General features: G+C 63.9%; 100 protein-coding genes, 1 tRNA gene and 1 pseudogene (1 of these 102 only partly in view). 57 read left to right on the top strand and 45 right to left on the bottom strand.

The features are described from left to right. On the top strand, positions 1–1870 hold the 3' portion of the coding sequence (locus NKI64_RS26710; protein WP_023671271.1) for a heavy metal translocating P-type ATPase. 392 nt of this gene lie to the left of the window's left edge; the window shows 1870 of its 2262 coding nt (coding positions 393–2262); its start codon lies beyond the left edge, outside the window; it ends in the stop codon at positions 1868–1870. A gap of 151 nt (positions 1871–2021) precedes the next feature. On the opposite strand, the gene NKI64_RS26705 is transcribed toward NKI64_RS26710, so the two are convergent. The 8 genes from NKI64_RS26705 to speB all read right to left on the bottom strand — a co-directional run bounded on the left by NKI64_RS26705 (position 2022) and on the right by speB (position 9191). Continuing rightward, positions 2022–2825, bottom strand: a complete 804-nt coding sequence (locus tag NKI64_RS26705; RefSeq protein WP_023671272.1) for an ABC transporter permease — start codon at positions 2823–2825, stop codon at positions 2022–2024. Then, entirely contained in the window at positions 2822–3676 is an 855-nt protein-coding gene (locus NKI64_RS26700; RefSeq protein WP_023683573.1) for an ABC transporter permease, read from the bottom strand. Before NKI64_RS26700 ends, NKI64_RS26705 begins: the two co-directional genes overlap by 4 nt. After that, entirely contained in the window at positions 3673–4710 is a 1038-nt protein-coding gene (locus tag NKI64_RS26695) for an ABC transporter ATP-binding protein (protein ID WP_023671274.1), read from the bottom strand. Before NKI64_RS26695 ends, NKI64_RS26700 begins: the two co-directional genes overlap by 4 nt. A gap of 77 nt (positions 4711–4787) precedes the next feature. Beyond that, positions 4788–5876, bottom strand: a complete 1089-nt coding sequence (locus NKI64_RS26690) for an ABC transporter substrate-binding protein (protein WP_023671275.1) — start codon at positions 5874–5876, stop codon at positions 4788–4790. A 68-nt stretch (positions 5877–5944) separates the two neighbouring features. Beyond that, positions 5945–6592 (bottom strand): amino acid ABC transporter permease, encoded by a 648-nt coding sequence (locus NKI64_RS26685; RefSeq protein WP_023671276.1) that lies wholly within the window; start codon positions 6590–6592, stop codon positions 5945–5947. After that, positions 6589–7245, bottom strand: coding sequence for an amino acid ABC transporter permease (locus tag NKI64_RS26680; protein WP_023671277.1), 657 nt, complete (start codon positions 7243–7245; stop codon positions 6589–6591). The genes NKI64_RS26685 and NKI64_RS26680 overlap by 4 nt, the downstream gene beginning before the upstream one ends. Positions 7246–7251: 6 nt before the next feature. Continuing rightward, a complete protein-coding gene (locus NKI64_RS26675) occupies positions 7252–8046 on the bottom strand; it encodes a transporter substrate-binding domain-containing protein (RefSeq protein WP_023695894.1) in 795 nt (264 codons plus the stop codon). Between the two features lie 83 nt (positions 8047–8129). Beyond that, positions 8130–9191: an agmatinase gene (speB, locus tag NKI64_RS26670; RefSeq protein ID WP_023695895.1), complete on the bottom strand. Its 1062-nt coding sequence runs from the start codon at positions 9189–9191 to the stop codon at positions 8130–8132. Positions 9192–9398: 207 nt separating this feature from the next. Here speB and gcvA point away from each other — a divergent pair, with 207 nt between their 5' ends. The 8 genes from gcvA to NKI64_RS26630 all read left to right on the top strand — a co-directional run bounded on the left by gcvA (position 9399) and on the right by NKI64_RS26630 (position 18402). After that, positions 9399–10367: a transcriptional regulator GcvA gene (gene gcvA, locus NKI64_RS26665; protein WP_023671280.1), complete on the top strand. Its 969-nt coding sequence runs from the start codon at positions 9399–9401 to the stop codon at positions 10365–10367. Between the two features lie 169 nt (positions 10368–10536). Further along, positions 10537–11841: a nicotinate phosphoribosyltransferase gene (gene pncB, locus NKI64_RS26660; protein ID WP_023683568.1), complete on the top strand. Its 1305-nt coding sequence runs from the start codon at positions 10537–10539 to the stop codon at positions 11839–11841. Between the two features lie 191 nt (positions 11842–12032). Next, positions 12033–13475, top strand: a complete 1443-nt coding sequence (locus NKI64_RS26655; RefSeq protein WP_352671029.1) for a hypothetical protein — start codon at positions 12033–12035, stop codon at positions 13473–13475. 152 nt (positions 13476–13627) lie between these two features. Continuing rightward, the gene (locus NKI64_RS26650; RefSeq protein ID WP_023683566.1) at positions 13628–14932 is read left to right on the top strand and encodes an ABC transporter substrate-binding protein; all 1305 of its coding nucleotides are present in this window, start codon (positions 13628–13630) and stop codon (positions 14930–14932) included. A gap of 158 nt (positions 14933–15090) precedes the next feature. Next, positions 15091–15972 carry a branched-chain amino acid ABC transporter permease gene (locus NKI64_RS26645; protein ID WP_023683565.1) on the top strand — a complete coding sequence of 294 codons (882 nt, stop codon included), beginning with the start codon at positions 15091–15093 and terminating at the stop codon, positions 15970–15972. Next, positions 15969–16931: a branched-chain amino acid ABC transporter permease gene (locus NKI64_RS26640; protein WP_023732665.1), complete on the top strand. Its 963-nt coding sequence runs from the start codon at positions 15969–15971 to the stop codon at positions 16929–16931. Before NKI64_RS26645 ends, NKI64_RS26640 begins: the two co-directional genes overlap by 4 nt. Then, a complete protein-coding gene (locus NKI64_RS26635) occupies positions 16928–17653 on the top strand; it encodes an ABC transporter ATP-binding protein (RefSeq protein ID WP_023732664.1) in 726 nt (241 codons plus the stop codon). The genes NKI64_RS26640 and NKI64_RS26635 overlap by 4 nt, the downstream gene beginning before the upstream one ends. Next, entirely contained in the window at positions 17650–18402 is a 753-nt protein-coding gene (locus tag NKI64_RS26630; RefSeq protein ID WP_352671024.1) for an ABC transporter ATP-binding protein, read from the top strand. Before NKI64_RS26635 ends, NKI64_RS26630 begins: the two co-directional genes overlap by 4 nt. Here the strand turns inward: NKI64_RS26630 and NKI64_RS26625 are convergent, their stop codons facing one another. Then, positions 18403–19770 (bottom strand): sodium:proton antiporter, encoded by a 1368-nt coding sequence (locus tag NKI64_RS26625; protein WP_352671021.1) that lies wholly within the window; start codon positions 19768–19770, stop codon positions 18403–18405. 85 nt (positions 19771–19855) lie between these two features. Next, positions 19856–20470: a bifunctional nicotinamidase/pyrazinamidase gene (gene pncA / locus NKI64_RS26620; protein ID WP_023714546.1), complete on the bottom strand. Its 615-nt coding sequence runs from the start codon at positions 20468–20470 to the stop codon at positions 19856–19858. Positions 20471–20753: 283 nt separating this feature from the next. On the opposite strand from pncA, the gene NKI64_RS26615 reads away from it, so the two are divergent. Genes NKI64_RS26615 through NKI64_RS26590 form a run of 6 tightly spaced genes read left to right on the top strand, consistent with a single transcriptional unit; the run spans position 20754 to position 28049 of the window. Then, complete coding sequence (locus tag NKI64_RS26615; RefSeq protein WP_023815985.1) at positions 20754–21617, top strand: FAD binding domain-containing protein; 864 nt, start codon at positions 20754–20756, stop codon at positions 21615–21617. Between the two features lie 11 nt (positions 21618–21628). Continuing rightward, on the top strand, positions 21629–24592 hold the full coding sequence (locus NKI64_RS26610) for a molybdopterin-dependent oxidoreductase (RefSeq protein ID WP_352671017.1): 2964 nt from the start codon (positions 21629–21631) through the stop codon (positions 24590–24592). After that, a complete protein-coding gene (locus NKI64_RS26605) occupies positions 24589–26130 on the top strand; it encodes a 6-hydroxynicotinate reductase (RefSeq protein ID WP_352671014.1) in 1542 nt (513 codons plus the stop codon). The genes NKI64_RS26610 and NKI64_RS26605 overlap by 4 nt, the downstream gene beginning before the upstream one ends. After that, a complete protein-coding gene (locus NKI64_RS26600) occupies positions 26130–27014 on the top strand; it encodes a UPF0280 family protein (protein ID WP_352671011.1) in 885 nt (294 codons plus the stop codon). Before NKI64_RS26605 ends, NKI64_RS26600 begins: the two co-directional genes overlap by 1 nt. Next, positions 27007–27591: an amino acid synthesis family protein gene (locus NKI64_RS26595; protein ID WP_023806235.1), complete on the top strand. Its 585-nt coding sequence runs from the start codon at positions 27007–27009 to the stop codon at positions 27589–27591. The genes NKI64_RS26600 and NKI64_RS26595 overlap by 8 nt, the downstream gene beginning before the upstream one ends. Continuing rightward, positions 27588–28049 carry a MarR family winged helix-turn-helix transcriptional regulator gene (locus NKI64_RS26590; RefSeq protein ID WP_023671294.1) on the top strand — a complete coding sequence of 154 codons (462 nt, stop codon included), beginning with the start codon at positions 27588–27590 and terminating at the stop codon, positions 28047–28049. Before NKI64_RS26595 ends, NKI64_RS26590 begins: the two co-directional genes overlap by 4 nt. Here the strand turns inward: NKI64_RS26590 and NKI64_RS26585 are convergent. Next, positions 28046–29161 (bottom strand): aminomethyl transferase family protein, encoded by a 1116-nt coding sequence (locus NKI64_RS26585; RefSeq protein WP_023834784.1) that lies wholly within the window; start codon positions 29159–29161, stop codon positions 28046–28048. The two genes, NKI64_RS26590 and NKI64_RS26585, sit on opposite strands and share 4 nt — an antisense overlap. Positions 29162–29231: 70 nt before the next feature. Further along, positions 29232–30002: an ABC transporter substrate-binding protein gene (locus NKI64_RS26580; RefSeq protein WP_023683553.1), complete on the bottom strand. Its 771-nt coding sequence runs from the start codon at positions 30000–30002 to the stop codon at positions 29232–29234. 254 nt (positions 30003–30256) lie between these two features. On the opposite strand from NKI64_RS26580, the gene NKI64_RS26575 reads away from it, so the two are divergent. Then, positions 30257–31147, top strand: coding sequence for an SGNH/GDSL hydrolase family protein (locus tag NKI64_RS26575; protein ID WP_023671297.1), 891 nt, complete (start codon positions 30257–30259; stop codon positions 31145–31147). 22 nt (positions 31148–31169) lie between these two features. On the opposite strand, the gene NKI64_RS26570 is transcribed toward NKI64_RS26575, so the two are convergent. After that, the gene (locus tag NKI64_RS26570; protein ID WP_023703683.1) at positions 31170–32852 is read right to left on the bottom strand and encodes a hydantoinase B/oxoprolinase family protein; all 1683 of its coding nucleotides are present in this window, start codon (positions 32850–32852) and stop codon (positions 31170–31172) included. Between the two features lies 1 nt (position 32853). Next, the gene (locus NKI64_RS26565) at positions 32854–34938 is read right to left on the bottom strand and encodes a hydantoinase/oxoprolinase family protein (RefSeq protein ID WP_352671007.1); all 2085 of its coding nucleotides are present in this window, start codon (positions 34936–34938) and stop codon (positions 32854–32856) included. A gap of 221 nt (positions 34939–35159) precedes the next feature. On the opposite strand from NKI64_RS26565, the gene NKI64_RS26560 reads away from it, so the two are divergent. From NKI64_RS26560 to NKI64_RS26540, 5 genes are all read left to right on the top strand, one after another. After that, positions 35160–35987: a ferredoxin--NADP reductase gene (locus NKI64_RS26560; RefSeq protein WP_352671004.1), complete on the top strand. Its 828-nt coding sequence runs from the start codon at positions 35160–35162 to the stop codon at positions 35985–35987. 218 nt (positions 35988–36205) lie between these two features. Beyond that, positions 36206–37255, top strand: coding sequence for a deoxyribose-phosphate aldolase (gene deoC, locus NKI64_RS26555; protein ID WP_023689207.1), 1050 nt, complete (start codon positions 36206–36208; stop codon positions 37253–37255). 226 nt (positions 37256–37481) lie between these two features. Continuing rightward, a complete protein-coding gene (locus NKI64_RS26550; protein WP_352671001.1) occupies positions 37482–39854 on the top strand; it encodes an aldehyde dehydrogenase family protein in 2373 nt (790 codons plus the stop codon). 291 nt (positions 39855–40145) lie between these two features. Further along, positions 40146–40877, top strand: a complete 732-nt coding sequence (locus NKI64_RS26545) for an SDR family oxidoreductase (RefSeq protein ID WP_027049181.1) — start codon at positions 40146–40148, stop codon at positions 40875–40877. A gap of 146 nt (positions 40878–41023) precedes the next feature. After that, the gene (locus NKI64_RS26540; RefSeq protein ID WP_352670997.1) at positions 41024–41869 is read left to right on the top strand and encodes a fumarylacetoacetate hydrolase family protein; all 846 of its coding nucleotides are present in this window, start codon (positions 41024–41026) and stop codon (positions 41867–41869) included. 81 nt (positions 41870–41950) lie between these two features. Here the strand turns inward: NKI64_RS26540 and NKI64_RS26535 are convergent, their stop codons facing one another. Then, positions 41951–42970, bottom strand: coding sequence for an LLM class flavin-dependent oxidoreductase (locus NKI64_RS26535; protein WP_352670994.1), 1020 nt, complete (start codon positions 42968–42970; stop codon positions 41951–41953). A gap of 145 nt (positions 42971–43115) precedes the next feature. Between NKI64_RS26535 and NKI64_RS26530 the strand changes: the two genes are divergently transcribed. From NKI64_RS26530 to NKI64_RS26505, 6 genes are read left to right on the top strand one after another with little or no spacing between them, the layout of a single operon-like run. Continuing rightward, the gene (locus tag NKI64_RS26530; protein WP_352670991.1) at positions 43116–43253 is read left to right on the top strand and encodes a hypothetical protein; all 138 of its coding nucleotides are present in this window, start codon (positions 43116–43118) and stop codon (positions 43251–43253) included. Between the two features lie 56 nt (positions 43254–43309). Continuing rightward, on the top strand, positions 43310–43867 hold the full coding sequence (msuE, locus tag NKI64_RS26525) for an FMN reductase (RefSeq protein ID WP_023671307.1): 558 nt from the start codon (positions 43310–43312) through the stop codon (positions 43865–43867). A gap of 58 nt (positions 43868–43925) precedes the next feature. Continuing rightward, entirely contained in the window at positions 43926–45302 is a 1377-nt protein-coding gene (locus NKI64_RS26520) for an LLM class flavin-dependent oxidoreductase (protein WP_023806228.1), read from the top strand. A 25-nt stretch (positions 45303–45327) separates the two neighbouring features. Further along, positions 45328–46176, top strand: coding sequence for an ABC transporter permease (locus NKI64_RS26515; RefSeq protein WP_023806227.1), 849 nt, complete (start codon positions 45328–45330; stop codon positions 46174–46176). A 42-nt stretch (positions 46177–46218) separates the two neighbouring features. After that, positions 46219–47217: an ABC transporter substrate-binding protein gene (locus NKI64_RS26510; protein WP_023732650.1), complete on the top strand. Its 999-nt coding sequence runs from the start codon at positions 46219–46221 to the stop codon at positions 47215–47217. Positions 47218–47241: 24 nt separating this feature from the next. Then, positions 47242–48006 (top strand): ABC transporter ATP-binding protein, encoded by a 765-nt coding sequence (locus NKI64_RS26505; protein WP_023671311.1) that lies wholly within the window; start codon positions 47242–47244, stop codon positions 48004–48006. A 47-nt stretch (positions 48007–48053) separates the two neighbouring features. Here NKI64_RS26505 and NKI64_RS26500 read toward each other — a convergent pair whose 3' ends face one another. From NKI64_RS26500 to NKI64_RS26490, 3 genes are all read right to left on the bottom strand, one after another. Next, a complete protein-coding gene (locus NKI64_RS26500; RefSeq protein ID WP_023683541.1) occupies positions 48054–48443 on the bottom strand; it encodes a hypothetical protein in 390 nt (129 codons plus the stop codon). Positions 48444–48545: 102 nt separating this feature from the next. Next, positions 48546–48621: transfer RNA gene (locus tag NKI64_RS26495), tRNA-Ala, on the bottom strand. Between the two features lie 173 nt (positions 48622–48794). Next, the gene (locus NKI64_RS26490) at positions 48795–49187 is read right to left on the bottom strand and encodes a TIGR02300 family protein (protein ID WP_023683538.1); all 393 of its coding nucleotides are present in this window, start codon (positions 49185–49187) and stop codon (positions 48795–48797) included. A gap of 206 nt (positions 49188–49393) precedes the next feature. Here NKI64_RS26490 and aroA point away from each other — a divergent pair, with 206 nt between their 5' ends. The 5 genes from aroA to NKI64_RS26465 all read left to right on the top strand — a co-directional run bounded on the left by aroA (position 49394) and on the right by NKI64_RS26465 (position 54959). After that, positions 49394–50752, top strand: a complete 1359-nt coding sequence (aroA, locus tag NKI64_RS26485) for a 3-phosphoshikimate 1-carboxyvinyltransferase (protein WP_023703673.1) — start codon at positions 49394–49396, stop codon at positions 50750–50752. A gap of 59 nt (positions 50753–50811) precedes the next feature. After that, positions 50812–51315, top strand: a complete 504-nt coding sequence (locus tag NKI64_RS26480; protein ID WP_352670985.1) for a hypothetical protein — start codon at positions 50812–50814, stop codon at positions 51313–51315. Between the two features lie 26 nt (positions 51316–51341). Next, positions 51342–51986, top strand: a complete 645-nt coding sequence (gene cmk, locus NKI64_RS26475) for a (d)CMP kinase (RefSeq protein WP_031195781.1) — start codon at positions 51342–51344, stop codon at positions 51984–51986. A 205-nt stretch (positions 51987–52191) separates the two neighbouring features. Then, positions 52192–53889: a 30S ribosomal protein S1 gene (gene rpsA, locus NKI64_RS26470; RefSeq protein ID WP_023671316.1), complete on the top strand. Its 1698-nt coding sequence runs from the start codon at positions 52192–52194 to the stop codon at positions 53887–53889. Between the two features lie 248 nt (positions 53890–54137). Beyond that, positions 54138–54959 carry an MOSC domain-containing protein gene (locus tag NKI64_RS26465; protein ID WP_352670981.1) on the top strand — a complete coding sequence of 274 codons (822 nt, stop codon included), beginning with the start codon at positions 54138–54140 and terminating at the stop codon, positions 54957–54959. Positions 54960–55094: 135 nt separating this feature from the next. On the opposite strand, the gene NKI64_RS26460 is transcribed toward NKI64_RS26465, so the two are convergent. The 4 genes from NKI64_RS26460 to NKI64_RS26445 form a co-directional block, all read right to left on the bottom strand. Then, a complete protein-coding gene (locus tag NKI64_RS26460; RefSeq protein ID WP_023693135.1) occupies positions 55095–55802 on the bottom strand; it encodes an SDR family NAD(P)-dependent oxidoreductase in 708 nt (235 codons plus the stop codon). Between the two features lie 188 nt (positions 55803–55990). Continuing rightward, entirely contained in the window at positions 55991–57571 is a 1581-nt protein-coding gene (locus tag NKI64_RS26455; RefSeq protein WP_352670978.1) for a 5-guanidino-2-oxopentanoate decarboxylase, read from the bottom strand. Next, the gene (locus NKI64_RS26450) at positions 57568–58236 is read right to left on the bottom strand and encodes a TetR family transcriptional regulator C-terminal domain-containing protein (protein WP_352670976.1); all 669 of its coding nucleotides are present in this window, start codon (positions 58234–58236) and stop codon (positions 57568–57570) included. The genes NKI64_RS26455 and NKI64_RS26450 overlap by 4 nt, the downstream gene beginning before the upstream one ends. Further along, on the bottom strand, positions 58206–59078 hold the full coding sequence (locus NKI64_RS26445) for a dimethylarginine dimethylaminohydrolase family protein (RefSeq protein WP_023695925.1): 873 nt from the start codon (positions 59076–59078) through the stop codon (positions 58206–58208). Before NKI64_RS26445 ends, NKI64_RS26450 begins: the two co-directional genes overlap by 31 nt. On the opposite strand from NKI64_RS26445, the gene NKI64_RS26440 reads away from it, so the two are divergent. The 8 genes from NKI64_RS26440 to NKI64_RS26405 all read left to right on the top strand — a co-directional run bounded on the left by NKI64_RS26440 (position 59005) and on the right by NKI64_RS26405 (position 65638). Further along, entirely contained in the window at positions 59005–59160 is a 156-nt protein-coding gene (locus NKI64_RS26440) for a hypothetical protein (RefSeq protein ID WP_352671074.1), read from the top strand. The two genes, NKI64_RS26445 and NKI64_RS26440, sit on opposite strands and share 74 nt — an antisense overlap. A 144-nt stretch (positions 59161–59304) precedes the next feature. After that, positions 59305–60120, top strand: a complete 816-nt coding sequence (locus NKI64_RS26435; RefSeq protein WP_023671322.1) for an ABC transporter ATP-binding protein — start codon at positions 59305–59307, stop codon at positions 60118–60120. Between the two features lie 54 nt (positions 60121–60174). After that, entirely contained in the window at positions 60175–60975 is an 801-nt protein-coding gene (locus tag NKI64_RS26430) for a transporter substrate-binding domain-containing protein (protein ID WP_023671323.1), read from the top strand. 208 nt (positions 60976–61183) lie between these two features. After that, positions 61184–61849, top strand: a complete 666-nt coding sequence (locus NKI64_RS26425; protein ID WP_031253443.1) for an ABC transporter permease — start codon at positions 61184–61186, stop codon at positions 61847–61849. Beyond that, entirely contained in the window at positions 61849–62658 is an 810-nt protein-coding gene (locus NKI64_RS26420) for an ABC transporter permease (protein ID WP_023703668.1), read from the top strand. Before NKI64_RS26425 ends, NKI64_RS26420 begins: the two co-directional genes overlap by 1 nt. Before the next feature lie 112 nt (positions 62659–62770). Next, the gene (locus NKI64_RS26415) at positions 62771–63772 is read left to right on the top strand and encodes an Ldh family oxidoreductase (protein ID WP_352655582.1); all 1002 of its coding nucleotides are present in this window, start codon (positions 62771–62773) and stop codon (positions 63770–63772) included. A 328-nt stretch (positions 63773–64100) separates the two neighbouring features. Then, on the top strand, positions 64101–64553 hold the full coding sequence (locus NKI64_RS26410; RefSeq protein ID WP_023700422.1) for a DoxX family protein: 453 nt from the start codon (positions 64101–64103) through the stop codon (positions 64551–64553). Positions 64554–64657: 104 nt separating this feature from the next. After that, positions 64658–65638 (top strand): complex I NDUFA9 subunit family protein, encoded by a 981-nt coding sequence (locus NKI64_RS26405; RefSeq protein WP_023732640.1) that lies wholly within the window; start codon positions 64658–64660, stop codon positions 65636–65638. Between the two features lie 15 nt (positions 65639–65653). On the opposite strand, the gene NKI64_RS26400 is transcribed toward NKI64_RS26405, so the two are convergent. Further along, the gene (locus tag NKI64_RS26400; protein WP_023822065.1) at positions 65654–67024 is read right to left on the bottom strand and encodes a cytochrome P450; all 1371 of its coding nucleotides are present in this window, start codon (positions 67022–67024) and stop codon (positions 65654–65656) included. 217 nt (positions 67025–67241) lie between these two features. Between NKI64_RS26400 and NKI64_RS26395 the strand changes: the two genes are divergently transcribed. The 3 genes from NKI64_RS26395 to gyrB all read left to right on the top strand — a co-directional run bounded on the left by NKI64_RS26395 (position 67242) and on the right by gyrB (position 73135). After that, positions 67242–67811 (top strand): NADPH-dependent FMN reductase, encoded by a 570-nt coding sequence (locus NKI64_RS26395; RefSeq protein ID WP_023729733.1) that lies wholly within the window; start codon positions 67242–67244, stop codon positions 67809–67811. A 76-nt stretch (positions 67812–67887) separates the two neighbouring features. Next, positions 67888–70518: a caspase family protein gene (locus NKI64_RS26390; protein WP_352670969.1), complete on the top strand. Its 2631-nt coding sequence runs from the start codon at positions 67888–67890 to the stop codon at positions 70516–70518. A 145-nt stretch (positions 70519–70663) separates the two neighbouring features. Then, entirely contained in the window at positions 70664–73135 is a 2472-nt protein-coding gene (gyrB, locus tag NKI64_RS26385) for a DNA topoisomerase (ATP-hydrolyzing) subunit B (protein WP_023671333.1), read from the top strand. Positions 73136–73171: 36 nt separating this feature from the next. Here gyrB and NKI64_RS26380 read toward each other — a convergent pair whose 3' ends face one another. Continuing rightward, entirely contained in the window at positions 73172–74617 is a 1446-nt protein-coding gene (locus tag NKI64_RS26380) for a hypothetical protein (RefSeq protein ID WP_023703663.1), read from the bottom strand. 331 nt (positions 74618–74948) lie between these two features. Between NKI64_RS26380 and NKI64_RS26375 the strand changes: the two genes are divergently transcribed. Further along, positions 74949–75866: a membrane protein gene (locus tag NKI64_RS26375; protein WP_023700421.1), complete on the top strand. Its 918-nt coding sequence runs from the start codon at positions 74949–74951 to the stop codon at positions 75864–75866. A 91-nt stretch (positions 75867–75957) separates the two neighbouring features. Here NKI64_RS26375 and NKI64_RS26370 read toward each other — a convergent pair whose 3' ends face one another. From NKI64_RS26370 to NKI64_RS26325, 10 genes and pseudogenes are all read right to left on the bottom strand, one after another. After that, a complete protein-coding gene (locus NKI64_RS26370; RefSeq protein ID WP_023671337.1) occupies positions 75958–77355 on the bottom strand; it encodes an NAD(P)(+) transhydrogenase (Re/Si-specific) subunit beta in 1398 nt (465 codons plus the stop codon). Between the two features lie 6 nt (positions 77356–77361). Further along, positions 77362–77787, bottom strand: coding sequence for a proton-translocating transhydrogenase family protein (locus NKI64_RS26365; protein ID WP_032885960.1), 426 nt, complete (start codon positions 77785–77787; stop codon positions 77362–77364). Beyond that, positions 77787–79064, bottom strand: coding sequence for a Re/Si-specific NAD(P)(+) transhydrogenase subunit alpha (locus tag NKI64_RS26360; RefSeq protein WP_352670965.1), 1278 nt, complete (start codon positions 79062–79064; stop codon positions 77787–77789). Before NKI64_RS26360 ends, NKI64_RS26365 begins: the two co-directional genes overlap by 1 nt. A 101-nt stretch (positions 79065–79165) precedes the next feature. Then, complete coding sequence (locus NKI64_RS26355) at positions 79166–79390, bottom strand: aa3-type cytochrome c oxidase subunit IV (RefSeq protein ID WP_023671340.1); 225 nt, start codon at positions 79388–79390, stop codon at positions 79166–79168. Positions 79391–79556: 166 nt separating this feature from the next. Next, the gene (locus NKI64_RS26350; RefSeq protein WP_023671341.1) at positions 79557–79706 is read right to left on the bottom strand and encodes a DUF3096 domain-containing protein; all 150 of its coding nucleotides are present in this window, start codon (positions 79704–79706) and stop codon (positions 79557–79559) included. Between the two features lie 104 nt (positions 79707–79810). Next, entirely contained in the window at positions 79811–80578 is a 768-nt protein-coding gene (locus NKI64_RS26345) for an N-acyl amino acid synthase FeeM domain-containing protein (protein ID WP_023671342.1), read from the bottom strand. 167 nt (positions 80579–80745) lie between these two features. Beyond that, positions 80746–83088, bottom strand: a complete 2343-nt coding sequence (locus tag NKI64_RS26340; RefSeq protein WP_502896363.1) for a putative bifunctional diguanylate cyclase/phosphodiesterase — start codon at positions 83086–83088, stop codon at positions 80746–80748. 112 nt (positions 83089–83200) lie between these two features. Beyond that, positions 83201–86670, bottom strand: a pseudogene (locus NKI64_RS26335) (indolepyruvate ferredoxin oxidoreductase family protein). Positions 86671–86891: 221 nt separating this feature from the next. Then, positions 86892–87422: a hypothetical protein gene (locus NKI64_RS26330; RefSeq protein ID WP_023746550.1), complete on the bottom strand. Its 531-nt coding sequence runs from the start codon at positions 87420–87422 to the stop codon at positions 86892–86894. Next, positions 87415–88023, bottom strand: a complete 609-nt coding sequence (locus NKI64_RS26325; protein ID WP_023746551.1) for a CGNR zinc finger domain-containing protein — start codon at positions 88021–88023, stop codon at positions 87415–87417. The genes NKI64_RS26330 and NKI64_RS26325 overlap by 8 nt, the downstream gene beginning before the upstream one ends. A gap of 148 nt (positions 88024–88171) precedes the next feature. Between NKI64_RS26325 and NKI64_RS26320 the strand changes: the two genes are divergently transcribed. From NKI64_RS26320 to NKI64_RS26305, 4 genes are all read left to right on the top strand, one after another. Beyond that, a complete protein-coding gene (locus NKI64_RS26320; RefSeq protein WP_023746552.1) occupies positions 88172–89077 on the top strand; it encodes a branched-chain amino acid ABC transporter permease in 906 nt (301 codons plus the stop codon). A gap of 197 nt (positions 89078–89274) precedes the next feature. Next, on the top strand, positions 89275–89880 hold the full coding sequence (locus NKI64_RS26315) for a TRAP transporter small permease subunit (RefSeq protein ID WP_352520580.1): 606 nt from the start codon (positions 89275–89277) through the stop codon (positions 89878–89880). Then, positions 89877–91655, top strand: a complete 1779-nt coding sequence (locus NKI64_RS26310) for a TRAP transporter large permease (RefSeq protein WP_352670958.1) — start codon at positions 89877–89879, stop codon at positions 91653–91655. Before NKI64_RS26315 ends, NKI64_RS26310 begins: the two co-directional genes overlap by 4 nt. A gap of 33 nt (positions 91656–91688) precedes the next feature. Then, positions 91689–92717: a zinc-dependent alcohol dehydrogenase family protein gene (locus tag NKI64_RS26305; protein WP_352670955.1), complete on the top strand. Its 1029-nt coding sequence runs from the start codon at positions 91689–91691 to the stop codon at positions 92715–92717. Positions 92718–92968: 251 nt separating this feature from the next. Here NKI64_RS26305 and NKI64_RS26300 read toward each other — a convergent pair whose 3' ends face one another. Then, a complete protein-coding gene (locus NKI64_RS26300) occupies positions 92969–94078 on the bottom strand; it encodes a TRAP transporter substrate-binding protein (protein ID WP_023695940.1) in 1110 nt (369 codons plus the stop codon). A gap of 294 nt (positions 94079–94372) precedes the next feature. Between NKI64_RS26300 and NKI64_RS26295 the strand changes: the two genes are divergently transcribed. Beyond that, positions 94373–95146, top strand: a complete 774-nt coding sequence (locus NKI64_RS26295; RefSeq protein WP_023703661.1) for a gamma-glutamyl-gamma-aminobutyrate hydrolase family protein — start codon at positions 94373–94375, stop codon at positions 95144–95146. A gap of 10 nt (positions 95147–95156) precedes the next feature. On the opposite strand, the gene NKI64_RS26290 is transcribed toward NKI64_RS26295, so the two are convergent. From NKI64_RS26290 to NKI64_RS26270, 5 genes are all read right to left on the bottom strand, one after another. Next, positions 95157–95567 carry a hypothetical protein gene (locus NKI64_RS26290; protein WP_023703660.1) on the bottom strand — a complete coding sequence of 137 codons (411 nt, stop codon included), beginning with the start codon at positions 95565–95567 and terminating at the stop codon, positions 95157–95159. Between the two features lie 82 nt (positions 95568–95649). Beyond that, the gene (locus tag NKI64_RS26285; protein WP_352670952.1) at positions 95650–96633 is read right to left on the bottom strand and encodes a 2-hydroxyacid dehydrogenase; all 984 of its coding nucleotides are present in this window, start codon (positions 96631–96633) and stop codon (positions 95650–95652) included. Then, on the bottom strand, positions 96630–97652 hold the full coding sequence (locus NKI64_RS26280) for a LacI family DNA-binding transcriptional regulator (protein WP_352671068.1): 1023 nt from the start codon (positions 97650–97652) through the stop codon (positions 96630–96632). The genes NKI64_RS26285 and NKI64_RS26280 overlap by 4 nt, the downstream gene beginning before the upstream one ends. Positions 97653–97718: 66 nt before the next feature. Further along, positions 97719–98603, bottom strand: coding sequence for a DMT family transporter (locus NKI64_RS26275; RefSeq protein WP_032886143.1), 885 nt, complete (start codon positions 98601–98603; stop codon positions 97719–97721). Between the two features lie 181 nt (positions 98604–98784). Continuing rightward, positions 98785–99687 carry a LysR family transcriptional regulator gene (locus tag NKI64_RS26270; RefSeq protein ID WP_023695945.1) on the bottom strand — a complete coding sequence of 301 codons (903 nt, stop codon included), beginning with the start codon at positions 99685–99687 and terminating at the stop codon, positions 98785–98787. A gap of 128 nt (positions 99688–99815) precedes the next feature. On the opposite strand from NKI64_RS26270, the gene NKI64_RS26265 reads away from it, so the two are divergent. Continuing rightward, the gene (locus NKI64_RS26265; protein WP_023689240.1) at positions 99816–100604 is read left to right on the top strand and encodes an alpha/beta fold hydrolase; all 789 of its coding nucleotides are present in this window, start codon (positions 99816–99818) and stop codon (positions 100602–100604) included. On the opposite strand, the gene NKI64_RS26260 is transcribed toward NKI64_RS26265, so the two are convergent. Further along, positions 100601–101008 (bottom strand): DUF2000 family protein, encoded by a 408-nt coding sequence (locus tag NKI64_RS26260; protein WP_023695946.1) that lies wholly within the window; start codon positions 101006–101008, stop codon positions 100601–100603. The genes NKI64_RS26265 and NKI64_RS26260 overlap by 4 nt on opposite strands. A 46-nt stretch (positions 101009–101054) precedes the next feature. On the opposite strand from NKI64_RS26260, the gene NKI64_RS26255 reads away from it, so the two are divergent. Then, positions 101055–101918, top strand: coding sequence for an AraC family transcriptional regulator (locus NKI64_RS26255; protein WP_023736881.1), 864 nt, complete (start codon positions 101055–101057; stop codon positions 101916–101918). Positions 101919–101923: 5 nt separating this feature from the next. Here NKI64_RS26255 and NKI64_RS26250 read toward each other — a convergent pair whose 3' ends face one another. Next, the gene (locus NKI64_RS26250) at positions 101924–102394 is read right to left on the bottom strand and encodes a MarR family winged helix-turn-helix transcriptional regulator (RefSeq protein ID WP_023671361.1); all 471 of its coding nucleotides are present in this window, start codon (positions 102392–102394) and stop codon (positions 101924–101926) included. A gap of 421 nt (positions 102395–102815) precedes the next feature. Between NKI64_RS26250 and NKI64_RS26245 the strand changes: the two genes are divergently transcribed. Both NKI64_RS26245 and NKI64_RS26240 read left to right on the top strand, forming a co-directional pair. Continuing rightward, positions 102816–103853: a CobW family GTP-binding protein gene (locus NKI64_RS26245; RefSeq protein ID WP_352670947.1), complete on the top strand. Its 1038-nt coding sequence runs from the start codon at positions 102816–102818 to the stop codon at positions 103851–103853. Between the two features lie 249 nt (positions 103854–104102). Further along, complete coding sequence (locus NKI64_RS26240) at positions 104103–105077, top strand: WD40 repeat domain-containing protein (RefSeq protein WP_023711331.1); 975 nt, start codon at positions 104103–104105, stop codon at positions 105075–105077. A 1-nt stretch (position 105078) separates the two neighbouring features. On the opposite strand, the gene NKI64_RS26235 is transcribed toward NKI64_RS26240, so the two are convergent. Next, complete coding sequence (locus tag NKI64_RS26235; RefSeq protein ID WP_023683507.1) at positions 105079–105531, bottom strand: hypothetical protein; 453 nt, start codon at positions 105529–105531, stop codon at positions 105079–105081. A 155-nt stretch (positions 105532–105686) separates the two neighbouring features. Between NKI64_RS26235 and NKI64_RS26230 the strand changes: the two genes are divergently transcribed. The 4 genes from NKI64_RS26230 to NKI64_RS26215 all read left to right on the top strand — a co-directional run bounded on the left by NKI64_RS26230 (position 105687) and on the right by NKI64_RS26215 (position 111314). Next, on the top strand, positions 105687–107069 hold the full coding sequence (locus NKI64_RS26230; RefSeq protein WP_023711330.1) for an aspartate aminotransferase family protein: 1383 nt from the start codon (positions 105687–105689) through the stop codon (positions 107067–107069). Positions 107070–107104: 35 nt separating this feature from the next. Beyond that, complete coding sequence (locus NKI64_RS26225; RefSeq protein WP_023822078.1) at positions 107105–108490, top strand: glutamine synthetase family protein; 1386 nt, start codon at positions 107105–107107, stop codon at positions 108488–108490. A gap of 119 nt (positions 108491–108609) precedes the next feature. Then, positions 108610–109845, top strand: coding sequence for a putative DNA modification/repair radical SAM protein (locus tag NKI64_RS26220; RefSeq protein ID WP_023694722.1), 1236 nt, complete (start codon positions 108610–108612; stop codon positions 109843–109845). A gap of 2 nt (positions 109846–109847) precedes the next feature. Next, on the top strand, positions 109848–111314 hold the full coding sequence (locus tag NKI64_RS26215) for a UdgX family uracil-DNA binding protein (RefSeq protein ID WP_352670943.1): 1467 nt from the start codon (positions 109848–109850) through the stop codon (positions 111312–111314). 267 nt (positions 111315–111581) lie between these two features. Here NKI64_RS26215 and NKI64_RS26210 read toward each other — a convergent pair whose 3' ends face one another. Both NKI64_RS26210 and NKI64_RS26205 read right to left on the bottom strand, forming a co-directional pair. Beyond that, a complete protein-coding gene (locus tag NKI64_RS26210) occupies positions 111582–112862 on the bottom strand; it encodes a glycerate kinase type-2 family protein (RefSeq protein ID WP_023671369.1) in 1281 nt (426 codons plus the stop codon). Between the two features lie 168 nt (positions 112863–113030). Next, positions 113031–113537: a heme-degrading domain-containing protein gene (locus NKI64_RS26205; RefSeq protein WP_023671370.1), complete on the bottom strand. Its 507-nt coding sequence runs from the start codon at positions 113535–113537 to the stop codon at positions 113031–113033. Positions 113538–113796: the final 259 nt, after the last annotated feature.

Genomic DNA, 113796 nt, shown 5'->3' with positions numbered 1-113796 from the left:
CTCGGGGCCGTGGTGGAAGAGTCCCAAGGGTCGCCTGACGATCGCCAGCGGCGCCGCGCTGGTCCTTGCGTTTGCCATTCACTATGTGTGGCCGGCGTCCGGGGTGTGGGTCTTTATCGCGGCCATGCTGGTTGGCCTGGTGCCTATCGCCAAACGGGCCGTCATGGCCGCCGTCGCAGGCATTCCCTTCACCATCGAAATGCTCATGACCATAGCGGCCGTCGGTGCGGTCATTATCGGCGCCGGCCAGGAAGCTGCCACTGTGGTCTTCCTGTTCCTTGTCGGTGAGCTTCTCGAGGGCGTTGCCGCCGGAAAGGCGCGCTCGAGCATTCAAGCGCTGACCACGCTGGTCCCGAAAACGGCCTTCATTGAAAAGGGCGGCAAGACGCGCGAGGTGCCGGCCGAAAGCCTTGAAGTAGGCGCCATGATCATGGTGCGGCCGGGTGACCGGATTCCCGCCGATGGCGAGATCACCGAGGGTGAGAGCGCGATCGACGAATCCCCGGTGTCAGGCGAGAGCGTGCCGGTGCGCAAATGCGTCGGCGACAAGGTTTTCGCCGGCACCATCAATGGCGACGCTGTTTTGCGCATCAAGGTCACCGCCGTTGCCTCCGATAACACCATCGCGCGCGTCGTCAAGCTGGTCGAGGAAGCCCAGGAGAGCAAGGCGCCAACTGAGCGGTTCGTCGACCGCTTCTCGCGCTGGTACACGCCTGCTGTGGTCGGCGTGGCCGCGATGGTGGCCGTGGTTCCACCTCTCGTTTTCGGCGGCAACTGGAACGAATGGATCTACAAAGGCCTCGCCCTGTTGCTCATCGGCTGCCCCTGTGCCCTGGTCATCTCGGTCCCGGCGGCAATCGCCGCGTCGCTCTCGGCTGGCGCCAAGCGCGGCCTACTGATGAAGGGCGGGGCGGTCCTCGAGGTTCTCGGCAAGGTCACCGCCGTGGCGCTTGACAAGACCGGCACGCTCACGCTCGGCAAGCCCCAGGTCACCGACGTGGTTTCTTTCGGAAAATCGGAGGCCGAAGTGCTGCGTCTTGCTGCCGCCTTGGAGACCGGCTCAAGCCATCCGCTTGCCATCGCCATCCTCGCAAAGGCGTCTGCAGACAAGGTTCAGGCTCCGGCCGTGTCCAAAGCGCAGGCTCTAGGTGGCAAGGGGGTCAAGGCGAACGTGGAAGGCACCGAAGTTTTCCTTGCATCGCCACAGGCGGCCGAGGATACGGCGAAGCTCACTGAGGTTCAAAAGTCTCAAATCGCCGCGCTCAATGACGAAGGCAAAACCGTTTCGGTCGTCCTCGTCGACAACAAGGTGGCGGGCGCCATTGCAATGCGTGATGAACCGCGCCCGGACGCTTTCGCTGGTCTCAAGGCGCTGACGGATTCCGGCATTAAGACCATCATGCTGACGGGCGACAACAAGCGGACAGCTGCCGCGATCGGCAAGCAACTCGGCATCGAGGTCCGCGCCGCGCTACTGCCAGAAGACAAGCAGCGTATCGTCGGAGAGCTGAAGGGAGAGGGCCTCATTGTGGCCAAGGTCGGCGATGGCATTAATGACGCGCCAGCCCTTGCGGCCGCCGATGTTGGTATTGCGATGGGCGGCGGCACTGACGTGGCTCTCGAAACCGCTGATGCAGCGGTGCTGCATGGCCGTGTCGGCGACGTTGCCGCGATGATTGCGCTGTCGAAGGCGACCATGGCCAACATCAAACAGAACATAACCATGGCCCTCGGCCTCAAGGCCGTCTTCCTCGTGACCACGGTCTTGGGAATCACCGGCCTGTGGCCGGCGATCATGGCCGATACCGGCGCGACCGTGCTGGTGACGGCCAATGCCATGCGCCTCCTGCGTTGGAAAGGGGCAGCATGACGGCGGTGCCGCACCATGTGCTAGACTTGCGAAATGGCTGGTGCACACCGGCTTCGCCGCACCAGCCATATCGCTGAAGATCAAGCAGGCCTGGGCCGGGACGGCCCGTACAGGCGACGCGATCGAGGGGTGCTGTTACAAATGATTGCGCTCAGCTCCCGTCCGACGACATCGCGCCGAGCAGCCGGCGTATATCGCCGAACCTGGCGATCGAGCCGAACACCAGTGCCGCCACCGCCACGAAGAACACCGAGACCGAAGCCATGGTCGGCGTGTAGCCGTAGCGCAGCGCGTTGAAGATCTTGATGGGCAGCGTCTCGGTGGTGAAGCCGATCGTCATGTAGGCGACGATGTATTCGTTGAGCGACAAGACGAAGGCGAAGGCGTAGCCCGAGACGAGGTAGGGCAGGATCAGCGGCAGCACCACGGTCTTCAGCACCGTGCGGTCGTCGGCGCCCATGGTGGCGGCGGCCTCTACCAGCGAGCGGTCGATCGAGGCAAAGCCCAGCGACAGCGTCACCAGCGGCAGCGTCACGAAGAAGATGGCGTGGCTGATGATGGCGGTGAAGAACTGGCCGAACAGCCCGACCGTCGCCCAGAAGGAGAGGAAGCCGAGCGCGGTGATGACCGGCGGCAGGATGAAGGGGGCAAGCCCCAGCACCTGAAAGATGTTTGCCCATGGCGCGATGCGCCGCCATAGGAACCAGGCCAGCGGCAGCGCCACCGCAACAGCGATCGCCGCCGAACAGACGGCCAGCGTCACCGAATGGATCAGCGCCAGCCGCCATTCCGGATCGGTGAAGATCTGGGCGTACCAGGCGAGCGAGAAACCGACCGGCGGGAAGCTGAGTTCCTGCCGCGAGTTGACCGAAACCCCGGCCACCACGATCAGCGGCGCCGCCAGGAACAAAGCGACGATGGTGAAATAGACACGGCGCAGCAAGGTCGCGGTCATAGTGCATTCTCGCGGCGTCCGACGAGCAGCGTCAGTCCGACCAGCGCCAGCGAGATCAGCACCAGGAACACCGCCATTGCGGCTGCGAACGGCATGTTGGACTGGTAGATCGCCTGGTCGGTGATCAGCACGGACAGCGTCCAGTGTTGCGGCCGTCCGAGAATCTGCGGCAGCAGGTAGGAGCCGAGCGCAAACACGAAGACCATGATCAGCGTCGCCACGATGGTGTTGCGCAGCGCCGGCGCGACGACGTTGAAGAAGGCGCGGATAGGCGAGGCGCCGAGCGTGCGCGCGGCCTCTAACAGAGTCGGATCGAGGCGGACCAAAGCGGGGTAAAGCACCAGGATCGTATAGGGCAGCGCCTGGTAAACCATGCCGGTCAGCACCGCGCCGAAGGTCGGCAGCAGCGCCACCGGCTTGTCCATCAGCCCGATCGCCACGAACAGATTGGTGATGCCCGCCGTGCGCGAAAACAGCGTCGACCAGGCAAAGCCGATAATGACTTCCGACAGCGACAGCACCGACAACAGGCCGACCAGCCACAGCGTCTGCACGCGGCGCGGCCGGCGGGTCAGGAGGTAGGTGAAGGGGAAGGCGATGGTCACGCAGCAGACGGCGACCAGCACCGCCAGCATCAGCGAAAAGCCGAGCACGCCGCCGAAGAACACCGACAGGAAGCGGGCGTAATTGTCGAACACGAAGTCCGGCGTGTAGAAACCGGACGGGTTGCGCTTGAAGAAGCTCACCGCGATCATCGTCGAGAAGGGCACGACGAAGAAGACGATCAGCATCAGCGCCGGAAAGAACAGTGGCGTGTAGTCGGCTATGGACTTCGGGGCTTCGCGTCTCATGCGCCGAGCACCACGCAGCTTGCCGGTGGCAGCGTGACCCCGACCTTGGCGCCGACCGGCACGTCATGCCGCTCGCGCGGCGTCGTCACCGCAATGATGCTGGTGCCGCCGACGTCGACGAAGGTCTCGATGGTGCCGCCGAGATCGCGAACGAAACTCACCTCGCCGGTAATGGCCGAGCCGCCGGGGCTGCCCAGATGCACGTCCTCCGGGCGGACCGAAACAGACGCTTTGGTCTGACCCGCCGGCATGGCAAGACCTGGAATGGCTGTGCCCAGAATGGTGGTGCGCCCGGTGCTGTCGATCTCGGCCGGCAGCAGATTGGTGATGCCGATGAAGTCGGCGACGAAGGCGTCGGCCGGCTTGCGGTAGATCTCGATCGGCGGCGCCGCCTGCAGGATTCTGCCGTGGCCCATGACGACGACCAGGTCGGCCATGGTCATGGCTTCGCGCTGGTCGTGGGTGACGACGATGGTGGTGATGCCCAACCGCTGCTGCAACTGGCGCAGTTCCACCTGCATGGCCTCGCGCAATTTGGCGTCGAGCGCCGACAGCGGCTCGTCGAGCAGGAACAGTTTCGGCGACAGCGCCAAGGCCCGCGCAATTGCCACGCGCTGGCGCTGACCGCCCGACAGTTTGGCCACCGGACGGTCGGCAAAGCCGGTCAGATGGATGAGGCCCAGCAACTCGTCGACGCGTTTCTTCTGCTCCTCCTTCGAGGCGCCGCGAATGCGCAGCGCATAGGCGATGTTGTCGCCGACGGAGAGATGCGGAAACAGCGCCAGCGACTGGAACACCATGCCGAGATTGCGCTTGTGCGTCGGCAAAGGCGTGATGTCCTCGCCGTCGAGCACGATGGCGCCGCTGGTCGGCTCCTCCAGTCCGGCAATCATGCGCAGCAGCGTGGTCTTGCCGCAGCCCGACGGGCCGAGCAGACACACGAACGTGCCATGCGGCACGTTGAGCTGGACATTGTCGACGGCGGCGAAGTTGCCGAATTTTTTGGTGACGGCGTTGATGTCTAGTCCGGACATGCTCATCCCTTGGAGGGTTTGCTAAGGGGCCGCCGGACTATGCCGGCGGCCGCTGTGGTTCAGACGGATCGAACGGCTCAGCCGACGATCAGCTCGGTCCACTTCTGGTTGATCCAGTCGGCCTTCGATGTATAGAGGTCGTAGCGCGGGATGATCGGATCGATATCCGACGACACCGCGGCGAACTCTTCCGGCTTGAGGTCGAGCACCTCCTTCTTCAGCGTAGGCGTGGTGCCGACCTTGCGCGACATCAGACCCTGCATCGACGGCTGGCTCATATAGTCGATGAATGCATGCGCCTCGTCGACCTTGGTCGAGGCGCGCGACAGCACCCAATTGCCGGAATCCTGGATGCCGCCTTCCTTCGGGAAGGTCGAGCGGACATGGAAGCCGTCGGCGACCGCGAGGCCGGTGACGTCGTGATAATACTGGCCCATCGGGATCTCGCCCGACTTCAGCGCCTGCTCGAACTGCGCCTCGTCGCGATACCACAGCCGGACATTCGGCTTGAGCTCGGCGAGCTTTTCGAACGCCTTGTTCAGTCCGTCCTCGGTGTCGAGCGCATTGGTGCCGCCCATGAAGGTCTTGGCTGTCACTTCGAGCAGGAACGAGTTCGAGGCAAGTGCCAGAAGGCCAAGCTTGTCCTCATTGGCCTTGTCCCACAGAGTCTCCCATGAGGTCGGCGCATCCTTGTAGACGTCGGTGTTGGAGACCAGCGTGATCCACCAGGCGACGGCGCCGATGCCGGCGACCCGGCCATCCGGATATTTGTTGACGAAGCGCGGCAAGAGGTCGTTGTAGTGCTTGAACTTCGACGTATCGAGCGGCGTCCACAATTCGGTCGACTGGCCCTTCAGCGTCGAGGTCTGCGACATCATCGAAAGGTCGGCCGGGGCTTGGCCGGCCTTGGACGCCTGTTCGAGCTGCACCAGCCAGGCTTCGCCGGTCGGCTCGGCGACCGACTCGACCGCAATGCCGGTCGCCTTGGTAAAGTCGGGGAAGACGTGCTCGTCGAAGGATTTCTTGAAATAGCCGCCATAGACGCCGACCTTCAGCGACTTGTCCTGCGCGCGCAGGATCGACGGCATGGCGAGCACGCCGGCTGTAGCGAGGCCCGCACCAAGCACGCCGCGCCGTGTCAGGGATTTTCCAATCAGTCTGTTCATCTGGTTTCTCCTCAGTTGATGCCGTTCTATTCCGGCAGGTTCCCTTCACGCACTGTCGCCGCCTGGCGTCAGTGGGCCGCCGCTCGTTGTTCGAGCGTACGGGCGTATTGCGTCAGTGGAAAGCACATGACGAAGAAGATCAGCGCCACCAGCCCGTAGACCTTGAACGGTTCGAAGGTGGCGTTGTTGATGGCGTTGGAGGTTCTGACCAGCTCCTCGAAGCCGATGATCGAGGTCAGCGCCGTCGATTTGATCAACTGCACCAGGAAGCCGACGATCGGCGCCCTTGTGATCGAGAACGCCTGCGGCAGGATGATCAGCCTGAGCTCCTGCAGACGGTGCAGCCCAAGGCTGGCGCCAGCGTCCCACTGCCCGCGCGGCAGCGCATCGACGCCGCTGCGCCAGATCTCGGCCAGATAGGCGCTGGCGAAGAAGGTCAGGCCGAGCACCGCTGCCGTCCATGGCTCGATGCGCAGGCCGAGCATCGGCAGGCCGAAGAACATCAGGAACAGCTGCATCAACAGCGGCGTTCCCTGGAACAGGGCGATGTAGCCGGAAGCGATGCGCCGGCTCCATTTATTTTCGGCGATGCGGAAGAACAGCACGATCAGCCCTACCACCGCCCCGCCGACAAAGGCCGCCAGCGACAACAGCACCGTCCAGCGGGCGGCGAGCAGCAGATTGCGAACGATGTCCCAGAAGGTGAATTCGATCATGTGACACCTGCCCCCAATACGCGGCGCCCGCCTGTGACCAGCAGCCGGCGCAAGGCCATGGACAGGACGAGGTAGACCAGGGTCACGACGAAATAGGTTTCGAAGGAGCGGAAGGTGCGGGCTTGCAGCATGTCGGCCTCATAGGTCAGCTCACGCACGGCGATCTGCGACACCACGGCCGATTCCAGCATCATGATGACGATCTGGCTGGTCAGCGCCGGGTAGATCACCTTGAGCGCCTGCGGCAGCACGATCTTGATGAAGACCTGGCGCGGTCTCAAGCCCAGTGCAAGCGCTGCTTCCGTCTGTCCGCCGGGCACGGCATCGAGACCGGCGCCGACGATTTCAATGGTGTAGGCCGCCATGTTGAGCGTCATTGCCAGCATGGCGGCCAGGATCGGGTCGAGCCTTATGCCGAGGCTGGGCAGGCCGAAGAAGATGAAGAACAGCTGCACCAGGAACGGCGTGTTGCGCATCACCTCGACATAGACCGCGATGGCGCGCTTCACGAATACCGGGCCGTTGCGCCGGCCGGCAGCGCCCAGGATGCTGAGCAGCGTGCCCACGAGCGTGGTCACGACGATCAACAGGATCGTCGTGGCCGCGCCGCGCGCGATGTCGCCCACAGCACCTGGGAGCCAGGCAAAGGCCACGAGAACTCAATCCTTGAGGTTGTCGGGATTGAGCGGCGTCTTCAGCCAGGCCTTCGAGCTCTCGTCGAGCTTGCCGTCGGCCAGCATCTTGGCAACCGCATCATTGACCGCCGTCTTCAGCCGGTCCTCTTTCTTGTTGAGGCCGATATGCGAAGGCGAGGTCAAAAGCTGGAACTTCTGCTCCGGCTTCAGCGCGTCCTGCTTGGCCAGCACCTGCGCGCCGACATCATTGCCGACCACCATCAGCTGGGTCTGGCCGGAGATGAAGGCCTGGATGACGGAATTGTAGTTGTCGAAGCGCTTGATGTCGGCCGATGACGGCGCCGCTTCGGTCAACGACGTATCCTCGAGCGTGCCGCGATTGACGGCGATCGACTTGTCGGCGAGATCTTCCTTGCCTTTGATCGAAAGCGCTGCCGGACCGATGACGGCGATGTAGTAGGGCGCATAGGCGGCGGCGAAATCGATCACCTCCTCGCGCTCCTTGGAATAGCCGACGCTCATCAGGATATCGACGCGCTTGTCGGTGAGATACGGGATGCGGTTCTGGCCGGTGACGCTGACCAGATTGAGCTTCACCTTAAGTGAATCGGCGATCGCCTGCGCGACGTCGACGTCGTAACCCTTGATGCTCATATCGGCGCTGGCCGAGGAGAAGGGCGGAAAGTCGGAGAAGATGCCGACATTGATGGCGCCGGCCTTGGTGATGTCGTCGACGGCGTCGGCATTGGCCTGGGAGGCGAAGCCGAGGCCGGCGAGCATCAGCGCAGCGGCGATGGTTGATTTCATTTGGATTGTCATTGGTATTCCCCTTCTGGAAGCTTGTTTGTTTTGGAAACGGCCGCCGGCTCCAGCGCGGCGGCCGCCTTTGCATGTGAAATCCGTCAGGCCCCCTTGCCGGTGATCGCCGGGCTGAACACCATCAGGCTCAGGATCTCGAACAGGACCTGGGCGCCGACATGGGCGGTGTTGGTGGTCGCGTCATATTGCGGCGCCACCTCGACGACATCGCCGCCGACAATGTTGAGACCTTTCAAGCCGCGCAGCAGTTCGAGCACCTCGCGCGTCGTCAGGCCGCCTATTTCCGGCGTGCCGGTACCCGGCGCGAAGGCCGGATCGACACTGTCGACGTCGAAGGAAATGTAGGTCGGGCCGTCGCCGACTATTCTGCGCGCCTTCTCGATGATGGCCGGGATGCCGAGACCCGTCACCTCTTCGGCATGCACGACCGTCATGCCGGATTCATAGGTGAACTCCCACAGATACTCCGCCGAGCCGCGGATGCCGATCTGGATAGTGCGGGTCGGGTCGAGCACGCCGTCCAGCACCGCGTTGCGGAACGGTCCGCCATGATGGAACTTGGTCATGTCGAACAGCCCGCTTGTGTCGCAATGGGCGTCGATATGGATCATGCCGACCGGCGCCTTCTTGCCGACCGCCTTCAGGATCGGATGGCTGATCGAGTGGTCGCCGCCGACCGAAAGCGGCAGCACGCCGGCATCGACGATCTGGTTGGTGCGGCGCTCGATGTCTTCGTGGCTGACCTCCAGCCGGTAGCGGCTGCGGAACGGCGTATCGCCGATGTCGGCGACGCGCAGCTCATGCGTCGGCGCGCATTCCAGCACATGATTGTAAGGGCCGATGCGCTCGATGGCGCGCAGCGCCCTTGGCCCGAAGCGCGAGCCGGGCCGGTTGGTGACGCCGAGATCCATCGGCACGCCGATGATCGCCACCTGCAAATCGCCGAAATCCGGATTGTCGGCAGCGATTTCACGGTAGGGCGCGGCGAGGAAGGTCGGGATGCCGGCATAGGGCGCGAGTCGGGTGCCGCTCTTGGAGAAGATCTTGTCGGCGACCTTGCGGAACTTCGGGTCGAACATCTCGCCGCCATGGCTCTCGCCATATTTGCGGCGCAGCGCGTCGAGCTTGCCTCTGTCATAACCCATGTCGGTCTCCTCCTGCCGGGCTGGTGCATGCGGCAGCGTCTGCAAACTGACCATCATCCGGCCGGGTCGCTGTCCCGCTGGCTGCCTGTAGATTTCACGTCATTAATGCTGTTGACCTGCCAAAGTGTCCGGCAGCCGCATTGAAAAATCAATTGATATTGTTACGGTGCTGATTGTGAGAAAATCTCACAGAGTATCCGGTTGCTAATGGCCAAGCGTCTGCCCCCCTTGAATCCCTTGCGCGCCTTCGAGGCGACGGCGCGGCATGCCTCGCTGACCAAGGCGGCGAGTGAGCTCAACGTCACCCACGGCGCGATCAGCCACCAGATCAAGGCGCTCGAGCAATCACTCGGCGTAAAACTGTTCGAACGCACCGGACAGCGGGTAAAGCTCACCCCGCACGGCGCCGAATTGCTGCCGGCGGTCTCGACCGCCTTCGACGGCATCGCCGCCGCCACCCAGCGCATGACCAGGCCAGCCAGCGCCGGTACACTGTCGGTGTCCTGCGTGCCGGCGCTGCTGCTTCTATGGATGACGCCGCGGCTCGGCAGCTTCATGGCGCAATACCCCGACATCAGGCTGACGCTGATCCCGTCCAACGACCCCAAGGACATCCGCGCCCCACAGGTCGATGTCTGCGTGCTCTATGGCGACGGCAGCTGGACCGATTGCTGGATGCGCAAATGGTCGGGCCTCGAACTGTTCCCGGTGGTCAGTCCGACGCTGATCAACAACCGGCCGCTCCGCATCTGCCGGGATCTTGCTGGCCATGTCATCCTGCATGGCGATGATGGCCGCGAATGGCACACCTGGCTGGCCGCCGCCGATGGGCTCGACCTCGAACGTGGCCGCCGCCACCATCTCGGCGACGCCCGTACGGCGATCGAAGCCGCGGTGCACGGACATGGCGTGGCGCTCGGTGATTCCGTCACCGCCAGCATGCTGCTCGCCAGGGGCCTGCTGGTGGCGCCGTTCAGCCTGTCGGTGCCGGCAGTCGACGATTTCTACGTCGTCTGCCGCAACGAGATGCGTTCGGCGCCGATCGTGCAATTGTTCGTCGACTGGCTGTTTGCCGAAAAGGAACAGGCCGACAGCCGGGCCGACGCGCCGGTGGCCGGCCGCATCGGCAGCCGCCGGAAGCGTCCGGCGCTGCGGGTGGTGGGCGCCAAGAGTTGAGGCTGGACCGGAGCGGCTGCTTTTTGTCGGGCCAGCCCGGAAAGCGGGAAGCGCTTTCAAAAATTCAATGCTACTAAGCTCTTGCCAGGCAATTCCAGGAAACGAGTGCGGCGGTTTTCCGTCCGGAATTGCGTAAGACAGACGTGAGCAGCGAAGGCGACGGCAGGACATGGCAAGAACCGATATAGCGCGGCGCGTTTACAACCACACCTGGAAGCTGGACCCGATCGTCCGCAGCCTGCTCGACACCGATTTCTACAAGCTTCTGATGCTGCAGATGATCTGGGGCATGTACCCCAAGGTCGACGCCACCTTTTCGCTGATCAACCGCACCACCTCGGTGCGCCTGGCCGACGACATCGACGAAGGCGAATTGCGCGACCAGCTCGACCATGCCCGCACGCTGCGCTTCTCCAAGAAGGAGATGATCTGGCTTGGCGGTAACAATTTCTATGGCCGCAAGCAGATCTTCGAGCCGGAATTCCTCGCCTGGCTGGAAGGTTTTCGGCTGCCCGACTACGAGCTGTCCAAGCGCGACGGTCAGTACGAGCTCTCCTTCAGCGGTCCCTGGATGTACACCACCCTGTGGGAAATCCCGGCGCTGGCGATCATCAATGAGCTTCGTTCCCGCGCCGCCATGCGCGCCTTCGGTCCCTTCGCGCTTGACGTGCTCTATGCACGCGCCAAGGGGAAGATGTGGGCCAAGACCGAACGCTTGAAGGCGCTGCCCGGCATCCGCATCTCCGATTTCGGCACCCGCCGCCGCCATTCCTTCCTGTGGCAGCGCTGGTGCGTCGAGGCGCTCAAGGAAGGCATTGGCGAAGCCTTCACCGGCACCTCGAACGTGCTGCTGGCCATGGACAACGACCTCGAAGCGCTCGGCACCAACGCGCATGAATTGCCGATGGTTTTTGCCGCCCTTGCCAAGTCGGAAAAGGAATTGAAGGAATCGCCCTACAAGGTGCTGCAGGACTGGCAGCGCTATTACGGCGGCAACCTGCTGATCGTGCTGCCCGACGCTTTCGGCACCGCATCCTTCCTGCGCGACGCCCCGGACTGGGTCGCCGACTGGACCGGCTTCCGCCCCGACAGCGCGCCGCCGATCGAAGGCGGCGAAAAAATCATCGACTGGTGGCGCGAGAAGGGCAAGGACCCCAGGCAGAAGCTGCTGATCTTCTCCGACGGTCTCGAGGTCGAAACCATCGAGGAGACCTACAGGCACTTCAAGGGCAAGGTGCGCATGTCCTTCGGCTGGGGCACCAACCTCACCAACGATTTCGAAGGCTGCGCGCCGACCGAAACCAACAGCCTGGATGCGATATCGCTGGTCTGCAAGGTGACGGAGGCCAATGGCCGGCCGGCGGTGAAGCTGTCGGACAATCCGGCGAAAGCGACGGGCGACAAGAAGGAGATCGAGCGCTATCTTCGGATTTTTGGGGCGAAGGACCGCGTGGAGCAGCTGGTCAAGGTTTGAGGGTCGGTGGGTGCCTTGCTGGACGAAATGAAAATCGCGATAGCGTGAGTTCCCGCCCACCCCCCTCTGTCCTGCCGGACATCTCCCCCGCAAGGGGGGAGATTACCCCGTCATCTCCGCCTTCGCTAATCTCCGACGTTGCAAAGGAAGCGCCGGCAGGGCAACTGCCAATCTCCCCCCTTGAGGGGGAGATGTCCGGCAGGACAGAGGGGGGCGTCGTAGAGCGCGGCTGTCACCGGCCAACCCTTATCACCACCACCCTCACACTCCTCCCCACCCCCGCCCTCGCGCACGCCTCCGACCGCGGTCACGTCCTCCTCCTGCCGACCGGCTACTACATCGCCGGCGGCGCGCTTGCCGTCGCGGTAAGCTTCCTCGTTCTCGCCCTGCTGCCACCCGCAACCCTGCACCGCTTCTGGCGCCGCCGCCTGCCGCTCTTCCCATTCGCCGACACCCCTCGCACAATCATCAGCCTCATCTCCTTTGCCGGCTTCGCAACGCTCAACGCCGCCGGCCTGTTCGGCAGCCGCGATCCGCTCTCCAATCCGCTGCCGCTAACCATCTGGACGCTGCTCTGGGTCGGCCTTGCCATCGCGCAAGGCCTGTTCGGCGATCTCTGGTCGTGGCTGAACCCATGGTATGGCCCGTGGCGGATCGTAAGCCGCCTGTTCAAGCTTCGTGGCGGTGAGGGACAGGAATCGCGTTTGCCTTCATGGCTCGGCTGCTGGCCAGCCGTTATCCTGTTCTTCGCCTTCGCCTGGTTCGAGCTGATCGACCCGGCGCCCGACGACCCGGCGCGGCTGGCCTATGCCGCCGGCCTCTACTGGTTGCCTACCTTCATCGCCATGCTCGGCTTCGGCTACCGCGATTGGAGCCGGCGCGGCGAATTCCTGACGGTGTTCTTCGCCATGGTGGCGCGCTTCGCCCTTGTCGAGCGCGATGAACACGGGCGGCTCGCTCTCTGCTGGCCGGGCTCAAAACTGCTCGGCGCGGCACCCCTGCCGGCAAGCGGCATCGCTTTCCTGCTGCTCAGCCTGTCATCGGTGTCCTTCGACGGCCTGTCGAAAACCTTCTTCTGGCTCGGCCTGTTCGGCATCAACCCGCTGGAATATCCCGGCCGCACCGCGCTCATCGGCATTAGCAGCTTCGGCCTCGTGCTGACCTTCGTTCTGCTGGCGGCGGCATTCCTGCTGGCCGTCATACTCGGCCAGCGCCTTGCCGGCAGCCGACATTCCCACGGCGAGGCCGCCGGGCTGCTGGTCTGGTCGATCGTACCGATCGCGCTCGCCTATCATGTCGCGCACTATCTGACGGCGCTGCTGGTCGACGGCCAGTATGCGATCGCCGCTCTGTCCGACCCGTTCGCGCTGGGATGGGACCTGTTCGGCGCCGCCGACATGCAGATCGAGGCCGGCATCGTCGCCGGGGCCGACTCCGCCTGGTGGCTGTGGAACCTGCAGGCCGGCATCATCATCGCCGGGCACATGCTGGCGGTGCTCGTTGCCCATGGAATGGCCTGGCGACTGCACCAGGTGCCATCGCGCGCCGCCCTCAGCCAGTTGCCGCTCACCATGCTGATGATTGCCTACACGATCTTCGGCCTGTGGTTGCTTGCCACGCCGACGGCCGGATGAGACAAGCTGATCCACATGCCTTTGCGGAAAGCCCGCTTGCAAGCTCTGTGCTTTGGTGATTTAGTTTGTACACATGCAATTTCTGCCCCTCCTGCAAGGGAGTGGCCTTGCCTCGTTACAGACAGTCAAAACTCAAAAACAGGGGAACTGCCGTGACTGACAAGAATGGGTTTTTCGATCTCTCCAAATCCACCCTTAGCCGCCGCACCGCGCTGAAAGGTCTCGCCGCCGGCGCCGGGTTGACGCTCGCGCCCGGCTTCGTCCGCTACAGCCAGGCGCAGAGTTCAGCGCCAATCAAGATCGGCTTCCAGTCGCACCGCACCGGCATCGGCGCCGCCTATGGCCGCTGGTATGAAAAGACCAGTGCCGCGGCGGTCAAGGCGATCAACGACGCCGGCGGCATCAACGGCCGGCCTGTCGAACTGGTGATCGAGGATGACGGCACCGATCCCGGCCGTGGCGCCGAGGTGGTCGGCAAGTTCGCCACCCAGCACAAGACCGACATCGTCTTCGGCACGCTGTTCTCGCATGTGGTGATCGGCTCGGCGCCGGCCGCCGGCGAAAACAAGATCCCGTATTTCGTCGTCAGCGAAGGCCACCACGTCGCTTCGACCAAGCTCAACCGCTACGTCTTCCAGCCCGGCATCACCGATGTGAAGAGCCAGATCCAGTCGATGGCGCCATGGATCGCGGCCAATGCCGGCAAGAAGGTGACGCAGATCTTCCCGGATTTCGCCTTCGGCTACGACCATCGCGACTACCTGCCGCCGGCGCTGAAGGCGCAAGGCGCCGAGGTCATCGCCCAGATCGCCATCCCGCCGACAGAGTCGTCTTTCACGAAATACTTCCCGCAGATACCGGCCGAGACCGAAGTCATCTACCACGTGATGGTCGGCCCGGCCGTGCTCACCTTCGTCAAGGAACTCGGCGAGTTCTACGGCTCCAACCGGCCGCAGCTGTTCGGCTTCATCGATTCGCTCGAAGCCACCGACATCAACAGCCCCGGCCTCGAATTCCTGGACGGCAGCCATTTCTGGGAAGGCTCGCCGCGCTATGCCCAGGCCAATGACTCGGCCGCGCAGAAAGCCTACCGCGCCGCCGTTGGCATCGACGAAAATGGCGCTGCCGTCGGCGACCCCAAGGACGTCTCCACCGCCGCCCACATGTTCGGCTGCTGGGAGACGCTCTATGTCGTCAAGAAGGCGATGGAAGACGCCGGCTACAAGGGCCTGGAAGACCGCGCCAAGCTGGTCGAGGCGACCGAGGCGCTGACCGAATTCGCCGAAGGGCCGGAGCATCCGCAGGGGCCGAAGACCTTCAACGGCAAGATCCACCAGTGTTTTGGCATCCAGAACATCTCCAAGGTCGAAGGTGGCAAGCTGAATGTCGTCCACAAGACCAAGATCGAGGACGGGCTTTACGAGGCCGAAGGGGATTATACGACGCAGGCGCTGTGAGGCGCCTTACCCTCCCCCTTGTGGGGAGGGTCGGCACGCAAGCTTCGCACTTTGCGAAGCTTGCGAGACGGGGTGGGGGTCGCGACGGCCCGTGCCCAACCCCCACCCGACCGCTGCGCGGTCACCCTCCCCACAAGGGGAGGGTAAGGGCGCCCTGAATGCATTTCGGACCCCATCTCCTCCTCGCCGCCCTCGAAGGCCTTGTCACCTCAGCCGTGCTGGCGCTGACGGCGCTTGGGCTGTCGCTGGTGTTCGGCGTCATGCGCGTCGTCAACGTCGCCCATGGCGAGTTCTTCATGCTGGGCGCGGTGCTGGCCTGGGCGATCTCGACGGCGATACCCGGCCATCCCACGCTCGGCTTCCTGGCGGCGCTGGTGATTGCGCCGCTGATTGTCGGCGCCATTGCGCTGGTAGCCGAGCGGCTTGTGCTGCGGCGGCTCAATTACAATCCGGAAGCCACCATCGTCGCCACGATCGGCATGCTCTACATCATCCAGCAGCTGGCGTTGAGCTTCTATGGCCCGGAAGCCCGCCCGGTGGAGCCGCCCTTCAGCTACCGCATCCTTTTGCCCTGGTTCGGCTATTCCGGCTACAAGCTGTCGATCATTGCCGCTTCGGCCCTTCTGCTCATCGCCACCTGGCTGGTGCTGACGCGCACCAAGATCGGCCTCATCATGCGCGCCACCCAATATGACAGCGAGACGGCGCAGGCCTTCGGCATTCCGGTCGCCCGCGTCTATGCCGGCGTCTTCGCGCTCGGCGCCATGCTGGCGGCCATCGCCGCCGTGCTGATCGTGCCGATCAGTCAGGCGCACTACCTGATGGGGCAGGACCCGCTGCTGTTGTCCTTCATCGTCGTCATCATCGGCGGCCTCGGCTCGCTGCGCGGCACCGTCGTTGCCGCCGTGCTGATCGGCCTGTCCGACGGCATCATCTCGGTGTTCTTCTCGCCGACTTTGGCCAAGATCATAGCCACGCTGCTGGTGGCCATGGTGCTGGTGTTCAGGCCGCAAGGCCTGTTCGGGCAGGCGCCGCGATGAGCGAAGCTTCGCCGGCAAAAGCCTATGCATTGCATGTCGGCGCCATCGCGCTGCTGTTTGCGCTGAGCTTCGTCCTGCCCGACTACCATCATGGCCTGCTGGCCCGAATCATGGTGCTGGCGGTGTTCGCCATGGGCTACAACATGCTGTTCGGCTATGTCGGCCTGCTCAGCCTCGGCCACGCCATGTTCTTCGCCGCCGGGCTCTATGGCGCTGGTCTCGCCGTCATCCATCTCGGCTGGAGCGTGCCTTTGGCTTTCCTCGCCGGCATCGCCTGCGGCGCGCTGCTGGCACTGGTGATCGGCCTGCTGGCGCTGCGCACCACCGGCGTCGCCTTCATGATCGTCACCATGATGTTCGCGCAGGTGTTTTACCTCGTCATCCTCTATTTCGCCGCTTGGACCGGCGGCGACCAGGGTCTGGTCGTGCCGCAGCCGGCGCGGGTTCTGGCCTTCGGCGCGACATCGCTCGACCTAACCAACCCGACCGTGCGCTACATGAGCGCGCTGGCGCTGTTCTCGGTCGTGCTGCTGATCACCCTCGCCATCGTCCGCTCCCGCTATGGCCGCGTGCTGGTCGCGGTGCGCGAGAACGAGGAGCGCACGAAAATGCTGGGCTACGACACCTTCTCCAACAAGCTGATCGCCGTCGTCGTCTCCGGCACCATCTGCGCCGCCTCGGGTGCGGCCTATGCGCTGCTGTTCGGCTATGTCGGCTCGAGCTTTGCCTCGGTGCAGTATTCCATCCTGCCGCTGCTCTGGGTGCTGCTCGGCGGCGCCGCCACGACGCTGGGCGCGCTGCTCGGCACGGTGTTCATGTACTATGTCATCGACACCGCCAGCGGCTACACCTCCGCCTATCTCCTGATCGTCGGTATTGCGCTCATCCTGCTGGTGCTGTTTTTCCCCAAAGGCATTCTGGGCACCATCCGCCAGCGCTGGCTCGGGTGGCTGCCATGATGCCGTTGCTGACCACCAAAGGCCTGGCGCGCAATTTCGGCGGCCTGCGCGCCGTCGACGGTGTCGACTTCCAGCTGATGCCGGGCGAGATCCGCGCCGTCATCGGGCCCAATGGCGCCGGCAAAACCACCTTCGTCAGCCTGGTCAGCGGCCGCATTCAGCCATCGTCCGGCATGATCGTCTTCGACGGCGCCGACATCACCAGCCAGCCGGCCTATCTCAGGGTGCGCCGGGGCATCGCCTACACCTTTCAGATCACCAGCGTCTTCGCCAACCTCTCTGCCTACGATAATGTCGCGCTGCCGGTGCAGCGCACGCTGACCGACGGCCGCTCGAAAGGTGCGGTGCGCACCGGCGTCATGGCCGCGCTGGAACGCACCGGACTTGCGGGCCGCGCCCATATGCCGGCCGGCCAGCTTTCCTACGGCCATCAGCGCCTGCTGGAAGTGGCAATGGGCCTGGCGCTGAAGCCGCGGCTTTTGATCCTCGACGAGCCGACGCAGGGGCTGGCCGACAGCGAGATCGACAATTTCATCGAACTGGTGCGCGAGATCGCCAAGAGCGCCACCGTGCTCCTGATCGAGCACAACATGCCGGTCGTCATGCAGCTGGCCGACCGCATCACCGTCTTCAACGCCGGCAGGATCCTGGCCGAAGGCACCCCCGAACAGGTTCGCGCCAACACACAGGTGCAGGAAGCCTATCTGGGGACGGCGCCATGAGCGAAGCCCCCAAGACTGAGGCCCCCAAGACTGAAGCCCACAAGACTGAAGCGCTGACCATCTCCAGGCTCGAATGCTTCTATGGCGAGGTTCAGGTGCTCTACGAGCTTGATCTCGTGCTCAACAAGGGCGAGGTGCTGTGCCTGTTCGGTCGCAACGGCGCCGGCAAGACGACGGCGCTGAAAGCAATCATGGGGCTGGTTCCGTCGAGCGCCGGCTCGATCCGGCTCGCCGGCAAGGAGTTGACCGGCCTGCCGGCGCATGAGGTGCCCAAGGCCGGCGTCGCCTATGTACCGCAAGGCAGGCGGCTGTTCGCCGAGATGACGGTGGCGGAAAACATCGAGATCGGTCTGATGGCGCGCGGCAAGGGCAGAGCGACGCGCGAGAGCGTGCTCGATCTCTTCCCGCTGCTGCGCCAGCGGCTGCGCCAGCGCTCCGGCACTTTGTCCGGCGGCGAGCAGCAGATGCTGGCCATGGCCCGTGCGCTTTGCCTTGAGCCGCAGGTGCTGTTGCTAGACGAGCCGACGGAGGGGCTGATGCCGTCGATGATCGCCAAGATCCGCGAGACGGTGGTGAAGCTGCGTGAGCTAGGTGTCTCCACCATTCTGGTCGAACAGCGCGTCGACGCCGTGCTGTCCGTCGCCGACCGCGTCTGCTTCATCGAGAACGGCCGCAACCGCGAGACCGTCGATGTCGAGCAATTGCGCGCCGACCCATCGGCAGTCAGGCGCTATGTCGGCGTCGGCTGATCAGCCGAAAAACAGGAACCCGGCGATCAAAAAGATCGGGATCAGCACCAGCCCTGACCATGCCATGTAGCCGAAGAAGCCCGGCATCTTCACACCGCGGTGTCGGGCAATGGCGTAGACCATGAAGTTGGGTGCATTGCCGATATAGGTGTTGGCGCCCATGAACACCGCGCCGGCCGAGATCGCGGCCAGCGTCGAGGCCGCCTCCGTCATCAGGTGCCGCGCGTCGCCGCCTGCGAGTTCGAAAAACACCAGATAGGTCGGCGCATTGTCGAGGAAGGACGACAGCCCGCCGGTCAGCCAGAAATAGGCGAGATCATTGGGCTGGCCGGTGGGTGACGTCACCAGCGCCACCAGCGGCGCCAGCGCGCCGTCATGGCCGGCGCGAAGGATGGCAATGACCGGCACGATGCAGATGAAGATGCCGGCAAACAGTTTTGCCACCTCCGCGATCGGGCCCCAGGTGAAGCCGTTGGCCTCGCGATGGCTCTTGAGGGAAACGACAAGCGACAGCCCGGCGAGCGCCAGGATGATGGCATCGCGCACCAGGTTCTGCAGTTCGAGGCCGACGCCGAGGATGGAGAAAGTCACGCCCGGCTTCCAGGCAGCTGAAAGCAGGATCGCGGCAATGACGCCGGCCAGCAACGGCAGATTGGCCAGGCCGCGAAGGCGCACCTTCGTATCCGGCGTCGGATCCTTGATCTTCGGCGCGCCGCCTTCACGGCGATGCAGCATGATGTCGATGGCCAGGAAGACAAGCAGCACCAGGCCGCCGGTAAACAGCGTCTCGCGCCAGAGGTTCGCCGACGTCCAGAAGAAGTCGACGCCGCGCAGGAAGCCGACGAACAATGGCGGGTCGCCCAAGGGCGTCAGCGAGCCGCCGATGTTGGACACCAGGAAGATGAAGAAGATGACGACATGGGCGTTGAACTGCCGGTTGTCGTTGGCGCGCAGCATCGGCCGGATCAGGATCATCGAGGCGCCGGTGGTGCCGATCACCGAGGCCAGCATCGCCCCGACGAGCAGCAGCCCGGCATTGACCAGCGGCGTGCCATGGATGTTGCCGGCGACAAGGATGCCGCCCGAAATGGTGTAGAGCGCGAACAGCAGGATAATGAACGACATGTATTCGGTGAGCAGCGTGTGCAGCACGGCTTCACCGGCTACCGGAACGCCGAATGCAACCATCAGGGGGATGACCGCCAGCGCTGCCCAGCCGGCTGCGATCTTGCCGTAGTGATGCTCCCAGACATGATGGAACAGCAGCGGTCCGGTGGCGATCGAGAGCAGCAGGCCGGCGAAAGGCAGCGCCCACCACAGCGACATGGTAGCATCGGGCAGGCCGCGGGCCTCGGCCGCGAAGGCCATTTGCGGAGACACAGCGGAAGCGAGTACACCTGCCGCCAAAGCCTTCCCCAACTGTGTGCAGCCCCCTCGATGCCTCACGATCCAGTCACTCCGAGATCGGGTCTTCGAGCCTAACCCCGGCATCGCGCATCCGCTTCAGCATCGCCTCGACCGAACCGTTTAGATCGATGCCGCGGCAGGCGTCGAGCCGCACCGTCGTCTTGAAGCCTTGCTTGACCGCGTCGAGGGCCGAAAAGGCAACGCAGAAGTCGGTCGCCAGGCCAACCAGGGTCACGGTGCCGATGCCGCGCTCCTTGAGGTAGCCGGCGAGCCCGGTTGGCGTCTTGTGGTCGTTCTCGAAGAAGGCGGAGTAGCTGTCGATATCGGGGCGAAATCCCTTGCGGATCACCAGCTCGGCCTTGGTCCAGGCGAGCCCCGAGTGAAAATCCGAGCCGAGGCTGCCCTGGATGCAATGGTCCGGCCACAGCGTCTGCGGCCCATAGGGCATCTCGATCGCGCTGAAGGGCTGCGCCCCCGGATGGCTGGAGGCAAAGCTCGAATGTCCGGCCGGGTGCCAGTCCTGCGTCAGCACGACATGCTCGGCATGCCGAATCAGATCGTTGACCAGCGGCACGATTTCGTCGCCGCCGGCAACCGCCAGTGCGCCGCCGGGGCAGAAGTCGTTTTGCAGGTCGATGACAACAAGCGCTTCGTCGGCCATGGCGCCTCTCCTCTTCTACGTCTCGAACGGGGGATCGAGTGAAATACGCCGCTGATGCGACCGGATGCTGAAACTTGACCGGATGGCCGCCTGCGTCAACCTCTGCAAGCGTAAGAAATACTTGGCGGCCGGGTTCCCTTAAACTCCGGCTTTGACAATTTCCGCCAGCTTGATATCATTTGCATACGAATGAATTTGGCCTGATCAGACATTGGCGGGGTTCGGGAAGACCCCACCTTTTGAAGGTCCCAATGGGAAGGCCTATTTTTTTGGAAGGCAAAGCGTGATCCGTTACGCGAAACCCGCCACGCTCGACGAGGCGCTCGCTCTGCTGGGCGAGGGCGCCTGGCGCGTGCTTGCCGGCGGCACCGATTTCTATCCGGCGCAGGGCGCCAAACCGTTCCGCGACAATGTTCTCGATATTAACGGCCTGGTCTCGCTGCGCGGCATTGCCGAGACCGAAACCCATTGGGTTTTGGGCGCCCGCACCACCTGGACCGACCTTGTCCGCCATCCATTGCCGGCGGCTTTCGATGCGCTGAAGCAGGCCGCGCGCGAAGTGGGCTCCCTGCAGATCCAGAATGTCGCCTCGATCGCCGGCAATCTCTGCAATGCTTCGCCTGCCGCCGATGGCGTTCCGGGACTGCTGGTGCTGGACGCCGAGGTCGAGCTGCGCTCTGCAGCCGCGACGCGTTATCTGCCGCTGCAGGAGTTCATTCTCGGCAACCGCCGCACCGCTTTGCTGCCGGGCGAACTGGTCACCGCCATCCGCATCACGAAGCGGGCCTCTGCCGGCACGTCGGCCTTCGTCAAGCTCGGTGCGCGGCGCTACCTCGTTATCTCCATCGCCATGGTGGCGGCGCGCCTCGTTGCCGAGAATGGCATGGTCATGGAAGCCGCTGTCGCGGTCGGGTCCTGCTCGGCCGTCGCCAGGCGGCTCGCCGCTGTCGAAGCCGTGCTGGTGGGCAAGCCTGTCGGCCCGGCACTCGCCGATGCTCTCCTGTCCGCGCCGATGGCCGAGCTCTCGCCGATTGCCGACGTGCGCGGCAGCGCCGAATACCGGCTCGACGCAGCGCGCGAGCTTGTCGCTCGCGCCGTGCTGGGGGCCTGCGGGCTGACGAACGACAACAGCATGGTGGCGGCATGAGCCACTCTGAGATGATTGAAGCCCTGCCCGACCTCGTGCCGGGCCTCGGCATCGAGCGCGCCGAGATCGCCTTCGCCGTCAATGGCGCCGCCGTCTCGGTCAATGTGCCGCCGCTGCGCCGGCTGTCGCAGGTTTTGCGCGACGAATTGCAGCTGACGGGCACCAAGGTTGGCTGCGATGCCGGCGATTGCGGCGCCTGCACGGTGCTGGTCGACGGCGACGCCGTCTGCGCCTGCCTGATGCCGGCGGCCTCCGCAGCCGGGACGTCCGTAACGACCGTCGAAGGCCTCGCCGATGGCCGGCTCTCGGCGCTGCAGGCGTCCTTCCTGGCACATGGCGCCGCGCAATGCGGCATCTGCACGCCGGCGCTGCTGGTCGCGGCAACGGCGCTGCTGGATGGCACACCGAATCCGACCGAGGCCGAGGTGCAGGATGCGCTGGGTGGCATCCTGTGCCGTTGCACCGGCTACAGAAAGATCATTGCGGCAGTGATGGATGCGGGACGGTTCGAGACGTCGACCGACGGCGCTGCCCCTCATCCGCCTGCCGGCACCTTCACCCCGTATAGTGACGGGGAGAAGGGAAGTGCTCCAGCGCCGACGCTCCCCTCTCCCCGTTCTTCACGGGGAGAGGGTAAGGGTGAGGGGCAGCGCCAACGTCATTCGTTGGAATTCAACTTTGAACGTAGAATGCCAACCACAGGGAATGCTGTAGGCGCCTCCCCGGTCCGGCTCGACGGCGTGCCAAAAGTCACCGGCGCTGAAAAATTCGGCGCCGATGCCTTTCCCGCCGATGCGCTGGCCGTGCTGGTGGTCCGCTCGCCGCATTATCATGCCGGCTTCGCCTTCGGCGACCTGGAGGGCTGGGTGAAGTCGCATCCCGGCATCGTCGGCGTCTTCACCGCCGCCGACATTCCGGGAAAAAACTGTTTCGGCGTCATCGGTCCGTTTGCCGACCAGCCGGCGCTGGCCGAAGGCTTTGCGCGGCTGCGCGGCGAGGCAGTGGCGCTTGTCGCCGGCGAGCGCGAGGCCATGCTCGATCTCGACCTCCAGGATTTCCCGGTCCGCTGGACCGAGCTGCCGCATTTTCTGCAGCCCGGCGACGCGCAGGCAGAAGGGGCTGCGCTCATCCACGCGAACCGCCCGGCCAATTTGTTGACCAAGGGCTTTGTCGAGCGCGGCGACCCCGAGGCGGCGCTTGGCGAGGCTGCTTACACGGTGTCCGGTGCCATCGACACCTCCTATGTCGAGCACGCCTACATCGAGCCGGAAGCCGGCCATGCCTACATGGACGGCGACACGCTGGTCGTCGTCGCCTGCACCCAGGCCCCCTATATGGACCGTGACGAAACGGCAAAGGTGCTCGGTCTTGCCGTCGACAAGGTGCGCATCGTGCCGACCGCGACCGGCGGCGGCTTCGGCTCGAAGCTCGACGTGTCGCTGCAGCCGCTCATCGGGCTTGTGGCACTGAAGACCGGCCGGCCGGCGGCGCTTGCCTACACCCGCACCGAATCCATGATGTCGACCACCAAGCGACATCCGTCCGAGATGAAGGCGACCATCGGCGTAGATGCCGAGGGCCATGTCACCGGCATGGTCTTCACAGGCGATTTCAACACCGGCGCCTATGCCAGCTGGGGCCCGACCGTCGCCAACCGCGTGCCGGTGCATGCCTCCGGTCCCTATGCGACGCCGAACTACCGCGCCGAAGGCCGCGCCATCCACACCCACGGGCCGATCTCCGGCGCCTTCCGTGGCTTCGGCGTGCCGCAGGCGACGATCATGCAGGAGACGCTCTATGATGAGCTCGCCGGCAAGCTTGGCATGGACCGGCTCGATTTTCGGCTGAAGAACTGCCTTCGGAACGGATCCGAAACGGTTACCGGACAGCGACTGGAGTCGGGCGTCGGCATATTCGAGTGCCTCGACTCCTTGCGGCTGCATTGGGCTCGCGCGACGGCCGACGCAGATACATTCAACAATGCCAATACGAGCAAAAAGCGCGGCGTCGGCATCGCGTCCTGCTGGTATGGCTGCGGCAACACCTCGCTGCCCAATCCGTCGACCATAAGGGTCGGTATCTCGCCAGAGGGGGAGGTCATCCTGCATCAGGGCGCCGTCGATATCGGCCAGGGCTCCAACACCGTCATCGCCCAGATCTGCGCCGACGCACTCGGCCTGCCGCTGGAAAAATTCAAGCTGAAGAGCGCCGACACTGCGATCAGCCCCGACGCCGGCAAAACATCGGCCTCGCGCCAGACTTTTGTCACCGGCAAGGCGGCCGAGAAGGCCGGCCGCGCCTTGCGCGAAAAAATCCTGCGCTTTGCCAATGTCTCGGAGAACGCTGCCCTGCAATTGGACGGCCCGGCGATCGTCATTCGTGAAGGCGAAGCCACTCGGCGCATCGATCTCGCCGCGCTCGATGTCGATGCGGACAGTTTCGTCTTTCGCGCCGAGGAGACCTACGATCCGCCGACGCTGCCGCTCGATGCCAAGGGCCAGGGCAAGCCTTACGCCGTCTATGGCTACGGCGCGCAGATCGCCGAACTCGAAGTCGATCTCAAGCTTGGCACCGTGAAGCTGCTGAAAATCACCGCCGCACACGATGTCGGCAAGGCGATCAATCCGCTGCTGGTCGAAGGCCAGATCGAAGGCGGCATCGCGCAAGGCATCGGCATGGCGCTGATGGAGGAATACATCCCCGGTCGCACCGAGAATTTGCACGACTATCTCATCCCGACCATCGGCGATGTGCCTGAGATCGAGCACATATTGATCGAGGTTCCCGATCCGGAGGGACCGTTCGGCGCCAAGGGCCTGGGCGAGCATGTGCTGATCCCGACCGCACCCGCCATCCTCAACGCCATACGCCACGCCACCGGCGTTCTCATCACCAAGGTTCCGGCGACGCCGGCGCGCATCCGCGCCGCCATCCGCGAAAAAGATGGCATCCGCGACAAGGAGGCACGCCGATGAGCGAGCTTGCCGAACGCTTCGAAACCCACGATCCGGGCGAAAAGCTGGTGGCGGAAAAGATCCGCTGCGATGCCTGTCCGGTGATGTGCTACATCGCCGATGGCCGCACCGGCGCCTGCGACCGCTACGGCAATGTCGGTGGCCGCATCGTGCGTATGGACCCGCTGACCATCCTCGACCATGCGGCAGAGAGCGGCGCCGCGGTCGTGCCCTTCACCGCCGAGGGCGAGCAATGGGACGGCGAACTGGTCAACACCGGCCGCCGCTTCGTCACTGCGATCGGCGCCGGCACCACCTATCCCGACTACAAGCCAGCCCCCTTCATCGTCAGCCAGGAGGTCGAGGGCGTCGATCTGGTGACCGTGGTCACCGAAGGCATTTTTTCGTACTGCGGCGTCAAGGTGAAGATCGACACGGACCGTCATCTCGGCCCCGAAACGGCAATCGTGCGCGCGCAAGGCGAGGCGATCGGCCACGTCACGACAGGCGAATATGGCTCGCAGATGCTGTCGCTGGGCGGCGTGCATCATCTGACCGGCGGCTCCAAGGCCGAAGGCCGGGCAACCTGTGACGCGATGCTCAGTCTGTGCAATCGCAAGCCGGTCGAACTGACCATCGATGGCGGCGCCACCATCACCGTCGAAGCCGGCAAACCACCTGTCATCGACGGCAAGCAGGAACACCGCATGCGGGTCGGCTGCGGCTCGGCCACCATCGGCATGTTCGCCACGCAATGGCGCGGCCTTGTCGACGAGGTGGTGGTGGTCGACGACCACATCACCGGCGTCGTCTCCGAGCATCAGGCCGGCAAGGTGCTGGGCTGGCAGGACACCGGCATCAAGATCATCGGCCGCCGTTCGACGCCGGGCCGCTATTTCAAGGTTTCCGAGCCCGGCCTCGGCTGGGGCGGCACCTCGATTTCCGACCCGCTGTCGATCCTCGGCGGATGGAACGCCAAGAAGGGCGCCCGCCCCGGCCTGTCGCTGCTGATGGTGTCGACCACCGGCGAGCAGTTCGCCTATTACGAGCTCGACGACGAGTTGAAGCCGGTGGAAAAACCGTTCCCCGAGCGGCTGCAGAAATCGGTCGGCCTGATCGAGGACAATTGCGAGCCGGCGCTCTGCACCGTGCTGTTCATCGGCGGCGCCGGCGGTTCGCTGCGCGCCGGCGTCACCGAAAACCCGGTCAATCTCACCCGCTCGGTGCAGGGCTTGAATACCTATGTTACCGTTGGTGGCGCGCCGGTCTATGTCTGGCCGGGCGGCGGCATCACGCTGATGGTCGACGTCATGCGCGTGCCGGAAGGCGCCTTCGGCTATGTGCCGACGCCGGCGCTGGTGGCGCCGATCGAATTCACGCTACGCCGCGACGACTATGTCCGGCTGGGCGGCTACGAGGCCGAGATACGCAGCGTCGAGGATATCGTTGCCAAAGGCGGCGAATATCTCAACCCGCGCCGCGGTTCAGCCGCCGAGGCCCACAATCCATGGCCGCCGCTGGCGCAGTTGCGCCGCGTCGGCTCGAACGGGGCCTCTTGATGCAAGGCCCGCAAGTCCACTGGCTGCAGGACGGCAAGCGGCTGCACCTCAACCACGGGCCGATCGACCTGATCGTCGAAGCCTTTGGTGAGGCGGCTGAGTGTCGTGCCGCCTACGAGCAGGCGATCGAGCGCTTCCAGACGATCCTGATCGAGTTGGTCGAGGAGCTTCCCGAATTGCGGCTGCCGGCATTTTTCCTGGCGCCGCGCACCTTCGCCGGCCCGACCGCGCGGCGCATGGAAGCAGCCGTCATGCCGTTGGCGGAATGCTTCATCACGCCGATGGCCGCCGTCGCGGGATCGGTAGCCGACGAAATGCTCTCGGCATTGCTTGCCGGTCGCAAGCTCGACCGGGCCTATGTCAACAATGGCGGCGACAGCGCCCTCCATATCGGCAAGGGCCAGTCGATGAACCTGGCGATCGCCGGCACCGGCAACGGCATGGCCGACCGCCTCACCATTCGCTCGGCGGACGGCGTGCGCGGCGTCGCCACCAGCGGCTGGCGCGGCCGTTCGTTCTCGCTTGGCATTGCCGACGCCGTCACCGTGCTGGCGCACACCGGCGCCGAGGCCGATGCGGCCGCGACACTCATTGCCAACGCCGTCGACCTGCCCGGCAATCCCGCCATCAAGCGCATTCCCGCGCAGGACTTGGCGCCCGACAGCGATCTCGGCGCGCGGCTGGTGACACAAGCCGTCGGCATGCTCGCGCGTGGCGATGTGGAGCGGGCGCTGGACAATGGCCTTGCCGTCGCCGAAGATTTTCGCCGGCGCGGCCTGATTGCCGCATCGGCGCTGTTTCTAGGTGGGGAAGCCCGCATCAGTGGTTCCATGGCGCTTGCCGCGCCCAACAAAAATCCAGGGAAGGAAGTTGCCCATGCCTGAGTTTCCGATCCGCAAGATCGCGGTTCTGACCGAAGAGATCTTTCACGATGGCGGCCCGGTCGCAGCTGCGCCGCGCCGCCGCGCGGCGGCCGTGGCGCTGGTGAAGAACCCGTTCGCCGGCCGCTACGTCGAAGAACTGCAGAGCGCCATGGACGATCTGAAGCCGCTTGGCCTGCTGCTCACCGACAAGCTCATTGCCGCATTGGGCGGCGACATCAAGCAGATCGACGCCTACGGCAAGGGCACCATTGTCGGCTCGTCGGGGGAGCTGGAGCACGGCGCGCTGTGGCACGTTCCTGGCGGCTACGCCATGCGCGAGCGGCTGGGCGACGCCAAGGCGATCGTGCCGTCGGCAACCAAGGTCGGCGCCTTCGGCTCGCGGCTTGACGTGCCGCTCGGCCACACCAACGCCGCCTATGTCCGCAGCCATTTCGACGCCATGGAGGTCGGCCTCAGCGACGGGCCGCGTGCCGACGAAATCCTGTTTTGCCTCGCCATGAGCTGCGGCCCGCGCGTGCATGACCGCATGGGCGGCCTGGCGGTCGGCGACATCAAGGCCTGGGACGGCTTGCGATGAGCGGCGGGGACAATCTTCTCAAGCTCGTCGAGGCCGAAGAGCCCGACGAACATGACTACCGCCTGCAGGAGCAGGTCGGCTTCATCCTGCGCAAGGCGCATCAGCGCCATGTCTCGATCTTTGCCGCCCAGATCAGCGACCTGACGCCGCCGCAATTCGCTGCACTTGCCAAGCTGCACGACGTCGGCGAGACCTCGCAGAACCAGTTGGGCACGCTGATCGCCATGGATGCGGCGACGGTCAAGGGCGTCATCGACCGGCTGAAGGCGCGTGGCCTGGTCGATCTGACCAAACACGAGGTCGACAAGAGGCGGCTGCTGGTCAACCTCACGCCAGAGGGACGCGAGGCGATCGAGCGGCTGATCCCGCTGGCCCGCGCCATCACCCAGGAAACGCTGGCGCCGCTGACCGCCAAGGAGGCCGCTACGTTTATGCGGCTGCTGGCGAAACTCGCCTAGGCGCGCAGTCTCGTGCCTTCTGGATCGAAGAACGGCATCGGCGCCACCACCGCGCGTGTCCGCTTGCCGTCAATGTCGGTGCTGAGTTCGGTGCCGATGGCGGTGAACGGCAGCCGCAGATGCGCGGTCGCCAGCACCTTGCCCAGCGAATAGCCGTGATCGCTATAGGTGACGACACCGGCATCCTCGCCGTCGGCGAAAACCCTGGCATCCGTCGCGGCCGGCTTGTCACCGTCGAGAATCAGCCCGGTCCAGCGTTCGTCGAGCCCCTTGCCGCGAATTGTGAGCAATGCCTCGCGGCCGATGAACTCGCCCTTGTCGAACTTGATCCAGCGATCGAGCCCGACATGGAAGGGCGTACGGCTCTCGTCCATGTCGATGCCATGCGCCGGATAGGCCTTTTCCAGCCCGAGCGTGAACATGGCCAGCACGCCGTATGGCTTCAGGCCGAAATCGCTACCGGTCCGCATCAGCGCGTCCCAGACGGAAGTGGCCTCGTCCGCCGGCACGAACAGTTCGAAGCCGAGCTCGCCGGTCACCCCGGTGCGTGAGATCAGGACTTTGGTCTCGCCGACGCGCCCTGAAGTGAACGCCCAGCGTTTCAACTCTTCGAGATCGGCATCCGACACTATAGCTTTCAGCAGCTCGCGTGAGCGCGGCCCCTGTATGGTCGGGAAGGCGACGGCCGCGGTGATGTCGGTGACATAGGCCTTTCGCGCTTCAGCATGATGCTGCAGCCAGGGCAGCATCTTCAGCCGGTTGACCGAGCCGGTCACCAGCATGAAATGCTCAGGCGCCAGCCGGAACACGGTGAGGTCGTCCATGATGCCGCCATCGTCGCGGCAGACGGTGGAATAGCGCACCTGGCCGGGCTTCATCGCGGCGGCATCGTTGACGATGATGTGGTTGACCAGCGCCTCGGCTTCCGGCCCCTTGATGTCCATCTTGCCCATGGTGCTGAGATCCTGCACGCCGACATTCTTGCGCGTGTTCAGATGCTCGTCGGCGATGCCGGAATAAGTTTTGGCCGAGACGAAGTCGCCGCCGACCCGGCCCATCGTGGCGCCGAGGCCAACGATGCTGGTGTAGAAAGGGGAGCGCCGCTCAACCAAGAAACTTCTCCGTCATCTCATGAAAACGGCAGCGCCGGGTGGCGCTGCCGAGGTCGGGTTGGCTGAGGGATTAACCCCCGTAGACGTCGAAGGCGAAGTACTTGTCGTTGATTTCCTTGTACTTGCCGTTGGCACGCAGGGCGTCGATGGCGGCATTGAACTTGTCGGCCAGTTCCTTGTTGCCCTTTTGCAGGGCGATGCCGACGCCGGGTCCATGAATGGCCGGATCAGCGGTGAGCGTGCCGAGCAATTTGCAGCAGGCGCCATCGGGCTTCTTCAGCCATTCGGTCAGGATGATCGAGCCGTCCATCATCGCGTCGAGCCGGCCATTGGCCATGTCGGTGCGGGCGTCGTCGCCGGTCGGATACGCTTTCACGGTCGAGCCGGAGTATTTCTGCTCGGCGAAATTCTGGTGGATGGTTGCGCTCTGCACGCCCAGCACCTTGCCCTTCAGATCGTCCGGCGATGTGCCGGCGATGGTCGAATCCTTCGGCACGGCGATGGCCGGCGGCGTCTGGTAATATTTGTGGGTGAACTCGACCTTCTCGGCCCGTTCCGGCGTGATGGTGATGTTGATGATGGCGTCGAACTTGCCGGCCTGCAGCGCCGGAATGGAACCATCGAAATCCTGTACGGAGAATTCGCACTCGGCCTTCATCTCGGCACACAGCGCCTTGCCGAGGTCGATGTCGAAGCCGCCCAGCGTGCCGTCCGAATTGGCATAGTTGAAAGGCGGATAGGCGCCCTCGGTCCCGATCCTGAGTTTCTCGGCGGAGGCAGCACCGGTCCCAAGCAGCAGGGCGGCGGAAGCGGCAAGCACGAAACGACCGAAAAGACGCATGTTCCTGATCTCCGTTGACTAAGCAATTCCAGGGAAGGTGTTGGCGGTTTCCCGTCCGGAATTGCGCGAAAACAAGGATAGAAGTCTATGGTCTTTTGCAGGCCCCACGGAGACGGAAACGACATGCTCTGCGGCGATCACGGCGCGGCAAGCCGTCCTTCCTCAGGAATCTTACTGTGATCTAAATTACAGACCGATCATGGACATGGGCGCATGCACAGCTGGAAGTAGACGGTCGTGGGAGGGACCTGGGGATGGACCAGCAGGAATTCGTGCAGGAAGCCGCGCAGCGGCGCATAGACGACGACATCGCCAAGCGCATCAAGGTTCACCAGGCCAACATCGAGCGGCTCGAAACCGCAAGGGAAAGCGCCGGCAATCTCGAGGCGGCCGTCGCCAACCGGCCGCTGGTGATGCTGGCGCAGGGCGATTCCTGGTTCGACTATCCGCTCACCGGCAACGGCTTTCCGTTCGTCGACACCGACGTGATCGCGCAGCTGCGCCGCATCGGCTCGATGCCGCCGACCATCCTCAACCTTGCCCATCATGGCGATGCGGCGACCGACGAGATGTCGCTGCCCAAGCAGCAGCGCATGATCGCCGCCCTGCGCAACAAGGCCAACTGGCTGGACGGCAAGCCCGATGCCATCCTGTTCTCTGCCGGTGGCAACGACATTGCCGGCGACCAGTTCTGCATCTTCCTCGACTTCAATGACGGCCACGCCCCCGGGCTGAACAAGAACCGCTTCACCAAGGCGCTCGGCATGGTCGAGGCCTGCTATCTCGATTTGTTCGCGCTGCGCGACCGCGTCGCGCCAGGCGTGCCGATCTTTGGCCATTGCTATGATTTTCCGATCCCGAACGGAGCGCATCCGTCCTGTGTCGGCCCGTGGCTGAAACCGTCGCTCGATTTCTGCAACTGGACGGTCGCCAAGGGCACGGTCATCGTTCACGACGCGCTGGCGGCGTTCCGCGATGTGGTGAAGCGCCTGGCCGACGATCCCAACAACAATTTCCATCTGGTCGACACGCAGGGAACGTTGAAGGTGGCCGACTGGGCCAACGAACTGCATCCCGATCCCGCCGGCTTCAAGAAGATCGCGCAAAAATTCGCCGATGCGCTGAAGGCCAAGCTGCAGACCTGACGCGGCTCGGGCCTGTCGGCTGTCAGGTTCCGAACAGCTCTTTGGCTTGTTCAACGGTGTAGTAACCAAGCCTGATGTCTTCGGCGACCAGTTTCGGGTCGCGCTCACGCGGATCGCCATAGCCGCCGCCGCCCGGCGTGCCGACGCGCACGCGGTCGCCGGCCTTGAGCGCGATGTCCTGTTCCTTGGACAGATGCGGCGGCACATGTGCCTCGCCGGCGCGGAACACGGTCACCGTGTTGACCGCGCCGTCCCTGCCGCCGAGCGCGCCTTGCGGGCCGAAACGGCCATGGTCCATGACGAAGGACGCGCGCGCTTCGCCTCGCAAGATCTCGACCTCATAGGCGAGGCCGAAGCCGCCGCGCTGCTTGCCGGCGCCGCCCGAGCCTTCGCGCAAGGCATAGTGGCGGTAGAGCACAGGAAACGCCTGCTCCATGATCTCGACCGGCGGCGATTTGGAAATGCCGATGGTAGAGCAGCCATTGGTCAGCCCGTCATGGCCTGAATTGCCGCCATAGCCGCCGCCGGAGATCTGATACATCACATAGTCGCGGCCGCGCGCCGGATCGTTGCCGCCCAGCGCGAAATTGCCGCTGGAGCCGGCGGGTGCAGCCGTCACCTTTTCCGGCAGCGCCTGCACCATCGCCGCGAACACCGCCTCGGCGATGCGCTGCGAGACTTCAGCCGCGCAGCCCGAGACCGGCCGTGGGTATTTCGCGTCGAGGAACGTGCCTTCCGGCCGCTTGACGATCAGGGGCTCGAAGGCGCCGGCGCTGATCGGTACATCCGGGAAAATATGGCGCATGGCGAGATAGACCGACGACAAAGTCGTCGCCAGCACGCTGTTCATCGGCCCGGCACAGGGTTTTGACGAACCGGTGAAATCGAAGGTCAGCGTGTCGCCCTTCTTCTCCACCGCGAGCGCGATGGTCAGCGGCTCGTTGACCACGCCGTCCGAGTCGACAAAGGCCTTCGAGCTGTAGGTGCCGTCGGGAATGGCGGAGATGTTGGCGCGCATCTGCTCGGCGGCGCGGCGACGCAGTTCGGCGATCGCCCCGACGACGGTTTCGTCCCCGTAACGATCGAGGATTCCATTGAGCCGGTCCTGACCGATCAACAGTGCCGCGGCTTGCGCCCTTATATCGCCGATGCGCTGGTCGGCGACGCGGATGTTGGAGCAGATGATGGCGTAGATTTCGGAGTCGAGCACGCCCTTCTTGAACAGCTTGACCGGCGGCAGCCGCAGGCCTTCCTGCTCGACGGCTGTGGCGGAGGCGGAGAAGCCGCCCGGCACCGAGCCACCGATATCGGGCCAGTGGCCGGTATTCGATAGCCAGCAAAATATCTTGCCGTCGCGGTAGACTGGCATGGCGAAGCGCACGTCCATGAGATGCGTGCCGCCGAGATAGGGATCGTTGACGATGTAGATGTCGCCCGGCTCAGGCGGCAGGCAACGGCCGTCGGCGATCATCTCGATCACCGTTTTGGTCGAATACTGCATGACGCCGACGAACACCGGCAGGCCCTGGCTGCCTTGTGCGATCAACGAACCATCGACGGCCGAGTAGATGCCGTCGGAGCGGTCATTGGCCTCGGCGATGACAGGCGAGAAGGCAGCGCGGGAGAAAGTGAGATCCATCTCGTCGCAGACCTGCTGCAAGGCTGCCTGCAGGACCGAAAGCGTGATGGCGTCGAGCTTTTGCATCTCAGGCCTCGCCAATGTCGATGATGATGTTGCCGTCGGCGTCCGATCTTGCGCGGTCGCCGGGTTCGAGCACGGTGGTGGCGTCCATCTGTTCGAGGATCGCCGGCCCTTGGATAACGGCATCGAGCGGCAATTTTTCGCGTGCGTATATCGGCGTATCGTGCCAGCGTCCGGCATACCAGACCGGCCTTGTCTCGCGCAGCGCCTCGTCTAGCGTCTTTGTACGTCCGGCCGGGTCGATCAGCCGTGACAGGTCGATTGCCGGCCGCACGCCCGTCACCGACGTGTTGAGGTTGACCAGATTGGCGCGGATCTCCGGCAACTCGACCTTGAAGCGGGCGAAATAGGCTTTTTCGAACAGCGCCTGCAACTCCTGCCTTGTCACCGATGAAGACGGCAGCGCCACGTTGATGATGTGGGTCTGGCCGACGAACTGCATGTCGGCAGAGTGCGTAACGCGGATCGTTTCCGGCTTCACCGCTTCCTTGCCGATCAGTTCCTCGCCTTCCCCGCGGTGACGTTCCAGCACCTCGCGAAGCCGGGCTTCATCAAGCACGGCGACCGGCTGGTTGATGGTGTTGACGAAGTCATGGCGCAGATCGGCCACGACGCAGCCGAGCGCGTTGGTGATGCCCGGACGGGCCGGCACCAGCACGCGGGGCAGGCCGAGTTCGCGTGCCAGCGCGGTTGCATGCAGCGGCCCGGCGCCGCCGAAGGCGAACAGCGCGAAATCACGCGGATCATGGCCGCGCGACACCGAGACCATGCGGATGGCGCCGGCCATTTTCATGTTGCCGAGCCGCAGGATTGCACCCGCCGCCTCGACGCCGGAGAGGCCGGTGGCCTTGCCTATTCTGTCTTCGAAGATGCCGGTGACCCGCTCGACGGTGACCGGATTTTCGACCGCCAGCAGCTTCTTCGGCGCCAGCCGGCCCAGCACCAGATTGGCGTCGGTGATGGTCGGCTCCAGGCCGCCGCGGCCGTAGCAGATCGGGCCGGGATTGGCGCCGGCACTTTCCGGGCCGATCTGGATCAGCCCGGCGGCATCGACCCGGGCGATGGAGCCGCCGCCGGCACCGACCGTATGCACCGCCACCATCGGCACATGGATCGGCATCGCATATTCGATCTCGATCTCGTTCGAGACGGCGGGCTCCGCATTGCGGATCAGCGCCACGTCGGTCGAGGTGCCGCCCATGTCGTAGGTGACGAGGTTTTCAAAGCCGGCGCGCTTGCCCGTATAGGCGGCGGCGATGACGCCGGAGGCCGGGCCGGACATCACGGTCTTGGCCGATTCGCGGGTGACGAAACGGGCCGAGATCATGCCGCCATTGCCGTTCATGATCAGGAAGTCGCGGGCATAGCCCTTGGCAGCCAATTCCTTGCGCAGCCGCTCGACATAACGCTCGAGGATCGGCTGCACCGAGGCGTTGACCGCGGCGGTCACGCCGCGCTCGAATTCGCGGGCTTCCGACAGCAGCGCATGGCCAGTCGTGATGTAGCCGTTCGGCCAAAACTCGGCGGCGATTTCGGCCGCGCGCCGCTCATGCGAAGGGTTGGCGTAGGAATGCAGGAAATGGATGACGAGGGACTCGCAGCCGGCCACGATCAGCGTCTTCACGGCGTCGCGCATCTCGGCCTCGTCGAGCGGCGTGCGCACCGCGCCCGACGCTTCGACGCGCTCCGACACTTCGAGCCGGAGATCGCGCGGGATGATCGGAACGAAGCTTCCGGTCATGCCGTAGGGCTGCGGCCGTGTGCGGCGGCCAAGCTCGATCACGTCGCGAAAACCGCGCGTGGTGATCATGCCGGTTTTCGCCAGCCTGCGTTCCAGCACCGCATTGGTGGTGGTGGTCGTGCCATGCACGATGAGGTCGATGCCGTCTATGGCAAAGCCTGTGGCGCCCAGCGCTGAAACCACGCCGAACGCCTGGTTGTCGACCGTCGTCGGCGTCTTGGCGATATGCACCTTTCCGCCATCTTTGCCGTCGATCAAAATGAGGTCGGTGAAGGTTCCGCCGACATCGATGCCGGCAACGACGTGACCCAGGGAATTCGGTTGTTGCACCGAAAAATTCTCTTTCATTGTCGAAACCCGAAATGGCGGAACTACGAATATGCCGCAGTTTGGAAAGCTGTTTTAGCGTGGTATCTTGACACAAATATCGTTTGTATACTAATAAATTTGGGACACAAGAGCTCACTGCTTTGGAGTGTGTGAACGGCTCGCCGGGACCTGAATGGTCTGGGCGCGCAGGAAACGGTTTGGCGCCCGCGTAGTGGCTTGGGCAAGACAGAGTTGGATTGATGAACACCACATCCGCACTCAACACCGCCGACGCCCGTCCGCTGCAGTTCCCGATTCCGGCCAATGTCTATGCCGAAACCGTCGTCTCGGTGAAGCATTACACCGACCGCCTGTTCTCGTTCCGCATCACCCGCCCGCAGTCGTTGCGCTTCCGCTCCGGCGAGTTCGTCATGATCGGTCTGCCCAATGCCGAAAAGCCGGTGTACCGCGCCTATTCGGTCGCCAGCCCGGCCTGGGACGAGGAGCTGGAATTCTTCTCGATCAAGGTGCCGGATGGTCCGCTGACCTCCGAACTGCAGAAGATCCAGGTCGGCGACACCGTCATCATGCGCCAGAAGTCGACCGGCACGCTGGTTGTCGACGCGCTGACCCCGGCAAAGCGCCTGTTCATGATCTCGACCGGCACCGGCATCGCGCCCTTCGCCAGCCTTCTGCGCGACCCCGATACCTACGAAAAATTCGATCAGGTCATCCTGACCCACACCTGCCGCGACAATGCCGAACTGACCTATGGCCAGGAACTGGTGGCCGCGCTCGAGAACGATCCCCTGATCGGCGAACTGACCGGCGGCCGCGTCACCCTCTACAATTCGACGACCCGCGAAGAATCGGCGCGCATGGGCCGCATCACGGCGCTGATCGGCTCGGGCAAGTTCTACGCCGACCTCGGCATCGAGAAGCTCAATCCGGAGACGGACCGCATCATGATCTGCGGCTCGATGCATATGCTGAAGGACGTCAAGGAAATGGCCGAAAGCCTCGGCTTCCATGAGGGCTCGCTCAGCCATCCCTCGACCTTCGTCGTCGAGCGCGCTTTCGTCGGCTGACATCAGCAGGCGCCTCGGCGCCTGCTTCTCGATTGGAATTTTGACCATGCGGTCAAAATTCAGCTGCTTTCGCCGCCTTTTTCCGCTATGACCGCTTGAAGGACTCGTGAAGCGATGCTTCACGGGCTATCTTCGGTGTGCGTCGCCTAAAGCCGCCGCGCGGTCCGGGAGCAACGACACGCACCACGACGTAAAATCGTCGAGCGAAAGGGCAGGAGATGAGCAGCACAATCCGCGAAGCCGATCTCGGCGGGTCCAAGGTCACGCCGCTGCCGGCGCGTGCCGCAGCCAACACGCCCGTTCCGCAATCGCATGGCATCGCCCGCAACACCGGCATGCGGCTCGATCTCGGCTTCATGGAATCGGTGCGCTCGGTCAATCGCTCGGCGCTGGAGCGCCGCGTCGCCAGCCTGACCAAGCGTCGTTCGATCAAGGCCGACAACCAGGCGGCATGGCTGCTGCGCGCCGTCTCCTGCATGGATTTGACGACGCTGAATTCCAACGACACCGAAGAGCGCGTCCGCCGCCTGTGCGCCAAGGCGATCAACCCGTTCCGCCGCGACATCGTCGAGGGGCTTGGCATCGAGGGCGAAAAAATCCGCCCGGCGGCGGTCTGCGTCTATCATCCATTCGTCGCGACGGCTGTTGATGCCGTGCGCGGCACCGGCATCCATGTCGCCGCCGTCTCCACCGCTTTCCCGCACGGCCTTGCGCCGCTGTCGACCCGCCTGCAGGAGATCGAGGCATCGGTGCGCGACGGCGCCGACGAGATCGACGTCGTCATCCCGCGCGGCCTGGTCTTCGGCGCCAAGTGGCAGGAGCTCTACAACGAGATCGTCTCGATGCGCGAAGCCTGCGGCGATGCGCATCTCAAGGTCATTCTCGGCACCGGCGACCTCGCCACGCTGCGCAATGTCATGCTGGCCTCGATGGTGGCGATGATGGCCGGCGCCGATTTCATCAAGACCTCGACCGGCAAGGAAAGCGTCAACGCCACGCTGCCCGTCGGCCTTGCCATGGTGCGCGCCATCCGAGCCTATTTCGAGGAGACCGGCTTTCTCATCGGCTTCAAGCCGGCCGGCGGCATCTCTACAGCCAAGGCTTCGCTCGACTGGCTGGTGCTGATGAAGGAGGAGCTCGGCCGGCCATGGCTGGAGCCAGACCTGTTCCGCTTCGGCGCCTCGAGCCTCCTCACCGACATCGAGCGCCAGCTCGAGCACCATCTGACCGGGCATTATTCGGCCAATCACCGCCACGCAATGGCGTGAGGCGGATGAAGGCCTTGAACGTCGTGTTCCTTCGCCCCTCCCTCTGTCCTGCCGGACATCTCCCCCACTTGGGGGGAGATTGGCTAACGTCGGCGATTTCGCCAATTGTCGACGTTTCAGAGCCGACAGGCGCGAAGGCTAATCTCCCTCCTTGTGGGGGAGATGTCCGGCAGGACAGAGGGGGGCGCCACAGAGCGCCTGCCAAGACGATTATCTGGAGCGCGTCATGAACATTCTCGAACGCTATCACGCCATGGAATACGGCCCGGCGCCGGAAGCCCGCACCGAGGCCGATGCCTGGCTTGCCGGACGCGATTTCGGCAAGGCGCTGTTCATCGACGGCGGCTGGAAGGCAGCAGGCGGCGGCAAGACCTTCGAGACCAGCGAACCCTCATCCGGCAAGCTGCTGGCCAAGATCTCCGATGCCGGCGCCGCCGATATCGACGCAGCCGTCGCCGCAGCCATCAGGGCCTTACCGAAATGGTCGGCATCCTCGGGCTACCAGCGCGCAAAAGTGCTTTACGCCATTGGCCGCGCGATGCAGCGTCATCAGCGCCTGTTCGCAGTGCTTGAGTCAATCGACAACGGCAAGCCGATCCGCGAAAGCCGCGACATCGACGTGCCGCTGGCCATCCGCCATTTCATCCATCATGCCGGCTGGGCACAGGCGCTGGACAAGGATTTCCCAGGCCACAAGGGTGTCGGCGTCGTCGGCCAGATCATCCCATGGAATTTCCCGCTGCTGATGCTGGCCTGGAAGATTGCGCCGGCGCTCGCCGCCGGCTGCACGGTGGTGCTGAAGCCGGCCGAGTTCACGCCGCTCACCGCCATCCTGTTTGCCGAGATCTGCGAGCGTGCCGGCGTGCCCAAGGGCGTCGTCAACATCGTCCAGGGCGGGCCGGAAGCGGGCGTCGCCATCGTCAACCATCCCGGCATCCAGAAGATCGCCTTCACCGGCTCTTCGGAGGTCGGCAAGATCATCAGGAAAGCCACGGCCGGATCGGGCAAGAAGCTGTCATTGGAGCTTGGCGGCAAATCGGCCTTCATCGTCTTCGAGGACGCCGATCTCGACAGCGCCGTCGAAGGACTGGTCGACGGCATCTGGTTCAACCAGGGCCAGGTCTGCTGCGCAGGCTCGCGGCTTCTGGTGCAGGAAGGCATTGCCGACGCGTTGATCGCAAAGGTCAAGGTCAGGATGAGCCGGCTTCGCGTCGGCAGCCCGCTCGACAAGAACACCGATATCGGACCGCTGGTCGACGCCACACAGCTCGACCGCGTCAAGGGCCTGGTCGCAGAAGGCGCCAGACAGGGCGCCGTCTGCTGGCAGCCCGACGCGGTGCTGCCGTCTTCCGGCTACTACCACCTGCCGACGCTCGCCACCGGTGTTTCGCCGGCAAATATATTGGCGCAGGAAGAGGTGTTCGGCCCGGTTCTGGCCACCATGACCTTCCGCAACACCGAGGAAGCGGTCGAACTCGCCAACAACACGCGCTATGGGCTGGCCGCCTCGGTGTGGAGCGAAAACATCAACCTCACGCTGCATGTCGCGCCGCAGCTGAAGGCCGGCGTCGTCTGGGTCAACGGCACCAACATGTTCGACGCCGCCTGCGGCTTCGGCGGCTATCGCGAAAGCGGCTTTGGCCGCGAGGGCGGGCGCGAGGGCATGTTCGAGTATCTCTCGGCAAAGCTGCCGCTCGGCCCGGTGATCAAGCCGACGGCGGCTTCGGCGCAGCCGGTCGAGCAATCGGATGGCGGCGCCATCGATCGTACCGCAAAGCTGTTCATCGGCGGCAAGCAGGTGCGGCCCGACGGCAATTATTCGCTGGCGATAGCCACTGCCAAGGGCAAGCTCGCCGGCGAAGTCGGTCTCGGCAGCCGCAAGGACATCCGCGACGCCGTTGCCGCCGCCCGCGCCTGCAAGGCCTGGCCGGAGGCGACCGCCTACAATCGCTCCCAGGTGCTATATTATCTCGCCGAAAATCTGTCCGGCCGTGCCGGCGAGTTTACCGCACGCTTGACCGAACTGACCGGCGCCAACGCCAAGGCCGCGCGGGAGGAAGTGGAACAATCGATCGAGCGCCTGTTCCTCTATGCCGGCCTTGCCGACAAGTATGAGGGCAGGGTGCATCAGCCACCGGCCCGCGCCGTCACGCTCGCTTTGCACGAGCCGGTCGGCGTCGTCGGCATCGTCGCCCCGGACAGCGCGCCGCTGCTCGGCTTGATCTCCCTGATCGCACCTGCGCTTGCCATGGGCAACACGGTGGTGGCCGTGCCGTCGGAAAAATACCCGCTGCTCGCCACCGATCTCTACCAGGTGATCGAATATTCCGACGTTCCGGCAGGCGCCATCAACATCGTCACCGGCCGCACGGCGGAGCTTGCCGGCGTGCTGGCCAAGCATGACGATGTCGACGGGCTCTGGCTGTTTGCCGATGCCGACACTTGCGCCAAAGCGGAGGCCGATTCCATCGGCAATCTCAAGCGCGTCTGGACCGGCAACGGCCGCAGCCTCGACTGGGCGTCCGACGAGGCCGCCGGCGATGCCCTGCTGCGCCGCGCCGTCGAAGTGAAGAACGTCTGGGTGCCATACGGCGACTAATGCCGCCTGAAGCGCGCTGTGCTTGAGCGAACCATGGCAGCGTCACTCGTTGCCCGGTTGTCATACATGTTGTTGCATCAGAGCAAGCGATGTGCATTACATCGGCCGTCACGAAGGTGATCGCGTTCGGGCTTGACGCCCGGACGTGTGTTCTTTAACCAGAAAAAACATTTGTTATTTTGACTGATGGATTGTGCAGGCCGCATAGTCGCGCCTGCCTGGCACAGGACGCCCCGGTTAGCCGGCAGTAAATCGGGCCGAGAAGTGGCCAAAGAGGGCGAGGAGAAACGCATGGCGGATCTGGCAGGCAAGGTCGTTGTCGTCACGGCGGCGGCGCAAGGCATCGGCAGAGCGAGCGCTCTGGCCTTCGCCAAGGCAGGTGCCGTCGTGCACGCCACCGACATCAACGAGGCGCTGCTGGCCGAACTCGCCAAGACCTCCGGCATCAAGACCCGCAAGCTCGACGTCCTCAACGATGATGCCGTGATATCGGGCTTCGCCGAAATCGGCCGCGTCGACGTGCTGTTCAACTGCGCCGGCTTCGTTCATTCCGGCTCGATTCTCGAGATGAAGGATGCCGATCTCGATTTCGCCTTCAATCTCAATGTCCGCGCCATGATCCGCACCATTCGGGCCGTACTGCCCGGCATGCTGGAGCGCGGCGATGGCTCGATCATCAACATGTCGTCCGTCGCCGGCGCCGGCAAGGGCGTGCCCAACCGCTTCGCCTATGGCGTCTCCAAGGCGGCCGTGATCGGTCTCACCAAGGCGGTTGCCGCGGACTATGTCGCCAAGGGCATTCGCTGCAACGCCATCTGCCCCGGCACCGTCGAGAGCCCGTCGCTGCAGGACCGCATGCATGCGCAGGGCGATTACGAGGCGGCCCGCGCGGCCTTCATTGCCCGCCAGCCGATGGGCCGTCTCGGCACGCCCGAGGAAATCGCCGACCTTGCGGTCTACCTCGCCGGCGCCACGTACACCTCGGGGCAGGCCTATAATATCGACGGCGGCTGGTCGATCTGAGCAATAGCCTTGATCCGCAGGTCCAGGCTCGAACAGTTCTAAAGTCCGGCTTGCCCTAGGTCGGGTCCGATAGCCAGAGTCCGCCCAGTCATCGCTTGGCGAAGCGAGTTTTGAAAACGGCCTTGGGCCGCAATTTGGAGAGCAAGATGAAACTGCTGCGCTATGGCGAGATAGGGAACGAACGCCCCGGCCTGCTCGATGCGGATGGCACGATCCGCGATCTTTCAGGTCATGTCGCCGACATTGCCGGCAAGGCGCTCGATCCGGCATCGCTCGATGCGCTATCGAAGCTCGACCCGAAGTCGCTGCCGGCCGTACCCGGAAGCCCGAGGCTTGGCGCCTGCGTTGCCGGCACAGGAAAATTCATCTGCATTGGCTTGAACTATTCCGACCACGCCGCCGAAACCGGCGCCGCCGTGCCGCCGGAGCCGATCATCTTCATGAAGGCGAGCTCGGCCATCGTCGGTCCCGACGATGATGTGCTGATCCCGCGCGGCTCGGAAAAGACCGACTGGGAGGTTGAACTCGCCGTGGTCATCGGCAGAAAAGCCAAATACGTCACCGAAGCCGAGGCGCTGGATTATGTCGCCGGCTATGCCGTTGCCCATGACGTGTCCGAGCGAGCCTTCCAGGCCGAGCGCCAGGGCCAGTGGACCAAGGGCAAGAGCTGCGACACGTTTGGTCCGACCGGCCCGTGGCTTGTCACCAAGGACGAGGTTGCCGATCCGCAGAACCTCAAAATGTGGCTGACGGTCAACGGCAAGACGATGCAGAACGGCTCGACCAGGACCATGGTCTACGGCGTGGCCTATCTCGTTTCCTATCTCAGCCAGTTCATGTCGCTGCATCCTGGCGACATCATCTCCACCGGCACCCCGCCCGGCGTTGGGCTGGGCATGAAGCCGCCCGTGTTCCTGAAGCCCGGCGATGTGGTGGAACTGGGCATCGAGGGGCTAGGCCAGCAGAAGCAGACCTTCAAGGCGGATGCCTAGCCGCCTCTGCCCTTAGAGCGTTTCACCGTTTGCCGGCGAAACGGTCTATCTCTTTGTTTGCCGGGCGGCTGGCGCCTCTTGTCAGCGCCAGCCCAGAGCCGGCGCGACGTGCTTCAGGATCGCCTCGATGACGTGGGCGTTGTACTCGACGCCAAGCTGGTTGGGGACGGTCAGAAGCAGCGTGTCGGCCTCGGCGATCGCTTCGTCCTCTTTCAGCTGATCGATCAGCACATCGGGCTCCGCGGCATAGGAGCGGCCGAAGACGGCAAGCTTCTCAGGCTCGATATAGCCGAAATGATCTTCGCTGCTGCCGCCGCCGAAATAGGCGCGGTCGCGGTCGTTCACCAGCGCAAAGATGCTGCGGCTGACCGACACGCGCGGCTCGCGTGTGTGGTCGGCCGCCTTCCACGCCGCGCGATAGGCGCGGATCTGTTCGGCCTGCTGGATGTGGAGCGGCTGGCCGCCCTCATCGAACTTTAGCGTCGAACTTTGCAGGTTCATGCCGAGCTTGCCCGCCCATTCGGCGGTCGCGTTGGTAGCGGCGCCCCACCAGATCCGGTCGCGCAGGCCGGCCGAGAATGGCTCGAGCCGCAGCATTCCCGGAGGATTGGGGAACATCGGCCGCGGATTGGGTTGCGCGAAACCTTCGCCGCGCAGCACATTCAGGAAAACCTCGGCATGATTGCGCGCCATGTCGGCATCGCTTTTGCCGTCCTGCGGCACGTAGCCGAAGTAGCGCCAGCCGTCGATCACCTGCTCCGGCGAACCGCGGCTGATGCCAAGCTGCAGCCGGCCACCGGCGATCAGGTCGGCAGCACCCGCATCCTCGGCCATATACAGCGGATTCTCATAGCGCATGTCGATGACGGCGGTGCCGATCTCGATGCGGCTGGTGCGGGCGCCGACCGCGGCCAGAAGCGGAAACGGCGAAGCGAGCTGGCGGGCAAAATGATGGACGCGGAAATAGGCGCCGTCCGCGCCCAGCTCCTCGGCGGCGACGGCCAGGTCGATCGACTGCAGCAGCGCGTCGGACGCCGAGCGCGTCTGCGATTGCAACGAGGGCGACCAATGGCCGAAGGAAAGAAAGCCGATCTTCTTCATGCGCGTATCCTGTTCTTTGATTGCAGTTGCCTACTTCGTCGCCCACGCGATTGGGTTCAATCGACACTCACACAACGCAGTGTCAATGCCGCCGGCCCTTGACGGTTTCGCGACGATACCCATCAGTGCGCAAAGGACCAAGGCCATGGTCCCCGGCGATGCCTTTCGCGACCGCGTCAGCATCTGCCGCGGCGCTTTGGGGCCAAATGAACCAACCAAAGGCGATGTACCGCAAATTCCATTCGCTTCAGAGCCCGGTTTTGAAATCTTCTCGCTCATTTAATTCTACAAAATCGGTAGGCTTAATGCGGATAGTGCGTTTGCGAGAAGGAGCTTCGGATGTCAAAAAAGCTGGTGGTGGGGTGGTCCGGCAACCTGACCCGTCCGTCCAAGACGAAGGCATTCGTCAGCCACATCGCCGGTGAGGTGGCGAGCCGGGCCGGCTCGGCTTTGAGCGTTTTCGACATCGAGGATCTCGGCCCGTCCTTTGCGCCTGCAAGACAGCTTGGCGATCTCGATCCGGCGGCGCGCGGTATTATCGAGCAGCTGCTCGGCGCCGACGTGCTGGTGGTCGGCTCCCCGACCTTCAAGGGCAGCTACACCGGGCTGTTCAAGCACTTCTTCGACCTGCTCGACCCGTCGTCGCTGCGCGGCAAGCCGATCATCCTGGCGGCAACAGGCGGCGGCGAGCGTCATTCGCTTGTCGTCGAACACCAGTTGCGGCCGTTGTTCGGCTTCTTCGAGGCGCAGACCCTGCCGACCGCGATCTACGCCTCGGACAAGGACTTTGCAGATGGCGTGCTGGTGTCAGAGGCAGTCAAGGCGCGAGCCCGGCAGGCGGTCGCTGAGGCATGCCGGGTGGCCGGCGTGCCCTACAGCGTCGTCCTTGCCGCCTGAAAACCAACGATCCGCGACGCAATATTCCATCCCGCATAGACCAGAAGGACGCCTGCAAATGACTCGAGCCAGCAAGTCCGATAGCAAACCGCGGCAGATCAAGCTCGGCGCCTTCCTGCCCGGCGGCGGACAGCATATTGCCGCCTGGCGTCATCCCGATGCGCCGGCCGACGGCGCCACCAATTTCGAGTTCCACAAGCAACTGGCGCTGACCGCCGAGCGCGGCCTGTTCGACGCCTATTTCCTGGCCGACAACCTGACCGTCGGCCTCGGCGCCCGCGAGGGCGGCAACGCCAAGATCGCCGGCTTCGAGCCGGTGACGCTGTTTGCGGCGCTGGCGCCGCTGACGACGCATATCGGTTTCATCGCCACGGCCTCCACCACCTATGAGGAGCCCTACACGCTGGCGCGCAAATTTGCTTCGCTCGACCTGTTGTCGAACGGCCGCGCCGGCTGGAACGTGGTGACCTCGGCCGGCGACGAAACGGCGCGCAATTTCAACCGCGACGTCCAGCCCAGCCATGCCGAGCGCTATGCCAGGGCGCATGAGCATGTCGAGACGGTCAAGGCGCTGTGGGACAGCTGGGAGGATGACGCCTTCATCCGCGACAAGCAGTCGGGCCGTTTCTACGACAAGGACAGATTGCACGACATCGACCACAAGGGCGAGCATTTCAGCGTCAAGGGTCCGCTCAACGTGCCGCGCCCGGTGCAAGGACATCCGGTTGTCGTACAAGCGGGGCAGTCGGAAGACGGCCGTGGGCTTGCCGCGCACTCGGCCGAGGTCATCTTCACCGCCCATCAGAAGCTCGAGACGGCGCAGGAATTCTACCGCGACATCAAGGCGCGCGTGGCTGAAGTCGGCCGCGATCCCGATCAGGTGCTGATCATGCCGGGCGTCGCGCCCTTCGTCGGCCGCACCGAGGACGAGGCCCGTGCCAAATACCAACAGCTTAACGACCTTATCCTGCCCGAGGACGGTGTCGCCCTGCTCAACGGGCTCGCCGGCCAGACGCTCGACATCAGGGGCTATCCGCTCGACGGCCCGTTGCCGCCGAGCAAGGAAACCGAGGGCATGAAGAGCCGCCAGGCGCTGATCCGGCAGATCGCCGACGAGCACAACTTCACCATACGCCAGCTTTACCAATGGGTAGCGACGGCGCGCGGCCACTACACCATCGTCGGCAGCGTCACGCAGGTCGCCGATCAGCTGGAGGAATGGTTCACCAGCGAGGCGGCCGACGGCTTCAACATCCTGCCGCCCTGGCTGCCCGGCGCGCTCGACGATTTCGTCGACCTGGTCATTCCCGAGCTGCAGCGGCGCGGCCTGTTCCGCACGGCCTACGAAGGCCGCACGCTGCGCGAGAATCTCGGCCTCAGGCGCCCGGAAAATCCATGGACCGTCGCCCGCTCGACCGTCCTTGCCGCCGAATGACCTTGGCAATCGAAGGGGTGAAGCAATGACGCTGCAGCACATCGATCGGCAGATCACGGTTCGCCGCAGTGGTGGCGAAACTGGGCTCGGCACCGACTTCCTGAACCTCGGTAGCAAGGCGGCTGTTCGCTTCCTGAAGCGCTACGGCGTGCTTGCCGGCTTCCTGGCGCTCTGGCAGGTGGCGAGCAGCGTCGGCTGGGTCAACGCGGCGGTGCTGCCGCCGATCGACATGATCGTCGTCGCACTCTGGAAGGGGCTTGCCGGCGGCAGCCTGCTCGGCGACATCGCCATCAGCCTGCAACGCGCCGGCATCGCCTTTGCGGCGGCTGTCGCCGTTGCCATTCCGCTTGGCCTGTTCATGGGCCAGGTGCGCCCGGTCGAAACCGCGCTCGATCCGATCCTGCAGGTGTTCCGGCAGACGTCGGCGCTGGCGCTCTATCCGGTGTTCATCCTGCTCTTGGGACTTGGCGAGACCTCGAAGATCTTCGTCATCTTCTGGGCGACGCTGTTTCCGCTGCTGCTCAACACCATCAGCGGCGTCAAGGAAGTCGATCCCAAGCTGCTTGAAATGGCGCGCGTCTATGGTGCGAGCCGGCTCACCGTGTTTCGCCGCGTCGTACTGCCGGGCGCCGTGCCGTCGATCTTCGTCGGCTTGCGGCTGAGCGCCACCACCGCGCTGCTGCTGCTGATCGCGTCCGAGATGATCGGTGCCAACAAGGGCATCGGCTTCCAGGTGATGAACGCGCAGTACAATTTCCAGATCCCGCTGATGTTTGCGGCAATCGTCATCCTCGCCGGGCTTGGCCTGATCGCCAACCAGGCATTGGTCACCCTGCAGCGGCGGCTCTGTCGCTGGAGCAATCCTGTCAACTGAGCAGTCCGCCCCTCACCGTTTACCTCCAGGAAGGACCCGATCATGAAAATCACCCGCCGTTCGCTGCTTGCCGGCGCGCCGCTTGCCGCCGGCCTCATCGCCGCCGGCCTGCCGCGCATGGCCTTTGCGCAAGCCGCAGCCGTCAAGTTCCGCTACCTCGCCAGCCGTGGCAGCATCTCCCCGCACGAGCTGGCCGACGAGCTTGGCTACTTCAAAGGGCTCGGCGTCGAGCTGGAGAATGTCGGCTATTCCTCGGGCGGACCGGAATCGCTGTTTGCGCTGTCTTCGGGCAGCGTCGACATCGGCTCGGCCGCCACCGCGGCGGTGATCAACTCGATCTCCGGCGGCAACGACTTCGTCGCGGCGTATCCGAGCAACGGCATCAACAAGGATGTGAAGAGCGTCTTCTACGTGCTGGAAGACAGCCCGATCAAATCGATCGCCGACATTGCCGGCAAGACCATCTCGGTCAACACGCTCGGCGCTCATCTCGACTATACGGTGCGTGAGGCCCTGCACAGCGTCGGCCTGCCGCCGACCGCCGCCAACCTCATTGTCGTGCCCGGCCCGCAGCTTGAGCAGACGCTGCGCTCGCGCCAGGTCGACATTGCCGGCCTCGGCTACTGGCAGGCGACCTTTGCCGGCGCGCTGGTCGCCAACGGCGGCGTGCGCGGCGTGTTCGACGACACCCAGGTGCTCGGCGAACTCGCCGGCGGCTTCGTCGTACTCAGGCGCGACTTCATTGCCGCCAACCCGGATGCGGCGCGCAACTTCGTCGAACAGTCGGCGCGCGCCTCGGACTGGTCGCGCCAGAACCCGGACGAAGCCCGCAAGGTGCTGGCCACTATCCTCGACAAGCGCGGCGAAAACGGCGATCTCGCCCGCTACTGGACCGGCTTTGGTCTGCGCGAAGGTGCGCAGGCGACCGATCGCGACATCGACTTCTGGGTCGCGGTGCTGGAGCGCGACGGCCGTCTGGCCAAGGGCAAGCTGAAAGCCGCCGACATCCTGTACCGGCCCGGCGAAACCAAGATCAACTGAGCTTTGAAATAGCTGAGAGACAAGATGGCCGGTTCCAACCGTGGCGGAGAGGTCTCGATCCGCGACCTGTCCAAATCCTTCAGCCTCGGCGGGCGCCAGCTTGCCGTGCTGCGGACGCTCAACCTCGACATTCGTTCGGGGGAATGCCTGGTCATCGTCGGCGCCAGCGGCTCCGGCAAGACCACGCTGCTGCGTATTCTGGCCGGGCTGGAGGCGGCCGACAGCGGCGGTGTCGCGATCGACGGCCAGCCGGTGCATGGCGTCGGCGCCGAGCGTGCCGTGATTTTCCAGGAGCCGCGGCTGCTGCCCTGGCTCAGCGTGCTCGGCAATGTCGCCTTCGGCCTCGAAGTGCGTGGCGTTCCCAAGAGACAAGCCGAGGAACGCGCCCGCTTCTACGTCGCACTGGTCGGCCTTGCTGAATTCGCCGATGCTTTTCCGAGCCAGCTTTCCGGCGGCATGGCGCAGCGCGTCGGCATCGCCCGGGCGCTCACCGTGCAGCCCGAGATCCTTCTGCTCGACGAGCCGCTGGGGGCGCTGGACGCCATGACCAAGATAGGCATGCAGGAGGAACTGGCGCGCATCTGGAGCGAGGAGAACGTCACCATGGTGATGGTCACCCACGATCTGGAGGAGGCGATCTATCTTGCCGACCGGGTGCTGATCCTGCCCAAGGAGAAAGGCGGCGCGGCGCGGTTGATCGACATCGACCTGCCACGCCCGCGCGAGCGCAGCGAGAGCCGCTTCGTGCGCTATCGCGAAGAACTGCTGCGCGAATTCGGCCTGCACTGATCGGGAAGGGGCCAGCCGTGGCTCCCCCGGAAGATTAGCTCTCGCGATTATTGCTTGGTGAACGTGCCCGTATAGGTTCGGTCGGCAAGCCCATAGGTGACGGCCAGCGTTCCGTCCGCCTGAATGACCGCGCTGACGTCCGCGCCATTGGGAAGGCGCCGCAGTTTCAACGTGTTGCCGAAAATCTTGCCTTCGCCGTCGGCCACGCCCGGTTTGTTGTCGGCGACATCGCCCCAGGCATAGGTGGCGGTGACATTGCCGCCGCGCGTAATCGTCAGCACGGCGAGCTTGCCGTCATACATCCCGTCCAGCTGTCCGCCCCATATGCCGGAAAACGCGACATATTTGGCCGGGACGCCTTCGCCGGGCGGCATAACCCGCACGGATGGATCGAGGACCGCCGCACCATCAGGAGCAGAGATCGCGGCAGGGGCCATGGGCTGAGGTGCGGGCGCTGGCGGCGGCGATGATGGTTCAGGCGCCGACTGGCAGGCGACAAGCATGAATGCCGCGAAACCGAGCGTCGGAAAGAGACTGTTTGGTGGAGCCAATCGGGATCGAACCGACGACCTCTTGAATGCCATTCAAGCGCTCTCCCAACTGAGCTATGGCCCCACTCCGGCAGTCAGCCGTCGCCGTTGCCGGCGAGAGGTCCGGCGCGGGTTTCAGGACCGCGCCGTTTAGTGCAGGCGGCTTCTAACCCCGCCTTCCCTGAAGATCAAGCCTTCGAGGCCCGCTTTTTCATCATAGCCCGTGAACGCCGCTAAATGCATGGGTTCGAAGCGTTCCTAGACTTCGTCGTCGTCGTCGCCGACGCCGATCATGTCGGCGACGTCGTCGTCTTCTTCCTCTTCGTCGGCAAGGAAAGTATCGTCCTCATCGTCGCCTAGATCGACATCGTCCTCGTCGTCGCCCAGGTCGGGAAGCTCGTCGCCGGCCTTGACGTCTTCGTCGGCCTCTTCAAGCGAGACGACTTCAACGCCTTCTTCTTCCTCGGCGTCCACTTCCTTCTCGGCCACTTCCTCTTCCTCTTCGAGGGCGGCGATCTTGCCGTCCTCGAAATAGGAACGCGGATACGTCTTGCCCGTATAGGGCGAGACGATAGGGTCCTTGTTCAGGTCGTAGAATTTTCGGCCCGTTTCAGGGTCGACACGCTTTGTGCCAAGTTCGTTTTTTGCCACGTCAAGCCTCGTCAGTAAAAGAGTGGTCCCCTTAACCACAGTTTACCGCGCTGTCAAAGCGAAAAGCCGGCGTCACAAAACCAAGCACTGAAAGGCCTCGCGCCAAGCGACGACCATGGGGATGACCATTCGTGCCCGCCGTGATACGAGACCGCCGCAACAAATGAAAAGCGCCGGCGCGCCGGCATTCCGTCCAGGGAAATTCCATGTCTCACGCCGCCGCTGCCAAGCCGGCCACCGCCCGCAAATCATCCGCCCTTTCCGGCACCGCTCGCGTGCCGGGCGACAAGTCGATTTCGCACCGTTCCATGATGTTCGGCGGCCTTGCCTCCGGCGAAACCCGCGTCACCGGCCTGCTCGAAGGCGAGGATGTGATGCGCACGGCGGCCGCCATGAAGGCGATGGGCGCGCATATCGAGAAGCGCGGCGCCGAGTGGGTGATCCGCGGCACCGGAAATGGCGCGCTGCTGCAGCCGGAAGGCCCGCTCGATTTCGGCAATGCCGGCACCGGCTCCCGCCTCACAATGGGCCTCGTCGGCACTTACGACATGGAAACGACCTTCATCGGCGACGCATCGCTGTCGGGACGGCCGATGGGCCGCGTGCTCGAACCCTTGCGCCAGATGGGCGTGCAGGTGCTGAAGGCGACGCCGGGCGACCGCATGCCGATCACGCTGCATGGGCCGAAACACGCCGCACCCATTACCTACCGCGTGCCGATGGCCTCGGCGCAGGTGAAGTCGGCCGTGCTGCTGGCAGGCCTCAACACGCCCGGCATCACCACCGTGATCGAACCGGTGATGACGCGCGATCATACCGAAAAGATGCTTAGGGGATTTGGCGCCAATCTCTCGGTCGAGACCGACGAGCGCGGCGTGCGCCACATCTTCATCGAGGGCCAGGGCAAATTGACGGGGCAGACCATCGCCGTGCCCGGCGACCCCTCCTCGGCCGGCTTCCCGCTGGTCGCGGCACTGATCGTGCCGGGTTCGGACATCGTCATCGAGAACGTGCTGATGAACCCCACCCGCACCGGCCTGCTTCTAACGTTGCAGGAAATGGGCGGCCAGATCGACATCTTGAACCCGCGCAATGCCGGCGGCGAGGATGTTGCCGATCTGCGCGTGCGCTACTCCGAGCTCAAGGGCGTCACCGTGCCGCCCGAGCGGGCGCCGTCGATGATCGACGAATATCCGGTGCTGGCGGTTGCCGCGAGCTTCGCCGAGGGCGAGACGTTGATGCAGGGACTGGAAGAGCTGCGGGTGAAGGAATCCGACCGACTGGCAGCGGTTGCCAATGGGCTGAAGCTCAACGGCGTCGACTGCACCGAAGGCGAAGCTTCGCTCGCGGTGCGCGGAAAGCCCGGCGGCAAGGGGCTGGGCGGCCATCCCAATGGCCAGGACACGACGGTGCAGACGCATCTCGACCATCGTATCGCCATGAGCTTCCTGGTGATGGGGCTGGCAACGGAAAAGCCGGTAACCATCGACGACGCCGCAATGATCGCGACGAGCTTCCCGGAGTTCATGGGGCTGATGACGGGGCTGGGCGCGGAGATTGGGTGATTTTCCCTGTCTCAATGTGCAGTATTCGTGCATGAGAGTGCAATGTCGGAATCGCGGCAATGATGGGCAGGCAGGTCAATTTCTGGTTGTCAGACAAAGATCAAACTGAGCTTCAGTCCATCGTGCTTTCAAAGGGGGTATTCGCGGTGATCAACAGCCAGTCGAAGACCCCCGCACCCTCGCTGAAAGAAAAATTTGAACGAGTGCACCCGGGCCGTAAGGTCGAGGGCTTTCATCTCGTTCCCAAGGCACTGAGGGATGAAATTGTTTGGAAGCACAATCCATACAACGATACGTATGATCCCGATCTCAGCCGCTCATCTGTGATACAGTACAACCCATCCCGGACCGAAGGCAGTTCAATTTTTCAGGGCCGATTTTATCTCCAAGCGCGCGACTTCGACGATCTTGGGCAGTTGATAGAGAAGCATGCGGCATTCACCAAGATCGGCGACGCGCTGCTACGCCTGGTGCGGAAAAATCTAAATCATCTGCACAGTGGCTTTTACGCTGGAAATGAAGCTCTGAAGCTGAAAGATGCGGGTTTCCAGTTTCGATCCTGATAGCAGCAAATCTTCGAGGTCGCGAATTGCCGTTCACCATCGCCATCGACGGCCCGGCCGGCGCCGGCAAGGGCACGCTGGCCCGCCGGCTGGCCGACCACTACCGTCTCAACCTGCTCGACACCGGCCTCACTTATCGCGCGGTCGCCCATGCGTTGATCCGGCACGCGCTGCCGCTCGACAATGTCTCGGCCGCCGAAACCGCTGCCCGCCAGGTCAATCTAGCCAAGCTCGACCGGGCGGTCTTGTCGGCGCATGCTGTCGGCGAAGCGGCTTCGAAGGTAGCGGTTTACCCTACCGTTCGGCGCATCCTGGTCGAAAAGCAGCGCGATTTCGCCAAAACGCCGCCGGGCGCGGTGCTCGACGGGCGCGACATCGGCACGGTCGTGTGCCCTGACGCCGACATAAAACTCTATGTGACGGCGAGTGCGCAGGTGCGGGCGCAGCGCCGGCTGGCGGAAATCGAGAGCATCGGCGGCACTGCCAATTTCGCCGAAATCCTTGCCGATATCATGCGCCGCGACGAGCGCGACATGGGCAGGGCCGACTCGCCGCTGAAGCCCGCCGCCGACGCGCACTTGCTTGATACCTCCGAAATGGCTATAGAGGCCGCGTTTCTGGCGGCCAAAGCGATCATCGACGACGCCTTGGCCAAGAGAGATAAAGCCTGATCCAGGGTTTTCCCGCTGCCACCGATTGCCGGAAGCGAAGAAAATACCCATATCGGGCACGAACCAGCCTGCCAGCATTCTTCATGCGCCGGAATTGCCGCTTAGGCGGCCCAGGGCTTTTGTAGCCCGGAACGCCGGCAGGCCAACGCAACGCTAACCCACGGCGCCCGTCCCGCTTCAGATGCGGGGCACTCCAGGAGAAAATATGTCAGCTGCAAATCCCACTCGCGACGATTTCGCGAGCCTGCTCGAAGAATCATTTACCACCGGTCACTCCGGCGAAGGTCAGGTCGTCAAGGGCACGATCCTGGCGATCGAAAAAGACATGGCCATCATCGATGTCGGCCTCAAGGTCGAAGGCCGCGTGCCGCTGAAGGAATTCGGCGTCAAGGGCAAGGACTCGACGCTCAAGGTCGGCGACACGGTCGAGGTCATGGTCGAGCGCATCGAAAACGCGCTGGGCGAAGCCGTCCTGTCGCGCGACAAGGCCCGCCGCGAAGAGAGCTGGGTCAAGCTCGAAGAGAAGTTCACCAAGGGTGAGCGCGTCGAAGGCGTCATCTTCAACCAGGTCAAGGGCGGCTTCACTGTCGACCTCGACGGCGCCGTGGCCTTTCTGCCGCGCAGCCAGGTCGATATCCGCCCGATCCGCGATGTCTCCCCGCTGATGCACAACCCGCAGCCCTTCGAGATCCTCAAGATGGATCGCCGCCGCGGCAACATCGTTGTGTCGCGCCGCACCGTGCTCGAGGAAAGCCGCGCCGAACAGCGTTCGGAAATCGTGCAGAACCTCGAAGAGGGCCAGGTTGTCGAAGGCGTCGTCAAGAACATCACCGACTACGGTGCGTTCGTCGACCTCGGCGGCATCGATGGCCTGCTGCATGTCACCGACATGGCGTGGCGCCGCGTCAACCATCCGACCGAAATCCTCAACATCGGTCAGACGGTCAAGGTGCAGATCATCCGCATCAACCAGGAAACCCACCGCATCTCGCTCGGCATGAAGCAGCTCGAGAGCGATCCGTGGTCCGAGATCGGCACCAAGTTCCCGATCGGCAAGAAGATCAAGGGTACCGTCACCAACATCACCGACTACGGCGCGTTCGTCGAGCTGGAGCCGGGCATCGAAGGCCTCATCCACGTTTCGGAAATGTCGTGGACCAAGAAGAACGTGCACCCCGGCAAGATCCTGTCGACGACGCAGGAAGTCGACGTGGTCGTGCTCGAGGTCGATCCGGCCAAGCGCCGCATCTCGCTCGGCCTCAAGCAGACGCTCGAGAATCCGTGGCAGGCTTTTGCCGCGAGCCATCCGGTCGGCAGCCAGGTCGAGGGCGAGGTCAAGAACAAGACCGAGTTCGGCCTGTTCATCGGCCTTGAAGGCGACGTGGACGGCATGGTGCACCTCTCGGACCTCGACTGGACCCGTCCGGGCGAGCAGGTCATCGAAGAGTACAATCGCGGCGACATGGTCAAGGCGCAGGTGCTCGACGTCGACATCGACAAGGAGCGCATCTCGCTCGGCATCAAGCAGCTGGCCAAGGATACGGTCGGCGAAGCGGCGACTTCAGGCGAACTGCGCAAGAACGCGGTCGTCACCTGCGAAGTCACCGGCATCAAGGATGGCGGCCTGGAAGTGCGGCTGGTCGACAGCGGCATCGAAACCTTCATCAAGCGCAACGACCTCAGCCGTGACCGTGACGAGCAGCGCCCCGAGCGCTTCTCGGTCGGCCAGAAGCTGGACGCCCGCGTCATCGCCTTCGACAAGAAGACCCGCAAGCTGCAGGTCTCGATCAAGGCGCTGGAAATCGCCGAAGAGAAGGAAGCCGTCGCACAGTACGGCTCTACCGACTCCGGCGCTTCGCTAGGCGACATCCTTGGCGCCGCGCTGAAGAAGCAGGGCAGCTAAGCCGCTTCGCGCGCAGCGCGTAAGTCGCTTCGCGCAAGCGTAAACCTCGGCTGCGCCTCACGCGCGGCTTGAACAAGAAGACCCGCGGGCCGCAAGGCTCGCGGGTTTTTTCATGCTCGGCGACGCGGTTGGCACAAGACAAAGACGGCGGAACCCCTTCAATTCCGCATGCGCGGCTGTAGGCTCGGCTGTCGTTGCAGACGTAAACACGGAAGTCCGGCCCTTCGGGCAACGGAGAAGCATGCGCGATGAAGGTCGTCGAACTCTATCGCTATCCGGTCAAGAGCCTGCGCGGCCATGCCGTGCCGAGCGCCGACATCGAGACAATGGGCATGGAAGGCGACCGCCGCTGGATGGTCGTCGACAAGGATGGGCAGTTCCTCACCATTCGCCAGATACCTGATATGACGACGATCGACGTCGAGCATCGCGAAACGGGCATCCTGTTGAAACATGACAGGCATGGCTCGCACTTCGTCGAGGCTCCGGCTCCCGGCACCGCGCTCCGGCAAGTCAAGATCTGGAAGGATATGGCTGCCGCGCGGCCGGGCGATCCGGCCGCCGGCGCCTATCTCTCGGCTATTCTTGGCCGGCCCGTCGATCTCGTCTATTTCGACGATCCGCAAAACCGGCCGGTCGATGCGGAATTCGGCCAGCCCGGCGATTTCGTCGGCTTTGCCGACGGTTTTCCGCTGCTGATCGCCACGACAGGCTCGCTGAACCATCTGAACAGCCATCTTGCCAGGCCCATCGAGATGGCGCGGTTCCGGCCAAACATCGTCGTCGACGCAGACGGCGCATGGCTCGAAGACAGCTGGAAGACGATCCGCATCGGCGCTGTCGAGTTGCGCATCGCAAAGCCTTGCTCGCGGTGCGTCATCACGACCCGAGATCCGTTGAGCGGCGAGCAGCCGGACCCGCGCGAGCCGTTGCAGACGCTTGGCAAAATCCACCGCTCCGCCAAGGGCGGCATCATCTTCGGCCAGAATGCGATTCCCAACAACGCCGGCGCGATCGCCATCGGCGACGCAGTCGAGGTCGTGGAAGCGGGCGTCTCGAACCTGACGTAGTCGCAGGCCTTCTAATGCCGTGGAGGCGTCGGCGGTCGCCATGATTGAATGGCTAACCTCCGCTGTAGATCAGGCGAGGTCGGCAAAGGCCGCCATCGGAAGCCAAACCAAATGAGTCGCCTGCGCGGCGGAACTTCAGGCGCGGCCGTAAAGTGGCGCCAGCGTTCCGCTCATTGCCAGATTGGCCGGTGATGCCAGATAGGCGATTGCCTCGGCGGCGGCTTCGAGGCTGACCCATTTGCCGAAATCGGAATCCGGCATGTCGGCGCGGTTGGCCGGCGTATCGAGCGTCGAGGGCGCTACCGCGTTGACCAGTATGCCTTTATGCTTCAGCTCTTCCGCCATCGCCACGGTCATCGCCGCCACTGCCGCTTTGCTGGCGGTATAGGCGACCATGCCGGCGCCTCTGCGCGGGTCGAGCCCGGCGCGTGCCGTGACATTGACGATGCGGCCCGCTGTGTTCGAGCCCAGCATGGAGCGTACTGCCGCGCGGCAGCACAGAAAGGCGGTGCGGGCGTTGGTGTCCATCATTTCGGCAAAGGATGCGGATTCGATTTTCTCGACGGGGGCCATGGCAAAGCCGCCGGCCAGATGGATGGAGGCCCACAATTCGGGAACGCTGTCATAGAAGGCATCGACCTTGGCAGGATCGGCGAGATCGACATTGTGCGCCAGCCGGACGCGATCATGGGCCGCGAAGGGGAAATGCGTGGGGGCCGACGCGTGGGCATTGGGCACATGGCAGATCGCGCCGTCCGCCAGCAATTTGCCGACGACCGCGGCACCCAGCGCCCCGGTGCCACCGGTCACCACGATATGCTTGCCCTGAACTGTTTCCGTCATCCTGGACGCTCCTGTCGTTTCTTATGATTATGTCGCTTGTCGTGCCGCGCCGACGCAGAGCGTCGCGCCTTTTGCACGATCACTCAACCGACATCTCGACATGGCAGTTGTTGCGTCTTTGCATCGCTCGAAGCCGCCGACCGCCCCTTCCGACCCCCGCGCATGGACATCCGGCGCGCGGCCAGGCGTCAGTCGATGGTGATTTCGATGACGTGCGGCAGTCTGGTTGCGCGTGCGCGCTTGAGCGCATCGGCGAGACCGGCAGTACCGGCAAGCCGCTCGGCTGATATACCATAGGCCTCGGCCAGCTTGCAGAAATCCGGCGGCGCCGGGGACACGCCGACCGGCTCGACGCCGACATCGAGCATCGACGTTTCGATCTCGCGATAGCCTCTGTTGTTCCAGACGACGAAGATGACCGGTGCGGGTGCATCGAGCGCCGCGCCTAGCTCCGGCAAGGTGAACTGGAAGCCGCCGTCGCCGGTCAGGCAAACCACCGGCACGCCGGGCATGGCGAGCGCTGCGCCGATCGCCGCCGGCGGCCCGTAGCCGAGCGCGCCGAAACCGGTGGCGGCGTTGAACCAGCCGCCTGGCCGGTCATGGTCGTAATAGAGATTGGCGGCGTAGATCGGCTGGGTGGAATCGCCGACGATGATGGCGCCCGGCAGTGCGTCGCGGATGGTTTCCACCGCACGCACCTGCGCGGCATAGGCCGGGCTGAGCTCGGCAAAGGCCGCCTTTCTCGACGCGGCTGCGCGGCTCTCGCCGTTCTTCGCTGCGGCATGATCAGGGTGGAGCGCGCCTAGCAGTGCACCAAGCGCCTCCGCGCAATCGGCCTGGATGCCGACGCTCACCGGGCGGCGGGCGAGCTGGTCGGCGCCGATATCGATGCGGATCAGATTGGCGGGCAGCACGAAGCCGCCGTCGCTGTAACCGTCATAGTCGGTCGGGCCGAATTCGGTGCCGGCGGCGATGACCAGATCGGCGTCTGCCATCAGCGCACGCACCGCCTTCAGGCTGGGGCTGGCCGGCACGCAAAGCGGATGCGCGTGCAGCAGACCGCGCGCATTGGCGGTCTGGACGACAGGTGCGCCGAGCCGCTCGGCCAGGCGCTGCATTGGCTGTTCGGCGCGCTTGGCGCCGCCACCGGCAAGGATCAGCGGCCGGCGCGCGGCTGCGATCAGTCTGGCGGCCTCGGCAATGGCCGAGCCATCCGGCGCCGGCGCCGCCGCATTGGTGAGCGAAGCAGCGATGCCGTCGGCCGGTTTGACCATGACGTCGGTCGGGATCTCGATATGGACGGGGCCTGGCCGCGACGACGAAAACAGCGCGAAGGCCCGCGCCAGAGCGCCCGGCAATTCGCTGGCCTCGGTGACACGCTGCGAAAACAGCGCCACCTTCTCCATCATGCCGCGCTGGTCCGGCAGTTCGTGCAGGAAGCCCAGCCCCTTGCCCAGCGTCGGCATCGCGTTGACGCCCGAAATCACCAGCATCGGCACCGAATCGGCGCGCGCCTGGCCCATTGCGGTGATGGTGTTGGTCAGCCCCGGTCCGGTGATGACAAAGGCAACGCCCGGCCGGCCGCTGGCACGGGCATAGCCGTCGGCCATGAAGCCGGCGCCCTGTTCGTGACGCGGCGTGACATGGCGTATCTTTGAACGCGCCAGCCCGCGGTAAAGCTCGACAGTGTGGACGCCAGGAATGCCGAAAACGGTGTCGACGCCATGCGCTTCGAGCAGCGTGATCAGCGCTTCGCCGATGGTGGTCATGGCTTCTCTCCCTTTTGCGGCGCGAGGCCGAGCTCGGCCTCTATGGCTTTGACGCCGATCGCCGCCAATTCGCCAGGCGAGAACATCTCTGCGGCCAGACAGCCTTCGATCCAGAGCCCGTCGATGATCGCGTTGATGGCAATGGCATGGCGGCGCAGCTCATTTGCGTTTGGCCTGCGCTGCTCGGCGCCGAGCACTTCGGCAACGACTGCTTCCACCTCGTTGCGAAAGCCAAGATAGCCTTCGCGGTGGGCGCGAGCCAGGCTCGGATCCGCGCCGGCGCGGCCGATGAAGGTTGCCCACAGCGAAAACACGCGTGCATCGATGATCGGGGCGTTGAGGTTGGCGGTAACGAAGACCGCAAGGCGCTGGCGCGGCGCGGCGTCTTCCATGAGCAATGCTGCCTTCGCCTGCTCGGTCATACGGCCCATCAGCGCCGCGTACGCTTCCTGCAGCAAGTCTTCCTTGCCGGGGAAATAGTGCCGGATCAGCCCCGCGGTGACGCCGGCGCGCAGTGCGATGGTGCGCAGGCTGGCGCCCTCCAGCCCATGTTCGGCCACGCTGTCCAGGGTCGCGTCGATCAAATCCTGCCGCCGCCGCTCCTCGCCCTCGCGGCGGAACTTGCGGCGCTCATTCATTGCCGCAGGATGGGCCGCGTCAGGCATGTCGGCCCACCTTCGCAGGCGATGCAGAGGGCATCCGCCTCGAAGATTTGAACCGTGCAGCCGGCGGCTTCCATCGCGGCCCTGGTCTTGGGAAAGCCGGCGACGGCAATGACTTTATGCGGGCTGGTCGGCAGCACGTTCAGGCTGAGGCCGTTGGACGCGGCAAACTCTTCGGCGTCGCCTTCCACCAGCCGGATGCCGCGCGCCTTCAGCAACTGATAGAACGGCGCCGGCAAAAGCGGTGAATAGACCAGGGCCAGGTCGTCGGCCAGCGGGCTGATCACCGACATCAGATGCAGGCACGCCTCCTCGCCCTGCCACAGCGGCAGATCGAAGCCGTAGACGGAGATGCCGAGCGGCGTCAGCAGGTTGGAAACCTGCTGTATGCCTTCCTGGTTGGAGCGCACCCCGCGCCCGATTACCAGCGTGTTTTTATCCAGCCATACGCAATCGCCGCCTTCGACCTGGCCGGGAGCCTCGACGCGGCCGAGGATAGGAATACCCAAGCGTGTGTAGGTTTCCTCATGCAGCGATGGCTCCCTGGCGCGCAGTGGCTTGCCCATGGACAGGATCAGCGCGCCGCGATCGGTCATCAGTGACGGATCGTGGGTGAATACGGAATCCGACAGCCCGTCGGCATTGTCATCGATCCATTCGATTTCGGCGCCGGACGCCGTCACCAGCTCAGCGAGAGCCGCGTGCTGCGCCGCCGCTTTCGCCGGGTCGAAACCCGGGCCATAGTGCCAGATAGCCCGGTCGGCACCGCGCATGGCATTGGCCGCCGACCGCATCAGCACGCGCCGCAACGGCGCCGCCATGGACTGTGATCCGAAAGCGCTCATCGGTGCCCTTTTCAATGCCGTCTTCAAGGTGAAAAAAATGGAAAAAATTTCATCGGAGGCTATTTATACACTTGCACAATAAGGCCGCAAGTGCCGTAATGAGCGGGATTGACGGGCTCGCGCTGTTGGGTCCATGCTGAAGTCTGGAGTGGGCATTACAGCGTATGTTGATTAGCCGGATAGACGTTCGACGATCTGCCGTGGACCCTGTGGCAGAGGTTCCCCGGTGAGCGCGGCGGGAACCGCCGCAGTCCAATCCGGCAAGGCGCAGGACGGCGCCGCCGAGGCCATCCATGTCGAGAACCTGCACAAGAAATTCGGCCATCTGCATGTGCTGAAAGGCGTTTCGCTGTCGGCGCGCGACGGCGAGGTGATCGCCATTATCGGCGGCTCGGGTTCCGGCAAGTCGACGCTGCTGCGCTGCATCAACTGCCTGGAAAACCCGACCAGCGGCATCATCCGCGTCAATGGCGAGGAGATCAAACTCAAGGCCGACAGCCACGGCCACACTGTGCCCGCCGACCGCCGGCAGATCGAACGCATCCGCGCCAAGCTCGGCATGGTGTTTCAGAACTTCAACCTGTGGAGCCACATGACGCTGATCGAGAACGTCATCGAGGTTCCGGTGCATGTTCTGGGCGTCAGGCGCGACGTGGCGATCAGGGAAGCCGAAAAGCTTTTGGCGCGCGTCGGCCTCGCCGAAAAGCGCGACGTCTATCCGGCCTATCTCTCGGGCGGCCAGCAGCAGCGCGCGGCGATCGCCCGCGCCCTGGCCATCAACCCGCGCGTCATGCTGTTCGACGAGCCGACCTCGGCGCTCGACCCGGAGCTGGTCGGCGAGGTGCTGAAGGTGATCGGCGACCTGGCGCGCGAGGGTCGCACCATGGTGCTGGTCACGCATGAAATGAAGTTCGCCCGCGAGGTCGCGACCCATGTCGTCTACCTCTGCAACGGGCTGGTCGAGGAAGAGGGGCCGCCGGAGCAGATATTCGGCGCACCGAAATCCGAAAGGCTGAAGCAGTTCATCCGCAACATCGGCTAGGACAAGCCGGGACGGAAGAAAACCGGGAACCAACAACAAACTGGGAGTCGTGACATGAAGACTGTTCTGAAAACATTCGCCGCAGCGCTGCTGCTCGGCGTCGCCGCCATGGGCGTGGCCAAGGCCGATCCGGTCAAGATCGGCGTCGCCGCCGAGCCCTATCCGCCCTTCACCTCGCCGGACGCTTCCGGCAAATGGGTTGGCTGGGAAATCGAGTTCATCGACGCCGTCTGCGCCGAGGAGAAGCTCGACTGCGTCATCACGCCTGTCGCCTGGGACGGCATCATCCCGGCGCTGACGACCAAGAAGATCGACGTCATCGCCAGTTCGATGTCGATCACCGCCGAACGCGAGAAGACCATCGACTTCTCGGACAAGTACTACAACACGCCGACCGCCATCATCGGACCGAAGGACCAGAAATTCGGCGCCACGCCGGACGATCTCAAGGGCAAAGTGCTCGGCGTGCAGGTGTCGACCACCCATTCGGCCTATGCGAAGAAGCATTTCGGGCCCACGGCTGCCGAGATCAAGGAATACCAGACGCAGGACGAAGCCAACAACGATCTGGCCGCAGGCCGCCTCGACGCCGTCCAGGCGGATTCGATCGCGCTCGACGCATTTCTGAAGTCGGACCAGGGCAAGGCCTGCTGCGATCTGAAGGGCATGGTGGCTCCGGACGATGAAGTGCTCGGACCGGGCGTGGGCGCCGGCGTGCGCAAGGAAGACACCGACCTTAAGGCCAAGATCAACGCCGGCATCAAGGCGATCCGCTCGAACGGCAAATATGACGAGATATCGAAGAAATACTTCGATTTCGACATTTACGGTGGTGGCGGCGCGCAGTCGAACTGACGATCCTCGCATGAGCTGAGGGGCATGGCGCCAACGCCATGCCCCTCCTGCCCGACCTTTCCCAGACATGCTGCCACCGACGCTGCCGTCGGCGGTGGTTGAAGCCAGCAATCCGGGGGCGACGCTGATCGACGCACTTCTTTCGGCCTCGGCGGCCGGCATCATAGAACTTCTCTCGCCCAATCCGCCGGGCTGGGGCGGCACGCTGTTGCTTGGGCTGCTCCATTCGATCGAGATCGCGCTCGGCGCCACGGTCCTTGGTCTCCTGATCGGCACCGGTGGCGCCTTTGGCAAACTTTACGGCGGGCCGGTCGTACGCGACTTGCTGGCGGTTTACACCACCATCGTGCGCGCCGTGCCCGAACTGGTGCTGATCCTGCTGCTCTATTATGCCGGAACAGACCTGATCAACCAGGCGCTGACGGCAATGGGCTACCAGCGCGTCGACATCAGCGGCCTTGCCGCGGGCATCGCCGTGCTCGGCTTTGTCCAGGGTGCCTATTCGACCGAAGTGATCCGCGGCGCCATCCTGGCCATACCGCAGGGCCAGATCGAAGCCGCCCGCGCCTATGGCATGTCACCCGGGCTCATGCTGCGGCGCATCACCTTGCCGGCGATGCTGCCCTTCGCCATACCCGGGCTCGCCAATCTGTGGCTGATCGCCACCAAGGACACAGCCCTTCTGGCGGTCGTCGGCTTTTACGAGCTGGCGCTGGCGACGCGGCAGGCTGCGGGGGTCACCAAAGCCTATTTCACCTTCTTTTTCGCCGCGGGCGTGCTCTATCTCATCTTGTCGCTGGTTTCCAACCTGCTCATCGGCCGCGTCGAGGCCTGGTCGCGGCGCGGTATGCCGTCGCTCAAGGATGCGCGCTGATGGCCGGAGAAGCGACCATCATCAACGCTGCCGCGCGGACGTCGCTGTGGCTGCAGCCGCATCGCATCGTGCTGATCCTGGTCGCAATCGCGCTGGTTTTCGGTGCCGCCTTTTTCATGCGCTGGGACTGGCTTCCGCAATATTATGAAATGGGACTGATCGGCATCTGGCGCTCGCTGTGGATCCTGGCCGTCACCTGCTTTCTCGGCTTCCTGCTCGCCGTGCCGCTCGGGCTCGCGCAGGCCGCCGGCTCTTTCTGGTTTTCCGCGCCCGCCAGGACATTCTGCACCGTCATCAGGGGCACGCCGCTGCTGATCCAGCTATGGCTGCTCTATTACGGGCTAGGCTCGCTGTTTCCGCAATTTCCCTGGATCCGCGAATCCTGGATGTGGCCGTATCTGAGGCAAGCCTGGCCTTATGGAGTGCTGGCACTGACCTTGTCCTTCGCCGGCTATGAGGGCGAAGTGATGCGCGGCGCCTTTGCCGGCGTGCCGAAGGGGCAGTTAGAGGCGGCCCGCGCTTTCGGCATGAGCCGCTGGAAGATTTTCCGCCGCATCTGGCTGCCGCAGGCCATCTACCGGGCGCTGCCGACGCTGACCGGCGAAACCGTGCTGCAGCTGAAGTCGACGCCGCTGGTGGCGACGATCAGCGTCATCGACATCTTCGCAGTCTCGTCCAAGGTCCGGCAGGACACCTACCTCACCTACGAACCCTTGCTGCTTTTGGCGCTGATCTACATGATCATCACCGGCCTCCTGGTGTTTGCATTCAGCAAGATCGAGGCGCGCATACCGAACAAGGTGGGCTAGGGAATAGTGAGTAGGCAGTAGTGAGTAGTCAGCATATGACCGGGAAACCGCTTGCTTTCGCTACTCCCTACTGACTACTCCCTACTCACTCACCACCAATCGGGTCCGCACCATGCAACTCTCTCTCGATCAGGCAACAGGGCTGTGCCGGATGGCGGCGCTCGGCGCCGGCGCCAATGAGGAGGCGGCGAGGTCGCTCACCGCCTCGATCATTGCCGCCGAGGCGGAAGGGCTTTCGACCGTCGGGCTGACCCATTTCATCGATTACCTCGAAGCGCTGGAAGCCGGCCGCATCGACGGCAATGCCGATCCCGTGATCACCAGGCCGGCGCTCGCCGTCTATCAATCCGATGCGCGTGGCGGCCTCGCCCATACCGGCTTCGACCGCACCATCGATGACCTTGCCAAGGCGGCAAAGCTGTTCGGCGTCGCCATCTTCTCGCAGAAGAACGCTTATACCTGCGGCGCACTAGGCTATTTCACCGGGCGTCTGGCGCAACTGGGATTGGTCTCCTTCGCCGCCACCAACGGGCCGGCGGTGCTGGCAGGCTCGGGCTCGGTCAAGCCGGTCTATTGCACCAACCCGATGTCGTTTGCGGCACCCGCCGCCGATGGCGCGCCGCTGGTCATCGACCAGTCGTCGAGCGCCACCGCCTTCGTCAACATCCGCAAGGCGGCCGAGGACGGCAAGAAGATCCCCGAAGGCTGGGCGCTGGACGCCAGCGGCAATCCGACCACCGATCCGGCCGCGGCCATGAAGGGCGCCATGCTGGCCTTCGGCGGCCAGCGTGGCGCCAACATCGCGCTGATGGTCGAAGTGCTGGCGGCTGGCTTGTCGGGCGCCAACTGGTCGCTCGACGCGCCCTGGTTCTCCGGCGGACCGGACAGCCCCGGAACCGGCCTGTTCGTGCTCGCCGTCGAGCCCAAGCTGCTCGACCCGGATTTCGAGCAGCGCATGAAGAACCAGCTCGACCGGCTGCGCCGGCGCTTTGGCGTGCACGTGCCGGGCCGGGCGCGGGCCGAAGCGGCCGAGAAGGCGCAGGCGCGCGGCATCAATGCCTCCAAAGCCGTGGTGCAGCGCATTTCCGAATTCGCCGAGCGCTATTCGGGCTGAAGCAGTCCTGCGACAACGAATTTTTACGCGACCTGGCTGAACCTTTCTACCGATCGCAACGACCAATAGCTGCCGGGTCGGGTTTGCCCGGTCGGTGTCTTCTGTCGGATGCGTTTAGGGCCCGGGCGGGCGTATGCCGTCTCAGGTTACCCGCCCCGTTGCGCTCTGTCTCGACCGTTGCGTCACGCGGAAAACGCCGCTTCGGCGGGGTTTTCTGCGTTCGTGCTCTGTGTGCTAAAACTTGATGGCGGAAGTTAACTTTTGTTAACTTGACTTGCCGGGAACCATCGGGCGTTTGCAAGGGATCGTCACAACAACAGGAGCTACGATGTCCGCAACCACCGACGCTTCCCGCGGCAAACTTATCGTTCCGGTGTTTGGCCGCCTGTATTCGTCGCTGCATGATGGCGCCGAAACCCTTCTGCGCGTCGTCGCCGGCGGGTTTCTCACCATTCACGGCTCGCAGAAGATCACCAACCCTTTCGGCGCCGCCGAGATGGTCGAAGGCCTCGGCTTCTATCCCGGCGCGTTCTGGTCGCTGCTTTTGTCCTGCACCGAATTCTTCGGCGGCATTCTGATCGCCATCGGCCTGTTGACTCGGCCCGCCGCCTTTGCCGGCATGATCGTGCTGCTGGTCACCGTCTGGTTCCACTGGATCACTGTCGGCCAGGGCTTTTCCGGCGCTGAAAAGTCGCTTCTATGGGCGGCGATCCTGCTGTTCTTCGTTATCCGCGGCGGCAACCGCCAGTCGGTCGACGCGCGCCTCGGCAAGGCGTTCTGAAGGGTCCATAAGAGGGTGGCAGCGACGACGCGTCACCCTTTGCCTTTGGCCCAAAACGGACTATGAAACGGCTTCAGCCAAGCTTTCGAGCGCCGGAGCCAGCCATGACCGAAATCCTGCAGATCCCCAAGCTCGTGGTCGTCTTCGGCGGCTCCGGCTTCGTCGGCCGCCACATCGTGCGGGCGCTGGCCAAGCGCGGCTACCGCATCAGGGTGGGGGTGCGCCGGCCCGATCTCGCGGGACATCTGCAGCCGCTCGGCAATGTCGGCCAGATCCAGCCGGTGCAGGCCAATGTGCGCGTGCGCTGGTCCGTCGACCGCGCCGTGCAGGGCGCCGACCATGTCATCAATCTGGTCGCCATCCCGCATGAAAGCGGCCGGCAGAAATTCAACACCGTGCACGAATTCGGCGCCCGCGCCGTCGCCGAAGCCGCGCGCTCGGTCGGCGCAGGACTGACCCATATTTCGGCGCTTGGCGCCGACCTCAACGCCGAGTCCGACTATGCCCGCACCAAGGCGCTCGGCGAAAAGGCCGTCCTGGAGACGATCCCGGACGCCGTCATCTTCCGACCGTCGATCAATTTCGGACCCGAGGACAGTTTCTTCAACCGCTTCGCCGACATGGCGCGCTATTCGCCGGTGCTGCCGCTGATCGGCGGCGGCCAGACCAAGTTCCAGCCGGTCTATGTCGGCGATGTCGCCGAAGCGGTGGCGCGTTCGGTCGAGGGCAAGATCAAGGGCGGCCAGATCTATGAACTCGGCGGGCCGCAAGTGCTCACCTTCAAGCAGTGCATGGAAGAGCTGCTCACCGTCATCGAGCGCAAGCGGCTCCTGGTGCCGGTGCCGTGGTGGATGGCCAATCTGCAGGCCTCGATCCTCGGCCTGCTGCCCAACCCGTTGCTGACCAAGGACCAGGTGCTGCTGCTGCGCCAGCCCAACATTGTGTCGGAGGAGGCCAACAAGGCCAACCGGAACCTTGCCGGCCTCGACATCCAGCCGCAGTCTATCGGCACAATCCTGCCCAGCTATCTCTGGCGCTTCCGCGCCGCAGGCCAGTTCCAGCGCAAGCCCGCCGGCATCGCGTAACAAGGCGTTGCGCCGTTAAACGCGCCGCGTCACCTGCATCGGCAGGCCGCCTTGCGGCTGTGTCGTCAGTTTCTGCACCGGCCACGGCTTGGTCTCGGCCGTCACGTCGAAGCGGAAGCGCGACAGCATGATGGCCAGCGCAATGATCGCCTCCTGCATGGCGAAGCTGGCGCCGATGCAGATGCGCGGACCGGCGCCGAACGGCAGATACTGGAAGCGGTCGATCTTCTCGCGGTTTCCCGGATGGAAGCGTTCGGGCATGAAGGCGTCGGGCATGTCCCACAGTTTTCTGTGGCGGTGTACGACCCAAGGCATCACCAGTACGGCCGCGCGCTTGGGGAGCACCAGATCGTTCCAGGTCTCCGTCTCGATCGGCTCGCGGTTGATGGACGGCGCCGGCGGATAAAGCCGCAGCGCCTCCTCGAAGGCGGCGCGGGTGAACGGCATTGCGTCGAGCCATTTCGTCGGGTCGGGTTCGCGCGCCAGCACGGCATCGATCTCGCGCTCGACCTTTTCGCGCTCCCACGGCGCTTCGGCGAGGCAGTAGATCGTCCAGCCCAGCGCCCGCGCGGTGGTCTCGTGGCCGGCGCCGATGAAGGTGATGATGTTGTCCTCGACTTCCGCCCGCGTCAGCCCGTCGGGGCCTTCGGCGCGCAGCAGAAGCGTCAGGAAATCCTGCGGCGCGGTGTCGGGGTCGCGCTTCAGCCGCTCCTCGCGCATCTTGACTGTATCGGTGACGATCTTGCGGAAATACGCCATGGTCTTGCGGCCGCGGATGCGGGTCAGCCGCGGCAGCCATTCGGGCGCGCGCAACAGGTCGAGCGGATCGACACGGCCCATGGTTTCGAACAGGCGGTCGATTTCCTGCGCGAAACTGCCGGGCTCGCCCGCAATCTCGCCCGAAAACAGCGTTTCGGCCAGGATATCGTAGGTGAGCAGCGTCATGTCATGGGCGACATCGGTCATGCCGCCTTCGTCATAGCGGGCGACGAACTGCATCGTGCGGCGCAGCATCGGCTCGGCGAAGCCGAAGATATGCCGCGGCGTGAACACCGGCGCCATCGCCTTGCGCGAGCGCTTCCACACCTCGCCTTCGGCGGTCAACAGCCCGTCGCGCAAGATCGGTCGCAGGATCATCTGGCGCACCGTCGCCATCTTGTAGTTCTTGGCGTTGTCGATCAGCACGTGGCGGATAAGGCCGGGATCGTTGGCGACGATCAGATGCCCGCCGACGCCATTCGCCGAAATCCAGGGCTCGTTGTAGGTGTGCTCGCCCCACAGTTCGAGCGGATTGCGGTAGACGATCCGCATCATCTCCAGCGTCGAAGGCGGCGTCGTGCGCGGCTTGGGCGCCGGCGGCACGAAGGGGACGGGCTGCGTGTCCATGAGGTGCTCCGCTGATAGCTCAGATGTAGTGGCTGGCAATCCGGGCGTCCATGTGACCGAACGGCAAACTGAAACGCTGCAGCGCCCGGTGTGCCCGACAGACGGTGTGTTCATCGGATCGTGACCGCCGGTGAAACGGTTGCGGCTTGTCCGGTTGGACACTCTGCCATAGGTGACAGTTACCAACAGCTACTGCCAATCGCCCAGGAGAGTCCGCTTGAAGCACAAGCTGAACATCATAATCGGCAGCACGCGGCCGGGCCGCGCCGGGCCGGTCTTCGCCCACTGGCTGGAGGATTTTGCCCGCGAGCACGGCAAATTCGAACCGGTGCTGACCGACATTGCCACGTTCCATCTGCCGGTTCTGGACGAGCCGCATCACCCCAGGCTCGGCAATTACCAGAACGACCACACCAAAGCCTGGTCGAAGGTCATTGATGCCGCCGATGCCTTCGTGTTCGTGGCGCCGGAGTACAATTATTTCGTGGCGCCTGCGATCGTCAACGCCATCGACTACCTTGCGCGCGAATGGAAATACAAGCCAGCCGCCATTTTCAGCTATGGCGGCGTTTCCGGAGGCCTGCGCGCCGCGCAGGCGCTGAAGCCGCTGCTGACCGCGGTGGGCGTCATGCCCATCTCGGAAGGCGTCGCGCTGCCGATGTATCAGAAACTGCTGGAGAGCGACGGCTCCTTCCAGGCTAGTGAGCAGGTAGAGGGTGGGACCAAGACCATGCTGGACGAGCTCTCGCGCTGGAGCGAGGCGCTGAAGCCGATGCGGGCTGCGTAACGCAGCCGGCCCCGGCTTGCTCATGCCATAAAGAGGTGGAATGGTCGGCAGGTGACTGAGCCGGGGGCGGTTCGATTTGCGCCTGTTGTTTGCCTTGCTGTTGATGCTTGCGACCACCGCCACGGCGGTGGCGGAGCGGCGCGTGGCGCTGGTCATTGCCGATAACGACTACCGGCTGGTGCGGAAGCTCGCCAATCCGGTCAATGACGGCGAGGCGATGGAAGCGGCGCTGAAGACGCTTGGATTCGAGGTCGTTCTCGAAACCAACCGTGATCTCAGGCGCATGCGCCGTGCGCTCGATGATTTTCGCGAGGATGCCAAGGGCGCCGACGTGGCGCTGGTGTATTTCTCCGGCCATGGCGTCGAAATCTCCGGCGACAACCGGCTGCTGCCGGTCGATGCCGATGCCTCCTCGCTCGATCGGCTGGAAAAGACCAGCCTGCCGTTGGAAGAGGTGCGCGACGCGGTGGCCGCCACGGCCAAGGTCGGGCTGATCGTGCTCGACGCCTGCCGCAGCGATCCGTTCACGGGCGGCAGCGGCGACGGACGCGGCGCGACATCGCTGATCAAGGGCCTTGTGGACAAGATCAAGCCGGGCCTCGGACGCGTCGGCAAGGCGGAAAACATCCTGTTCGCCTTTTCGGCGGCGCCCGGCGAGACGGCTGCCGACGGTACCGGTGCGAATTCGCCCTTTACAGCGGCGCTGACCAAATATCTCGGCACCGACGGGCTCGAAATCCGCTCGGTGCTGACGCTGGTGCAGCAGGAGGTCTACGACCTTTCGCGCGGGAAACAGCTGCCCTACGTCGAGAGCGGGCTGCCGAAGCTGTTCTTCGCCTCGGCGGCCAAGGAACAATTGCCGGAGCGCGAGCGGCTGCTGCTTGCCATGGCCGATGTGACGCCGGAAATGCGCGGCGCGGTCGAGCGTGTCGCCAGCGATGCCGACATGCCGCTGGCGCCGCTCTATGGCGCGCTGATCAGTTCCGACACCAGCCATCTCTCCGGCGAAAGCCTGGACGCCAAGCTGCGCGAGGCCGCCGACGCCTTCGTCAAGGTGCGCGGCGAGATGAAGACGCTGGCCGCCGACGACCCGCAGGTGACCGAACTGCGCCGCCAGGCCGAGGAACAGTTGGCGCTCGGCGCTTTCGATGGTGCACGCGTGATCCTCGCCAAGGCCGCCGACGTCGACAATGTCTCGCGCCAGGCGTTGAAGGCCAATTTCGTCAGCCGCACCCTGTCCGAAGCCGCGACGCTATTTCTCTCGGGCGGCGCGGCGCGCGCCACCCTCGACTATGCCACCGCCATCAAGGACTATGAAACGGTGCTGTCGCTCTACGGCGAGGCCGGGCAGACCTCTCTCAGCCTGGAACAGGCCGACCGCCAAAGCCGCACGCTGGAAGAGCTCGGCATCCTCTACACGACGGTTGGCAACACCGATGCCGCCGGCCGCGCCTTTGCGGCGCTGGTCGCCAACCTCGAGCAGCGAGCGCGCCAGGAAACCGATCCGAGCGTCAAGCGCGACCTCGCCATCGGCCATATCAAGTTCGCCAACATCAAGATGGCGCAAGGCGATCTGCCGGCCTCCCTGCAAAACTATGAGGCGGCCAGGGACATGTTGCAGGGCCTGACCACAGACGTGCCGGACAAGAAGGACTGGCTCGGCGATCTCGCCATGGCCCATGATAAGATCGGCAATGTGCTGGCCACGCAAGGCGACGTGGGTGCGGCAGCCCAGGCCTACCAGCAAAGCCTGTCCATCAAGCAGCAATTGGCCGATGCCGAGCCGAACAGCGTCTATCTGCTGCGCGACCTGACCATTACCTACGACGAAATCGGCGGCCTTGCCCGCACCGCCGGCCAACTGGATGGCGCCCAGACTGCATTCGAAGAGAGCCTGAGAATTCGGCTGGCACTGGCGCAGAACAACCCGGACGACCCCAGGCACCAGCGCGCCGTCTCCGTCAGCTACACCAGGATCGGCGACGTTCTGCGCGAGCGTGGCGACGCTGCGGGCGCGCTCGACGCCTACAACAAGAGCCAAATAATCGCCGAAGCGCTGGTGCGCCGCGACTCAAACGACACCGATTTGAAGCGCGACCTGTCGGTCGGTTACGCCAAGATCGGCAATGCTTACGGCGACCAGAAGGACTGGCCACTCGCGTTGGAGGCCTACCAGCAAGCGCGGGCCACGGCGCGAGACCTTGCCGCCAGCGACCCAGGCAACACCGACTGGCAGCGCGACCTATCGGTCTGTTTGGAAAAAATTGCCGGCGTGTTTGATGCCCAGGGCAATATCGCCGGTGCTTTGCAGAACTATCAGGACAGTCTCGTTATTGCCAACCGGTTGGCAAATCTCGACCCGGGCAATTCCGACTGGCAGCGCGACCTGTCGATCACGTTCGAGGAAATAGGCCTGCTGGAGACCAAGCAGCGCCACTATGATGGCTCGAAGAAGGCCTTCGAAGCCAGCCTGGCCATCCGCCAGCGGTTGGCCCTGTCCGATCCGGACAATGCGATCTGGCAATTCGATCTGGTACAGGCCTACATCAACTATGCCTATGTGGCGAAGAATCCGAAGGCTGTGTTGTCGCAGGCGCTAGACCTGACGCTGGAGCTTGACCGCACAGGCAAACTGGCGCCGAGGGACAAACCCACGATCAAATATCTGCGCCGACTTCTGGCCAAATTGAAAGCCGCGAAAAAATAGCCGGCTGCCAGCTCGGGATTCAGCCCTGAAATCCCCGCAAACCTTGGAAAAATCGCCTTTTGCGCCTATATCTAGGACATCAAAGCGGCGTGATTCGAAGCCATTTTTTCGCGCTGAGCATGCGGCATCAATCAGACAGGTTTTCATGAGCGATCAAAGCGACAACGCCAACGGCGCTGAGGCCGAATACGGCGCCGATTCCATCAAGGTTTTGAAGGGGTTGGACGCTGTCCGCAAGCGGCCGGGCATGTATATCGGCGACACCGATGACGGCTCGGGCCTGCATCACATGGTCTATGAGGTGGTCGACAACGCCATCGACGAGGCGCTGGCCGGCCATGCCGATCTGGTCACGGTGACGCTCAATCCCGACGGTTCGGTCACCGTTATCGACAATGGCCGCGGGATTCCGACCGATATTCACACTGGCGAAGGCATTTCGGCGGCCGAAGTGATCATGACGCAGCTGCATGCCGGCGGCAAATTCGACCAGAATTCCTACAAGGTGTCTGGCGGCCTGCACGGCGTCGGCGTCTCGGTGGTCAACGCGTTGTCGGCCTGGCTGAAGCTGAAAATCCGCCGCAACGGCCAGATTTTCGAGATGAGCTTCACGCATGGCAATGCCGATGCGCCGCTCAAGGCGACCGGCAGCTATGAGCAGAACAAGCAGCCCGGCACCTATGAGGGCCGCAGCGGTTCCGAGATCACCTTCTTTCCGTCGTCCGAAACCTTCACCATGGTCGAGTTCGACTTCGGCACGCTGGAGCACCGGCTGCGCGAGCTCGCCTTCCTGAATTCCGGCGTGCGCATCATTTTGACCGATGCCCGCCATGCCGATCTCGTGCGCCACGAGTTGCACTATGATGGCGGCCTGGAAGAGTTCGTCAAATATCTCGACCGGGTCAAGAAACCGCTGATCGACAAGCCGATCGCCATCAAGGCCGAGCGCGACGGCATCACCGTCGAAGTGGCGATGTGGTGGAACGACAGCTACCACGAGAACGTGCTGGCCTTCACCAACAACATCCCGCAGCGCGATGGCGGCACCCATCTGGCCGGCTTCCGTGGCGCGCTGACGCGCCAGATCACCGGCTATGGCGAATCGTCGGGCCTGACCAAGAAGGAAAAGGTGGCGCTGATCGGCGACGACTGCCGCGAAGGCCTGACGGCGGTGCTGTCGGTCAAGGTTCCCGACCCGAAATTCTCCTCCCAGACCAAGGACAAGCTGGTCTCGTCGGAAGTCCGCCCGGTGGTCGAAGGCCTGGTCAACGAGGCGCTTGGCACCTGGCTGGAAGAACACCCGACCGAGGGCAAGGTGGTCATCGACAAGGTGATCCAGGCGGCCGCGGCGCGCGAAGCCGCGCGCAAGGCCCGAGACATCACCCGCAAAAGCTCGCTCGGCGTCACCTCTCTGCCTGGCAAGCTTGCCGACTGCCAGGAACGCGACCCGGCGAAATCCGAAATCTTCATCGTCGAGGGTGACTCGGCCGGCGGCTCTGCCAAGGGCGGCCGTTCGCGCCAGAACCAGGCAATCCTGCCGTTGCGCGGCAAGATACTCAATGTCGAGCGGGCGCGCTTCGACCGCATGCTCGGCTCCGAGATGATCGGCACGCTGATCACCGCGCTCGGCACCTCGATCGGCAAGGACGAGTTCAACGCCGACAAATTGCGCTACCACAAGATCATCCTGATGACCGACGCCGACGTCGACGGCGCCCATATCAGGACCTTGCTGCTCACCTTCTTCTTCCGCCAGATGCCGGAGCTGATCGAGCGCGGCCATCTCTACATCGCCCAGCCGCCGCTCTACAAAGTGACGCGCGGAAAAAGCTCGCAATACATCAAGGACGAGAGCGCCTTCGAGGAGTTCCTGATCGGCTCCGGGCTGGAGGAGGCGTCGCTGACGCTTGCCTCCGGCGAGGCGCGGGCCGGACAGGATCTGCGCGGCTCGATCGATGATGCACTGGCCGTGCGCCAGCTCATCAACGGGCTGCACACGCGCTACAACAGGGGCGTGGTCGAACAGGCGGCGATCGCCGGCGCGCTCAACGCCGATGTGCTAAACGACCTCGGCCGCGCCAATGCCATGGCCGAACGCGTCGCCCAGCGCCTTGACATCATTGCCGAGGACACCGAGCGCGGCTGGACCGGCCGGCTGTCGACCTCCAATGAAGGCGTCGGCGGCTATGTGTTCGAACGCACGGTGCGCAGCGTCAAGGAATTCGCGCAGCTCGATGCCGGGCTGATAAATTCGGCCGACGCACGCCAGCTCGACCGCTATGCCCCGCGCCTCATGGAAGTCTATGGCGAGCCGCCGGTGCTGCGCCGCAAGGATGTCTCCGAAACCATTTCGGGGCCGCTGGCGCTGCTCAACGCGGTGTTTGCGACCGGCCGCAAGGGCCTGACCATGCAGCGCTACAAGGGCCTCGGCGAGATGAATGCCGAGCAGCTCTGGGAAACCACGCTCGACCCGAATGTGCGTTCGCTGCTGCAGGTCAAGGTCAATGACGCCACCGATGCGGATTCGCTGTTTTCGCGGCTGATGGGCGACGAGGTCGAACCGCGGCGCGAATTCATCCAGGACAACGCGCTGTCAGTTGCCAATCTGGACATTTGAGGGCTGGGGGCCTTGCCGCCGGAGCTCCACTCCGGGTCAGGCCTTTGGCTCCAGCTTCCGACCAAGGTCCACCGCGTCGCGCAGCACTTGCAGATGCGAGCGCGGCGCGGTGCCCGCCGGCAGGGCGATTTCGACGCCGTTTGCCGTCGATGACCAATAAAGCGTGTGGGTGAAGATACGGCCAAGTGAGCTGCGAAGCTCGATCTGGATGTTCTCCACACCGGGGCCGAAGTTTTCCGTCATCGGACCGGAAATCGGATCGCCTGTCGCCCAGCCATTGCCGCGGTCGTAGACGTTCGTCCAGCGCGTTGCCGCAAACACCGCGCCATGATGCACCGCGCGCTGCGCCTTGCCTTGGCTGTGTCCTTCCCGGTAAAGCACGGTGCCGCCGGGGCGCCCGTCATCGGCAATCGGCGGGCAAGCCGAGAACAGGCGCTCGGCAAGGCCACGCCTGAATTCCGCGAGATTGTAGGTCACCAGGAATTCGCTGTGGGAGAGCGGACTGCCAAGCGTGACGAAATCGCTGATCTTCCAGGGCAGCGGGTGGTCGGCGTCCTTGGTCCGAAGCTGCTGGTAGAGCGCCCATTGACCGCGCCGGAATCCGGCGAGGTCTTCAAGGTTCTTTGGCCACGCTGACCCATCAGAGCCGAGCGTTGCCTTGTCGACGGCCTCGACCGCCGCCAGTTTGGCCTTGTCGCGGACCGCTTCCAGCCTTCGCGGCCGGAACTCGGCCCACAGGATCTGCAGCAAATCATAGGCGATGATCGACCCAAGGCTGTGCGAGACCAGCACGATGCGGTCGTAAGCATCGTCCTTCATCAGCGTCTTGAGCAACGTCAGGCCTCTGTCGCGGATCAGCGCACGCTTCTCGATCGTCGCCGCCTCGGCGCGCACATAAGCGGCGACGTCACCGAAATAGGGCAGGGCGAACTGATCCACCGCCCAGATGACAAAAGAAGCGAGGGTGGTGATCATCAGGCCGGTCGTCAAGGTAACGGCCTGTTGCCAGACCGATGTTGCCAGCACGAGTGCTGCGCCCAGAATGACGATAACGATCAGAAGTGTGGCGACGTAAAGCTTGCGGGCGTCGAGCGGAATGTCGGCGGGCTTGCGCCACAACAGGTTCGTCACCCAGGCGGCCAGCCGGCCGCGCGTCGTGCCTTGCGTGATGTCGGCCCAATAAAGCTCGTAGAAATCGGTACGGCGGCCATCGACGTCGTAGGGCGTGGTGATGCGGCGCAGCTCGTGTGACTTGGTCCGGCTGTCGGGCGTGATCCAGCTCTGGTTGATCGTGGCGCCGGAAACGGCCGGATCGGGAATCTGGGCGTAGGGTGGAGCACGGGTGGGATCGCTGCTCCAGACCGCCTGGACGAATCCCCTCAGCGTACCCATCGGCCGCTGCTCGCCCATGCCGTGCACGATCACCACCGCCTGGCCGGGCTGCGCCTTTTTGTAAGCCAGCGATGCGACAGTCTTGGGCATCAGCGTCTCCGTTGACGACATCCGACGGCGGGATCGCTCATGCTACCCCCGGCTCACCGAGCCAACAATACACGGCAGCCCATGTGGAACTCCGTGAACCAATCCACAGTTTCGCAGTTGTGCCTCGGGCCGCGCGGAAAATAGTTCCGTTCCCGGCAAGCAAATCATTTCATTGCCCTTCGGAACGGAAATCGCTCAGGAACATTGTGACGACATCGATCAATTTCTCGCAGGGAGGCTCTTTATGGGACGCGGTATTTTGCTCTGGTTGCTCGGTATTCCGATCCCGATCATCATTCTCATCATGCTGTTCGTACGGTAGGAGGCGTCGATGCAGTCCACCGTATCGGCTGTCGACGTATCCGCCTCAACGGAATCCTCCGCCCCGGCCGTCAGCTGGGGTCCGATCATCGCCGGCGCCTTCGCGGCCTCGACGCTGACCTTCATCCTCATGCTGCTCGGTTCGGGGCTGGGGCTGACCATGGTCTCGCCGTGGTCCGGCGCCAGTGCCTCGCTGACCACCTTCGCGGTGTCCGGCGCCATCTGGCTCATCATCGTGCAATGGCTGTCCTCCGGGGTCGGTGGCTATCTTGCCGGACGCCTGCGCACCAAATGGGTCGGCATCCACACCGACGAGGTCTATTTCCGTGACACCGCGCACGGCCTCCTCGCCTGGGCGCTGGCGACATTGCTGGTCGTCGGCATTCTCGGGTCGGCGCTGTCGGCAGTGCTTGGTTCAGGCGTGCAGGCGGCTTCTACTGTTGCCTCAGGCGCCGCCATGGGTGCTTCGGCCGGCGCGTCCGCCAATGCCGGCAGCGCACCGGCCGACAATGCAACGTCCTATCTCGTGGATACGCTGTTCCGTCCGGCTGATGCCGCCAGGCTCGCGGCGGCCAATCCGGACAGCGATGCGGCTGCGGCCGGGCAGGCTTCGCGCATCCTCATCGCCAGTGCGGCGGCAGGCGAAGTTTCGGCTGACGACAAGACCTATCTGTCGCAGCTGGTCGCCGCCCGCACCGGGCTTTCCGAGGCCGACGCCAAGGCGCGTGTCGACGCCCTGGTGGCCAGGGTCGAGGACGCCAAGGTCAAGGCAAAGCAGGCCGCCGACGCCGCGCGGAAAGGCAGCGCCACCTTCGCCCTGCTTGGCGCCCTGTCGCTGGTTATCGGCGCCTTCATCGCCAGCGCTGCGGCAGCCCTGGGCGGCAGGCAGCGCGACGACGAGGAAGCGGTTTTCCTGACCAGCCGCTGAACCGGTCTTCAACATCAAAAAGCCCGGTCGAACCGGGCTTTTTTGTTTCCGATGATGGACCGACAACCTTCCAGTGGAAGGTTGCGGCGGCTTAGTGATCCATGGCCTTGACGATTTCCTCGGTCATCTTCTTGGCGTCGCCGAGCAGCATCATGGTGCCGTCCTTGTAGAACAGCGTGTTGTCGATGCCGGCGTAGCCCGAGCCGAGCGAGCGCTTGACGAACAGGCAGGTGCGGGCCTTGTCGACGTCGAGGATCGGCATACCGTAGATCGGCGACGACTTGTCGTCGCGGGCGGACGGATTGGTGACGTCATTGGCGCCGATGACATAGGCGACATCGGCCTGCGCGAACTCGGAGTTGATGTCTTCCAGTTCGAACACTTCGTCATAGGGAACATTGGCTTCGGCGAGCAGCACGTTCATGTGGCCGGGCATGCGGCCGGCCACGGGGTGGATGGCGTATTTGACATCCACGCCATTGGCCTTGAGCTTGTCGGCCATTTCGCGCAGCGCGTGCTGGGCCTGGGCGACCGCCATGCCGTAGCCCGGCACGATGATGACCTTCTGTGCGTTCATCATCAGATAGGCAGCGTCGTCGGCCGAGCCCTGCTTGACCGTGCGTTCGATGCCGTCATCGGCAACCGCCGCGGTCTCGCCGCCGAAGCCGCCGAGGATGACCGAGATGAACGACCGGTTCATGCCCTTGCACATGATGTAGGACAGGATGGCGCCGGACGAGCCGACCAGCGCGCCGGTGATGATCAACGCCAGATTGCCAAGCGTGAAGCCGAGTGCCGCGGCGGCCCAGCCGGAATAGGAATTCAGCATCGAGACGACGACCGGCATGTCGGCGCCGCCGATCGGGATGATCAAGAGGACGCCGAGCGCCAGCGAAGCCGCGACGATCAGCCAGAACACCAGCTTGGCCTCGGTGGTGACCAGAAGCACGATCAGCACGATCAGCGCGATGCCGAGGACCGCGTTGATGATGTGACGGCCGCCGATCATGATCGGCTTGCCCGACATGCGGCCATCGAGCTTGAGGAAGGCGATGACGGAGCCGGTGAAGGTGATGGCGCCGATGGCAACGCCAAGGCTCATCTCGATCAACGCCTGGGCGTGGATGTCGCCATTCGTGCCGATGCCGAAACTTTCCGGCGCGTAGATGGCGGCTGCCGCTACCATGACGGCGGCAAGGCCGACCAGCGAGTGGAAGGCGGCGACCAGCTGCGGCATCGAAGTCATGGCGATGCGGCGCGCTGTAACGGCGCCGACGCCGCCGCCGATGGCCAGACCAAGCACGATCAGGCCGAAGCGCCCGGCGGACGGAGTCGCCAGCGCCAGCGTGGTGGCAATGGCAATGCCCATGCCGATCATGCCGTAGAGATTGCCTTGGCGGCTGGTGGTCGGATGCGACAGGCCGCGCAGCGCCATGATGAACAGGACGCCGGAGACCAGGTAGAGGAAGGACGCGAAGTTGGCGTTCATGGCTCTCTACCGGTCCTTCTTCTTGTACATGGCCAGCATGCGCTGGGTGACCAGGAAGCCGCCAAAGATGTTGACCGAGACCAGCATCAGCGCGACGAAGCCGAAGCCGGTGGCAATGCCGGAGGCCGAGATGCCGACGGCCAGCAGCGCGCCGACGACGATGACCGAGGAGATGGCGTTGGTGACCGCCATCAGCGGCGTGTGCAGCGCCGGCGTCACCGACCAGACGACGTAGTATCCGACGAATATCGCAAGTACGAAGATGGCGAAGCGGAAGACGAAGGGATCGATGGCGCCGCCGGACAGTGCGTGCGCGGCATCGCCCGCCGCATCGGCGCCACCGGGCGCGTTGGCCAGGTTCTGCACAGCCAGCCGGACGGCGGCACTTGCCTGGTCGAGCTGATCGAGGGCTTTCTGCAAGGTCTGATCCATCACGCGATCCCCTTCGGCTTGGCGGCGGACTTGCCGGCAGTGGCTTTGTCGGACGCCTTTTTCGGTGCAGCCTTCTTCGGCGTGGCATCAGCCACCATGGTCTCGGCCGGAATGGCCGCCGGTTCGATATGGGGCTGTTCCGCCGCCTTGGCGAAGGCCGGATGCACCACGCGGCCAGCGTCGGTCAGCATCGTCGCCTTAACCAGATCGTCTTCGCGGTTGATGGCGAGCGTCTTGCTGGTCTTGTCGACCAGCGTCTCGAGGAAGGCGAACAGGTTCCTGGCGTAGAGCAGCGAGGCCGATGCGGCGACGCGGCCGGGCACGTTGAGGTGGCCGACGATCTTAACGTTGTTGGCCGTCGTCACCACCTGACCCGCAACCGCGCCTTCGACATTGCCGCCGCGCTCGACGGCGAGGTCGACGATCACCGAACCCGGCTTCATCGAGGCGACCATCGCCGCCGACACCAGCTTCGGCGCCGGCCGGCCGGGGATCAGCGCCGTGGTGATGACGATGTCCTGCTTGGCGATGTGCTCAGCGGTGAGCGCTGCCTGCTTCGCCTGGTACTCCTTCGACATTTCCTTGGCGTAGCCGCCGGCGGTCTCGGCCGCCTTGAACTCCTCGTCCTCGACGGCGAGGAACTTTGCGCCAAGCGACGCCACCTGTTCCTTGGCGGCGGGACGAACGTCCGTGGCGGTGACGACAGCGCCGAGACGGCGCGCCGTGGCGATCGCCTGCAGGCCGGCAACGCCGACGCCCATGATGAAGATCTTCGCCGCCGGCACGGTGCCGGCCGCAGTCATCAGCATCGGCAGCGCGCGGTCATACTCCGATGCGCCGTCAATCACGGCCTGGTAGCCGGCGAGATTGGCCTGCGACGACAGCACATCCATCGACTGGGCGCGGGTGATGCGCGGCATGAATTCCATCGAGAAGGCGGTGACCCCAGCCTCGGCAAGCGCCGCGACCGCGGCATCATTGCCGTAGGGATCCATGATGGCGATGACCGCCGCACCCGATTTGTAGCCCTTCAGCTCGGCGTCGGTCGGCCGGCGCACCTTCAGCACCACATCCGCCCGTCTCGCATCCGAAGCCTTGCCGATCGCGGCACCCGCCTTGGCGAACTCCTCATCGGGAATGCGCGACCTGGTGCCGGCGCCCGTCTCGACGGTGACGTCGAAGCCCAGCGCCGCCAGCCGCTTCACGGTATCGGGCGAGGCCGCGACACGAGGCTCGCTGGCATCGAGCTCGCGAGGGATGAAAACCGTCTGTCCCACCGCATGATCCTTTCGGCTGGAACCTGTTTGCGCAAGAGTGCGGCTTTGCGAAAGAGTGCGGCCGGATGTCCGGCTACGCCCTTGGCAAGGGTCTGAAGAGACTATCGGAGAATGAAGGCGCCGAGGGCGAGGATCAGCACGAACAGGATGGTCGCGGAGAAGAAGCCGCCTGCGAAGAAGCCGAAAGCCATGGCCAGGAGCAGGGCGCCGCAGAACAGCGAGCCGTATTTGGCCAGCGCCAGAAAGCCATGATAGGTGCGGTCATGTTCGGCATAGTCCATCTTCGCGCCCAGTTCGACAGGACCGGTCGGCGTGTGATCAGCCATAGGAATACCCCTTCGAAGACATCTTTGAGGCACATAGCGAAAAGCTGGACCAAGAGCAATGGCGCTATTGCCGCACGACCAGCGACAACAGCCTCAAAGAATGTTGAAAGCCGGCGGTATGGGCTCTTGTCGCCGGCCTAACGTCGAACGTTGAGGGTTTTGCGTTTCAACCGGCTAGATGCGGAAACAGCCCGAGCAGCCCAATGACGATCAGATAGAGCGCGACGATGTAGTTGAGCAGCCGCGGCATCACCAGGATCAGCACGCCGGCAATCAGCGAGATCAGCGGGGTCAGTGCTAGCTCGGGAATATGCATGTCGGTTCCTTTCTATGGCCGCGTCGGGGTCGTGACGTCCAGAACGCCGAAGCGGCCGGAAAGCTCCTCGCACCGGGCGCTAAAGTGCGCCGGCTTTGCCGACATTACGCTGCTTCGCGAAAATATTTAGCGGTGGGCAGGATGGTCAGCGGCGCGAGCTCGCCGGCCGGCGCCTTGGCAAACAGCATACGCCGCTCCAGCGCCGTCGACTGGAAGAAGGGAAAGCGCTCCAGCGTCGGGGCCATGTTCTGCTCGCAGATCGATTCATAGAAGAAGATCGGCATGGTGAAGGGCGGGTAGAGGCGCGGCTCGCCGACCTGCACCGATCCGAAGATGCGATGGTAGAAGGCCGTGTGCTCCTCGCGGATCATCGAAATGCAGCTGGTGGCGTTGAAGAAGGTGTTGGCGATAACCGCGAGCCGCAGCGTGACATAGGGCAGGGCGCGGTTGGCCGACGACATTTGCGGATCGATCGCCAACCGGCTCGGGTCGATGAAGGTTTCACCGCGCGCCAGCCGCAGCAGCAGCCGGTCGCCGAAAACGGTCATGATCGGCGCTTCGGGGGTCTCACGGGTCAAATGGTGGAGCCTGACGGTGCTGACCAGCTCGCCATCCATGAAGACGCCGAAACAGTAGCAATTGCGCACTTCGTCAAGGTGATCGACGAGCTTCTGTTCGGTAATGGTGTCAAGCAGGCCGTGTGTATGAAAGGCCTTGTAGCGCAGCCGGTAGACCGCTTCGAGATCCTCGCCGCTTTCGCAGCGCCGGTATTCGACACGCTCGAGGACGTCGAGGACGTTGCGGGCGAACAGGGAAGGCGGGCCAGATTTGACTGCCGCACCCGAAAGCACACCTGACTGATGCGTGTCCATTACTTCCCCTCGTACCGCCGCAGGAGAACAATACCGGACGACCGAAGGAACAAGAAGATGAAACTCTAATCGTCTGTGTTTACCGATCATTAACCTTAACAATCAGTTAACGTCTAGACAATACAACGCTTTTTAGACGGGCTTTTCAAGCGCAATTTAATGACGGGTCAGGGCGTGGCGAGTTTTGCCGCCGGCCGCAGCTCGGCGGCGAAAGGCCAGGTCACGTTGGACATGGTCTCTATGCCCGAGGCACTAAGTGCTGCGCCAAACAGGAAGCCCTGGACGAGGTCCGGCTTGACCGAATGCACCAGGATCTTCAGCTGTTCGAAGGTTTCCACACCTTCGATGGTGACGGTCAGCCCGAGCACGCGGGTCAGGTCGACGATGCCCTTCAACAAGTCGAGCGAACGCTTGTTCTGGGTCACGTCCATCAGGAACGAACGGTCGATCTTGATCTTGTCGAGCGGCAGCTTGTGGAGGTAGCTCAGGCTTGAATAGCCGGTGCCGAAATCGTCGAGCGCAATGCGCACGCCAAGCTGCTTCAGTTCCTCGATATACTGGCGCGTTAGCGATTTGTCGTCGAGCAGCGCGGTTTCGGTGACTTCGATCTCGAGGCGGCCGGCGGCGAGCCCCGAAGTGGCAAGCGCGTCGCGAACCTTCTGGACAACGTCGCGGTTGCGGAAATCCTTGGCCGAAAGGTTGACCGAGACGCTGGTCTGGCCCGGCCATTTGGCGCATTCGGCGCAGGCAGCCGCGAGCACAAAAGTGCTGATCTCGGAGATGATGCCCATTTCTTCGGCCAGCGGAATGAAGATGCTGGGCGAAACCGGCCCGAGATCGGGATGATCCCAGCGGCACAGGGCCTCGCAGCTGGCGATGCGCATGGTGTTCATCGCCACGATCGGCTGATAGACCACCCGCAGCGCCTTGCCTTCGACCGCCGTGCGCAGGTCGGCCTTCATCAGCTGGCGGTTGCGGAACGCCGCATCCATCGCTGCCTCGAACAGCCGCCAGTTGTTCTTGCCGAGTTCCTTGGCCTTGTAGAGCGCCAGATCGGCCTTGACGATCATGGCGTCGACATCGGTGTCGTCGACCCTGGACAGCACGGCGCCCGCGCTTGCCTGGATGCGCAGACCGTGGCCTGCGACGTCGACCTCGCCCTGCAGATCGGCAAAGATCTGGTCGAGCAGGCCCGTCAGATGGCTTTCATCCTCGACGCGGTCGAAGAAGATCATGAACTCGTCGCCGCCGAAACGGCTGACATTGACGCCTTGCCCGGCGACGGCCGCCAGCCGCTCGGCAACGGCATAGATAAGTCCGTCGCCGACCGGATGGCCGAGGGTGTCGTTGACGCTCTTGAAATCGTCGAGATCGAGCACCGCCAGGGCGCACAGGCGGTCGCGGCTGCCCGACGCCATGGCTTCACCGACCAGCTCATGGAAATACGCGCGGTTCGGCAGGCCGGTAAGGCTGTCATAGCGCGCCATGAAGCGGATTTTTTCCTCAGCCTCGACGCGGGCGGTGACGTCCTCGAAGGTGATGACACCGAGATCCTGATTGCCTTCGCGGGCCGAGAACTCATAGTGCTGGCCATTGGAGAAGGAGACCAGCACCTTGCGGTCGCGGCCCTCGCGCAAGGCGCGCGTCAGCTGCGCTTCGACATAACGACAGTCTTTCGGCGCCAGCATGCCTCCGGCGACGCCGCGCAGGAGCAGCGAATGGATCGACCGCCCGAGCAGTTGGTCAGGCGAGCGCAGCGACATCAGATGCGCGGCTTCGGCATTGCCGACCACGACCTTGCCGTCGGGGCCGAGCATGACCAGGCCATGCGACATGGTGTTGAGCGCGCGGTTGAAGCGCTCGGCGAGCCTGGCGGCCGTCTTGCGCTCCGAAATGGCGTTGAACAGCACGGTGCGGACGTGGCTGGCCATCCGGGTGATGATGAAGATGAACGGCACGATGTAGAGGCCGAGGATGAAATCGCCGAGATGTCCCTTGAGCATCAGCCCGACCGCGATCGGCAGCACGACCGTGAAGGCCTGCACCGCAACCATGGTCTTGGAGCCGTAATTGCGGCCGACAATGGTCACCGTCGAGCCCATTATGACGGCGATGGCGGCGCTTTCCCCGAAGACATCGGGAATGAGATAGATTGAGGTGAAGCAGAAAAGCCCCATGAAGAAAGCCTGGATGGTGCCGCCAACCAGGTAGTAGCGTTCCCACTTCTTGGCTTGTTCATAAGTTTCGAAACTGCCTATGCGCAGGCCTTTGCGGATGCCGTAGTAACGGTAAAGCCCCGCCCCAAGCATAAGCGCGGCCAATGCAAGATAGGCCGGATGCCCCGAGGTAAAATAAACCAGAATGCCGATGAGGCCATGGCAAAATGCGCCAATCAGCAGGATCCCGGGATCGTTGAACAACGATCGCACGAACCCAGCATAGACGTCCTCACCTATCTCTGCGGCTTTGTTTTCTTGCATGGCCTGCGGTGTCGCACGAACCGCAGTCATGTCACATTCGCCTTAAGAAAGGTTTAGAGATGCCGTTTCGACGCTTGGCGTCAAGTCGGCTCCACCGGCGTAAACCGCGAAAATTCGTGTTCAGGTAAACAAGGCGTATCGATCACTCGGCGGCCTGAAGTTCAGGCCGGCCGGCGTGTTGGCCAGCCGCTCGACAAGCCTTGTGCGCTCGCCCTCGGCCTTTTCGGCGCTGCCCTGCCTCACATGGCCGTAGCCGCGAATGAGCGCCGGCACCGAGGCAAGGGCGATGGCGGCCTCGATCCTGCCTGGCGCAAGTGCTTTGGCGACAAGCTCCAGATCGGCCTCATAGCCGGCCAGAAGCTGCCGCTCCATGCGCCGCTCAGTGCTGTAGCCGAACACGTCGAAGGCCGTGCCGCGCAGGCCTTTCAGCGCCGCCAGCAGGCGAAATCCCTTCATCATCCACGGGCCGAAGCTCGATTTCCTCGGCTTGCCGTCATTGCCGCGCCTGCCCATGATCGGCGGCGCCAGATGAAATTCGAGCTTTTCGTAGCTCTGGAACTGTTTTGAGAGCTCCATAGCGAAGGAGCCGTCGGTGTAGAGCCGCGCCACCTCATATTCGTCCTTGATCGCCATCAGCTTGAACAGGTTTCTGGCGGCGGCCTCGGTCACCGCGGTCGAGCCAGGCACGGCCTTGGCCTCGGCAGCACGCAAAACCGCCAGCTTCTCGGCGTAGCGCCTGCCATAGGCGGCATTCTGATAGGCAGAGAGGAAAGCGACGCGGCGGGCGATGATATCGTCCAGCGTCTTGGCGATCTCAGTGGCCTTGCCCGGCTGGGCGACCAGGCCGCGCACAAACTCCGGCTGATGCGCGGCGCGCCGGCCCCAGCGGAAGGCGGCGATGTTCATCGCCACCGCCTCGCCGTTCAATTCGATTGCTTTTTCAACGGCTTGCGCCGACAGCGGCAGCCCGCCATGCTGGAAGGCGAAGCCGAGCATGAACATGTTGGCGCCGAGCGAATTGCCGAACAATTGGGTGGCGGTGCCCGTCGCGTCGAAGAAATGCGTCTTGTCGTCGCCAGCGGCAGCGCGGATCGCCTTCTTCAGGCGCTCGATGGGCAGCGAGAAATCGGCCGAGCGGGCGAACTCGCCAGGCATGATCTCGGCGGTGTTGGCAAGGAAGATGGTATGGCCTTCGCGCACCGCGCCAAGCACCTTCTTGGCGCCGGACACGACAAGGTCGCAGCCGAGTACCAGGTCGGCCTTGCCGGCCGAAACGCGGATCGCGTGGATGTCGTCCGGCGTGCGGGCGATGCGGACATGAGTGAACACCGAACCGCCCTTCTGGGCGAGGCCGGCCATGTCGATCATGCCGCAGCCCTTGTCCTCGAGATGGGCGGCCATACCGAGCACAGCACCTATGGTGACGACGCCAGTGCCGCCGACGCCGTCGATGATCGCCGCCCAACCCTCGCTACCGAGCGGGAATTCGGCTGGCACCGGCACGCCGTCAAGCGGGTCGGAGCGCCCGGCAATGCCTTCGGCCTTCCTGATCTTGGCGCCGTGCACGGTGACGAAGGACGGGCAGAAGCCGTTGACGCAGGAGAAGTCCTTGTTGCAGCTCGACTGGTCTATTCTGCGCTTGCGGCCGAACTCGGTTTCGACCGGCTGGATCGAGACGCAGTTCGATTGCACCCCGCAATCGCCGCAGCCCTCGCAGACCAGTTCGTTGATGAAGACCCGCTTGTCGGGATCCGGGAAGGTGCCGCGCTTGCGGCGGCGGCGCTTTTCGGCGGCGCAGGTCTGGTCGTAGAGCAGCACCGAGACGCCCTTGACGTCGCGCAGCTCGCGCTGAACGAGGTCGAGGTCGTCGCGGTGGTGGATGGTGGCGCCGAAGGGGAATTCGGCCTTCCCCGCATATTTGTCCGGCTCGTCGGTGACGATGGCGATGCGCTCGACGCCTTCGGCGCGCACCTGCCTGGCGATCATGTCGACAGTCAGGCCGCCCTCATGCGGCTGGCCGCCGGTCATGGCGACGGCGTCGTTGTAGAGGATCTTGTAGGTGATGTTGGCATCGGTCGACAGCGCGAAGCGGATCGCCAGCGTGCCGGAGTGATTGTAGGTCCCGTCGCCGAGATTCTGGAAAATGTGGCCGCGCTTGGAGAATGGCGCCTGGCCGACCCATTGTGCGCCCTCGCCGCCCATGGCGGTGAAGCCGACCGTGTTGCGGTCCATCCACAGCGCCATGAAATGGCAGCCGATACCGGCGGCGGCGATCGAGCCGTCCGGCACCTTGGTCGAGGAATTGTGCGGGCAGCCGGAGCAGAAGAACGGCGTGCGCGAACCGATATCGCTGGTGTCGGCAAGCATCGCCTGGAACTGGCGCAGCTTTGCCACCTTTGCAGTGATCTCTTCCGAAGGGCCGATTGTGCGCAGGATGCGCTCGCCCAGCGCAATGGCGATCTCGTTGGGGTCGAGCGCGCCCTTGGCCGGGAACAGCCAGTCGCCGCGCTCGTCCTTCTTGCCGACGATCATCGGCTGGGTGGCGGTGCCGTAGAGGTTTTCGCGCAGTTGCACCTCGATCAGCGAGCGCTTCTCCTCGACGACGACGATGGTGTCGAGGCCGCGGGCGAATTCGGCGATATGCTGCAGGTCGAGCGGCCAGGGGCAGCCGACCTTGAACAGGCGGATGCCGATGCGGTTGGCGGCGGCCTCGTCGATGCCGATGTCTTCCAGCGCCTGGCGGACATCGAGATAGCTCTTGCCCAGCGTGATGATACCGAGCTTCGGCGCGCGGCCGCCCGAATAGACGATGCGGTTCAGGCCGTTGGCATGGATGAAGGCGGATGCAGCGGCGCGCTTGTATTCATGCAGCCGCTCCTCCTGGCCGAGCATGTCGATCTCATCGCGGATGTTGAGGCCGCCGGGCGGCATATCGAACTCCGGCACGACGATGTTCAGGCGCTCGAGCGCGGCATCGACGGAGGCCGTGGATTCGATGTTGTCCTTGACGCATTTGATAGCCGCCCAGGTGCCGGCGAAGCGCGACATGGCAAAGCCGTAGAGGCCGTAGTCGATGATCTCCTGAACGCCGGCCGGGTTGAGGATCGGCACCATGGTGTCGACGAACAGGAATTCGGTGGCGTGCGCATTGGTCGATGATTCGGCCATATGGTCGTCGCCCATCAGCGCAAGCACGCCGCCATACTTCGACGTTCCCGCGAGGTTGGCGTGGCGGAAAACGTCGCCGGAGCGGTCGACGCCCGGTCCCTTGCCGTACCAGACCGAAAACACCCCGTCATGCTTGCCTTCGCCCATTAATTCCGTCTGCTGAGAGCCCCAGCAGGCGGTGGCGGCAAGCTCCTCGTTGAGGCCGGGCTGGAAGACGATGTCGGCCTGCGCCAGCTGCTTTTTCGCCCGCCACAGCTGCATATCGAGGCCGCCGAGCGGCGAGCCGCGATAACCGGACACGAAGCCGGCCGTGTTGAGGCCGGCCCGGCGGTCGCGCTCGCGTTGCATCAAAAGCATGCGGATGACCGCCTGTGCGCCGGACAGGAAGATGCGCTCCTTACCAAGATCGAACTTGTCGTCGAGCGCGACGTCGTGCAGCGTCATCAGGCATTTCCTCTGCGGAGACAGCACCGGGGGCGCGCAGCCAACGTAGGAGTGAGATGGCGCAGTCTTTCTCCGCTTGCAAGGCAGGTCAAACGAAATCGAAAGTGCCAGGCAAAGCGCAACGAACGATCCGCTGCCGTCGCGTATTCGGCACGAAATCGGTCCGCGGCGGTTGTCCGGCGACCAGAAATTTCCACGCAGTCGCGCCGGGCAAAGACGCGTCAGCCTTTCGAGCAATCCGGCTTCGGCTCACCCGGCAGCTTGCCGTCGGGATGGCCGGCAAGATCGGGATTGGCCGTATAGAGCTGGTCGACCACCAGCGGCCGGTCGGGAAGGATCGACTGGTCCTCGCTCGACATCAGCGTCGTGTCGATCTTCTGCAGGAACGTGCCGTCAGGACCCCTGATGCTGATCGAAATCGCATAGGGCTTGTCCTTGACGATACAGGTCAGCGCCGGGCTTTCCAGGCTGACCTTGTCGAGCTTCGGCCAGACCTTCTGCTCGATCACCAGGGGAGGACCGCCAGCCGGATTCTGGAAGCTGGCGACCGCAACCTGGCCTTCGCCCATCGGCTGCAGGGGCCGCAGCGTCACGACATAGGTCGCCCGGGCGAGGCGGTAATTGAAGACGACGACCTTGCCGGAAACCTCGAACAGCTTGCCGTCGCCGCCGGTGTCGCGGCAGGCGCCAAGCGCAACGGCTGCAATGAGCGCAGCACCGACAAGGATCGAACGAAAAACAACCCTAAGCATTGTTGACCTCATGTGCCGCCGTGCGGCGGCGATAGTGACGGCTTGCTTTCTGGCGGTTGCCGCAAACAGCCATATCGCACCAAAGGCGGCTGGAATTGCGGCTCCTGTCGACGAACAGCCAGCTGCAATTGGGACAGATCCTGAGCCTGGCGACCGTGTCGTCGCGCAGCAGCGACAAGGCCGAAACCGCCAGCGCCGCCTCGAACGCGATCGGCGTCGATGGATCGCCGAACGGTCTACCCGGTGCGCCGATTTCGGCAGGGCTCCGATCGAGGCCGTTGGCGCAGGCCTTGAGAAAAGCGGCGAGGTCGCCGGCGGCAAGCGCACCTTTCGACACCGCGCCGCGAAACAGGCGGTCGGTCGTCTCGCGGATCGCCAGCACCACCGGGGCGATCCTGTCCGGCGAGGTCGCCTCCAGCGGTCTGCCGCCAAGCTCGGCACCGCGAAAGCCGGTTGCGGCGTTGGCGAAGCGCGCGATCTCGGCCGGATCGGCAAAACGGTCGAAAGTCTTTTCCGGATCGTTGCGCAACACCACGGTGTTGGCCGTATCGAGCGCAAGAATGCCGCCGGTGAAGCGATGTGGGGTCCAAGATACTGTCATATCGGAAATCTAACCGATAAATCGCGTTTGACAAGTTAGATTTTACGATGCAAACCTTGGCGCGGGCTCCGGCGCAGGATTTTGTTGAGGCAAGTCGTTGCCCCAAAACCGCTTTGCACTTTTGGGCGACATGCACTGAAAGCTGTCCATGCTCTATTTCTTCCAGCAGGTGCTGAACGGGCTGCATTCCGGCGCGCTCTATGCGCTGCTTGCCTTCGGCTACGTGCTGACCAACGGCATCCTGCACCGGACCAATCTCGCCTATGGCGCGCTGTTCGCCTTTTGCGGCCAGACGATGATCCTGACCGTGGCCTTCGGCTATCAGGTATTGTGGCTGACCTTGCTGGCGGCAGTGGTGCTCGGCGTCGTCACGGCTTTCTTTTATGCCGCGCTGATCGGCCACGTGCTGTCGCGCAGCGTCTTCGAACCGCTGGCCGACCGCACGCCCAATGCCATTGTGGTGACGACGCTCGGCATCCTGCTGGTGCTGTCGGAAGCAAGCCGTATCGCCGCCGACACGCATGATTGGTGGCTGCCGCCGATGCTGGCGCAGCCCATCGTTTTTGCTCAGGATGCCGGCTTCCAGGCGACGCTGACGCTGATCCAGCTCATCGATTGCGCGGTGGTTCTGGCGGCAATCATGCTCGCTGCATGGGCGTTTGCCCGCTCGGGCTTCGGCCGCCGCTGGCGCGCCGTCTCCGACGATCCCAAAGCGGCTGCCATGTGCGGCGTGGACGTGCGTGCAGTGTTCCGGCATGCGGTGCTGTTCGGCGGTTTCTGCGCCGCGCTGGCCGGAATCATGGCCGCCCTTTACTACGGCAATGTCAGCTTCGGCTCCGGCCTTGTCTACGGGCTGAAAATCCTGTTCGTGACGGCGGTGGGCGGCTATCTCTCTCCGCCTCGGGCCGCGCTCGGTGCGGCCGCCTTCGGCATGGCGGAGTCGCTATGGGCCGGCTATTTCCCGGTCGAATGGCGCGATGGCTGGATGTATCTGTTCCTGGTCGCGGCACTTGTGCTGATCGGTCCTGGCCGCGACCAGCAGAAGATCGCCTGATCGCCGCATCCGCTGTCAGACTTTGGTTGCATGACGCAGCAGCCGGTCGGCACTTTATCCCCTGCCTCCCGTCACGACGGCGTTGATCGCGCCATGCCATGTTGACCCGCCGAACCACGCACGGCATACCGTTGGGCCACAGCGGCGCGACGGAAAATAGGGGAGCCGGCGCGCCTTCGACCTGAGGGAGGAAATGCATGGCAGGGCTGCTCGCTCTATCGAGAACGATTGACCGTATGAACGAGTTCATCGGCAGGTGGATATCGTGGCTGATCCTGCTGGCAATCCTGGTCAGCGCCGCCAATGCCATCATCCGCAAGGTCTTCGACGTCTCGTCGAATGCCTGGCTGGAACTGCAGTGGTACCTGTTCGGCGCCGCCTTCATGCTGGCCGCCGCCTATACGCTGAAGCAGAATGACCATATCCGCATCGACATCGTCTACGGCATGTGGTCGCGCCGCGTGCAGCACTGGATCGACCTGCTCGGCCATGTCTTCTTCCTGATGCCGTTCGTGACGCTGATGGTGATCTATTTTGTACCCTACGTGTCGCTGTCGTTCCGCAGCGGCGAAATGTCGAACAATTCCGGCGGCCTGATCATCTGGCCGGCCAAGGCGATCCTGCTCGTCGGCTTCTTTCTGCTGGCGCTGCAGGGCATCTCCGAGATCATCAAGAAGATCGCCATCATGCGCGGCGACATGGACGATCCCAATCCGTTCATCTCGGTGCACGAACAGGCCGAGCTCGAGGCGAAAGCCCTTGCCGAAGAAGCCAAGGCGCTCGTCCAGGAGGCGCGCCCATGATCGAGTTCATCGCCCAGAACATGGCGCCGATCATGTTCGCTTCGCTGATCGTCTTCCTGCTGATCGGCTATCCCGTCGCTTTTTCACTCGCCGCAAACGGCCTGATGTTCTTCTTCATCGGCGTCGTGCTGTCGCCCTATTCGGGCGGCTCGATCAACTTGGCGTGGCCGCTGCTGCATGCGCTGCCCGACAATTTCTACGGCAGCCGGGTGATGTCGAACGACACGCTCTTGGCAATCCCGTTCTTCACCTTCATGGGCATCGTGCTGGAACGATCGGGCATGGCCGAGGACCTGCTCGACACGATCGGCCAGCTGTTCGGCCCGGTTCGCGGCGGCCTTGCCTATGCGGTGATCTTCGTCGGTGCGCTGCTTGCCGCGACCACTGGCGTGGTCGCGGCTTCGGTCATCGCCATGGGCCTGATCTCGCTGCCGATCATGCTGCGCTACGGCTATGACCGACGACTGGCGTCGGGCGTCATCGCGGCATCCGGCACACTCGCCCAGATCATCCCGCCGTCGCTGGTGCTGATCGTTCTGGCCGACCAGCTCGGCCGTTCGGTCGGCGACATGTATGCCGGCGCGCTGATCCCCGGCCTGGTGCTGACCGGCCTTTACACGCTCTACATCCTGATCATGTCGATCGTCCGGCCGAACTCGATGCCGGCGTTGCCGCTGGCGGCCCGCACGCTTGGCCACGGCGTGCTGTCGTTGCTCGCGGCACTGCTGGTGGCAGTCGCGGCTTCCTATGCGGCCTATCGCTACCTTGCGCCGGCGCATGGCGACAATGCCGATATCCTTGGCGCCAGCATCGGCGTGATCCTGATCTATATCGTGGCGATCGCCGACAAGGGCCTGAACATCAACATGATGTCCAGGCTGGCGCAGCAGGTGATCATCGTTTTGATCCCGCCTCTGGCACTGATCTTCCTGGTGCTGGGCACCATCTTCCTTGGCATCGCAACCCCGACGGAGGGCGGCGCCATGGGCGCGGTTGGCGCCCTGGCGATGGCGGCAATGAAGGGGCGGTTGTCGCTGGATGTCATCAAGCAGGCGCTGGCGTCGACCACCAGGCTTTCCTCCTTCGTGCTGTTTATCCTGATCGGCGCGCGGGTGTTCTCGCTGACCTTCTACGGCGTCAACGGCCACGTCTGGGTCGAGCATTTGTTGACGTCGCTGCCGGGCGGCGAAGTCGGCTTCCTGATCGGCGTCAACATCCTGGTCTTCGTGCTCGCCTTCTTCCTCGACTTCTTCGAGCTCGCCTTCATCATCGTACCGCTCTTGGCGCCGGCTGCCGATAAGCTCGGCATCGACCTGATCTGGTTCGGCGTGCTGCTCGGCGTCAACATGCAGACAAGCTTCATGCACCCGCCTTTCGGCTTTGCGCTGTTCTACCTGCGCTCTGTCGCCGCGCGCGTGCCCTATCTCGATCGCCTCACCGGCAAGCAGATCGCGCCGGTGACCACCGGCCAGATCTATTGGGGCGCCGTGCCCTTCGTCTGCATCCAGGTGATCATGATCGGGCTGACCATCGCCTTCCCGCAAATGGTCATGCGCTACAAGGGTGCGGCCGTCGATCCGGGAACGATCGAGATCAACTTGCCTGATATGCCAGGCTTTGCGCCTCTCGGCACACCACCACCAGCCAACGGTGGCCCATCACCCGCGGCGCCACCGTCGAACGATCTCTCGCAGCCGCCGAATTTCGGCGAGACGCCGCCCGCCAAGCCGGCGCCGCCGGCGACCGACCTGTCGCAGCCGCCGAACTTCAACTGATGTGTGAACACTGAGAACCTGAGTGAGGATGTCATGAGAGCCGTGCGCCTGGAAGCCGTGGCCAGCATTGCGCTACGGGAGGTCGACAAGCCTGTTGCGGGACCGCAGGACGTTCTGGTGCGCGTCGAAGCCTGCGGCGTTTGCGGCACCGACCGTCACCTCCTCCACGGCGAATTCCCTTCGAGCCCGCCGGTGACGCTTGGTCACGAATTCTGCGGCATTGTCGAGGCTGTCGGTGATGCGGTTTCCGGCATCGCCATCGGTGACCGTGTTACCGGCGATCCCAACATCTTCTGCGGACGCTGCAGTCATTGTCGGGCTGGCCGGGTCAATTTGTGCAGCAATCTCAGGGCCATCGGCATCCATCGCGACGGCGGCTTCGCCGACTACGTCGTGATGCCGCAGAGCCAGGCCTTTCTTCTGCCTGCGAACCTCAAGCCAACGCATGGCGCCTTCTGCGAGCCGCTGGCCTGCTGCCTGCACGCTGTCGACCTCGCCGGAATCAGACCCGGCGCTGCCGTGGTGGTGCTTGGTGGCGGCGTCATCGGCCTGCTTACCGTGCAATTGGCGAGGCTCGCAGGAGCGGCGACCATCATCCTGTCGACGCGGCAGGCCTCCCGCCGTGCGCTCGCCGAAGAGCTCGGTGCAACGGCGACGGTCGACCCAAGCGCGGTCGACCCGATCGAGGCGATCGCCGGCCCAACCGGCCTTGTGCCCGGCGGGGCCGACGTGGTGCTCGAATGCGCCGGTGTCCCCGATACAGTCGAACAATCGATGCGGCTGGCGAAGTCCGGCGGCACGGTGGTGATCGTCGGCGTGATGCCGCAAGGCGTGAAAGTGCCCTTCGAACCGTTCGACATCCTGTTTCGCGAACTGAAGGTTCTCGGCTCGTTCATCAACCCCTTCACCCACGGGCGAGCGGCGGACCTTGTCGCGTCCGGGGCAATCGAGATCGACAAGCTCATCTCCAGACAGGTCGGCCTGGACGGAGCCCCCTCGGTTATCTCCAACCCGGCCGCCCCCGGCGAGGTCAAGGTGTTGGTGGTGCCGGGCAGGGAATGAAGGGCAGCCTCAATCCTGCGACGTTGGCGATTGGCGAAACGACGATGACCGCGTCCCTCTCCCCGTCACTATACGGGGAGAGGATGCCGGCAGGCAGGTGAGGTGCAGCGTCAACGCTTGGAGAGATAAGCTATAATTTCGGGGCGGCTACCAAGCCCAAGGCGATCAATCGCCGAAGTTTGCGCCGCCCCTCATCCATCTGCCGGGACCTTCTCCCCGTATAGTGACGGGGAGAAGGGACAGATCCCAGCCTACAGTTTGCCGTTGCGCTGCTGGACCATCATGAAGGTGTCGTAATTGTACTCGGCCACCTGCGCCCACAGATAGTGCTCCTTGCGGAAGCCCTTGATCGAGTCCCAGATCTTCTTGAACGGTGCGTTGGTGGCTTCCATTTCGGTGTAGACCTCATTGGCCTTCTCGAAACAGGCGGCCATGATGTCCTGGCTGAACGGGCGCAATTTCGCGCCGCCGGCCACCAGCCGCTTGACTGCTGCAGGATTGAGGTAGTCGTATTTCTGCAGCATGTTGGCGTCCGCCGCGTGCGCGGCCGTGTGCACCAGCGACTTGTAGGCCGGCGAAAGCTCTTCGTACTTCGCCTTGTTGAACAGGAGATGGACGGTCGGGCCGCCTTCCCACCAGCCGGGATAGTAGTAATAGGGCGCGACCTTATAGAAGCCGAGCTTCTCGTCGTCATAGGGGCCGACCCATTCGGCGGCGTCGATCGTGCCTTTTTCCAGCGCCGGATAGATGTCGCCACCGGCGATCTGCTGCGGCACGACACCGAGCTTCTGCACCACTTTGCCGGCAAAGCCGCCGATGCGCATCTTGAGGCCGGACAGGTCGGCGACGGTGTTGATCTCCTTGCGGAACCAGCCGCCCATCTGCACGCCGGTGTTGCCGCCGGGCAGGCCGAAAAGACCCTGCGTGGCAAGAAACTCGTTGAACAGGTCGATGCCGCCGCCATGATAGTGCCAGGCATTCATGCCGCGCGCGTTGAGCGAGAACGGCACTGCCGCACCGAGCGCCCATGTCGGGTCCTTGCCCCAGTAATAGTATGACACCGTGTGGCAGGCCTCGACAGTGCCGGCAGTGGTGGCGTCGGCGGCCTGCAGGCCGGGCACGAGTTCGCCGGAGGCGAAGACCTGGACCTGGAAATTGCCGTCCGTCGCCTCAGACAGCATCTTGGAGAAGACTTCGGCGCCGCCATAGATCGTATCGAGTGACTTGGGAAAGGATGACGCCAACCGCCACGTCACTTTCGGATTGGACTGGGCGATTGCCGGTGCGGCTAGCGTAGCGGCAGCCGCCGCTGCGCCCACGCCGGTGACCCCGGCCTTGCGGATGAATGAACGACGATCCATGCAGTTCCTCCCTATTGGACCAACAACCGATATCAGGGACATCTCCTCACGTCCGGTATCGATTTGCCCGAAACAATACACGGGCAAAAGGTCGAGTCCAGCATGGTGGCGGGATTTGACGGCGGCGCTGGCGACAAATCCGCGGGCCGGCCGGCCAGCCTGCAACTATAGTCTAACGTTCGCCGCGTGGCCCATGCGAGATGGCGAAACTTGCCATGGAAAAGCGCCTTCGGATCGCCTATTTTGCAGGCACAATAGCTATTCGCTTCGCGCCAAATGGAATCCGGACCCAAAATGCACCAGCCGCTCGTCGCCATATCAACCGACGTCCGTCAGTTCGACAACTACACCTGGCATGCCGTCCCGCAGCAATATATCGAGGCAGCACTTTCCGGCGCCGGCGTGTTCCCGCTTTTGGTGCCGTCATTCGGTGACCGGCTCGACTTCGACGAGCTGTTGTCTTCGGTCGACGGTGTCATGGTCACTGGCTCGAAGTCCAACGTGCATCCATCGCTCTATGGCGGCGACGCCAGCGAAGCCAACGGCCCCTACGACCCGGCGCGCGATTCCACCACGCTGCCGCTAATCCGCAAGGCGATCGAGCGCGGCGTGCCGCTGCTTGCCATCTGCCGCGGCATCCAGGAGTTGAACGTTGCGCTGGGCGGCACGCTTGGCACCGAGATCCAGGAGCGCGAAGGCTCGCTCGACCATCGCGCGCCGGTGAGCGACAACCAAGACGAACGCTTCGCCATTCACCAGACCATTTCGATCAAGCCGGGCAGCTGCCTGGCCGGTGTATTTGGCGCCGGCGACATCAAAGTCAACTCGCTGCACCGCCAAGGCATCGACCGGCTCGGCTCGAAGCTGCAGGTCGAGGCGGTTGCCGGCGACGGCACGGTGGAGGCGGTTTCGGTGAAGGACGCCCGCGCCTTCGCCGTCGGCGTGCAATGGCACCCCGAATACTGGGTCAAGTCGGACGGCAACTCGGCCAAGATCTTCCGCGCCTTCGGCGATGCGGTGCGCCTGCATGCGGCGGCGAAGGCCGGTGCACGGGCGGCGGCGGAATAAATCCCGACGATCAATTGCCGGCGGATTGATCCCGTTCGCCGGTTGTCGCCAGCGACAGCAGCGGCGTGGCCGGAGCGTAGGATTCGTAGCCGTCGCCATCCGCAACCGAGAAGGTGACGATCGGGTCGGTGCCGTCGGCGCTGAACGCGATCGTGCCGTCCTCGCCCTCTCGCCAGAATTTTGCCCGCTCGATCCCCGGCAGCAACCCGCGGCAACTCGGCGCCACGGTCAACAGCGACAGGCCATCGTCAATCGCGGCGCCGCGGCTAACCGCGCAGTCGCCTTCGTCGCCATTGGCGACCAGCCTGAAGGTGGTTGCCGGCCTTGCTTCATTGGCCGAACTTTCACTGCTGCCGCCGTGAAACAGCTGAAAGCCGGCGAAAAGTGCCGCTGCCGCAATCAATGCCGGAAGTTTCGTCATCTTGCACTCCGCGCTCCCCGGCGCAGATGCAGAATGATTCCAAAGCGTTAAGTCAACGTTAACGAGTGTGGCAGAGAGCCGCTCAGCTTCGTGGCTTGACTTGCGCCGTCTCAGGCACCGGGGTCAGTGGCCGGCGCTCGCTGAACCAGGATACCAGATTGTCGACGCACAGATCCGCCATGGCGCGGCGCGTGTGGTGCGAGGCCGAGCCGACATGGGGCAAAAGCGAGGTGTTGGGCGCCTCCAGCAAAGCCTTGGGCACATTCGGTTCATCGGCGAAAACATCGAGCCCGGCGGCGGCGATGGTGCCGTTGGCAAGCGCTGCGGCGAGGTCTGCCTCGTCGACCGTGCTGCCACGGCCGATGTTGACGAAAACGCCGTTGGCGCCAAGCGCCGCTAGGATTTCGGCATTGACCGCCTTCTCCGTGGAAGCGCCGCCCGGCACTACGGAAATCAGCGTATCGACCGCTTCGGCAAGGCCCTTCAGCGCCGGGTGGTATTCATAAGCTAGACCTTCGACCTTGCGCCTGTTGTGGTAGGCCACCGGCAGCCCGAACGCTTCCAGCCGGCGCGCAATGGCAAGGCCGATGCGGCCCATGCCGAAAATGCCGACATGCCGACCGCGCAAGGTCAGCCGGCTCAGGGGATAGTTGCCCTTCTTCACCCAACTGCCGTCGCGCAGCCATTTCTCGGCCTTGTAAAGTTCACGCACGGTGTTGAGCAAAAGGCCGATCGTGGTGTCGGCGACCTCCTCGGTCAAAACATCGGGGGTGTTGGTGACCATGATGTTTTTCTTGGCCGCATGGCCGGCATCGACCGAATCATAGCCGACGCCGAAGGAGGCGATGAGTTCGAGGTTGGGCAATGCATCCATCAATGCCGCATTGACGCCGGCGAAGGACGCAATGGCGCGCACGTCATGGCGCATCTCGTCGGTGACCAGGGCGGGATCGGCGCGCTCTATCTTGACCCGCTTGAAGGTGCGGTCGATGCGCTCGACCGCATGGTCGTTGAAATGTCCCGGCACCAGAACGGCGACGGTCTGCAACGCATCAGTCTTGGTCATGCACGCTCCACCGGCTTGCCGGTCGACTGGCGCACATGCAGTTCCGGCTTGATCAGTTCCTGTGACGGCCGTACCGCCTGTCCGTTCAGCTTGTCGAGCAGCGCGCTGGCGGCACGGCGGCCGACCTCTCGCTGGCCATTCCAGACTGTGGTGAGCGCCGGTGTCGCGATTGCCGCCTCCTCGAGATCGTCATAGCCGGTCACCGAGATGTCGGCGCCCGGCACCAGGCCGGCGCGGGCAATGCCGTTCATCAGGCCGATGGCGACCAGATCATTCCAGCAGCAAGCGGCGGTTGGCTTGTCTTTAAGCGCCAGAAACTGTCCAGCCGCCTCGAATCCGCCCTGCTTGGTGCGCGGCCCGGCGATGCGCCAGGACGGCCTGACCTCAAGCCCGGCGGCCTCCATGGCGTTGAGATAGCCCTGGTAGCGGTCGCGCCCGGTCGAGGTCTGGTCGGTGCCGCCGATCATGGCGATGCGCTTGTGCCCGAGCGAGATCAGATGATTGGTGGCAAGTGCCGTGCCATAGGCATCGTCGCCGCGAAACACCGGCACGTCGGCGCCTTCCACGCTGCGTGCGATCAGCACCGCCGGCAGGCCGTTTTCCTCGGCTATGACGATGTCAGAGGCCGGCGTGCCGATGGCCGGGGACATGATGACGCCGTCGGCGCCGAGCTGCAGCAGCGTATCGATGAAGGTGCGTTGCTTTTCCAGCTGGTCGTAGTGATTGGACAGGATGAAGGTCTGCCGGCTGCGGTCAAGTTCGCTCTCGATCGAGCGCAGGATCTCGGCGAAGAACGGGTTCATGATGTCATGCACGACGACGCCGACAATGCCCGAGCGCGAGGTGCGCAGTGAGGCGGCGCGGCGATTGTAGATATAACCGATGGCCCGCGCGTGCTCCTTGATGCGGTCACGCGTGGCGCCTGCGACCAGCGGGCTGTCGCGCAAGGCGAGGGAGACGGTGGCCGTGGAGACGCCAAGCGCATCCGCGATCGTCGAAAGCTTGATCTTTTGTGCCAGCCCTTCGCTCCCCGAGTTTTTTTAAAATTTTTAAATGCGGCGTTATGCCATCGGATTCGGAGCAAATCAAAGTTTTTTCGCCAGCGCCTCCGCCTCGGCATCGACGGTCGTGCGATTGCGCAGCCGCAAACGGTGCTCGCGATGGATGATGTAAAGGCCGCTGGCGACGATGATGGCAGCACCCACCAGCGTCCAGCGGTCGGGGAACTGGTGGAAGATGATCCAGCCGGACAGGATCATCCAGACCATCTGCGAATAGGGGTACGGCGCCAGCGCCGTGGTAGTCGCCAGGCGGTAGGCCTGCACCAGCAGCCAGTGGCCGCCGGCGCCGAACACGCCCAGCATCACCAGTATGAACCAGTGCCAGCCATCCTGCGGCAGCCCATGCGAGAACGGCAGCATCGGCAGAAGCAGCACGGCCGGCGCCAGCGCCGAAAACAGGATCAGGCTTTCCGAGGTTTCGCTGGCTGACATCCGCCGCGTCATGATGACGTAAAAACTGTTCGACAGCATCGAGCCGAGCGCGAAAAGATGGCCGATGCCGAACACGCCGATGCCCGGCCTTGTAATGACGAGCACGCCGACAAAGCCCGACAGGATTGCCAGCCAGCGCCGCCAGCCGGCCCATTCACCAAGCAGCGGCCCGGCAAGGGCGGTGATCACCATCGGCCCGAAGAAGTAGATCGAGGTGGTCTCGGCCAGTTGAAGCGTTTTGAGCGCCATGACGTTGCACATCGTCGAGCCGAACAGCAGACCGCCGCGCAGGATGTGGGCCGGCAAATTGTTGGCGCGGAAGCGCGACGGCTCGCGCCAGCCGCGCAGGAAGACGCCGACAAGCAGGACATGGACGGTGAAGCGGGCCCAGGCGACGATCAGCGCCGAGACGCCGGCCAGGACCAGATATTTGCTCGATGTGTCGAGAAAGGTGAAAAAGACATAGGTGGAAAGCATGAACAGCATCGCCGCGGGCGGCGTTGCGCTTTCGTCTGCTTTTGCGGGAACGTTCAATGTCAGGCCGGGCAGGGAGGAGCAACGCTTAACCTTTGCGGCAATCGCCTGCGCCCGGCAAGCCAAAAGCGACTGGCACAACAGGAGCCGCGCGCAGGCTCAGCGCGGGCCGATCCTATGCCGGCTAAAGCGCCTCGCCGGATGCCACTTGCGCCTGGAGATGAAGCCACAACGCCTGGGCGACGGGTCCATGCGGTCGGTCGCGCCGGCGCACCGCCGCCAGGGTCTCCGTCCGGCCGGGCAGATGTGCACCAGCGATCGAGATCAGCCTCCTATCCCGCAGTTCGTCCTCGATCAGCCATGCCGGCAGATGGCCCCAGGCCAGTCCGTGAAGGATCAGTTCCTTCTTCATCAGATGATCCGGCGCCGAGCACTGATGCGCACCGTCGATGAGGAAATAGCTCTCCGGCGATGGCCGCCGCGCCGTGTCGCGGATCACGCACTGGGTGAAGGGCCGCATCTGCTCCGGCGCAATCTCGCGGCCAGGCGCGAACGGAAGGAACCCAGGCGCCACCACCGGCACGAGGGGCACCGCGCAGAGATCGATCCGCTCGAGATGCGGATCGGAAGGATCCGCGCGATGGAAGATGAGGTCAGCCGAGCCTTCCATCAACCGTTCGAGCGGACCGCCGACCGCCTCGTACTCCAGGTGCAGGCGTGTCCCGGTGCGTTCGGCAAAGAAGCCGCTGAGCATACGCAGGATTTGCGGTCGCGGGCAGAGATCACCCATGACGACACGCAGGACCGTCTCCTCGCCGCTCGCCAACTGGCCCGCATAGGTTCGCAGATGGTCGAGCTCGCGCAATGTCAGCTGCGCTCGCGCGTGAAACTCGCGGCCCGCCTCCGTCAGCCCCACCCGATATCCGCTGCGGTCGAGAAGTGTGAGCCCGAGCAACTGCTCGAGGCGTGCGACAGCGGCGAAGACGGATGGATGCGATCGGTTCAAGGCAAGGGCGGCCGCCTGGAAGCTGCCCTCGCTTGCCACGGCGTCAAAGCACCGTAGGTCGTGGAGTTTTAGACCATTCATTATCGTAAAAACCTACTGAGATCGTCCAATCATAGTAATTTTCCTGGATAATTACGAGGCCTAGGGTGGCTCATTCAAAGGGCGGCGGGAGCATCGAACTCCTTTCGCCAGGGTGAGATGAGGACCAGATGACTGACACGCTTTATTTTACGACGGGCGACGGCTGCCGGATCGCCTATCAGCTGGCGGGGGCCGGCCCTGTGCTTGTGCTCTCGAATTCCATTGCGACGAACCTGCATATGTGGGACCGGCAGCTTGCGGAATTTGCCGGATCTTTCCGGGTGCTGCGCTATGATCTGCGCGGCCACGGCAGTTCCGATGCTCCGGCCGGAGCCTATTCGCTCGATCGGCTGGGCCGCGACGTCCTTGAGCTGCTGGATGCGCTTCAGATCGCCCGCGTGCATTTCTGCGGGCTGTCGCTGGGCGGCTTCGTAGGGCAGTGGCTGGGTATCCATGCCCCGGACCGCATCGAGCGTCTCATCCTTTCCAACACCTCGCCACATCTCGGGCCGGCTTCTTACTTTGACGAGCAGATCCGTACTGTCCTTGCTGCGAGCAACATGTCGGCCGCCGCGGACATGTTCATGCACAACTGGTTTCCCGCCTCGATGCTTGCCGGCCCAAACGAAACCGTCGACGCGTTCCGCGCGATGGTCCTGGCGACGCCGCCCCAAGGTCTCGCGGGATGCTTCGCCGCCGTACGCGATTGCGATCTGCGCCGGACTGTCTCCCTCATTACCGCCCCCACCCTGGTGATCGGTGGAGAAGACGACAAGGTAACACTGGCAAGCCACAGCGAGGCGATCGCAGCCAGCATCCCCGGCGCCACGCTTACACTGCTTCCGGGCGTCCATATGCTGAACGTCGAGCGGCCGACTGAATTCATGAGCGCCGTTACACGCTTCCTGCTGAATTAGGCGTGCATGCGGGCGCCCTTGGTGATCTTGTCGACGAGTTTCTTGTCGGCACGCAGCGCGATGCCGACGATCTTGGCGTCCTCAGGGCCGAACTCGGCGAAGACGGCGCGGTTGGCCGCATCGAAGCCGGTGGCAAACATCTCCTCGACATAGGCTGACGCCGTCACGCGCCGCTCCAGCGCCTTCCGGTGGATGGAGTTGAGCGTCGGCCCATCGGCCGAAAGCACGATGACCGGCTGGATCGACAGAGGATTGTAAAGGTTGCCGGCGCGGTCGCGGTAGGGTTCGCCGATAATGTCGGGGAATTGCGCGACGACGCCGCTGGTCAGGAAGGCCGTGACGTTGAGCTTTTGCCAGACGGCGAGATCGTCCCGCAGCACGATTGCAAATTTCGTATCGAACACCAAAATGAGGACTCCGGAGCACGCCCATGAAGGGCAGGGATAGGTGATGACGCACGATCTAGACGGTGAGGCGACACAGGGTCTTGGACGTTCGTGCGCGGATGAAGACCGGATCGTCTCGGCGCCAGGCAGCACCGGCATCGAGCGCATCGAGGCGCATTTCCATGGCAACGCCTTCGACCTACACCGTCATGATACACTTGCCGTCGGCGTGACGCTTTCCGGTGTGCAGCGCTTCCACTACAGGGGCACTGTCAACCACAGCCTGCCCGGCCAGGTTATCGTGCTGCATCCCGACGAAGTGCACGATGGCGGCGCCGGGACCGAGGATGGTCTGCGCTACCGGATCCTCTATCTGGAACCCTCACTGCTGCTCGACTGCCTCGACGGCGCGCCGCTGCCTTTCGTCAGGGATGCTGTGGTCAGCGATCCTGCCTTGCGTGGCACGCTGCTTTCGGCCCTGTCGCCGCTCGATGAGGAACTGGACGAGCTGTTCGTCGCCGATTTCGTTGCGGAGCTGGCGCAGCATCTGGGGCGTCATGCGGGACAGAAAGCAAAGCCGATGGGGAAGTCGGCCTCGCGTGCGGCAGCGCTGGCGCGCGGCTATCTCGAGGAGAATGCCGAGCGGTCCGTTCGTTCCGATGAGCTGGAAGCCGTCACCGGGCTCGACCGCTATGCGCTGTCACGCCATTTTCGCGCGACCTATTCCACCAGCCCGCATCGGTTCCTGCTGATGCGCCGGCTGCAAAAGGCAAGACGGATGATCGAGGTGGGCGAGCCGCTGGCCGAGATTGCCGTTGGCGCCGGCTTCAGCGACCAGAGCCATTTCAACAGGCATTTCAAGAAAGCATTCGGCTTGACGCCCGGCCGCTGGTCGACCCTGGTGCGCGGGCCTTCGGTAGCCGCCTAGGAAGATCAATCGTCGATGTCGCCATCGTCGTCGACAAGCACCAGCTCCTCGTTCGACAAATTGGCCTCGATGCGGGCGAGCAGCTTGAACAGCGTCTTCTGTTCTTTCTTGTCGAGGCCCTTCAACGCCTGCTTCTCGGTCTTCTTCACCGACTTCTCGATGGCGTGGATGATCTCGCGGCCGGTGTCGGTGAGAAAGATATGCGCCTGGCGTGCATCCGCGGAAGAGGCGCGCTTTTCCAAAAAGCCCTGGGCCTGCAGCCGGTTGATGGTCTTGGTGATGGTCGGCGGGCGAACGCCGAGGCGGCCGGCGAGATTGCCGGGCGTCTGGCCGTCCTCGCGGTCGAGCGTCAGCATGATCTGGTCCTGGCCGGCATAGAAGCCGTGCGCCAGAAGCCGCGCCGCCAGCGCGGTCCTTGCCAGCCTTGCCGCCGAATGCAGCCGGCTCATCGTTGCAGTCTTGTCCGCCTTGGCCATGGTGATCCCTCTTCGGCCGTACCGGTGCGTGCAGCATAGACGCAGCCGGCCGGTTGGCAATCGACGATCCAAAAGATTCCGGCTTTCGAAACAGCTTTGCCGGCAAGCATTTGTGGTGCTCGAAATGGTGATGCCAGATGTTTATTTCAGTTAGATGACAAACGAGTTTCCGCCAAGGCGATTGCAACGGTTTGACGCGGCGCGGCTCAGCACAGGTCAACGAAGAGGCGTTTCCGGCGACACGTTGATGGTCGGCATCCCTCGCACTCGGCCTCTCGGGTCTACCCATCCGCTTCGTCAATCCTGGGTCAAACACCCAGGCGGTTTGCCTCGTGCAAAAGGCCGGCACACATCCTATATCAGGCCAACAATCCCTTCTTGCGGCCCGCAATTCCGTGGCCCAGCCATTTCGAGGCAAGATATGAGCGAAGCACAGACGCAAATCCCCGTGACCGTTCTCACCGGCTATCTCGGCGCCGGCAAGACGACGCTGCTCAACCGCATCCTGTCGGAAAACCATGGCAAGCGTTATGCCGTCATCGTCAATGAATTCGGCGAGATCGGCATCGACAATGATTTGATCGTGGAATCCGACGAGGAAATCTACGAAATGAACAATGGCTGCGTCTGCTGCACGGTGCGCGGCGACCTGATCCGCGTCGTCGAAGGCCTGATGCGCCGTCCCGGCCGCTTCGACGCCATCGTCGTCGAGACCACCGGCCTCGCCGATCCTGTGCCGGTGGCGCAGACCTTCTTCATGGACGACGACGTGCGCTCCAAGACCAAACTCGACGCTGTCGTGGCTCTGGTCGACGCCAAGCACCTGCCGCTCAGGTTGAAGGATTCCAAGGAAGCCGAGGACCAGATCGCCTTCGCCGATGTCGTCGTGCTCAACAAGACCGACCTGGTGACGCCCGAAGAACTGGCCAAGGTCGAGGCCACCATCCGCGCCATCAACCCGGCGGCCAGGATCCACCGCACCACGCGCGCCGGCGTGGCGCTGTCCGAAGTGCTCGACCGCGGCGCCTTCGACCTGTCGCGCGCATTGGAAAACGACCCGCATTTCCTTGAGGCGCACGATCATGATCACGACCACGATCACCACGACCATGATCACGACCATCATCATCACGGTCACGCGCATCCCTCCGACATCCATGACGTGACCGTGCAGTCGGTGTCGCTGCGCGGCGGCGAGATGGACCCGAAGAAATTCTTCCCGTGGATCGAGAAGATCACTCAGATGGAAGGTCCCAACATCCTGCGGCTGAAAGGCATCATCGCGCTCAAGGGCGACGACGAGCGCTATGTCATCCAAGGCGTGCACATGATCATCGAAGGCGACCACCAGCGCGCTTGGAAAGACGGCGAAAAGCATGAGAGCCGGCTGGTGTTCATCGGCCGCGAGCTTGACGCCGAACGGCTGAAGAAGAGCTTTGACGCCTGCCAGGCGGCTTGATTTCCGGACTCTATGGCGCTAGCGCTGCCGGCTCTTCCTTCTCCCCTTGTGGGAGAAGGTGGCCTCGCGAAGCGAGGTCGGATGAGGGGTGCTCCAGCTCGGCACCGACGGCGATCCGTTCAACACCCCTCATCCGTCTCGGCGCTGCGCGCCGATCCACCTTCTCCCACAAGGGGAGAAGGTTGACGCCAGGCCTGGCCGCCTCAGTGGCTTCCCGGGAGTGGTGACAGCTTCATTGGAATGGTCCTGATGCCCACAGTTGCTCCCCTCGACCTGGAAGGTCACTGCCTTGCCGCCGTCTTCCTCGACAACGTGCCGCATTTTGCGCTCGCCGATGGGACAGTTCATAGGCTCGACAACGGCCACAAGACAATTCAGGCCAATGACGGCCTGCTCTCCACGTTCCATGACGCCGCCAACGACCGCCTGATCACCGGCGGCGAGGACGGCAAGATTTTTGCCGTTGCCGCCGGCGGCAATGTCAGCGAACTCGCCAGCGCCGGCAAGAAGTGGATCACCAGCGTCGCCGCCGGGCCGCAAGGCGCTATCGCCTATGCCACAGGCAAGACTGCGTTCGTGCGCTTTGCCGACGGCAAGACCAAAGAGTTTGCCCATCCACGTTCGGTCGAGGGGCTGGCCTTCTCCCCCAAGGGCATGCGCTTCGGCGTCGCCCGCTACAATGGCGCGACGCTGCATTTCCCGGCCGCCGAGGGCAGACCGGTGGAGCTGGAATGGGCCGGCGCCCATACCGGCGTGACCTTCTCGCCGGATGGCGCCTTCCTCGTCACCACCATGCAGGAAAACGCGCTGCATGGTTGGAAGCTCGCCGACGGCAAGCACATGCGCATGACCGGCTATCCCGGCAAGGTCAAAAGCCTGTCGTGGAGCGTGAAGGGCAAGTGGCTGGCGAGTTCCGGCGCGCCGGCGGCGATCGTCTGGCCGTTTTCGGGCAAGGACGGCCCGATGGGCAAGGCGCCGCTGGAGCTCGGCACGCGCGGCAACGCCATGGTGACATCGGTTGCCTGCCATCCGAGCCAGGATGTCGTCGCCGTCGGCTATGATGACGGCATGGTCATGGCGGTGCGCTTTACCGATGCCAAAGAGGTGCTGTTGCGCCGCCCGGGCATGGGCGCCATCACCGCGATGATGTGGGACAAGGAAGAGCGCCGGGTCGCCTTCGGCAGTGCCGCCGGCGACTGCGGCGTCATCGATATCTCGGCGTGACCTATTCGGCTCCGCACGACACCTTGCCGGTCAATTCTTTCGGCTTGCCGTCCTGTTCCGTGTCGGCGGCGTTGTCGTAGACGGCAAGCGTGTACCGGCCGTCATAGACGCCCTCGTCACTGGTCTTGGTCAGGATCGTCAGTTCGACAGAGTTGAATTTATCTCCGAGCTGATGCTCGTGGTAGACGTTCAGCCGCAACTCCTTGTCGTCCAGCCAGTACTGGGTGAGGTCGGAATCCTCGAAGACGGTCTTGCGCAGACTGTCGCCTTCCGGCCGGCCAAGTATCTCGAGATCGCCGCGAAAATTGAAGGTCGGGCCGCCCATACCTCTGGTGACCCCGGCGCCGACCTCGAATTGCACCGCTTTGTCATCGACGGAACACCAGACGCCGCCCGATGCGGAAGCCGCAGCGGCCGACAAGAGTAGCGCAATAGCGCAGATGATCGTCCGCATTCTTCTCCCCAAACCACAGACCCGATCGCATTGGCGCCCGACTGCGCCGGAAGGTCAAGTCTGCCGAACTTGCTGCTGACCCAATGCAGCGCACCAACACGGCCAATTGCGGTTGCCGTCGCCAATTGGGTAGTGTGCCGGCCGAGAGGGATTTCATGTACAGCACGAACAGTTCAAAGGCGTCCATTGGCGGTATCAGCCGTGACCGCATCGCTGCATTGCGGACAAGCGAGGCGAACACCTTCCGCAAGGCGCGGCCGAAATCGCAGGCCAAGGTCGGTAACGGCCTGCCAGGCTTCTTCGGCGGTGTGCCGATGCACTGGATGAACGACTGGCCGACGCCATTCCCGATCCTGGTCGAAAGCGCCAAGGGCGCCGCCATCACGGATATCGACGGCAACAGGCTGGACGATTTCTGCCTCGGCGACACCGGTTCGATGTTCGGCCATTCGCCGCCGCCGGTGGCGCGCGCCATCCGCCGCCAGGCCGGGCGCGGCCTGACCTATATGCTGCCTTCGGAGGATGCGCTGGCCATCGGGCCGCTGCTCACACAGCGTTTCGGTCTGCCGTTCTGGCAGATCGCCACCAGCGCCACCGACGCCAACCGCTTCGCGCTGCGTGTTGCCCGCGCTATCACCGGTCGGGAAAAGATCCTGGTCTTCAACGGCTGCTATCACGGCTCGGTCGACGAGACGATGGTCCGGCTGGTCGACGGCAAAGCTGTCAACCGGCCGGGCCTGGCGGGCGAATTCCGCGACCTGACCAGGACGGCGAAGGTCATCGAATTCAACGATGTTGCTGCACTGGAAGCGGCGCTCGCCGACCGCGATGTCGCCTGCGTCATCGCCGAGCCGGTGCTGACCAATTCCTGCATGGTGCTGCCCGATCCGGGTTTTCACGACGCCTTGCGCAAACTGACGCGCGCGGCCGGAACGCTGCTGCTGATCGACGAGACCCACACCATCTCGACCGGCCCAGGGGGCTACACCAGAAAATTCGGGCTGCAGCCCGACCTTTTCGTGCTGGGCAAGCCGATCGCCGGTGGCGTGCCGGCAAGCGTGTGGGGCATGAGCGACGAGGTCGCCTCGCGCTATGCCGACTACAATCGAACCAAGGAGCCGGGCTATTCCGGCATGGGCACGACGCTGTCGGCGAACCCGCTGCAGTTCGCAGCCATGCGCGCAACGCTCGAAGAGGTGATGACGCAGGAGAATTATGCCCGGATGGATCGCCTCGCCCTGCGGCTCGATGCCGGGCTGACCGGCGTCATCGATCGCTACAATCTGCCCTGGCATGTCGCCCGCGTCGGCGCCCGCGTCGAGTTCATCTGCGCCCCTGGCCCGCTCAGGAACGGCGCCGAAGCCGAGACTGCCCATGCGCCGGAGCTTGAGGCGGCTATCCATGTCGCGCTGGTCAACCAGGGCGTGCTGATCGCGCCCTTTCACAACATGATGCTGATCTCGCCGGCCACCACCGGCGCCCAGGTCAACCGGCTGATCACCGCCTTCGCCACGGTTGCGGCAAGGCTGACGGCATGAGACAAGCTGCCAAGCCAAACTCGAGTACACTAATCATGACTTCACCTTCGGGCTCGACGCCCGCCGAGGCGCAAGCCTTTCTCGACGCCCATCCCGAAATCGAAGCCTTCGATATCGTCTTGACCGACGCCAACGGGGTCGGCCGCGGCAAGATCGTGCGCCGGCATGAGCTGAAAAGCATCTTCGAGGGCGGCCGCCACATGCCGATCTCGATCCTCGGCCTCGACATCACCGGCGAGGATGTGCACGAAACCGGGCTGATCTGGACGACTGGAGACGGCGATCTCAGGGCATGGCCGATCCCCGGCACGCTGGTGCCGCTTTACGGCACGAACCCGCCGCGCGGCCAGTTGCTGATGGCGATGTACCATCTCGAGGGACAGCCTATGTCGTCGGACCCACGGCTGGCGCTGGCCAGGCAGGTCGACATCTTGGCGGCCAAGGGCCTCTATCCCGCCGGCGCCTTCGAACTCGAATTTTTCCTGCTTGCCAATGAGCGTGACGCCGACGGCAAGGTAAAGCCGGCGGACGCCGTGCTCGACGGCCGCCGCTCGGCCAAGACGGAAGTCTATTCCGTCGACCATCTGCACGGCATGGAGCCGCTGTTTTCCGACATCTATGCCGCGGCTAAGGCGCAAGGCATTCCGGCCGAAACGGTGATTTCCGAATACGCGCCCGGCCAGTACGAGCTGACGCTGAACTATCGCAAGGATGTCATGCGGGCGGCCGACGACCTCGTCATGTTGAAGCGGCTGGTGCGGGCGCAGGCGCGCCGCCATGGTGTCACCGCCTGCTTCATGGCCAAGCCGATCGAAAAATACGCCGGCTCCGGCATGCATTTCCATGTTTCGTTGCAGGACAAGAACGGCCGCAACGTTTTTGCCGAGGCTGGCGGCGAAAGCTGGTCGCTGCCGCTGCTGCAGGGGCTCGGCGGGCTGATCCAGACCATGGCCGAATCGATGCTGGTGTTTGCGCCGCACGCCAATTCCTGGCGGCGCTTCGTCTCGCAGTCCTATGCGCCGGTGGCGCCGACCTGGGGCGTCAACAACCGTTCGGTGGCGCTGCGCATCCCGGCGGGCGACGCCAAAAACCGGCGCATCGAGCACCGGCCGTCGGGTGTCGACGCCAATCCCTACCTGATCGCGGCAACGGTGCTGGCCGGCATCATCAAAGGTCTGGACGAAGGCCTCGACCCCGGCCCCGAAACCACTGGGAATGGCTATGAAGCCGCCGTCACGCGCACGACCATGCCGGTCGACTGGCGCGCCGCGATCGAGGCGGCGCGGGCCTCGAGCTTCCTGAAAGAGGCGCTTGGCGAGGATCTGCATCGCACCTTCGTGGCGATCAAGCAGTCGGAGTATCTGCGCGTCGCCCGCACCGTCAGCGAGCTGGATTACCACCTCTACCTCCATGAGGTCTGAGAGACCGCCTGGAACTCGGGCAGTCGTCCTGCTAGCCCGACGATCAGGCGGCGATTACTTTTTCGCCGCCTGCATCAAATGAGGTGGCGCTGCAGCCTTCAAGAACATATCATGAACGGATGAGCGCACCTACCGTCCGTGAAAAGCTGGCAATCCTGTCTGACGCCGCCAAATACGATGCTTCTTGCGCCTCGTCGGGCTCGGCGAAGAAGGATTCGCTCCAATCCGGCGGTATCGGCTCCACAGAAGGCATGGGCATCTGCCATTCCTACGCGCCGGATGGCCGCTGCATTTCGCTCCTGAAAATCCTGCTCACCAATTTCTGCATTTACGATTGCAGCTACTGCATCAACCGCTCGTCATCGAATGTGCGCCGCGCCCGCTTTAGCATCGACGAGGTGGTGAAGCTGACCATGGACTTTTATCGGCGCAACTACATCGAAGGCCTGTTCCTGTCCTCCGGCGTCATCCGTTCGCCCGACGAGACCATGGCCGAAATGGTGGAAGTGGCGCGGCGGCTGCGGCTGGACGAAAAATTCTCCGGCTATATTCATCTGAAGACCATTCCGGAAAGCTCGGCCGAACTGGTCGAGCAGGCCGGGCTCTACGCCGATCGGCTGTCTATCAACGTCGAACTGCCGACCGATGAGGGCGTCAAGAAACTGGCGCCGGAGAAGAAGCCGGAAACGATCCGGCTTTCCATGGCGAACCTGCGCCGGAAGATGGAGGAAAAGGCCGAGCCGACGCTGAGGACCAAGAAGCGCGAACGCTTTGCGCCCGGAGGTCAGTCGACGCAGATGATTGTCGGCGCCGACAAAACATCCGACGACGGCATTTTGCACACCAGCGCGCGGCTCTATGGCAGCTATCACCTGCGGCGCGTCTATTATTCCGCCTTCAGCCCAATCCCGGATTCGTCATCGTCGCTGCCGCTGCAAAAACCGCCGCTGATGCGCGAGCACCGGCTCTATCAGGCCGACTGGCTGATGCGTTTCTACGGCTTTTCGCAGCCGGAAATCCTCGCCGGCAGCAGCGACGGCATGCTCGACCTCGCCATTGACCCCAAGCTCGCCTGGGCTTTGCGCAATCGGGCGAGGTTTCCCGTCGACATCAACCGCGCCGACCGCGAAGCGCTGCTGCGGGTTCCGGGTCTGGGCACCAAGGTGGTGGCGAAGATCCTTGAAACCCGCCGCCACCGACGCATGCGGCTGGAAGATGTCGGACGGATCTGCCATTCGATCGCCAAGCTGAGGCCCTTCATCATCGCCGAAGGCTGGTCGCCGGGCGGACTCACCGACAAGACAGGCCTGCGCGACACGATCGTAAAGTCCTGCGAACAACTGTCGCTGTTTTGACCATGCAGCCGGCCCAGCTCGACCTTGCCCGATACACCGTCCGGCTAGCGAGCCAGACCGATTTCGCCGGTTGGCGCGATGCGGCACGGCGTCTGGCGCTGAATGAGGTCCGGCCTGAGGATATTAGTTGGGGTGTCGGGTCCGACGCCAATGATCCTCAAGATGCCTTGCCGGCGGTGCCAGAGGGCGCGCAGCTTACCGTCCCGCGCGAGTTCATCGCCCGTGCAGAAACCGCCTTCTGCCACTCCGACCCCGGCCGGTTTGCCTTTCTCTACCGGATGCTTTGGCGCCTGCGAACCGAGCCGAAACTGCTGGCGATCGCATCCGATCCCGACACCAGGCGGCTCGAAGCCATGGAAAAGGCGGTGCGGCGCGACAGCCATAAGATGCATGCCTTCGTACGCTTCCGGAAGATCGGCGACGGCGAGAACGAGCGCTACGTCGCCTGGTTCGAGCCGGAGCATTTCATTGTCGAGCGCAACGCGGATTTCTTCGTCCGGCGGTTCACCGGCATGCGCTGGACCATCCTGACGCCCTATGCCTCCGCCGACTGGAACGGCGAAAGGCTGGCGATCGGGCCGGGTGCGGCCAAGGGCGATGCACCCGATCAGGACGACACCGAGGCGTTGTGGCTGACCTATTTCGAAAACATCTTCAACCCGGCGCGGCTCAAGGTGAAGGCGATGCAGAAGGAGATGCCGAAGAAATATTGGCGGAACCTTCCCGAGGCCTCGCTCATTCCAGATCTGATCGCAGGAGCGGACGAGGCCGCCAGGGATATGATTGCCAGACTGCCGACAATGCCGGCGCCGCACCACGCCAAGCTGCAGGCGAAACATTGGCCGAAGCGCGAGCCGGCCGAGGCGCCGGACGATGACGCCAACACCATTTCCGAGCTACGCGAAGCCGCGAAAGGCTGCCGCCGCTGCCCGTTGTGGCGCGACGCGACACAGACCGTGTTCGGCGAGGGGCCGGATGATGCCAAAGTGGTCTTCGTCGGCGAACAACCGGGCGATCAGGAAGATCTCGCCGGCAAACCTTTTGTCGGGCCAGCGGGCAAAGTGTTCGATGCAATTCTCGATGACGCAGGCGTCGACCGGCAAAAAGTCTACGTCACCAACGCCGTCAAGCATTTCAAGTTCGAGCCGCGCGGCAAGCGCCGCATCCATTCGAAGCCAAATGCCGGCGAAGTCCAGGCCTGCCGCTGGTGGATCGGCCGGGAGCTTGAGCTGATCAAGCCGGACCTCGCCGTGGCGCTTGGGGCAACGGCGGCGTTGTCGCTGCTGGGCAAGGCCATTGCCGTGACGAAAATGCGCGGCCAGTTGATCGAACGCGAGGATGGCTTGCGCGTGTTCATCACCATCCACCCCTCCTTTATCCTGCGCATTCACGAGCCGACGGACAAGGAGGCTGAGCGCGAGCGGTTCCTAAAGGATATGAAAGAGGTGAAGCGGCTGATGGGGTCGTGAGATGAGCGAAAGCCTCAGCGACATCGTCATCCGCGGGCGGAGCAAGGAGTGAAGCGACGCAGCGCAGACCCGAGGATCCATGCCGCGACGTTTGCACGCTGCTACGGTGCAGAATTATGCCGTTGCGCTCGACGGCTAACATCACGGAATGGATCCCCGGGGGTCTTCGCGACGGAGCTTCGCTCCTGCTTCGCCCAGGGATGACGAAGCTGGGTGGCTTCACGGTCGTGAATCCAACGTTGGAAAACTTCGGCCGCCACGGCCAGATTAACTGATTAGGATTGCCCTCAGATCGTTCACATTCGTACCCGTCGGCCCCGGCACGAACAGATCGCCGATCGCGTTGAACGCCGTCCAGGCATTGTTGCCGGCCAGCATCGCCTTGGCGTCGATGCCGGCGGCACGCATGCGCGAGACAGTCGAGCCATCGGCAAAGGCGCCGGCATTGTCTTCCGAGCCATCGATGCCGTCGGTATCGGCGGCCAGTGCATGAATACCTTCCGCGCCGCTGATGCCGATGGCAAAGGCGAGCAGGAATTCGGAGTTGCGGCCGCCCTTGCCCCTTTTTCCGTCAACAGGGGCCCGCAAGGTCACGGTCGTCTCGCCGCCGGACAGGATCAGCACCGGCTTTTTGAACGGCCGGTTGCGCGTCGCCACTTCGCGCGCAATGGCTGCATGCACGCCACCGACCTCGCGCGCCTCGCCCTCGATGGAATCGGAGAGGATGACGGCTTCGATGCCCTGCCGTTTTGCCTCAGCGGCTGCCGCTTCCAGCGACACGCCAGCCGAGGCGATCAGGTGCACTTCATTGCGTGAAAAGCGCTGGTCATCCAGATCTGGCGCATCGGCCTCTGGCGAGTTGATGTGCGCCATGACGGCGTCGGGCAGTTTCATGCCGTAGGCCGCTATCGAGGCCAGCGCATCGGCGCGGTTGCCGGAGTCGGGCACGGTCGGGCCGGAGGCCACCAGCGCCGGGTTGTCGCCGGGAATGTCAGAGACAACCAGTGATACCAGTTTGGCCGGCCAGGCGGCAGCTGCCAGCCGGCCGCCCTTGATGGTCGAGAGATGCTTGCGGATTGTGTTCATCGCCGCGATCGGCGCGCCGGAGGCAAGCAGCGCCTCGTTGACGGCGATTTCGTCGGCGAGCGTCAGGCCGGCGGCAGGCGACGGCAGCAGCGCCGATCCTCCGCCCGATATCAGCGCCACTACCAGGTCGTCCGCAGTCAGCCCTTGCACCTTTTCGAGCAGGCGCCGCGACGCCTCAAGACCGGCAGCGTCCGGCACCGGATGTGCCGCCTCGATGATTTCGATGCGCTCGCATCTGGCGCCATAGCCGTAGCGGGTGACGACCAGCCCTTCGATCGGGCCATCCCACACCTTCTCGAATGCCGCCGCCATCTGCGCCGAGCCCTTGCCGGCGCCGATGACGATGGTGCGGCCCTTGGGCCTGGCCGGCAGATGATCCCTGATGGTCCGTTCAGGATCGGCAGCGGCAACAGCGGCATTGAAGATCGAGATGAGAAAGGATTTGGGATCGAGCACGGTTATCCTTGGCCGTAACTGGCGGTTTTCAAAATGAGCAAACGTTGGCGCTGCCCCTCACCCTCACCCCGTGAAAGACGGGGAGAGGGGATCGCCAGCGCTCGAGCTTGTCCTTTCTCCCCGTCACTATACGGGGAGAAGGTGCCGGCAGGCGGATGAGGGGCAGCGCCAACGTCACGATTTACCTTCCGGCGGCAGCGCCAATTGTGTCCGATCGACGCCGAGATGATCGCACAGTGCATCGACGACGACGCCATGATCCTGGCGTTCCGGCAGGCCGGAGACGGCGATGACGCCGATGACGCCGGCACCCTTTACAGTCACCGGAAACCCGCCGCCGGCCAGTACGTAATCAGCAATATCCAGCCCCTCGCCGACCTTGAAGGTGCGGTCCGGTCGCTGCTGTTCCAGCACCAGACGATAGGTGCTCCTGAGGTAGCGCTTGACCACATTGATCTTGCGTCGTGCCCAGTCGGGGTTGGAGGCGTTTGAACCGGGCATCGCGGCATAAAACAGCGGCCGATCCCACAGCCTGATATCGATGATGATGGGCAGCTTTTCGGCCAGCGCCCGCTCGCGGATCGCCGCGCCGACCTTGAACGCGACGGCCTCGTCGAAGGCCGGGAAGACCAGCGTCTCTTCCTGTTTCTGGATCAGAGCGATGTCGTCTGCGGCGGCCATTTTTGTTCTCCGAAATCGTCACAAATCGTGTGTACGACAAGCTCCGCCCGGTCAAGGTCTCGTCGCGGTGGTGGTCTTGCCCCGCCAGGATCGCCCCCCCACTCCGTCGAGCTTCTCTCGACACCTCTCCCCCGATCGACGGGGTAGAGGAAGGGCGTGTCCGAACCGGATAGATAGGTAACAGAATGGACCGATAGCATGGGTGACAGTTTTCTTGTCCGCCGGAGGACCGGCGATGGTTTGGCGAGAGACTGGCATC

This window comes from Mesorhizobium sp. M0478, from assembly GCF_040321305.1.
In the GTDB taxonomy this organism is placed as follows: Bacteria; Pseudomonadota; Alphaproteobacteria; order Rhizobiales; family Rhizobiaceae; genus Mesorhizobium.
This window is presented reverse-complemented; position numbering and strand designations above follow the sequence as displayed.

Excerpts from the sequence above, each read along its gene's own strand:
- NKI64_RS26705 (WP_023671272.1), bottom strand. The coding sequence starts at position 2,825 with ATGACCGCGACCTTGCTGCGCCGTGTCTATTTCACCATCGTCGCTTTG.
- NKI64_RS26700 (WP_023683573.1), bottom strand. The coding sequence starts at position 3,676 with ATGAGACGCGAAGCCCCGAAGTCCATAGCCGACTACACGCCACTGTTC.
- NKI64_RS26695 (WP_023671274.1), bottom strand. The coding sequence starts at position 4,710 with ATGTCCGGACTAGACATCAACGCCGTCACCAAAAAATTCGGCAACTTC.
- NKI64_RS26690 (WP_023671275.1), bottom strand. The coding sequence starts at position 5,876 with ATGAACAGACTGATTGGAAAATCCCTGACACGGCGCGGCGTGCTTGGT.
- NKI64_RS26685 (WP_023671276.1), bottom strand. The coding sequence starts at position 6,592 with ATGATCGAATTCACCTTCTGGGACATCGTTCGCAATCTGCTGCTCGCC.
- NKI64_RS26675 (WP_023695894.1), bottom strand. The coding sequence starts at position 8,046 with ATGACAATCCAAATGAAATCAACCATCGCCGCTGCGCTGATGCTCGCC.
- speB (WP_023695895.1), bottom strand. The coding sequence starts at position 9,191 with ATGGGTTATGACAGAGGCAAGCTCGACGCGCTGCGCCGCAAATATGGC.
- gcvA (WP_023671280.1), top strand. The coding sequence starts at position 9,399 with ATGGCCAAGCGTCTGCCCCCCTTGAATCCCTTGCGCGCCTTCGAGGCG.
- pncB (WP_023683568.1), top strand. The coding sequence starts at position 10,537 with ATGGCAAGAACCGATATAGCGCGGCGCGTTTACAACCACACCTGGAAG.
- NKI64_RS26655 (WP_352671029.1), top strand. The coding sequence starts at position 12,033 with ATGTCCGGCAGGACAGAGGGGGGCGTCGTAGAGCGCGGCTGTCACCGG.
- NKI64_RS26645 (WP_023683565.1), top strand. The coding sequence starts at position 15,091 with ATGCATTTCGGACCCCATCTCCTCCTCGCCGCCCTCGAAGGCCTTGTC.
- NKI64_RS26640 (WP_023732665.1), top strand. The coding sequence starts at position 15,969 with ATGAGCGAAGCTTCGCCGGCAAAAGCCTATGCATTGCATGTCGGCGCC.
- NKI64_RS26635 (WP_023732664.1), top strand. The coding sequence starts at position 16,928 with ATGATGCCGTTGCTGACCACCAAAGGCCTGGCGCGCAATTTCGGCGGC.
- NKI64_RS26630 (WP_352671024.1), top strand. The coding sequence starts at position 17,650 with ATGAGCGAAGCCCCCAAGACTGAGGCCCCCAAGACTGAAGCCCACAAG.
- NKI64_RS26625 (WP_352671021.1), bottom strand. The coding sequence starts at position 19,770 with ATGGCCTTCGCGGCCGAGGCCCGCGGCCTGCCCGATGCTACCATGTCG.
- pncA (WP_023714546.1), bottom strand. The coding sequence starts at position 20,470 with ATGGCCGACGAAGCGCTTGTTGTCATCGACCTGCAAAACGACTTCTGC.
- NKI64_RS26610 (WP_352671017.1), top strand. The coding sequence starts at position 21,629 with ATGATTGAAGCCCTGCCCGACCTCGTGCCGGGCCTCGGCATCGAGCGC.
- NKI64_RS26605 (WP_352671014.1), top strand. The coding sequence starts at position 24,589 with ATGAGCGAGCTTGCCGAACGCTTCGAAACCCACGATCCGGGCGAAAAG.
- NKI64_RS26600 (WP_352671011.1), top strand. The coding sequence starts at position 26,130 with ATGCAAGGCCCGCAAGTCCACTGGCTGCAGGACGGCAAGCGGCTGCAC.
- NKI64_RS26595 (WP_023806235.1), top strand. The coding sequence starts at position 27,007 with ATGCCTGAGTTTCCGATCCGCAAGATCGCGGTTCTGACCGAAGAGATC.
- NKI64_RS26590 (WP_023671294.1), top strand. The coding sequence starts at position 27,588 with ATGAGCGGCGGGGACAATCTTCTCAAGCTCGTCGAGGCCGAAGAGCCC.
- NKI64_RS26580 (WP_023683553.1), bottom strand. The coding sequence starts at position 30,002 with ATGCGTCTTTTCGGTCGTTTCGTGCTTGCCGCTTCCGCCGCCCTGCTG.
- NKI64_RS26575 (WP_023671297.1), top strand. The coding sequence starts at position 30,257 with ATGGACCAGCAGGAATTCGTGCAGGAAGCCGCGCAGCGGCGCATAGAC.
- NKI64_RS26570 (WP_023703683.1), bottom strand. The coding sequence starts at position 32,852 with ATGCAAAAGCTCGACGCCATCACGCTTTCGGTCCTGCAGGCAGCCTTG.
- NKI64_RS26565 (WP_352671007.1), bottom strand. The coding sequence starts at position 34,938 with ATGAAAGAGAATTTTTCGGTGCAACAACCGAATTCCCTGGGTCACGTC.
- NKI64_RS26560 (WP_352671004.1), top strand. The coding sequence starts at position 35,160 with ATGAACACCACATCCGCACTCAACACCGCCGACGCCCGTCCGCTGCAG.
- deoC (WP_023689207.1), top strand. The coding sequence starts at position 36,206 with ATGAGCAGCACAATCCGCGAAGCCGATCTCGGCGGGTCCAAGGTCACG.
- NKI64_RS26550 (WP_352671001.1), top strand. The coding sequence starts at position 37,482 with ATGAACATTCTCGAACGCTATCACGCCATGGAATACGGCCCGGCGCCG.
- NKI64_RS26545 (WP_027049181.1), top strand. The coding sequence starts at position 40,146 with ATGGCGGATCTGGCAGGCAAGGTCGTTGTCGTCACGGCGGCGGCGCAA.
- NKI64_RS26540 (WP_352670997.1), top strand. The coding sequence starts at position 41,024 with ATGAAACTGCTGCGCTATGGCGAGATAGGGAACGAACGCCCCGGCCTG.
- NKI64_RS26535 (WP_352670994.1), bottom strand. The coding sequence starts at position 42,970 with ATGAAGAAGATCGGCTTTCTTTCCTTCGGCCATTGGTCGCCCTCGTTG.
- NKI64_RS26530 (WP_352670991.1), top strand. The coding sequence starts at position 43,116 with ATGGTCCCCGGCGATGCCTTTCGCGACCGCGTCAGCATCTGCCGCGGC.
- msuE (WP_023671307.1), top strand. The coding sequence starts at position 43,310 with ATGTCAAAAAAGCTGGTGGTGGGGTGGTCCGGCAACCTGACCCGTCCG.
- NKI64_RS26520 (WP_023806228.1), top strand. The coding sequence starts at position 43,926 with ATGACTCGAGCCAGCAAGTCCGATAGCAAACCGCGGCAGATCAAGCTC.
- NKI64_RS26515 (WP_023806227.1), top strand. The coding sequence starts at position 45,328 with ATGACGCTGCAGCACATCGATCGGCAGATCACGGTTCGCCGCAGTGGT.
- NKI64_RS26510 (WP_023732650.1), top strand. The coding sequence starts at position 46,219 with ATGAAAATCACCCGCCGTTCGCTGCTTGCCGGCGCGCCGCTTGCCGCC.
- NKI64_RS26505 (WP_023671311.1), top strand. The coding sequence starts at position 47,242 with ATGGCCGGTTCCAACCGTGGCGGAGAGGTCTCGATCCGCGACCTGTCC.
- NKI64_RS26500 (WP_023683541.1), bottom strand. The coding sequence starts at position 48,443 with ATGGCCCCTGCCGCGATCTCTGCTCCTGATGGTGCGGCGGTCCTCGAT.
- aroA (WP_023703673.1), top strand. The coding sequence starts at position 49,394 with ATGTCTCACGCCGCCGCTGCCAAGCCGGCCACCGCCCGCAAATCATCC.
- NKI64_RS26480 (WP_352670985.1), top strand. The coding sequence starts at position 50,812 with ATGATGGGCAGGCAGGTCAATTTCTGGTTGTCAGACAAAGATCAAACT.
- rpsA (WP_023671316.1), top strand. The coding sequence starts at position 52,192 with ATGTCAGCTGCAAATCCCACTCGCGACGATTTCGCGAGCCTGCTCGAA.
- NKI64_RS26465 (WP_352670981.1), top strand. The coding sequence starts at position 54,138 with ATGAAGGTCGTCGAACTCTATCGCTATCCGGTCAAGAGCCTGCGCGGC.
- NKI64_RS26460 (WP_023693135.1), bottom strand. The coding sequence starts at position 55,802 with ATGACGGAAACAGTTCAGGGCAAGCATATCGTGGTGACCGGTGGCACC.
- NKI64_RS26455 (WP_352670978.1), bottom strand. The coding sequence starts at position 57,571 with ATGACCACCATCGGCGAAGCGCTGATCACGCTGCTCGAAGCGCATGGC.
- NKI64_RS26450 (WP_352670976.1), bottom strand. The coding sequence starts at position 58,236 with ATGCCTGACGCGGCCCATCCTGCGGCAATGAATGAGCGCCGCAAGTTC.
- NKI64_RS26440 (WP_352671074.1), top strand. The coding sequence starts at position 59,005 with ATGGCATTGGCCGCCGACCGCATCAGCACGCGCCGCAACGGCGCCGCC.
- NKI64_RS26445 (WP_023695925.1), bottom strand. The coding sequence starts at position 59,078 with ATGAGCGCTTTCGGATCACAGTCCATGGCGGCGCCGTTGCGGCGCGTG.
- NKI64_RS26430 (WP_023671323.1), top strand. The coding sequence starts at position 60,175 with ATGAAGACTGTTCTGAAAACATTCGCCGCAGCGCTGCTGCTCGGCGTC.
- NKI64_RS26420 (WP_023703668.1), top strand. The coding sequence starts at position 61,849 with ATGGCCGGAGAAGCGACCATCATCAACGCTGCCGCGCGGACGTCGCTG.
- NKI64_RS26415 (WP_352655582.1), top strand. The coding sequence starts at position 62,771 with ATGCAACTCTCTCTCGATCAGGCAACAGGGCTGTGCCGGATGGCGGCG.
- NKI64_RS26410 (WP_023700422.1), top strand. The coding sequence starts at position 64,101 with ATGTCCGCAACCACCGACGCTTCCCGCGGCAAACTTATCGTTCCGGTG.
- NKI64_RS26405 (WP_023732640.1), top strand. The coding sequence starts at position 64,658 with ATGACCGAAATCCTGCAGATCCCCAAGCTCGTGGTCGTCTTCGGCGGC.
- NKI64_RS26400 (WP_023822065.1), bottom strand. The coding sequence starts at position 67,024 with ATGGACACGCAGCCCGTCCCCTTCGTGCCGCCGGCGCCCAAGCCGCGC.
- gyrB (WP_023671333.1), top strand. The coding sequence starts at position 70,664 with ATGAGCGATCAAAGCGACAACGCCAACGGCGCTGAGGCCGAATACGGC.
- NKI64_RS26380 (WP_023703663.1), bottom strand. The coding sequence starts at position 74,617 with ATGCCCAAGACTGTCGCATCGCTGGCTTACAAAAAGGCGCAGCCCGGC.
- NKI64_RS26375 (WP_023700421.1), top strand. The coding sequence starts at position 74,949 with ATGCAGTCCACCGTATCGGCTGTCGACGTATCCGCCTCAACGGAATCC.
- NKI64_RS26370 (WP_023671337.1), bottom strand. The coding sequence starts at position 77,355 with ATGAACGCCAACTTCGCGTCCTTCCTCTACCTGGTCTCCGGCGTCCTG.
- NKI64_RS26365 (WP_032885960.1), bottom strand. The coding sequence starts at position 77,787 with ATGGATCAGACCTTGCAGAAAGCCCTCGATCAGCTCGACCAGGCAAGT.
- NKI64_RS26355 (WP_023671340.1), bottom strand. The coding sequence starts at position 79,390 with ATGGCTGATCACACGCCGACCGGTCCTGTCGAACTGGGCGCGAAGATG.
- NKI64_RS26350 (WP_023671341.1), bottom strand. The coding sequence starts at position 79,706 with ATGCATATTCCCGAGCTAGCACTGACCCCGCTGATCTCGCTGATTGCC.
- NKI64_RS26345 (WP_023671342.1), bottom strand. The coding sequence starts at position 80,578 with ATGGACACGCATCAGTCAGGTGTGCTTTCGGGTGCGGCAGTCAAATCT.
- NKI64_RS26340 (WP_502896363.1), bottom strand. The coding sequence starts at position 83,088 with ATGACTGCGGTTCGTGCGACACCGCAGGCCATGCAAGAAAACAAAGCC.
- NKI64_RS26330 (WP_023746550.1), bottom strand. The coding sequence starts at position 87,422 with ATGCTTAGGGTTGTTTTTCGTTCGATCCTTGTCGGTGCTGCGCTCATT.
- NKI64_RS26325 (WP_023746551.1), bottom strand. The coding sequence starts at position 88,023 with ATGACAGTATCTTGGACCCCACATCGCTTCACCGGCGGCATTCTTGCG.
- NKI64_RS26320 (WP_023746552.1), top strand. The coding sequence starts at position 88,172 with ATGCTCTATTTCTTCCAGCAGGTGCTGAACGGGCTGCATTCCGGCGCG.
- NKI64_RS26315 (WP_352520580.1), top strand. The coding sequence starts at position 89,275 with ATGGCAGGGCTGCTCGCTCTATCGAGAACGATTGACCGTATGAACGAG.
- NKI64_RS26310 (WP_352670958.1), top strand. The coding sequence starts at position 89,877 with ATGATCGAGTTCATCGCCCAGAACATGGCGCCGATCATGTTCGCTTCG.
- NKI64_RS26305 (WP_352670955.1), top strand. The coding sequence starts at position 91,689 with ATGAGAGCCGTGCGCCTGGAAGCCGTGGCCAGCATTGCGCTACGGGAG.
- NKI64_RS26300 (WP_023695940.1), bottom strand. The coding sequence starts at position 94,078 with ATGGATCGTCGTTCATTCATCCGCAAGGCCGGGGTCACCGGCGTGGGC.
- NKI64_RS26295 (WP_023703661.1), top strand. The coding sequence starts at position 94,373 with ATGCACCAGCCGCTCGTCGCCATATCAACCGACGTCCGTCAGTTCGAC.
- NKI64_RS26290 (WP_023703660.1), bottom strand. The coding sequence starts at position 95,567 with ATGACGAAACTTCCGGCATTGATTGCGGCAGCGGCACTTTTCGCCGGC.
- NKI64_RS26285 (WP_352670952.1), bottom strand. The coding sequence starts at position 96,633 with ATGACCAAGACTGATGCGTTGCAGACCGTCGCCGTTCTGGTGCCGGGA.
- NKI64_RS26275 (WP_032886143.1), bottom strand. The coding sequence starts at position 98,603 with ATGCTTTCCACCTATGTCTTTTTCACCTTTCTCGACACATCGAGCAAA.
- NKI64_RS26270 (WP_023695945.1), bottom strand. The coding sequence starts at position 99,687 with ATGAATGGTCTAAAACTCCACGACCTACGGTGCTTTGACGCCGTGGCA.
- NKI64_RS26265 (WP_023689240.1), top strand. The coding sequence starts at position 99,816 with ATGACTGACACGCTTTATTTTACGACGGGCGACGGCTGCCGGATCGCC.
- NKI64_RS26255 (WP_023736881.1), top strand. The coding sequence starts at position 101,055 with ATGACGCACGATCTAGACGGTGAGGCGACACAGGGTCTTGGACGTTCG.
- NKI64_RS26250 (WP_023671361.1), bottom strand. The coding sequence starts at position 102,394 with ATGGCCAAGGCGGACAAGACTGCAACGATGAGCCGGCTGCATTCGGCG.
- NKI64_RS26245 (WP_352670947.1), top strand. The coding sequence starts at position 102,816 with ATGAGCGAAGCACAGACGCAAATCCCCGTGACCGTTCTCACCGGCTAT.
- NKI64_RS26240 (WP_023711331.1), top strand. The coding sequence starts at position 104,103 with ATGCCCACAGTTGCTCCCCTCGACCTGGAAGGTCACTGCCTTGCCGCC.
- NKI64_RS26235 (WP_023683507.1), bottom strand. The coding sequence starts at position 105,531 with ATGCGGACGATCATCTGCGCTATTGCGCTACTCTTGTCGGCCGCTGCG.
- NKI64_RS26230 (WP_023711330.1), top strand. The coding sequence starts at position 105,687 with ATGTACAGCACGAACAGTTCAAAGGCGTCCATTGGCGGTATCAGCCGT.
- NKI64_RS26225 (WP_023822078.1), top strand. The coding sequence starts at position 107,105 with ATGACTTCACCTTCGGGCTCGACGCCCGCCGAGGCGCAAGCCTTTCTC.
- NKI64_RS26220 (WP_023694722.1), top strand. The coding sequence starts at position 108,610 with ATGAGCGCACCTACCGTCCGTGAAAAGCTGGCAATCCTGTCTGACGCC.
- NKI64_RS26215 (WP_352670943.1), top strand. The coding sequence starts at position 109,848 with ATGCAGCCGGCCCAGCTCGACCTTGCCCGATACACCGTCCGGCTAGCG.
- NKI64_RS26205 (WP_023671370.1), bottom strand. The coding sequence starts at position 113,537 with ATGGCCGCCGCAGACGACATCGCTCTGATCCAGAAACAGGAAGAGACG.